Below are 84643 nucleotides of genomic sequence, written 5' to 3' on the forward strand. Positions count from 1 at the left end.
TCCGTTCGGCGCCCGCGGGCGACCCGTGCCGGTCCGGCGTCCGTTCGGCGCCCGCGGGCGACCCGTGCCGGTCCGGCGTCCGTTCGGCGCCCGCGGGCGACCCGTGCCGGTCCGGCGTCCGTTCGGCGCCCGCGGTCAGCGCTCGTACGGCGGCTTGCCCGTCCACCAGTTGCCCGGGGCCTCCGGGTCGCGGCTGGTCCAGTACTCGATGATCGCGCTGGTGAACTCGGCGGCCGACAGCGTGCCGTCCCCGTCGAGGTCGAGGTGGCGGAAGGCCTCGTCGGCGTCGTCCCGGCTGAGGCCGGCGAAGTGGCCGCGCTGGAAGACGAAGAACTCGCCGGCGTCCACCGTCCCGCTGCGGTCGGCGTCGGCCACGGTGAGGAAGGCCTCGGCGAGCGAGCCCAGGATCTCCCGGGCGGCCTCCGGGTCGTCGGCGAGCGAGCCGGTCGAGGCGACGAACTGCTGGCGCGTGATCGCCTCCGTCCCGGCGGGCTTCCCGGCGAGGTGCAGGTCGTGCCAGATGGTCAGGTAGGCGCGGACGATGACGGCCTCCGCCTCCGAGCCCTCCCGGTGGCCGAGCGAGCGGGCCACCGACTGGCCCATCAGCACGTGGTCCCGCTCGGTGAGCAGGCCGTCCCCGTCCGCGTCGAGGTGGTCGAAGCCGTGGTTGATCTTCGCGATGAGCAGGTCGTCCGACACAGGGCCCCTCCGGTGGGGATTTCCGCGGCTCCAGGGACGCGCACAGGGGATGTCGCGTCGCCAGCACGCTAATGCCTCGAGCCCGCTCGCGCAGTCGAACCGGGGGGTGAACCGCGAGGCCGGCGGCCCCGGCCCAGCCGCTCTGCCGGTCGGCCCGGACGTACGCCACCGGGAGCAGGTCCGACACCGGCAGGGCGCCCAGCCGGCCGTGCCGCTCGACGATGACCCGCGCCCCAGGGAAGTAGTCCAGCAGCACCTGGCAGCAGCGCCCGCACGGCGGCACCACCCGCGCCCCTCGTCGGCGAAGGCCACCACCGTGGTCAGGCCGTAGGCTCCCTGCCCGGCCGCCGCCCCGATGAGCACCAGCTCCGCGCACGGGCCGCCGGTGAAGTGGTGGACGTTCACGGCCGTGAAGATCCGGCCGTCGGCGTTGCGGCCGGCCGCCGCCACGGTGCGGTCGTCGCCCCGCGCGTACCGCTCGGCCACCGCCCGGGCCGCCGCGACGAGTTCCGCGTCGACCTCTCCGTCGGTCTTTCCGTCGACCTCCGCGTGATCGTCAGCCGCATGACCGATGCCGGACATGGCCGCCGGTCCTCCCGGGCCGAAGGGATGGAACCGGCCGAACCGGATCGAGACGGGGCCGACCTCACACGCCTCGATCACGGCCGTGCGGCCCGTCGTCGCGCCACTTCTCCCACTCCTCCGCGCGGAGCCGCCTCCCGCCCCGCCCCCGGCGCCCCACCGCCCGGTCCGGGCACCCGCCCGGACGCCCCGCCCGGACCTGCCCGTACCGCATGCTGAGACCCCCGCGCCGGTCCCCGCCGTGTTGGTACGATCCCGGTGGACCGCGACTGGCGCGTGGGGATGGAATCGACCATCGGGAAGCGGTCCCGTGAACCTCACGTCGAGTTGCCGAGCGCCTGGGCCCCCCGCATCGCCGTCAGGAGACCGCCATGGCCCAGCCCCCGCAGACCCCCCACACCGCCGCCGCCCCCGCGGCCGACACCGCCTTCCGCAGCGCCCTGGACGTCGTGGCCGGCGTCGAACCGCGGATCGCCGCCGCCATCGGCCGGGAACTGGAGGACCAGCGCGCCTCCCTCAAGCTGATCGCCAGTGAGAACTACGCCTCGCCGGCCGTCCTGCTCGCCATGGGCAACTGGCTCAGCGACAAGTACGCCGAGGGCACCGTCGGCCGCCGCTTCTACGCCGGCTGCCGCAACGTGGACACCGTCGAGGCCATCGCCGCCGAGCACGCCCGGGAACTGTTCGGCGCCCAGCACGCCTACGTCCAGCCGCACTCCGGCATCGACGCCAACCTCACCGCCTTCTGGGCCGTCCTCTCCCAGCGGGTCGAGAGCCCCGCCCTGGAGCGGGCGCGGGTCCGCAACGTCAACGACCTCACCGAGCAGGACTGGGCCCGGCTGCGCCAGGACCTCGGCAACCAGCGCATGCTGGGCATGTCCCTGGACACCGGCGGCCACCTCACCCACGGCTTCCGGCCCAACATCTCGGGCAAGATGTTCGAGCAGCGCAGCTACGGCACCGACCCGGCCACCGGCCTGATCGACTACGACGCGCTGCGGGAGACCGCCCGCGAGTTCCGCCCGCTGATCATCGTGGCCGGTTACTCGGCCTACCCGCGCCTGGTCGACTTCGCCCGGATGCGCGAGATCGCCGACGAGGTCGGCGCGACCCTGATGGTCGACATGGCGCACTTCGCCGGCCTGGTCGCCGGCAAGGTGCTCACCGGCGACCACGACCCGGTGCCGCACGCCCACATCGTCACCACGACCACCCACAAGTCCCTGCGCGGCCCGCGCGGCGGCATGGTGCTGAGCAACGCCGAGCTGGCCGAACACGTCGACCGCGGTTGCCCGCTGGTGCTCGGCGGCCCGCTGTCGCACGTGATGGCCGCCAAGGCCGTCGCCCTCGCCGAGGCCCGCCGCCCGGAGTTCCGGGCCTACGCCCGCGCGGTGGTGGACAACGCCCGGGCGCTCGCCGACGGCCTGCTGCGCCGCGGCGGCACGCTGGTCACCGGCGGCACCGACAACCACCTGGTGCTCGCCGACGTCTCCGGCTACGGCCTGACGGGACGTCAGGCGGAGGCCGCCCTGCTCGACTCGGGCATCGTCACCAACCGCAACTCCGTCCCGCTGGACCCGAACGGCGCCTGGTACACCTCGGGCGTGCGCCTGGGCACCCCGGCCCTGACCACCCGGGGCCTGGGCACCGCCGAGATGGACGAGATCGCCGCCCTGATCGACACCGTGCTGCGCGCCACCGCTCCCGCCGCCGGTGCCAACGGCAGCCCCTCCAAGGCGCACTACACCCTCGACGAGTCCCTGCGCGACGGCGTCGCCAAGCGCGCCGCGGACCTGCTCGCGCCCTTCCCGCTGTACCCGGGCGTCGAGCTGGTCTGACGCCGGCCGGGGGCTGCCGGGCCCGACCGCCCGACAGCCCCCACCGGGCTAGTACTGCAGCGACTTGTACTGGAGGAACTCCTCCAGGCCGTGCCGGCCCAGCTCGCGGCCGAGGCCGGAGCTCTTGTAACCGCCGAACGGCGCCAGCGGGTTGAACCGGCCGCCGTTCAGGTCGACCTGGCCGGTGTCGAGTCGGCGCGCGAAGGCGGCGGCGGTGTCGGTGTCCGCGGCCCAGACACCGCCCGCCAGGCCGTAGACGGTGCCGTTGGCGATCTCGGCGGCGTGGTCCTCGTCCCGGTACGGCAGGATCGACAGCACCGGGCCGAAGACCTCCTCCTGGGCCACCGCCATCTCCGGTGTCACGTCGGCGAGGACGGTCGGACGGACGTAGAAGCCGACCGGCAGCCCGGGCAGCGGATCGGGGCCGCCGACCACCAGCCGGGCGCCCTCGGCGAGCGCGCCGTCCAGGTAGCCCCGCACCCGTTCGAGCTGCTTCGCGTTGACCAGCGGCCCGATCCTGGTCTGCGGATCGGCGGGGTCGCCCGGGACGTACTTCTCGGCGGCCTTGGCGGCGATCGCGACGGCCTCCTCGTACTGGTCCCGGTGCACCAGCAGCCGGGTCCAGGCACTGCACGTCTGGCCGGAGTTGGCGAAGACGTTGGCGACGTTCACGTTGACCGCACGGGTCAGGTCGGCGCCCGGCAGCACCACGTTCGCGGACTTGCCGCCCAGCTCCAGCGCGACCCGCTTCAGCCCGCGCCCGGCCGTCTCGGCGACCTGCCGGCCGACCGCGGTGGACCCGGTGAACGACAGCACGTCCACCTCCGGGTGGGCCGCGAGCGCCGCGCCCGCCACCGCGCCGGTACCGGTCACCAGGTTGAAGACCCCGGCGGGGAAGCTGGCTTCGTCCACCAGCCGGGCGAACAGCCGGGCCACCAAAGGGGTGTCCTCGGCCGGCTTGAGGACCACCGGGCAACCGGCCGCCAACGCCGGGACGACCTTCGCCGTGATCTGGTGCAGCGGGTAGTTCCACGGCGTGATGGCGGCGACCACCCCGGCCGGCTCGGCGAGCACCACCGAGTTGCCGATCCGCTCCTCGAAGCGGTGCTCGGCCAGCAGGGTCAGGTAGGAGCTGGTCACGGCCAGCGGCAGTCCGGCGTGCACGGCCCCGGCGAAGCCGACCGGGGCGCCCAGTTCGGCGACCACGGTCGAGGTGATCTCCGCCTGGGCGGCGGCGATCCCGTCCCGCAGCCGGGTCAGCAGTGCCAGCCGCTCCTCGCGGGTGGTGGCGCCCCAGGCCCGCGCCGCCCGGCGGGCCGCCGACACCGCGGCGTCGACATCGGTCGCCCCGCCCGCCGCCACGGTGGCGAGCACCTGCTCGGTCGCCGGGTTGAGCACGGCGATCGACCCCGGGTCCCCGGAGGGCCGCCAGGCGCCGTCGATGTACTGGTCGCCGTACTCCGCGTACTCCTGCACGGATCGTCCTCTCAGCTGGTCAGCGGCTGCGACGAGCAGCGCGGGCCGAAGGAGCCGCGCTGGTCGACGTTCAGTCAAGGCGGCCGAACGGCCGTGCGCAAGAGCCGGTCCCGCCGCGCCCGCCGGACGCTCACCCGGGGGCGAACCGCGCGGTGTACTCGTCGAACGGTTCGATCCCGACCTCCGCCCGGCGCTCGTCCAGCCGCTCCGGGGCCTCGCACGGCCACGGCACCGGGCGGCCGTCGGCGACCGCGCCGATCTGCGTGCCGTAGCGCTGCTCGCGTCCCTCGTTGACGGCCAGCCGGTCCTCCAGGAAGGCCAGGTCCCGGGCGCTCGCCGCGCCGCTCGCCACGGCCTCGGTCATCAGGGCCACCGCCCGCCGCTGGACGTCCAGTTGACGGTCGGCGTGCTGGGCGATCAACCAGGCCGCCCGGGCGGCCTCGGCGCCGACGCTCCGCTCGGTCGGCCAGCCGTGCTCGGCCATGATCTCCGCCAGCCGGTCCCCGTGCCGGGCGGTGAGCCGGCGCCAGCGCGCCTGTTCGGCCAGATCGGGGCTGTTCGCCAGCCGGGCGTGGGCGCCGTCCGCCGCCATCATCGCCGTCAACTCCGCCGCCAGGGCGAGGTCCTGGGCGTCGGTCTCGTCCCGCTGCGCTTCGGTCACGTCCATCCGCTCCTCGCTTCCGGGCCCCGGTCGGGCCGCCCGCCACCACCGTAGGCGCGGAGATCGCGACGAAGATCGTCCCCGGGGCGGGTGACAGCGCGCAGTCGGCGGGACACCATGGACGTACACCGGTCGCCGCAGCCGCCACGCCGTGTTCCTCTCCGGCCGGCCGGCGACGGGGCCGGCGACACGTCCGTCCGGAAGCCGCGACGGGCCGGGGGAGCCGCATAGATTGCAGCGGACCGGGTGGTGGGGCCTACTGTCGACGGTGGGGCGGCTCGCACACGGCCGGTGATCCGGCGCGTTCCCGCGGGCCGGCACGGGCCGCCGCCACCGCGCCGAGACGTGGGTCGAGTTCCGCAGGCCACCCTTACCCGGAGGAGCATCCCGTGACCGACACAGCGTTGAGGGACGAGTCCCGGCAGCCCGCCGAACCGGCGGTGCTGGAGGGCGTTCCCGGGTGGTTCTGGGACCACGACCGGCACTCCTTCGACTGGTTCCTGGGGCGCCAGGAGAAGCAGGGCGTCACCGGCGACCTGCTGGAGATGGGCGCCTACCTGGGCCGCAGCGCCATCGTGATCGGCGAGCACCTCCAGCCGGGCGAGACGTTCACCGTCTGCGACCTCTTCGACTCGGACGGGCCCGACGAGGAGAACTCCGAGGAGATGGCCACCTCCTACCGGAGGACGCTCACCCGCTCGGCCTTCGAGTGCAACTACCTGGCCTTCCACGACGAACTGCCGGAGATCATCCAGGCACCGACCTCCGTCCTCGCCGGCGGGCGGATCCCGGCCGGCGCGTACCGCTTCGTCCACATCGACGCCTCGCACCTCTACGAGCACGTGGTGGGCGACCTCGACGTGGCCCGGACCGCGCTGCAACCGCAGGGCGTGGTGGTGCTGGACGACTACCGCTCCCAGCACACCCCCGGGGTGGCCGCCGCGACCTGGGAGGCGGTGTTCAACCGCGGCCTCAACCCGATCATGCTCACCGAGTGCAAGTTCTACGGCACCTGGGGTGATCCGGAGCCGTTCCAACGCGAGCTGCTCGATCGGGTGGACCTCGCGGCCGGCTGCCACCTGAGCGCCGAGACCCTCAACGGCCGGCAGCTGCTGCGGATGACCGGCAGCTCGGAGGGCATCCGGCCGTTCCGCGGCTCCCGCCACCAGGCGCGACTGGCCGCCGAGGCCGCCGCGCGCTCGGCGGAGGAGGCCCGCCGGAACGCTCGTGCCCGCCAGGACGAGGCGGCGCTCGACCTCGCGGCCCGCCGGGCCCGCGCCGCCGAAGCGCGCCGCCCGGTCAACGTCGCCAAGCGCGCCGCCCGCGACCTGCTCCCGCCGGTCGTCACGTCAGCCATCCGCCGCGCCCGCCGGCGCTGACCGCCGACGGCCGGCGGATCCCGCACCCGTGGGTCGAACGCCGCCGTCCGCCCTCCTGCACCCGGAACGCCGAAGAGCCGGTCGGAAACCCCGACCGGCCCTTCGATCCCGCTGCGCGCGCTCAGGCCCGCGAAGGCTCCGCGGCCCCGGCGCCCTCCGCCGCACCGGACGCTGCCGCGGCCTCCTCGGCCGCCAGCTCCCGGCGCACGTCGTCCAGCGAGGGGTTGTTCCAGGCGCTGGCGACACCCCAGTAGTAGAAGGCCAGCCCGATCACGGCGACGATCAGCAGGTCCCAGCCCTCGGGCAGGTAGCCCTGGCCGCCGAAGTCGGTGCTGCCGGCCCAGGAGATCCCGGCCATCACGAACAGGTAGGCGACCATCCAGGCGCCCGCCTTCAGGTGCGGCTTCAGCTCGACGAACGGCTTGCGCAGCTCGTACCAGGCCCAGATCGGCAGGCCGGCGGCCATCAGCAGGATGACCTTGCCGGTGAGCGGCCAGCGGGCCCAGTAGAGGACCAGCGAGCCGAAGACCATGGCGACCGGCGCGATCACCGGCATGGCCCGCAGCCGGACCGGCCGCTTCAGGTCCGGGGCGAGGCGGCGCAGCGCCATCACGGCGACCGGGCCGGTGATGTACGAGATCACGGTGGCCACCGAGACGATCTCGGCGAGCGAGCCCCAGCCGCGGAAGACCGCGAGGAACAGGAAGGCCACCACCAGGTTCAGCACCAGCGCCGGACGCGGGATGCCGGTCTTGGCGTCGACCTTGCCGAACACCTTCGGCAGGTGGCCGTTCTCCTGGACGCCGTGGATCATGCGCGAGGTGGTCGCGGCGTAGATCATGCCGGTGCCGGAGGGCGAGATGAAGGCGTCCGCGTACAGCAGGACGGCCAGCCAGTTCAGGCCCCAGGCGATGGCCAGGTCGGCCAGCGGCGAGGTGTAGGCGAGGCTGCTCCAGCCCTTGGACAGGTCGCCGCTCGGGATCGCCCCCAGGAAGGCGATCTGCAGCGCGACGTAGATCACCAGGGCGATCAGGATCGAGCCGATGACGGCCTTCGGCAGCGACTTGCCCGGGTCACGGGCCTCGCCGGCCAGGTTGAGCGGGGACTGGAAGCCGTTGAAGGCCCAGACGATGCCGGAGACCGCCACGGCGGTGAAGACCGCGCTCCAGCCGTTCGGCGCGAAGCCGCCGTGGTCGGTGAAGTGGGCGGAGTCGAAGTGCGCGAACAGCAGCGCGCCGGCGGTCAGCGTCGGCACGACGACCTTGAAGACGGTGATCGCCGTGTTGGTCTTGGCGAAGAGCGTGATGGCGAACCAGTTCAGCGCGAAGTAGACGATCAGCAGGACGCTGGCGAGCGCCACACCGCTGACGCTGAGTTCCTGGCCGTCGTACAGCCCCTTGGCCCAGCCGAAGTGCCAGGAGCTCATGTACTGCACCGAGGCGGTGGCCTCACCCGGGATGACCGAGACGATGGCGATCCAGTTGGCCCAGGCGGCCAGGTAGCCGGCCAGCGAGCCGTGCGAGTACTGGCCGTACCGGACCATGCCGCCGGCCTTGGGGAACATCGAGCCCAGCTCGCTGTAGGTGAGGGCGATGGTCAGCGCCACGGCGGCGCCGATCACCCAGGCCAGGATCGAGGCGGGGCCGGCCAGCTTGGCCGCCCGCTCGGCACCGAACAACCAGCCGGAACCGATGATCGACCCCAGCCCGACCGCGGTCAGGCTGATGGTGCCGAGCGATCGGCGGTAGTTCTGATGTGATGCCGTCGACGATCGGGGCTCACTCAACGTATCGGTCCTCTCGCTCGGGGTTCATCGGGTGGTGTCGGAGCTTTTACGGTTTTGAGTCGGTATTCCGGACAAACCCCAGAAGCCTATGGTCCTAAATGGGGCGAATACCTCAGGGGAAGCTCAAGCCGCCCGATCGTTGCCATCTCGTGTCCGGTTTCCGGACGGGACGGCCCGTGTGGCGAGACCTGCGCCACACCGCGACGGGCGGTGGATCGGCCTGCCGCCGGGGGCGAGCCGGGGCGAACCGGGGCCGGGCCGGGGCCGGCCCGGCGGCCACGGCCGGCCAGCACCCGGGCGGGGCCGGGAAAAGGAAATTCCCCGCGGGTTCCTTTCGGATCCCACGGGGAATTCGGCTGTGTCCGAGGGGGGACTTGAACCCCCACGCCCGATAAAGGGCACTAGCACCTCAAGCTAGCGCGTCTGCCATTCCGCCACCCGGACGGGGTGTGTGCTCCGGGGGAGTTTCTCTCGCCCCCTCGGCGACAGAGAGAACATTACCAGGGTTCTGGAGTGCTTCTCACCTGCGTTTCCTCGTCCCCGGCGGCGGCAGCGCCCCGCCTGCCGCCCCGGTCCGCGGCCGACGGGCCCGCCCGTCCCCTGGCCGACGGGGACGTCCCGCCCGGCCGGACCGGCCGGCGTGGCCGGGACAGCTCGCCGGACTGCTCGAACGGCGGCCGAAAGCGGCGGTGAGCGCCAAGCGAGCGGTCGGTTTCGACTCCGCATGCGATCGCCATCGGTCCGAATCGATCCGACACGGGCAAGTTGTCGCCGGTGCCACGCCTGCGCCGACCGCTCTCCTAGCCTCTGGGGACCGAGGGCGCCATGAGCGGATCGCCTGATTCCCGGGTCGCGGACTGAAGGGCGGCTGAACGTGGAGCAGAGCAGCGGAACGACGGAGGCCGAGCCGAGACGCGGCGGCCACAACGGCCCCGCCGAGGGGGTCTGGCGCTTCCGGGTGCCCGCCGAGGGGGCCTCCGTGCCGCGGACCCGCCACGCGGTACGGGACCGGCTGCTGGCCCAGGGCATGACCGGCGTCCGCTACCAGGAGCTGGTGGACGACCTGCTGCTGATCGTCTCAGAGCTGGTCAGCAACGCGGTGACGCACGCCGCCGAGCTCTCACCCGAGGTGACCACGGAGCTGTCGGTGCGGCGGGGCTGGGTGCGGGTGTCCGTCGAGGACGGCGACCCGTACCGGCCCAAGGCGCTGGAGTCCGACACCGGCCGCACCGGCGGCCGCGGCCTGCTGCTGGTGAAGAGCGTCACCCTGCAGGCCGGCGGGGTGTGCGACGTCGAACGCACGGGGGAGGGCGGCAAGGTCATCTGGGCGTCGCTGCCCGTCCCCCCGGAGCCGGCGCCCTGACGGCCACCCGCGAGGGGGTACGGCCGCCGGCCCGGCGCCCGGCGGGAGCGCCCGCCGGAGCGGGACCTCCGGCGCCCGGCGCGGCGCGGCGCGCCCGGCCGGAGCAGACGCCTCCCGCGCCGGCCCTACCAGTCCCGCCCGGCGATCTCCCGGATCCCCGGCAGCGCCGCGTCGAAGACCGTCTCGAACCACACCGAGAACGGCCGCTCGGCCCGCAGCTCCCGCAGTTCCTGCGCGGTCACGAAGGCGTGGTCGTCCACCTCGTCCGGGTTGGCCTCGACCGGCGCGGTGACCAGGCCCACGAAGAGGTGGTTCCACTCCCGCTCGATCAGGCCGGAGGCCTCGTCCGGCAGGTCGTAGCGGACCGTCCCCGCCTCGCAGAGCAGCGCCGGTGCGACGCCCAGTTCCTCGGCGGTGCGCCGGGCGGCGGCGACGAACGGCGGCTCGTCCGGGTACGGGTGCCCGCAGCAGGTGTTCGACCAGACGCCGGGGGAGTGGTACTTGCCGAGGGCGCGGCGCTGCAGCAGCATCCGGCCCTGGCGGTCGAAGAGGAACACCGAGAAGGCCCGGTGCAGCCGGCCCGGCTGCTGGTGGGCCCAGAGCTTCTCGGCGGTACCGATCGTGACGCCCTCGTCGTCGACCAGCTCCAGCAGGATCTCGGTGCCCGCAGGGGTGCCCGCAGGGGTGGTGGACAGGCCCCGCGGGTCGACCGCCACGTCTGTCTCCACGTTGAGACCGGTGTCGATCTCGGCGTCGAAGTGGGTCGGTTCGGTCGGCAGACTCTGGGGCATGAGGCCTCTTTCGGGAGCGTGAGCAACGGGAGCATCGGGTGCGTCGTGTGCACCGGGCGGAGTGCAGAGGACACAGCGGGGGTACCGGCGCCGGCGTCGGGCTCCAGTCTGCCGTATGGGTGGCGGTCGGAAAGGGTCCCACGCACAACCGGGCGGATCATGACCCGGAGGAGTTCCGATCCGGGCGTGGAAGGTCCCGGGACCTCCCCGGAAGGGTCATTCCGTTCGCAGAACCGTTCGGAACGCGTTCGGGGGGCGTTCGATCACGGCACTGGCACCCCACCGTCACCTGACCGCCACCGGGCTCGTTCGGGCGGATCGTTCCGGGTCGCCTACCATCACTAGCGACACGCTGCCCGGATCTGTGCCGGTCCGGCGCGCCGCCGCCGGGCCCGGTCCGACACCGCTCCGGCGCACCGCAGCGCCGCCGGCCCGTCGGCACATCCCGCGCGCACAGCTCGACGCACGACGGATCAGGAGACCCCGCATGATCGGCCTCGTTCTGGCAGCCGGCGCCGGCCGCCGGCTGCGCCCGTACACCGACACCCTGCCCAAGGCGCTGGTGCCGGTCGACGGGGAGCGGACCGTCCTGGACCTCACCCTGGGCAACTTCGCCGAGGTCGGACTGCGCGAGGCGGCGATCGTCGTCGGCTACCGCAAGGAGGCGGTGTACGACCGCAAGGACGCGCTGGAGCGCGCGTACGGCGTCAAGCTGCACCTGGTCGAGAACGACAAGGCCGAGGAGTGGAACAACGCCTACTCGCTCTGGTGCGCCCGCGAGCTGTTCTCCGAGGGCCTGCTGCTGGCCAACGGCGACACCGTCCACCCGGCCTCCGTCCAGCGCACCGTGCTGGAGGGGAACCGGCGACTCGTCGAGGAGGGCCGGGCCCCCGGCGTGCTCCTCGCCCTCGACACGGTGAAGAAGCTCGCCGACGAGGAGATGAAGGTCGTCGTCGACCCGGTCGCCGGCATGCGCCGGATCACCAAGCTGATGGACCCGGCCGAGGCGACCGGCGAGTACATCGGCGTCACCGTGATCAACCCCGCCGCCGCCGCCGACCTGACCGACGCGCTGCGCGCCACCTACGAGCGCGACCCGCAGCTGTACTACGAGGACGGCTACCAGGAGATGGTCGACCGGGGCCTGCGGATCGACGTCCAGCCGATCGGCGAGGTGTCCTGGGTCGAGGTCGACAACCACGACGACCTGGCGAAGGCGCGGGAGATCGCGTGCCAGTACTGACCCGACTGGTCCCCTCGCCGCTGTTCGCGGAGATCCGCCCGGGCGCGCTGGACGCGCTCGGCGGCATCCTCGCGGACCAGCGGCTGTCGGCCTCGGGCCGGATCGCGGTGGCGATCAGCAACGGCTCGGGGGCCGCCATGCGGGAGCGCCTGGAGCCCGCGCTGCCCGGCGCCGACTGGTACAACGTGGACGACGGCAGCCTCGACAGCGCGGTGCGCTTCGCCGAGGAGATGCGCGGCAAGCACTACGACGCGGTCGTCGGCCTCGGCGGCGGCAAGATCATCGACGCGGCCAAGTACGCCGCCGCCCGGGTCGGCCTGCCCGTGGTCGCCGTCGCCACCAACCTCGCCCACGACGGCATCTGCTCGCCGGTCTCCACCCTCGACAACGACGCCGGCCGGGGCTCCTACGGGGTGCCCAGCCCGATCGGCATCATCGTCGACCTGGACGTGATCCGGCAGGCGCCCCCGCGCTTCGTGGCGGCCGGCGTCGGGGACGTCGTCTCGAACATCTCCGCCTGCGCGGACTGGGAGTTGTCGCACGCCGTCACCGGCGAACCGGTGGACGGGCTGGCCGTGGCGATGGCCCGCTCGGCGGGCGAGAACCTGCTGCGGCACCCGGGGAACACGCAGGATCAGGACCTCCTGACGGCCCTCGCGGAAGCCCTGGTACTGTCCGGCATCGCGATGAACATCGCAGGCAGCACCCGGCCCTCCTCGGGTGCCTGTCACGAGATCTCGCACGCCCTGGACGTGCTGTACCCCAAGCGTTCCGCCCAGCACGGCGAACAGGTGGGCCTCGGCGCAGCGTTCGCCAGCTTCCTGCGGGGCGAGCGCGAGCTGACCGGTCTGATCGTGGAACGCCTGGCGAGCCACGGGCTGCCGGTGACCGCAGCTCAGATCGGCTTCACCGAAGCGGAGTTCACGGAGGCGGTGCACTACGCTCCGAACACCCGCCCCGGGCGCTTCACCATCCTGGAACACCTCGACCTCTCCCCCTCCGCAATCAGGGACGCGTACGCCGACTATGTCCAAGCCGTCAACAGCTGACCCCTCCACCGCAGGCGCGCGGCCCCCGGTGGACCTGACCCGCCGGCCCTCGATCGAGGAACTGCGCGCGGTGATCCACCCCGAGGGCATGCTCCAGCGCCGCAGCGCCGAGCACTGGGCCGGACGCCTGTACATGCGGAAGATCTCGCTGCGGATCACCCGCGTGCTGTCCACCATGACGGCGATCACGCCCAACGGCCTGACGTACCTGATGATGTTCACCGGCATCCTGGCCGGTGCCGCGCTGGTCGTCCCCGGCATCGCCGGGGCGGTCCTGGGCGCCCTGCTGATCCAGGTCTACCTGCTGCTGGACTGCGTGGACGGCGAGGTCGCCCGCTGGCGCCGGCAGACCTCGCTCACCGGCGTCTACCTGGACCGGGTCGGCCACTACATGTCCGAGGCGGCGCTGCTGACCGGCCTCGGCCTGCGCGCCACCGACCTGCTGCACCGCGAGGGCCACGGCTCCCACTGGGAGTGGGCGTTCCTGGGCACGCTGGCCGCCCTCGGCGCCATCCTGATCAAGTCCGAGACGGACCTGGTGGACGTGGCCCGGGCCCGCAGCGGCATGACGGCCGTCGAGGACAGCGCCTCGGTGCCGCGCTCGTCCTCGGTCGCCAAGGCCCGCCGCGCGGCGTCCTTCCTGAAGTTCCACCGCCTGGTCGGCGCGGTCGAGGCCTCGCTGTTCATCCTGGCGGCCGGGACCGCCGATGCCGTCCACGGCGGGCTGTTCCTCACCCGGCTCGCGGTCGTGGTGCTGGCGGCGATCGCCATGCTGCAGACCGTGCTCCACCTGTTGAGCATCGTCCTTTCGAGCAGGTTGCGATGACCACTTCCACCACCCCCGCGACGTCCGGCCCGGCCACCGCGGCGGAGCGCTTCCGCCTCGGCGCCGTCATCATCACGATGGGCAACCGCCCCGCCGAGCTGGCCGCCCTGATCGAGTCCGTCCGCGCCCAGGAGGGCCCGGCCGTCGAGATCGCCGTGGTCGGCCAGGGCGCCGAGCTGCCCCCGCTGCCGGAGGGCGTGCGCAGCGTCGTGCTGCCGGAGAACCTCGGCATCCCGGGCGGGCGCAACGTCGGCATCGAGCTGTTCGGGCCCAACGGCCGGGACGTGGACGCCGTGCTCTTCCTGGACGACGACGGGCTGCTGCCGCGCACCGACTCGGCCCGGCTGCTGCGCGAGGCCTTCACGGCCGATCCGGAGCTGGGCATCGTCTCGTTCCGGATCGAGGACCCGGACACCGGGGTCACCCAGCGCCGGCATGTCCCCCGGCTGCGCGCCAGCGACCCGATGCGCTCCTCCCGGGTGACCACCTTCCTGGGCGGCGCGAGCGCGGTGCGCTGCACGGTGTTCGAGCAGGCCGGGCAGCTGCCCGCCGAGTTCTTCTACGCCCACGAGGAGACCGACCTCGCGTGGCGCGCGCTGGACGCGGGCTGGGCCATCGACTACCGGGCGGACGTGGTGCTGCACCACCCGGCCACCTCGCCGGCCCGGCACGCCGCCTACTTCCACAACGTGGCCCGTAACAGGGTCTGGCTCGCGAGGCGGAACCTTCCGGCCCCGTTGGTGCCTCTCTATCTGGGAACCTGGTTCCTGCTGACCCTGGCCCGACGTCCCTCCGCCGAGGGACTGAAGGCCTGGCTCGGCGGTTTCCGGGCGGGCTTCCGCGAGCCCTGCGGTCAGCGGAGGCCCATGCGATGGCGTACCGTCTGGCGACTGACCAAGATGGGACGACCTCCGATCATCTGATTTGATCAGGTGCTCGATCGCCACGGCTGGTGACCACTTACCGGCCGGACTCCCCCCGTGATCCCTGTGGATCCCCATCGGCGCAAGGCCGGCGGACCCCCCGCCGACCGGCCGCCCCGACCGATCCCGCGTGAAGGACGAATGTGTCGACAGTGAGTGAACCCGTCAGCCTCTCAGCCCCGACGGGGGCGGACGCGGGCCTGACCCCCAAGCAGCTTGCGGACAAGTACGGGCTGTCGGTGAGCGGTGCCCGACCGGGTCTGTTCGCGTACACCAAGCAGCTCTGGGCCCGGCGCCACTTCATCTGGGCGTTCGCCACCGCCCGCCTGGTGGCCCAGTACACGGACGCCAAGCTGGGCCAGCTGTGGCAGGTCGTGACCCCGCTGCTCAACTGCGGCGTGTTCTACCTGGTCTTCGGCGTCATCCTGGCCAGCAAGGAGGGCTTCCCCGGGAACACCTACATCGCCTGGCTCTGCATCGGCGTCTTCGTCTTCCAGTTCACCCAGAACGCGGTGCAGTCCGGCACCCGGGCGATCTCCGACAACCTGGGCCTGATCCGGGCGCTGCACTTCCCGCGCGCCAGCCTGCCGATCGCCTTCACCGTGATCCAGCTTCAGCAGCTGCTGATCTCGATGGTGGTGCTGGTCGTCACCGTGCTGGCGGCGGGCATCAAGCCGGGCAAGACCTGGGTGCTGGTCATCCCGGCGCTGCTCCTGCAGACGCTGTTCAACACCGGCGTCTCGCTGATCTTCGCCCGGATCGGCGCCAAGACCAGCGACATCTCCCAGCTGATCCCGTTCGTGATGCGGGCCTGGATGTTCCTGTCCGGCGTGATGTTCAGCATCCAGGACCGGGTCTCCGGGTGGCCGCACTACATCCAGGTGATCTGCAACATCAACCCGGCCTCGGTCTACATGAACCTGCTCCGGCACGCCCTCGCGCCGGTCATCTACAACAAGCACCAGTCCGTGCACCAGTCGCTGCCGCCGCACCAGTGGGCGTACGGCCTTGCCTGGGGTGTCGGCATCTTCGTCGTCGGATACGTCTTCTTCTGGAAGGCCGAGGAGGAGTACGGCCGTGGCTGACACCGATCTGAGCAAGCGCGACACCATCGCGGACACCAAGGTCGCCCGCGAGCCCACCGTCGTCGTCGACGACGTGCACATCGTCTACCGGGTGCACGGCGCCGGCTCCGGCAAGGGCAGCGCCACCTCGGCGCTGAGCCGCATCCTCAGCCGCAAGCGCGCCGCCGGCGTGCGCGAGGTGCACGCGGTGAAGGGCATCAGCTTCACCGCGTACAAGGGCGAGGCGATCGGCCTGATCGGCTCCAACGGCTCCGGCAAGTCGACCATGCTGGCCGCCATCGCGGGCCTGCTGCCGACCGAGAAGGGCGGCATCTACACCAACGGCCAGCCCTCGCTGCTGGGTGTCAACGCGGCCCTGATGAACGAGCTCACCGGCGAGCGCAACGTCGTCCTGGGCTGCCTGGCGATGGGCATGACCCCGGCCCAGGTGAAGGCGCGCTACCAGGAGATCGTCGACTTCTCCGGCATCAACGACAAGGGCGACTTCATCTCCCTGCCGATGCGCACCTACTCCTCCGGCATGGGTGCCCGCCTGCGGTTCTCGATCGCCGCCGCCAAGACCCACGACGTGCTGCTGATCGACGAGGCCCTGGCCACCGGTGACCAGGCCTTCCAGCAGCGCAGCAAGCGCCGCATCGACGAGCTGCGCGGCTCGGCCGGTACGGTCTTCCTGGTCAGCCACGACAACAACTCGATCCGCGAGGTCTGCGAGCGGACCATCTGGATCGAGGCCGGCGAGCTGGTCATGGACGGTCCGACCGACGAGGTCGTCGGCCGCTACGAGCGCGGCGAGCGCCCGTAGCGCCGCACCGGAATCCGCTGGCGGTGGAGGGCCGGCCCCGGAATACTCCGGAGCCGGCCCTTCGGCGTGCGTGCCTGCGGTCCCCCGGGTGGCCCGCCGCCGCGGGGGTGAGCGCCACCGCCGCCGGGCGGGGCGCTCTTCTCGGGCGCGGCCCGTGGTGTCAGGCTGTAAGGCGCGGGGGTGGTGTGCCGTACGTGACGCCCGCGCTCGGACGCGTGTCCGAGTCGGACCGGTGGTACCCAGCGGTGTAGAACGGGGGAGTGACTGCAGTGTCGGCTTCGGCCCAGCCCAGAGATACGCCGGTGGACCCTTCCGTGGGACAGACCCTGGAGAAGGCGGGCGCGGAGAACTTCCCGGTCGCCCCGTTCTTCGTGCCCGCGGCCTGGCGCGAGGACCTGATGAGGGTCTACGGCTTCGCCCGGCTGGTCGACGACACCGGCGACGGCGACCTGGCCGACCCGGCCGGCACCGCCGCCCTGCTCGGGGTCGACCAGCCGCCCCCCGCCACCCCTTCGGACCAGCCGGGCCCGCCGACGCCGCAGGAGGTCGCCTTCCGGCTCGCCCTGCTCGACGGGCTGGAGCGCGACCTCGACCGGGTCTTCGAGACCGCCCTGCACGGCGGCGGCGCGGACCGGCCCCGCCATCCGCTGCTGCGGGCGCTGGTCCCGATGGTCGAGCGGCGGTGCCTCACGCCCGAGCCGTTCCGCCGTCTGATCGAGGCCAACCGGGTGGACCAGACCACGGCCCGCTACGCCACCTACGACGACCTGATCGGCTACTGCACGCTCTCCGCCGACCCGGTCGGCCGCCTGGTGCTGGCCATCGCGGGCACCTCCACCCCCGAGCGGATCGCGCTGTCGGACGCGGTCTGCAGCGGCCTCCAAGTGGTCGAGCACGTGCAGGACGTGGCCGAGGACCTGTCCCGCGGCCGGATCTACCTGCCCACCGAGGACCTGGACCGCTTCGGCGTCACCGAGGCCGACCTCGCCGCCCCGAGCGCGAACGGAGCGGTGCGGGAACTGATCGCCTTCGAGGTCGAACGGGCCCGTACCCTGCTCGACCGCGGCGCACCTCTGGTAGGTACGGTTCGGGGGAGGCTTCGACTGCTCCTGGCGGGATTCACCGCCGGCGGTTACGCGGCCCTGGCAGCCGTCGAGGACGCCGGGTACGACGTGCTCGCCCGGCGGGCGAAGCCGGACAAGCGCCGCCTCGCAGCGAAGGCGGCGGCCATCTTCGCGAAGGGAAGGTGAACGCCCGAGTGGCGGCATCACCACTGGCGTCGGCCCAGGTCATGGCGGCGTACCGGTACTGCGAGGCAGTCACCGGCATGCAGGCGCGCAACTTCAGCTACGGCATCCGACTGCTGCCCGAGCCCAAGCGGCTGGCCATGTCGGCCCTGTACGCCCTGGCCCGCCGGGTGGACGACATCGGCGACGGCGACCTCCCGGACGACCGCAAGGCCGAGGCGCTGCTGCGCACCCGGGAACTGGTGGACGAGGTCCGCTCCGGGGTGGTCGCCGAGGACGACACCGACCCGATCAAGGTCGCGCTGGCCGACGCGGCCCGGCGCTTCCCGATCCCGCTCGGCGGCTTCGACGAGCTGATCGACGGCGTGGAGATGGACCTCAAGGGCGCCGAGTACCAGACGTACGAGGAGCTGAAGGTCTACTGCCGCTGCGTGGCCGGGGCGATCGGCCGGCTCTCGCTGGGCGTGTACGGCTGCGAGGACCCGGAGCTCGGGGCCCGGTACGCGGACACCCTGGGCCTGGCCCTGCAGCTCACCAACATCCTGCGCGACCTGCGCGAGGACGCCCTGAACGGCCGCACCTACCTGCCCACCGAGGACCTCGTCCGGTTCGGCTGCGAGCAGGGCTTCGCGCTGTCCAAGCCGCCGGTCGGCGCCGACTTCACCGGGCTGGTGGCCTTCGAGGCGGCCCGCGCCCAGGCCGCGTTCGAGGAGGGCCTGCGGCTGCTGCCGATGCTCGACCGACGCAGCCGGGCCTGCACCGCCGCGATGGCCGGGATCTACCACCGGCTGCTCGGCCGGATCGCCGCCGACCCGGAGTCGGTGCTGCGCGGCCGGGTGTCGCTGCCGGGCTGGGAGAAGGCGTACGTGGCGCTTTCCGGGCTCGCCGGGGGGCGTTCTTGATTCTTGCCACAGTTCTGTCACGCTGTGTCAGCGGGGAATCACATCCGGGTAGAGCCGTGTTGACCACGTTGACCACGACCGCGCCGACGACGACGGCGCCGACCGACGGCATGCCGGGTACGGCGATCGCCGCGCGGTCCAGCGACTTCGAGGGGGAGGGCCGATGACCGGGCGAGCCGATGCCGCGCGCCCGGCCGCCGTGGTGGTCGGCGGCGGCCTGGCCGGCATCACCGCCGCGCTGCGACTGGCCGAGGCCGGTCACGACGTCACCCTGGCCGAGGGGCGCCCCCGGCTCGGCGGCCTGGCCTTCTCCTTCCAGCGCGGCGAGCTGACCGTCGACAACGGCCAGCACGTCTTCCTGCGCTGCTGCACCGCCTACCGCGGCCTGCTGGAGCGCCTCGGCGCGACCCGGATGACCCACCTCCAGGACCGCCTGGACGTCCCGGTGCTCTCGGTCACCGGCCCGGACACGGCCCCGGTGCGCACCCTCGGCCGGCTGCGCCGGGCCGGCCTGCCCGTCCCGCTCCACCTGGCCGCCAGCCTCGCCCGCTACCCGCACCTGTCGCCGGCCGACCGCGCCCGGGTGGTCCGCGGCGCGCTCGCCCTCAAGGGCCTGGACCTCGACGATCCGGCGCTGGACCGGCTGTCCTTCGGCGAGTGGCTGTGCCGCAACGGGCAGAACGAGGCCACCACGGCCGCGCTGTGGGACCTGGTCGGCGTCGCCACCCTGAACGCCCGGGCCGACCAGGTGTCGCTGGCACTCGCCGCCAAGGTGTTCAAGACCGGTCTGCTCTCCGACCCGGGCGCCGCCGACATCGGCATCGCCGCGGTCCCGCTCGGCGTGATCCACCACGACCGGGCGCTCGCCGAACTCGAGCGCGCCGGCGTGAACGTGCGGCTGCGCGCCCGGGTCGCGGAACTCAAGCCCGCCACGCCCCAACACGCCGTCCGGCTGGAGGGCGGTGAGCTGCTCACCGCGGACACCGTCGTGCTGGCCGGCGCCCAGGACACCGCAGCCGACCTGCTGCCGCCCGGCGCCGTGTCCCAGCGGCCGGCCGACTTCGGCACCGCCCCGATCCTCAACGTCCACGTGGTCTACGACCGCAGGGTGCTGCGCCGGCCCTTCTTCGCCGCGCTCGGCTCCCCGGTCCAGTGGGTGTTCGACCGCACCACCCACTCCGGCCTGGCCGGCACCTCCCTGGGCCGGGCCCACCCCGGCGCCCAGTACCTCGCGCTCTCGCAGTCCGCCGTCCAGGACGAGATCGACCTGCCGGTCGCCGAACTGCGCCGCCGCTACCTGCCCGAGCTGGCCCGGCTGCTGCCGGCCGCCGCAGGCGCCGAGGTGCTGGACTTCTTCGTCACCAGGGAGCGCACCGCCACCTTCGACGGCGCCCCCGGCACCGCCGCACTGCGCCCCGCGGCCGCGACGGCCGTCCCGGGCCTGCTGCTGGCCGGCTCGTGGACGGCCACCGGCTGGCCCGCGACGATGGAGGGCGCCGTGCGCAGCGGCCACGCGGCCGCCGACGCCGCGCTCGCCGCGGCGGGCGCCCGGGTGCCGGTGGACCGCGGCGACGGGAGGTGGCCCAGGTGACGGCGGGCCCCTCGGCCGGAGAGCCCGCCAGAGCCGACGGGCGTACTGTCGGCCGCATCGGACCGATCGGCTCGATCGGCCGGGCCGACCGTACCGGGACCGTTCGCCTCAGCAGCACCACCGGCACCACCGCCGCCATCACCATCGACACCAGCCGCACCGACAGCACCCGGCCGCCCCGTGCGGTCCGGCACCACGAGGGAGAGGGAACGCACGTGGAGTCACGCACCGGCTTCGCCGTCGGAGGCACGGCGCACGCCGAACCGGTCTCGGTGCCGGAGCTGCTCGCCCGCAGCCGTACGCTCTGCACCCCGCCGCTGCGGGCCGCCGTCGCCCGTTTGGCCGCACCGATGGACACCGTCGCGGCGTACCACTTCGGCTGGATCGACCGGGACGGCACCCCGGTGCAGGGGGACGGCGGCAAGGCCGTGCGGCCCGCGCTGGCGCTGCTCTCCGCCCGGGCGACCGGCGCGCCGGCCGAGGCGGGCGTGCCCGGTGGGGTCGCCGTTGAACTGGTGCACAACTTCTCCCTCCTCCATGATGATCTGATGGACGGTGACGAGACCCGGAGGCACCGGGCCACCGCCTGGACGGTCTTCGGACCGGCCCAGGCCATCCTGGTCGGCGACGCCCTGGCCACGCTCGGCACCGAGGTCCTGCTGGACGCCGCGGTCACCGGCGGCGCCGGCGCCACCGACGCCGCCCGCGCCGTCCGACTGCTCACCACGGCGACCCGCCGGTTGATCGACGGCCAGGCCATGGACGTCGCCTTCGAACAGCGCGACAGCGTCACCGTCGCCGAGTGCCTGGAGATGGAGGGCGGCAAGACGGCGGCGCTGCTGGCCGCCGCCTCGGCGATCGGCGCGGTGCTGGCCGGGGCCGACGACAACGTCTCCGACGCGCTCCAGCGCTACGGCCACCACCTGGGCCTGGCCTTCCAGGCGGTGGACGACCTGCTCGGCATCTGGGGCGCCACCGAGGTCACCGGAAAGCCGCACTGGGGCGACCTGCGCCAGCGCAAGAAGTCCCTGCCGGTCGCGGCCGCGCTGGCCGAGGGCGGCCGGGCCTCGCGCCGGCTGGCCGAGGAACTGGCGGACCCGAAGGGCCGCGGCGAGGAGAGCGAGCCCGAGCTCGCCGCCCGGGCCGCGCTGATCGAGGAGGCCGGCGGCCGGGCCTGGACCCGGGAGGAGGCCCGCCGCCAGCACACGACTGCCCTCGCCGCCCTGGACGAGGTGCCCATGTCCGACGAGGTGCGCGAGCACTTCGTCGCACTCGCCGAATTCGTGGTGGTACGAGAGAGGTGACGTTACGTTGACAGCAACCGCGGACGGCCGGCTCGACCCTGAGTACGATTCCGAGCCGGTCGCGGTGGGCGACCGCCCCCCGGGCCTGCTGGGCACCGGACGGTGGGAGCCCGAGGACACCGACCAGCTCCGGCCGGCCGGTGAAGCGGCTCTCCGGCCCGCCGACGCGCGCGAGGCCCTGGCGCGCGCGACCACCCACCTGCTCTCGCTGCAGTCCTCCGAGGGCTGGTGGAAGGGCGACCTGGAGACCAACGTCACCATGGACGCCGAGGACTTACTGCTGCGCCAGTTCCTGGGCATCAGGACCGAGGACCAGACCCGGGCCACCGCCGAGTGGATCCGCTCGCAGCAGCGGGAGGACGGCACCTGGGCCACCTTCCACGGCGGGCCGCCCGAGCTGTCCACCACGGTCGAGGCGTACGTCGCCCTCAAACTGGCCGGCGACGACCCGGACGCCCCGCACATGCTGGCCGCCGCGCGCTACGTCCGCTCGGCCGGCGGCATCGCGGCCGCCCGGGTGTTCACCCGGATCTGGCTCGCGCTCTTCGGCTGGTGGCCCTGGGAGCGGCTGCCGGAGATGCCGCCGGAGATCATCTTCCTGCCGAAGTGGCTGCCGCTGAACATCTACGCGTTCGGCTGCTGGGCCCGGCAGACCATCGTCCCGCTGACCATCGTCTCGGCCCACCGGCCGGTCCGTCCGGCCCCCTTCCAGCTCACCGAGCTGCACACCGACCCGGACAACCCCTTCCCCGAGCGGCCGCTCGCCCCGGCCACCAGCTGGGACGGCCTGTTCGAACGCCTCGACAAGGCACTGCACGCCTACCACCGCCGGGCCTTCCGGCCGCTGCGCCGCCTCGCCATCTCCCAGGCCTGCCGCTGGATCGTCGAACGGCAGGAGGCCGACGGGTGCTGGGGCGGCATCCAGCCCCCCGCCGTCTACTCACTGATCGCCCTGCACCTGGAGGGCTACGAGCTGGAGCACCCGGTGATGAAGGCCGGGCTCGCCTCCTTCGACCGCTTCACCGTGCACACCGAGGACGGCATGCGCTGGATGGAGGCCTGCCAGTCCCCGGTCTGGGACACCTGCCTGGCCACCATCGCGCTGGTCGACGGCGGGGTGCCGGCCGACCACCCGGCGCTGGTGTCCGCGGTCGACTGGATGCTCGGCGAGGAGATCCGCAAGCGCGGAGACTGGGCCGTCCAGCGGCCCTCGCTGCCACCCGGCGGCTGGGCCTTCGAGTTCGAGAACGACACCTACCCCGACATCGACGACACCGCCGAGGTGGTGCTCGCGCTGCGGCGGGTCGCCCACCCCGACCCGGCCAGGGTCGAGGCGGCGGTGGAGCGCGGCGTGCTCTGGAACCTCGGCATGCAGTCCAAGAACGGCGCCTGGGGCGCCTTCGACGTCGACAACACCAGCCTGCTGCCCAACAAGCTGCCGTTCTGCGACTTCGGCGAGGTGGTCGACCCGCCGTCCGCCGACGTCACCGCCCACGTGGTGGAGATGCTCGCCGAGACCGGCCGGGCCCGGGACCCGCGGACCAGGCGCGGCATCGAGTGGCTGCTGCGCAACCAGGAGGCGGACGGCTCCTGGTTCGGCCGCTGGGGCACCAACTACATCTACGGCACCGGCTCGGTGCTGCCCGCACTGGTCGCGGCCGGCGTCCCGGACGAGCACCCGGCGATCCGCCGGGCGGTGCGCTGGCTGGAGGACCGGCAGAACGCCGACGGCGGCTGGGGCGAGGACATGCGCTCCTACGACGACCCGGAGCGCTGGGCCGGGCGGGGTGAGTCCACCGCCTCCCAGACGGCCTGGGCGCTGATGGCGCTGCTCGCCGCCGGCGAGGGCCCGGACGGCCGGGCCAACCCGGCGGTGGAGCGCGGCGTGGACTGGCTGGTGCGCACCCAGCTGCCCGAGGGCACCTGGGACGAACCGCAGTTCACCGGCACCGGGTTCCCGTGGGACTTCTCCATCAACTACCACCTGTACCGACTGGTCTTCCCCATCACCGCGCTCGGCCGCTACCTCCACGGCGCCCCGGGCAGGACGGGGTCGAGCGGTGCCCCGGCGATCGGGGCGGCGCGGTGACCACCGCCCCGCTGCTCGTGCTCTGCGCCCTGGGCCCCGAGGTGTGGGCCCTGCGCGGCGGTGACTGGCGCGGCGCCGCCGGCGGCCCCCCGGTGCTGGTGCGCACCGGGGTCGGCCGGCGGCGGGCCGGGCTGGCCGTCCGGCGGCTGCTCGGCTCCGCGCCGGGCGGGTACGGCGCCGTCGTGGTGGCCGGCTTCGGCGCCGCCGTCGGCCCGGGCGTGGCGCCGGGCGACGTGGTCGCCGCCGACGGGGTGCGCGACGCGGAGGGCCACCTGTACCCGGTCGACTCCGGGCCGGAACTGGCCCGGGCGCTCAAGGTGCACGGACTGACCGCGCACACCGGGGTGCACCACACCGCCGACCACGTGGTGCGCGGCATCGAGCGGCGGGCCCTGCACCTCCAGGGCGCGCTCGCCGTCGACATGGAGGCCGCCGCCGTGCTGGCCGCGCTGCGGGAGGTCCGTCCGGTGCTCCCGGTCGCCGTCCTGCGGGTGGTGGTGGACACCCCCGAGCGCGAACTGCTGCGGCCCGGCACCCTCCCGGCCGGGGTGCGCGCCTGGCGGACCCTGCGGGCGACGGTACCCGCCCTGGTCGACTGGTACCGGCAGGAGCCCGCGACCGGCTCCGCAGACCTGAACCACCCCACATCCTCGACGCTCCCCCAGGAGGCGAGCTAGCCATGGCCATGCCGTTGCGCCAGACCGTGCGGGTCGGCACCTACCTGATGCAGCAGAAGCTGCTCAAGCGGCGGGACAAGTTCCCGCTGATCGTCGAGCTGGAACCACTCTTCGCCTGCAACCTCGCCTGCGAGGGCTGCGGCAAGATCCAGCACCCCGCGGGCGTCCTCAAGCAGCGGATGCCCGTCGCCCAGGCGGTCGGCGCGGTCCTGGAGTCCGGTGCCCCGATGGTCTCGATCGCCGGCGGCGAGCCGCTGATGCACCCGCAGATCGACGAGATCGTCCGGCAACTGGTCGAGCGCCGCAAGTACGTCTTCCTCTGCACCAACGCGCTGCTGCTGCGCAAGAAGATCGACAAGTTCAAGCCCTCGCCCTACTTCACCTTCGCCGTGCACATCGACGGCCTGCGCGAGCGGCACGACGAGTCGGTGGCCAAGGAGGGCACCTTCGACGAGGCGGTGGCCGCGATCAAGGAGGCCAAACGGCGCGGCTTCCGGGTCACCACCAACAGCACCTTCTTCAACACCGACACCGCGCAGACCGTCATCGACGTCCTCGACTACCTCAACGACGAGTTGAAGGTGGACGAGATGATGATCTCCCCGGCCTACGCCTACGAGAAGGCCCCCGACCAGGAGCACTTCCTCGGCGTCGAGCAGACCCGGGAACTGTTCCGCAAGGCCTTCGCCGGCGGCAACCGGCGCCGCTGGCGTCTCAACCACAGCCCGCTCTTCCTGGACTTCCTGGAGGGCAAGGCCGACTTCGAGTGCACCCCCTGGGGCATCCCCAACTACTCGCTGTTCGGCTGGCAGCGGCCCTGCTACCTGATGGCCGACGGCTACGTGCCGACCTACCGCGAGCTGGTCGAGAAGACCGACTGGAGCAAGTACGGCCGCGGCAAGGACCCGCGCTGCGAGAACTGCATGGCCCACTGCGGCTACGAGCCGACCGCCGTCCTGGCGACCATGGGCTCGCTCCAGCAGTCGCTGCGCGCCATCACCGAGACCGTCGGCGCCAACCGCGGGCGCTGAGCCCGGCAGGGCTCCCGTCCGGCCCGGGCCGTGCTGCCCGGGCCGGCCCCGCCCCCAGCGGCGGGGGCACCACCGCACCACTTCGAGTCGTGAGGTGTACCCATGTCACTGCTCTCCCGCGTCACGTCCCCGGCCGAGCTGCGCAAGCTCCCCGCGGTCGAACTCCCGTTGCTGGCCGACGAGATCCGCGACTTCCTGATCGACGCCGTCACCCGCACCGGCGGCCACCTCGGCCCGAACCTCGGCGTGGTGGAGCTGACCATCGCGCTGCACCGGGTGTTCGACTCGCCGTACGACCGGATCGTCTTCGACACCGGGCACCAGAGCTACGTCCACAAGCTGCTCACCGGCCGCCAGGACTTCTCCAAGCTGCGCACGCGCGGCGGGCTGTCCGGCTACCCCTCACGCGCCGAGTCCGAACACGACCTGGTCGAGAACTCGCACGCCTCCACCGCGCTCTCCTACGCCGACGGGCTGGCCAAGGCCGCCCAGCTGCTCGGCCAGCACGACCGGCACACCGTCGCGGTGATCGGCGACGGCGCGCTCACCGGAGGGCTGGCCTGGGAGGCGCTCAACAACATCGCCGAGGCGCGCGACCGGCCGCTGGTCATCGTCGTCAACGACAACGAGCGCTCCTACGCCAGGACCATCGGCGGTCTGGCCAACCACCTGGCCACCCTGCGCACCACCCGGGGTTACGAGCGCTTCCTCGCCCTCGGCAAGGAGGCGCTGCAGCGCACCCCGCTGGTCGGCCAGCCGATCTTCGACGCGCTGCACGGCGCCAAGAAGGGGTTCAAGGACGCCTTCGCCCCGCAGGGCATGTTCGAGGACCTCGGGCTGAAGTACCTCGGGCCGATCGACGGCCACGACGTGGGCGCGGTCGAACAGGCGCTGCGCCAGGCCCGCAACTTCGGCGGCCCGGTCATCGTGCACTGCCTGACCGTCAAGGGGCGCGGGTACCGGCCCGCCGAGCAGGACGAGGCCGACCGCTTCCACGCCGTCAACCCGATCGACCCGTACACCTGCCTGCCGATCTCGCCCAGCGCCGGGGTCTCCTGGACCTCCGTCTTCGGCGAGGAGCTCGTCGAACTCGGCGCCGAGCGGCCCGACCTGGTGGCGATCACCGCGGCGATGCTCCAACCGGTGGGACTGGGCCCGTGGGCCAAGGCGTACCCGGAACGGACCTTCGACGTCGGGATCGCCGAGCAGCACGCCGTCACCAGCGCCGCCGGGCTGGCCACCGGAGGGCTGCACCCGGTGGTCGCGGTCTACGCGACCTTCCTCAACCGGGCCTTCGACCAGGTCCTGATGGACGTCGCCCTGCACCGGCTGGGCGTCACCTTCGTGCTCGACCGCTCCGGGGTGACCGGGCCGGACGGCGCCTCGCACAACGGCATGTGGGACATGTCGATCCTCCAGGTCGTCCCGGGGCTGCGGCTGGCCGCCCCGCGCGACGCCGACCAGCTCCGGGCCCAGCTGCGCGAGGCCGTCGCGGTCGAGGACGCCCCCACCGTGGTGCGCTTCCCCAAGGGGAACGTCGGACCGGCCGTCGCGGCGGTCGAACGGATCGGCGGGACGGACGTCCTGCTGCGCACCGGCGCCGAGCCGGAGATCCTGCTGGTCGCGGTCGGGACCACCGCCTCCGCCTGCCTGGACGCCGCCCGGCTGCTGCTCGCCGAGGGCTTCACCGCCACCGTGGTCGACCCGCGCTGGGTCAAGCCGGTCGACCCGGTGCTGCCCGAACTCGCCGCCGCCCACCGATTGGTCGTCACCGTGGAGGACAACGGCCGGACCGGCGGTGTGGGTTCGGCCGTCTCCCAGGCGCTGCGCGACGCCGACGTGGACGTGCCGGTGCGCGTGCTGGGCCTGCCGCAGGAGTTCCTCGGGCACGCCTCGCGCGGCGAGATCCTCGAGGAGGCCGGGCTGACCGGCACCGGGGTCGCCGCCCAGACCGCCGTCTTCGCCAAGAACCTGCTACCGACCCGAGGAGCGAACCCGCGCCATGCCGGCTGACCCAGACCGCCCCGCCTTCGACCTCGCCGCGCTCCTCGCCGACCGCGGCCGGGAGCGCTACGAGCTGCACAGCCGCCACCTCAACCCGCAGCTGCCGCGGATGCTCCGCACCATCGGCTTCGACAAGTACTACGACCGCGCCGAGGGGCAGTACTTCTACGACGCCGAGGGCAACGAGTACCTCGACATGCTGGCCGGCTTCGGCATCTTCGCGCTGGGCCGCCACCACCCGGTGGTCCGTTCGGCGATCCAGCAGGTGATGGACCTGGACCTGCCGGACCTGGTCCGCTTCGACTGCTCGCCGCTGCCCGGACTGCTGGCCGAGCGGCTGCTGTCGTACGCGCCGGGGCTGGACCGGGTGTTCTTCGGCAACAGCGGCACCGAGGCGGTCGAGACGGCGCTCAAGTTCGCCCGGTACGCCACCGGACGCAAGCGGATCCTCTACGCCGACCACGCCTTCCACGGGCTGACCACCGGCTCGCTCTCGGTCAACGGGGAGAGCGGCTTCCGCAAGGGCTTCGACCCGCTGCTGCCGGACACCGCCGTCCCGCTCGGCGACCTCGGCGCGCTGGCCAAGGAGCTGAAGCGCGGCGACGTGGCGGCGCTGATCGTCGAGCCGATCCAGGGCAAGGGCGTCCAGGCGCCGCCGCCGGGCTGGCTGCGGGCGGCCCAGGAGCTGCTGCACGAGCACAAGGCGCTGCTGATCTGCGACGAGGTGCAGACCGGGATCGGGCGCACCGGCGAGTTCTTCGCCTACCAGAGCGAGGAGGGCGTGCTCCCCGACCTGGTGTGCGCGGCCAAGGCGCTCTCCGGCGGGTACGTGCCGGTCGGGGCGACGCTCGGCAAGGGCTGGATCTTCGAGAAGGTGTACTCCTCGATGGACCGGGTGCTGGTGCACTCGGCCAGCTTCGGGTCCAACGCCCAGGCGATGGCCGCCGGGCTGGCGACCCTGGAGGTGATGCGCGAGGAGAAGGTGGTGGAGAACGCCCGGCAGGTGGGCGACCGGTTCCGCGAACGGCTGTCCGCGCTGGTCGACACGTACGAGCTGCTCGCCGACGTGCGCGGCCGCGGGCTGATGATCGGCATCGAGTTCGGCCGCCCCAAGTCACTGAAGCTGCGTACCGGTTGGACGGCCCTGCAGGCGGCCCGCAAGGGGTTGTTCGCGCAGATGGTGGTCGTCCCGCTGCTGCAGCGGCACCGGATCCTGACCCAGGTGTCCGGGGACCACCTGGAGGTGATCAAGCTGATCCCGCCGCTGATCATCACCGATCGCGACGTGGACCGGTTCATGGACGCCTTCACCGAGATCATGGACGAGGCGCACCGGGGGAACGGCCTGATGTGGGACTTCGGGCGAACGCTGGTGAAGCAGGCGGTCGGCAACCGCTGACGGTTGCTGCGGGGAGTGGGAAGCGGGAGTGGGAAGCGGGAGTGGGAAGTCGGCCGGGCCGACTTCCCACTCCGTGGGAGACACCGCGTCAGAGCTCGGTCCGGCGACGCCGGACCACCACCACGAGATCGACGGCGGCGAACAGGGTGAGCACACCGAGGGCGATGGCGAAGCCGGTGAGCGTGCCCCGGCTGGGGGCGCCGTCGACCGGGGAGGCGGCCGCCCAGAGGGCGAAGCCCACGGTGCCCAGCAGGAAGAGCGGAGTGAAGGTGAGCGACAACAGGTACCGGAGCTTGAGGTCGCTGCGCGCGTTGACGGGCTCGGTACCGCTGCGCCACCGTCGTGGGGTGGTAGTGCGCATCGCCGATCACCTCCGGGCCGCGCGGGTACGGGCTACGATTCCAGCGTACGTCCGGGGGCAGGGGCCTGGGGAGGCGCGATGACGGGGTCGGACGACGCGGGGGCGGACGCGGGGGGCGTGGACGCGGAGGGGTACGCCGGGCTCCGCGTCGAGCGCGCCGAGGAGCTGGCCCGGCGGCACGGCTGGGCCGCGGTCCGGGTGTTGCAGCACGGGCAGATGATCACCATGGAGTACCGGCCGGGGCGGCTCAACCTCGCCGTGCGGGACGGCGTGGTCGAGCGCAGCTGGGAGGGGTAGTCGGTCCGGTCGGGCCCGGGTGCTCGTCGTGGGACGCGTCGGCGCGACGGCGGACCGCGCCGGGGCACGGACCGGAGTCGGGGCGGACCGGAGTCGGGGGACGGGCCGGCGTCAGGGCGCGAACCGGCGGAGGGCGAACCGGCGGTGGAGGCGTTGCTCGGCGGTGGCGACCAGCGGCTCCAGCAGCGGCAGGGTGAGCAGCACCAGCAGTCCGGCGGCCCAGCCGGCCAGCACGTCGGTGACCCAGTGGGTGCCCAGGTACACGGTGGTGAGGCCGATCGAGCAGGCGGTGGCAGCGGCGATCACCGCTCCGGTGCGCCGCCAGCGGACCGCGAGGTAGGCCAGTACGCCCCAGGTGACCACGGCGTTGGCGGTGTGGCCGGAGGGGAAGATGGTGCCGCCGGAGAAGAGCTCGGGCGAGCCGACGTACTGGGCGTAGTGCGGACCGAGCCGTCCGGTGACGATCTTCACCGCGCCGACCGTGATGTTGAGCAGCAGCAGGGCGACGCCCATGACCAGCAGCGGGCGCAGTCGGCCGAGGCGGCGGGCGCGCCAGGCGAGCCACGCGAAGGCGGCGATGGCACTGGGCCCGCGCTGTCCGGCGACCACCCAGGTGGCGAGCAGCGGTTCCAGGCTCGGCCACCGGTCGTAGGGGCGGAGCAGGCGGACGGACCAGTCGAGGTCGACCAGGGCGGTGTTGAGCAGCACTCCGGCCAGCACCAGCAAGTAGACGCCGCAGGTGGCCGCGAGCAGGGCGGCCCTGCGGCGGCTCATCGGGGGCCAGCCGAACTCGCCCCGGTCGGGGGCGAGCGGGGCGGGGGCGCGATCGGGCCCCGGGAGTTCCCGGGCGTCCGCGGTGCGGCGTTCCGGCTCCTGTCGCGGAATGCGGGCGGCGGTACTTCTGGATTGCACGGAGGTGACCTTACCCATCCTGGCCGGGCCATTCCGGAGGGAATTGTCATTTTCCCGGGAAATCGACAATCGAGTCGGGGAGGGGTGGCCCGGGGAGTGATTCCAGGTATTCCGCCGTCGAATGCCCGTGTGGCCTTCGAATGATTCTCCAAAAGCCTCGGTAAAGCGAATGGGGTGGGGAGCCGGTCGTCCCGGCTTCCCACCCCGTGGTCACCCTGTGTAGGTTCGGTGCTCAGTCGAGGGGGCCGCCCGCGACGTAGATCACCTGCCCGGAGACGAAGCCGGCGCCCTCGCTGGCGAGGAAGGAGATGGTGTGGGCGACATCCTCGGGCTGACCGACCCGCTGAACCGGGATCTGAGAGGCTGCGGCCCGCTTGAAGTCTTCGAAGTCCATGCCGACCCGGGCCGCGGTGGCCGCCGTCATGTCCGTGGCGATGAAGCCGGGGGCGACCGCGTTGGCGGTGATCCCGAACTTGCCCAGCTCGATGGCCAAAGTCTTGGTGAAGCCCTGGAGTCCGGCCTTGGCGGCCGAGTAGTTGGCCTGGCCGCGGTTGCCCTGGGCCGATGAGGAGGACAGGTTGACGATGCGACCGAATCCGGCGTCGACCATGTGCTTCTGCACCGCGCGGGTCATCAGGAAGGCGCCGCGCAGGTGGACGTTCATGACCGTGTCCCAGTCGGACTCGGACATCTTGAAGAGGAGGTTGTCGCGGAGCACGCCCGCGTTGTTGACCAGCACGACCGGGGCGCCGAGTTCGGCCGCCACGCGGTCGACGGCCGCCTGGACCTGCTCGGCGTCCGAGACGTCGGCGCCGACGGCCAGCGCCCGGCCGCCGGCGGCGGTGATCCGGTCGACGGTGTCCTTGCCGGCGCTCTCGTCCAGGTCCAGGACCGCGACCGCGTAGCCGTCGGCGGCCAGCCGGACGGCGGTGGCGGCACCCAGGCCGCGGGCGGCGCCGGTGACGACGGCGACCCGGGGGGCGGTGCTCTGCTCGGTCGTGCTCGCGTCGGTCATGCTCGCTCTCGTCTCTCTCGGGGTGCCTCCGGGGAGTGCCCCCGGAGAGGGTGCCCACACCCTACCGGCGAGTAGGGGAAGCGGCCAGGGTGGAGAGGCGCAGGTGACGGTCGGTAAGGACCGACCGGTCGGCTTTCTGCTGAGAACGGGTTACTGCAAGGCCTTGGCAGCGCGTAAATATGCCAATGTCGCCGAACCTGCGTCTACTATCCGCCCCTGCCTGCCAGCACGGGCCCGCCGTTTGTATAGTGTCCGCCAGCAGCCACCGGCTGCACGGCTGGAGCGCCCTCCCTCATAGCTGGACGCCCACTCGCCGTTACTGCCCCACCCGGGTGTCCCACACACACCGGGTGTGACATCGGGACGGATACATGGTGCTGGGGGAGATCCCGACAACCCGCGTGTCCGCGCGACTGCAGCAGTCGCCCGGACACCTCATTCGCGTCGCACAGCAGGTCCACACCCGACTGTGGTCCGAGCACGTCGGAGCCGATCTCACGGCTCCGCAGTTCGCCGTCCTGCTGGTGCTCGCCCTCGAACCGGGCGCTGACCAGCGGACGGTGGGCGAGCGCGCCTCGCTCGACAAGGCCACGATGGCGGAGATGGTCGCGCGGTTGGTCCGCCGCGGCCTGGTGCTGCGAAGGCGTGATCCGGCCGACGGCCGCCGCAAGCTGCTCGCGCTCTCGCAGAGCGGTGCCCAGGCGGTGCGCGAGGCCACCGGCGGCGTGGTCCGCGTGCAGCGCGTGCTGTTCGAGCCGCTCAGCCCGGACGAGCAGATCGAGATCGTCCGGGTGATGGCCAAGATAGCCAGGCTGGAGCCCGCCGCGGTCGCGGTGTTCTCGGACGCGCGGCCGATACTGGACGCCCAGCGCGCGATCGGCTACCTGATCCGGGTCGGCCAGCAGGTGCACACCAAGCTCTGGTCGGAGCACGTCGGCGCCGAGCTGACGGCTCCGCAGTACGCCGTGCTGGACGCGCTGGAGCTCGAACCGGGCGCGGACCAGCGCACGGTCGGCGAGCTGGCCTCGCTGGACAAGGCCACGATGGCGGAGATGGTCAGCCGGCTGGTGCGCCGCGGGCTGGTGCTGCGTCGGCGTGACCCCTCGGACGGCCGCCGCAACCTGCTGTCGCTCTCGTCGGCGGGCCAGGACCTGCTCCACCGGTCGGCCGCGGGCGTGGCCGAGGTCCAGCGGCTGCTGCTCGCGCCGCTGCCGGAGGAGGAGCACGAGATGGCGCTCGCGCTCATCGCCAAGGCGGCCAGGCTCTAGGCAAAGCTTCCGTAACGCCAGCAAAACGATTCGCCAACGGGCTGAAGGCCTGCGTCCGTCGGTGAGTCCGGGTACGCCGAAGTACCGCCCGTCCCTGCTCGGGACGGGCGGTACTTCCCCATGACGGGCAGTCGGCCGGAGACCCTTCCAGGGCCGTCTTTCACGGACCGCCTTCCGGGGCCCGTCCCGAACCGCCGCAGGCGGGGGCTCGGGGACGGGCCGTGGCGGGGGCACCGTGCCATGACTGGCGGCGCCCCCGCGTCCGGTATCAGTTCCAGTCGAAGCCCTGCGGGTCAGGGCCGATCCGCTTGCCGGTGGCGACGCCGGCGATGGCCGCCAGGTCCTCGGCGTCCAGCTCGAAGCCGGTCACGTCCAGGTTCTCCCGGATGCGGGACGGGGTGACCGACTTCGGGATGGCGATCACGCCGCTCTGCAGATGCCAGCGGAGCACCACCTGGGCGACCGTGCGGCCGTGCTTCTCGGCGATCTTCACCAACGCCGGCTCGGCCAGCAGCTCGCCGCCCTGGCCCAGCGGGCTCCACGCCTCGGTGGCGATGCCGTGCCGGGCGTGGAAGGCGCGCAGCTCCTCCTGCGGGAAGTACGGGTGCAGCTCCACCTGGTTCAGCGCCGGGACGACCGAGGCCTCGTCCACCAGGCGGGTGAGCTGCTCGGGGCCGAAGTTGGAGACGCCGATCGACTTGGCCCGGCCGTCCGCCTTCAGCTGCTCCAGGGCCTTCCAGACGTTCAGGTAGGTGCCGTGCATCGGGCGCGGCCAGTGGATCAGGTAGAGGTCGACGTAGTCGAGGCCGAGCTTGTCCAGCGAGGCGTCGAACTCGCGCAGCACCGCGTCGCGGCCCTGCTCGCCGGACCAGTCGCGGGTGCCCGAGTTCCACAGCTTGGTGGTGACGTAGAGGTCCTGACGGGCGACGCCGCCCGCGAGGGCCTCGGCGATCGCCGCGCCGGTGCCGGCCTCGTTCTCGTAGATCGCGGCGGTGTCGATGGAGCGGTAGCCCGCCTCGATCGCGGTGCGGACGGCGGCGGTGGCCTCGCCGTCCGGGACCTGCCACACGCCGAAGCCGAGCTGGGGGATGCTGGCGCCGTCGTTCAGGGTGACGCTGGGGATGTTGCTCACGGGAAGGGTTGCCCTCTCCTGGTCGTGTCCGGTTCCAGTGGGGCCAACTGGCACCCGGCGACGATTGTTCCCGCCGTTCGGGCGAATCCCCGCAGGCGCTCCGGGGCGGCCTGGCGGGTGCGGGCGGCCCCGGAAAAACCTGTTGCGTGGATCACACCGGGCTTGGCAGGCTCACCGACATGACCTCCTGAGACCAGGGCCCTTCGCGCCCGACCCGTGCCAGTCCGGCCGCCGGCGCCGGGCTCGGAGACCTTGCCGCGTCGCCGTGCGGTCTGGCCGGCCGCCCGGCCCGCCGTCGGTTCGTCCCCCGCACTCGCCGCCCTCCCGTGGTTCCGCGCGCGGACCCCTGCGCCCGCGTAACCCTGCGTCGCCGTACCTCCGGAACGCCCCGCACGTCCGCACCCTCCGCATCGGAGTGCCATGCCGCTCACCCCCCTGCCGCTGGCCGACCCCGGCAGTCCCGACCTCTCCTCACCCCTGGCCTTCCTCCGCTGGCTGCAGCGCGCCCAGCGGCGCGGGCAGATCCGCGCCACCTGCTGGGCGCTGATCGAGATGGGCTCCCAGGCCGCCCAGCCGGTGGCGCTCGGGCACGGCGTCCAGGCCGCCGTCGACGGCGACGCGGGCGGGATCTGGCGGGCCGGCGCGCTCGCGCTGCTGCTCTCCGCCACCGCCGCGCTCGGCACCGTGCTGCTGCACCGGCAGGCGGTCTGGAACTGGATCCACGCCGCCTGCCAGGTACGCCAGTTGGTGGCGGGGCAGGCCTCGCACCTCGGGGCCGGACTGTCCCGGCGGATCGCCACCGGGGAAGTGGTCGCGGTCGGCAGCGGGGACGTCGAGCGGATCGGCTGGTACGTCGAACTGGTCGCCCGGGTGCGGGCCGCCGTGATCGTCTGGCTGGCCGTCAGCTCGGTGGTGCTGGTGGCCGAACCGGTCCTCGGGGTCGGGGTGCTGCTCGGCGTCCCGGTGCTGGCCGTCTCGGTCTGGCCGCTGATCAAGCCGTTCGAGCGGCGGTACGAGGAACAGCGCCGGCTCGGCGGCAAGGCCTCCGAGCTGGCCGCCGACACCGTCGCCGGGCTGCGGGTGCTGCGCGGCATCGGCGGTGAGGAGCTGTTCCTGGAACGCTACCGGAAGGCCTCGCAGAAGGTCCGGTCGGCGGCGGTCCGCTCGGCCCGGATCTCCTCCCTGATGCAGGCCCAACAGGTCCTGCTGCCGGGCCTGTTCGTGGTCGGGGTGACCGGGTACGGCGCCCGGCTGGCGGCCTCCGGCGAGCTCGCCGTCGGCACCCTGATCGCCGTGTACGGCGCGACGGCCTTCCTGGCCTCGCCGCTGCGGATCCTCGGCGAGGCGGCACATGCCTGGAGCGTCGCCAGGGTCTCCGCGGGGCGAGCCGTGCGGGTGCTCTCGCTCGGCCGCACCACCGGCACGGCCGACGCCGTACTGAGCCGGCCCGGCACGTCCGACCTGCACGACCCGGTGACCGGGCTGACCGCGCGGGCCGGCGAGCTGACCGCGGTGGTCTGCGGGGATCCGGACTTCGCCGGGGCGCTCGCCGAGCGGCTCGGCGGGCACGTCCCGCTGCCCGAGGGCGAGCGGGCGCAGCCCTCCGTCCGGCTCGGCGGCACGGAACTCGACGCGGTGCCGCTGGCCGAGGCCCGGGCGGCGGTGCTCGTCCACGACAAGGAGCCGGTGCTGCTCTCCGGCACGCTGGCCGAGCTGTTGGACGTCCCGTCCTCCGGGCGGGTGCCGGCCGCCGCGGCGCTGGCCGCGGCCCGCTGCGAGGACGTGCTGGAAGCGCTCGCGGACGGCTCGCCGGACTGCGGGGGCGACCCGATGCTCGCGCGGATCACCGAACGCGGGCGCTCGCTGTCCGGCGGGCAGCGGCAGCGGCTGGCCCTGGCCCGCGCACTGCTCGCCGACCCGCCGGTCCTGGTGCTGGACGAGCCGACCAGCGCGGTGGACGCCCACACGGAGTCCCGGATCGCCACCGGGCTGCGGGACACCCGGGCGGGTCGCACCACCGTGGTGTTCGCGACCAGTCCGCTGCTGCTCGACCAGGCGGACCGGGTGGTGCTGCTGCGCGACGGCCGGGCGGTCGCGACCGGCCGCCACCGCGAGCTGATGCGCACCGAGCCGGCCTACCGGGCCGTGGTCACCCGCGACGAGGAGGCCGCGCCGGTATGAGCACCGCAGCCGACCGTCCGGTCCGACGACCGAGGAGTACCTCATGAACCCCCCCGTCCACCAGGAGCAAGGACCGGCCACCACCCTGCCGGTCGGCTCGCCGGCCGCCGTGCGCGGGTACCTGGGGCTGCTGGCGCGGCGCCACCGGCGAGGGTTCGCCGCCGTGGTGGGGCTGCACTCGCTGGCCACCCTGGCCGGGCTGATCGGGCCCTGGGTGCTCGGCAGCCTGGTCGAGTCGCTGGCCGCCGGCACCGCCGGCGGGACCATCGCGGTGGCGGTCGGCTGGTACCTGCTCGCGCTCGCGGTGCAGTCCGCGTTCACCGGGTGGTCGCGGATGCGCGGAGCCGTGCTCGGTGAACGGGTGCTGGCCGACCTGCGCGAGGACTTCCTGGTCCGCTCGGTCGCGCTGCCGACCGGCGTGCTGGAACGGGCCGGCACCGGGGACCTGGTCTCCCGGGGGACCACCGACATCGACCGGTTGGACAAGTCGGTGCGCGAGGCGGTGCCCGAACTCGCCGTCGCGGTCGTCTCGTTGCTGCTGGTGCTCGGCGCCCTGCTGGTCACCTCGCCGCTGCTCGCGCTGACCTCGCTGGTCGGACTGCCGCTGCTGCTGGCCAGCTCCCGGTGGTACTTCCGGCGGGCCCCGCAGTCCTACCGCAACGAGTCGGCCGGGTACGCGGAGGTGAGCAACGTGCTGGCCGAGACGGTGGACGCCGGTCGGACGGTCGAGGCGCTGCGCCTGGGCGATGAGCGGGTCCGGCTGACGGACCGCAAGCTGCGCGAGTGGCTGGCCTGGGAGCGCTACACCCTGTGGCTGCGCTCGGTCTGGTTCCCCACCATCGAAGCGGTCTACGCCTCGGGGGTGCTGACCACGCTCGTGGCCGGCGGGCTGTTCACGCTGAAGGGCTGGCTCACCGTCGGCCAGTTGACCACCGGCGTGTTGTACGCCCAGATGCTGATCGGACCGGTGGACCTGATCCTGCGCTGGTACGACGAGCTGCAGATCGGGCAGGCCTCGCTGGCCCGGCTGGTGGGGGTGCACGAGGTGCCGGAGCACGAGGGCGACGAGTCGGCCCGCCCCCGGGGCCGTCGGGTCGAGGCCAGGGACGTCGGCTTCGGCTACCGCGAGGGCGCGGACGTCCTGCACGGGATCAGCCTGGACGTGGCCCCCGGCAGCCGGGTCGCGCTGGTCGGCCCGTCCGGGGCGGGCAAGTCCACCCTCGGGCGGCTGCTGGCGGGGATCTACGCGCCGGGCCGGGGCACCGTCACCCTCGGCGGTGCCGCGCTGGCCCGGATGCCGGCCGAGCGGGTCCGGGCCGAGGTCGCCCTGGTCAACCAGGAGCACCACGTGTTCGTCGGCACCCTGCGGGACAACCTCCGGCTGGCCGCGCCCGACGCGGACGACGCCGAACTGCGGGCCGCACTGGACGCGGTGGAGGCGGGAGCCTGGGTGGACGCCCTGCCGGAGGGGCTGGACACCGAGGTCGGCTCCGGCGCCACCTCGCTGACCCCGCCGCAGGCCCAGCAACTGGCCCTGGCCCGGCTGGTGCTGGCCGACCCCCACACCCTGGTGCTGGACGAGGCGACCTCGCTGCTGGACCCGCGCGCCGCCCGGCACCTGGAGCGCTCGCTCTCCCGGGTGCTGGAGGGCCGGACGGTCATCGCCATCGCCCACCGGTTGCACACCGCGCACGACGCCGACGTGATCGCGGTGGTCGAGGGCGGGCGGATCAGCGAGTACGGCAGCCACCCCGAACTGGTGGCGGCGGGCGGCCCGTACGCGGCGCTCTGGCGCTCCTGGCGGGACGAGCGGTAGCGGGCGCGTCCGGCCTGGGGCTCGCGGCTCGGGTTCGGCTCGGGGCTCGCGGCTCGGGTTCGGCTTCGGGCGGGGGCTGGGGCTCGGGCGCGAGTGCGGGCCGTGGCCCGAACCCGGGCCGGGGCCCCTGCGGGGGAAGATCGGTAAACCCGCGCGGGGTCGGGTTGCCCCGTGCGGGTTACTCGGCGACCCCTCAGGGCGCGTAACCGGGCAAACCGCCGCCCCGGCCAGCAGACTGCTCCGGTGACCAAGATTTCAGACGGCTCCTCCCGCCCCCAGCGCAGCGAGATCGGCGGGGTCCCCACGCGGTACATCGGGATCGGCGTCATCGTCGTCCTCGCGGTGTGGTTCCTGTTCGCGAACCTCGACAAGGTCAAGATCCAGTTCTGGGTCTTCACCGTCACCGCGCCGCTCTGGATCGCCCTGCTGGCCACGCTGATCGCGGGCGCGGCACTGGGCTGGCTGTTGAAGGGGCGGCGGCTCCGGTGACAGCCGAACCTCCACCGGCACCGACCCCTTCCACGGCCTTCACCCCCCTGATCGAGATGCGCGGCGTCAACAAGCACTTCGGGGACCTGCACGTGCTGCAGGACATCGACCTGACGGTCGGCCGCGGTGAGGTCGTCGTGGTGATCGGCCCGTCCGGCTCCGGCAAGTCCACGCTGTGCCGGGCGATCAACCGGCTGGAGCCGATCGAGCGCGGCACCATCCTGATCGACGGCCAGCCGCTGCCCGCCGAGGGAAAGGGCCTGGCCAGGCTGCGCGCCGAGGTCGGCATGGTGTTCCAGTCCTTCAACCTGTTCGCGCACAAGACCGTGCTGCAGAACGTCTCGCTCGCCCAGATCAAGGTCCGCGGCCGCTCCAAGGAGGAGGCGGACACCAAGTCGCGCTCGCTGCTGGAGCGGGTCGGCCTCGCGGCACAGGCCGACAAGTACCCGGCCCAGCTCTCGGGCGGCCAGCAGCAGCGGGTCGCGATCGCCCGGGCACTGGCGATGGACCCCAAGGCGCTGCTCTTCGACGAGCCGACGTCGGCGCTCGACCCCGAGATGATCAACGAGGTGCTCGACGTCATGCGCCAACTCGCCGGCGAGGGGATGACCATGGTCGTGGTCACCCACGAGATGGGCTTCGCCCGCGCCTCGGCGAACCGGGTGGTGTTCATGGCCGACGGACGGATCGTCGAGGACCGCGCCCCGGAGGACTTCTTCAGCGCCCCCGAGAGCGAGCGCGCCCGGGACTTCCTGTCCAAGATCCTCAAGCACTGAGGCGGTGCCGTGACCCGTAAGACGACGCCCCCCGCGCGGGCGCGCCGCCGCGGCGTGCGCGTCGCCGCGCTGCTGCTCACCGCCCTCGCGGCCGGCTGCGGCAAGGCCGGCACTCCGCCGCCCAAGGGCCCGCAGCCCAGCGCGTTGCCCGTCTACCAGGTGCAGGACGCCTCCTCGATCACCGGCTCGCCGACCCTGGACGCCGCCCGAGCCCGCGGCCGGCTGGTGGTCGGCGCCAAGGAGGACCAGCCGTACCTGGGCCAGAAGAACCCGGCCACCGGCGTCTACTCCGGCTTCGACATCGAGATCGCCAAGATGGTCGGCGCCTCGCTGGGCTTCGGGCCGGACCGGATCCAGTTCAAGACCATCGCCTCCGCCAACCGCGAGACCGCCCTGCAGAACGGGCAGGTCGACTACTACGTCGGCACCTACACCATCAACGACAACCGGAAGAAGCTGGTCGGCTTCGCCGGGCCGTACTTCATCGCCGGGCAGTCCCTGCTGGTGCGCAAGAACGACGACAGCATCCACGGGCCGCAGGACCTCAACGGCAAGAAGGTCTGCTCGGCGTCCGGCTCCACCCCGTACCAGCGCATCCAGTCGCAGTACCCCGAGGCCCACCTGATCGGCTACGACACCTACTCGGCCTGCGTGGACAACCTGATCACCAACCAGGTCGACGCCGTCACCACCGACAACGCGATCCTGCTCGGCTACGCGGCCAAGGTGCCGGACGAGCTCAAGGTGGTCGGGCCGCCGTTCTCGACGGAGCCGTACGGGATCGGGACGCCGAAGAACGACACGGTGCTGCGCATGGCCCTGAACGACGCCCTGGCGCAGCACGAGCAGAACGGCGACTGGAAGAAGGCCTTCGACGCGACCCTCGGACTGTCCGGGGAGCCCGCGCCCGCCCCGCCGCCGATCAACCGGTACTGAGAGGGCCGCGCCGTGAAAACGCTGACCGACAACTGGTCGACCTACTGGGAGGGCTTCCTCGGCACGCTCTCGCTGTTCGCGGTGAGCGCCGTGCTGTCACTGGTGCTGGGCGTGCTGATCGCGGGCTTCCGGGTCTCGCCCGTGCGGCCGCTGCGGGTGTTCGGGACGGTCTGGGTGACGGTGCTGCGCAACACGCCGCTGACCCTGCTGTTCTTCATCGTGGTGCTGGGCCTGCCCCGGTTCGACATCACGCTGCCCTTCTACACCTTCGCGGTGCTGGCGCTCGGCTGCTACACCTCGGCCTTCGTCTGCGAGGCGATGCGCTCGGGCATCAACACCGTGCCGGCCGGGCAGGGGGAGGCGGCCCGCAGCCTGGGCATGAGGTTCGGGCAGACGATGAGCCTGGTGGTGCTGCCGCAGGCGTACCGGTCGGTGGTGGCCCCGATCGGCAGTGTGATGATCGCGTTGGCCAAGAACACGGCGATCGCCGGCTCCTTCAGCGTCACCGAACTGCTGGGCACCTACCGGACCATCAACGAGCTCGGGTACAGCATCATCTGGACCTTCGTCTGGATCGCCGTCGGCTACCTGATCATCACCCTGGCCATCAGCGCCGTCTTCAACCTGCTGGAACGACGAGTGGCGGTGTCCCGATGACCGTTGGATCCTCGGCGCTGTACGACATCCCCGGCCCGAAGGCGCTGGCCCGGCACCGGCTCTACGGCGGGATCGCGCTGCTGCTCATCGCGGCGCTGGTCGGCTGGGTCGTCTACATGCTGTTCCACACCCACCAGTTCACCCAGGCCAAGTGGGAGCCCTTCGCCTATCGCGGCGTCCAGGACCTGCTGCTGCGCGGGCTGGGCAACACCCTGCGGGCCTTCGGCTGGACGGTGCTGTTCGCGCTGCCCTTCGGCGCCCTGTTCGCGGCCGGGCGGCTCTCCGACCACCGGGTGGTGCGCTGGTTCTCCACCCTGGTGGTGGAGTTCTTCCGGGCCATGCCGCTGCTGGTGATGATCTTCTTCGTGTTCGTCGCCCTGAAGGTGCAGCCGCTGTGGGCCCTGGTGGCCGGGCTGGTGCTCTACAACGGCTCGGTGCTGGCCGAGGTGTTCCGGGCCGGCGTGCTCGCGGTGCCCGCGGGCCAGCGCGAGGCCGCCTACGCGCTGGGCATGCGCAAGACCCAGGTGATGACGTACGTGCTGGTGCCGCAGGCCAACCGGGCGATGCTGCCGGCCATCATCAGCCAGCTGGTGGTCGCGCTCAAGGACACCTCGCTCGGGTTCCTGATCACCTACGAGGAGTTCCTCCACGCGGGCAAGCTGATCGCCACCAACCTGGACTACGACCTGCCGTTCATCCCGGTGGTGATGGTGATCGCGCCGATCTACATCGGGATGTGCCTGCTGCTGTCCTGGCTCGCCCGCTTCGTCGAGCGGCGCGGCCGGCGCAGCCCGAGCATGCGGGGCGGGGCGCCGGTGGCGAAGGCCGAGGTGACGATGGGGTTGCCGCCGGCGGCACAGCAGTGAGGCGGTTGGTTCGAGACTGAACCATAGGTGCGAATGGGGCTGGGGCCGGTACCCCCAAATTCCTCTTATGATTTCGGGGAAGGGGAAGACGACCGGGCGGAGGGGCCATGGAGCCGGTGTTCGACTCGCGGCACATCAGGACGTTCCACGAAGTGGTCCGGGCCGGTTCGTACTCGGCCGCCGCGCGCGAACTCGGCTACACCCAGCCCGCCATCACCCAGCAGATGAAAGCCCTCGAACGCAGCGTCGGCGTCCCGCTGTTCACCCGCGCCGGACGCGGCCTGCGGCTCACCGAGGCCGGCGAAGCGCTCTCCCGGCACGCCGAACTGATCCTCGGCAGCCTCTCCGCCGCACAACAGCAGCTCGCGGCGCTCGCCCGGCTGCGCGCCGGCCGGGTGCGGGTCTGCGCCTTCCCCAGCGCCAACGCCACCCTGATACCCGAGACGATGGCCCGGCTGCTCGCCGAGCACCCCGGCGTACGGGTCGAACTGCTGGAAGCCGAGCCGCCGGACTCCGTCCAGCGGCTGCTGCGCGGCGAGTGCGACATCGCGCTGGCCTTCCGCTACCCCGGGGCGGCGAACGAGGTGCCGGACGGGGTGGACGAGATCCCGCTGATGGAGGACCTGCTCACCGTGCTGCTGCCGGTCGGACACCCGCTCGGCCGCCGGCACGCCGTACGCCTCGCCGACCTGGACGGCGAACGCTGGATCGCGGGCTGCCCGCGCTGCCGGGCCAACCTGCTGCACGTCTGCGCCGAGGAGGGCTTCGCGCCCGACATCGTCTTCTCCACCGACGACAACCTCGCGGTGCAGAGCCTCGTCGCCGCCGGGGTCGGGATCGCGTTGATGCCCGCCCTGGTGCTCTCCTTCATGTGCCACCGCAAGGTCACCGGACGGGCCGTCGAGCCGCACCTGCGCCGGCAGGTGTGCGCGTACGTGCTGAGCGAGCACCGGCGGATCCCGGCCACCGGACTGGTGCTGGACCACCTGCGGCAGGCGGCGGCGAGCCGGGTCGGATGCTGACCCATAAGGGATAGTGGGGGTATCGCTTAGGAACCCTCCTTGGACGTGATGGGTCCGCAGGTCGGAACCTGCTGGCATGACCACCCACGCCACGGTCGGCACCGACCGGCTCACCGAGCGGATGACCGCGCTGATCAGTGAGATCCGCGCCGTCGTGGACCGCGGACTGCCCCCCGAGCTCACCGCCTACCTGGTCGGCGAGCGCCTCGCCCCCCACCTGCTCGCCGACCCCGACGGGCCGGACGCACTGCTCACCCCCGCCCAGCGCGAGGGCGATCCGCAGCGCTATCGCCAGCACGTCCTGCACGCCGAGGAGGACGGCAGCTTCTCCGTCGTCGCCCTGGTGTGGCTGCCCGGGCAGCAGACCCCGATCCACGACCACGTCTCGTGGTGCGTGGCCGGCGTCCACCAGGGCCAGGAGAGCGAGACCCGCTACCGGCTGGTCTCCGACGGACGCAACGCCCGGCTGGTCGAGACCGAGCACGTGGCCGGCCCCGCCGGAACCGTGGCCGCCTTCGCCCCGCCCGGTGACATCCACCTGGTGCGCAACTCCTGTAGCACCACGGCGATCTCCATCCACGTGTACGGCGCGGACGTCTCACGGCTCGGCACCAGCATCCGGCGGGTCTACCGGCTCCCCGCCGACCAGGAGCGGTGAGCGGCGGCGTGGCACTGACCCTCCGGGAGCGGGCCGCCCGCACCCGTTCACTCCCCCCGCTCGGCGGGGACGCCCCCGGGCTGCTGCTCGCCGCGGCCGGCGTGGCCGCCGCCCTGGCCGTCCACGCCGTCGTCCCCGCCGTGCCCAAGCTCACCGCCGCCGTCGTGCTCGGCATGGCGGCGGCCCACCTGCCCGGTCTGCGCCCGGTGGTGCGCGGCGCCGCCCGGCCCGGGCTGTCCACGGCCGGGAAGCGGCTGATGCGGCTCGGGATCGTCCTGCTCGGGCTCAAGCTCAGCCTGGACGACGTCCTCGGGCTCGGCTGGGCCACCGTCGCCATGGTGCTCACGGTCGTCGCGGCCACCTTCGCGGGCACGATGTGGCTCGGCCGCAGGCTCGGACTGCCCGGGGACCAGCCGCTGCTGGTCGCCACCGGGTACTCGATCTGCGGTGCCTCGGCGATCGGCGCGGTCAGCCAGGCGGCCGGGAGCGAGGAGGAGGACGTCGCCTCCTCCGTCGCGCTGGTCACGCTGTGCGGGACGCTGGCGATCGCCGTGCTGCCGCTGCTCCAGCACCCGCTGGGGCTGGACGGGGTGGAGTTCGGGCGCTGGGTCGGCGCGAGCGTGCACGACGTCGGGCAGGTGGTGGCCACCGCGCAGACCGGCGGGGCCGGGGCGCTGCGGGAGGCCGTCCTGGTCAAGCTGATGCGGGTGATGCTGCTGGCGCCGCTGGTCGCGGGGGTGGCCGTGGTGGTGCGGCGGAACGCGGGCAGGACTGCCGGGGGTGCCGAGTCTGCGGGAGCCGGCGGGGCCGGCTCTGCTGGGACTGCCGGGGCTCCTGGGACTGCCGGGGCTCCCGGGACTGCCGGGACGAGGAGTGCCCGTCGGCCGCCGATCGTGCCGCTGTTCGTGGCCGGGTTCCTCGCGATGATCGTGCTGCGGACCACCGGGGTGCTGCCCGACCGGGCGCTCGGCCTGGCCGGGGACGCGCAGGAACTGCTGCTCGCCGCCGCGCTGTTCGGGCTCGGCAGCGCCGTGCACCTGCCGACCATGGTGCGCACCGGCGGGCGGATCGCGCTGCTCGGGCTCGGGTCGTGGGTGGTCGTGGCGGGCGTGTCGTACGCGGGAGTGCTGCTCACGACGTGAGGGGCGGGGCACGGGCGGCGCCCCGGCCGCGGCTCCGGCTCCGCTGCCCACCGAGGACCGCTCCACGGGCGCGGGCGAGCTCGGTTATTGTCGGGCGCGTGATCGTGCGCACCGGTACGGTCCTTGCTGCCGAGTACGTCGAGGAGGACGCATGACCACCGCACTGCCCCAACGGGACGGCCACGAGGCCGTCGTCACGCTCGACCGGCGGGAGGGGCCGTTCGGCGAGGTGGTGCTGCGGCAGCGCGGACGGCACTACGAGATCATCGCCAACGGCTGCTTCCTGATGGACACCGCCGACGGGCGTTCCGAGCGGCTGCTGATCCAGGCGGCGCTGGACGCGTTGGACGCGACCGGTCGGAGCGGGGACGGCACGGCGGGCGGCCCGGGCGGTATGGGCGGTATGGGCGGTCCGGTCTTCGGGCCGTCGGTGCTGATCGGCGGTCTCGGAGTCGGCTTCTCGCTGGCGTACGCCGCGGCCGAACCGCGCTGGGGCCGGATCGCCGTCGTCGAGTGGGAGAACGCGATCATCGACTGGCACCGCAACGGCCCGCTCGGGGCCTTCTCCGGCGGTGCGCTGGACGACGAACGGGTCACGGTGCTCCACACCGACCTGCTGGAGTACCTCGCGGCGGCGGACGGCGAGCGCTACGACGCGCTGTGCCTGGACATCGACAACGGTCCGGACTGGACCGTCACCGACTCCAACAGCGGCCTGTACGGCGCGGACGGGCTCGCGGTGCTGTGGCACCGGCTGAGGCCCGGCGGGGTGCTGGCGGTGTGGAGCGCCCAGCCCTCCCCGGCCTTCGAGGAGGCGCTGCGGGCGGCCGGCTTCTCCGACGTCGCCACGCACGAGGTGCCGGTCAGCCGGGGCGTGCCGGACGTGGTGCACCTGGCGCGGCGGGCGGACTGAGGACGCCCGGAGCGCCGGCCCGCAGCGCTGCGGCCGTGCACCCCGTGGACGCCGTCCGCCGGGCGGATCCGGAGGCTGCGCCGGATCGTCGTCCGGGGCGGCCCGGGCCCGAACGAGCGGGCGGCGCCCGGCCGATGGCCGACTGCTAGCGTGGGCGATCACGGTGCACCAGTGCGGTGGTCGAGCGGGCGGTGGTGGGTGTGGTGGAGCAGGGGACTCCTTCGGAGCGGATCGCGGCCGAACTGCGGCGGCGGATCGCGGCGGGGGAGTTGAAGCCCGGGGCCCGGGTGCCGTCCACCCGCGGGATCACCCGGGAGTGGGGCGTGGCGATGGCCACCGCGACCAGGGTGCTCACCCGGCTGCGCGAGGAGGGGCTGGTCAGGGCCGTTCCCGGGGTGGGGACGGTGGTGGTGGCTCCGCCTTCGGCCGCGGCGTCCGGGGTGGTCCGGGAGTCCGGGCGGGCGTCGGGCGCGGTGCCGGGTGGAGTGCCGGGCGCGGGGCCGCGAGGCGCGGGCAGCCCGGGGGCGCGGCGGACCCGGGGCGGCGAACGGGAGTTGAGCCGGGAGCGGGTCGTCGCGACGGCGGTCGGGGTGGCCGACACGGAGGGGCTGGCGGCGTTGTCCATGCGCCGGGTCGCCACCGAGCTGGGCGTCGCGACCATGTCGCTCTACCGCCATGTGCCCGGCAAGGACGAGTTGTTGCGGCTGATGACGGACACGGTCTTCAGGGCGCACCCGTTGCCCGACCCGCCGGCGCCGGGTTGGCGGGCGGGGCTGGAGGAGGTCGCGCGGCTGCAGTGGAAGATCTACCGGCGGCACCCGTGGCTGGCGTCGACGATGTCCTTCACCCGGCCGGTGCTCGCGCCGGACGCGGCGGTGCACACCGAGCGGTCGATGGCCGCGCTGGCCGGACTGGGGCTGAGCCCGGAGGAGATGGCCCAGGCCGCGGTCGCGCTGGCGGCCTTCACCTGCGGGCTGGCCGTCCACTTCGAGCGGGAGGCACAGGCGGAGCAGGACAGCGGGATGTCCGCGGACGAGTGGATGGACCGGCTGGACGACGAGGACCACGACCGGCTGATGTCCGATCCGGAGCGGTTCCCGATGTTCGAGGCGCTGAACCGGGGGCCGGAGGTCGACCTGAGTCTGGAGGCGCTGTTCGAGTTCGGGTTGGCGCGGATGCTGGACGGGGTGGCGGCGCTGGTCGAGGTGCGCCGGGACGGGCGCTCGGGCGCAGGCGCGGGGCGGCGAGCGGGAAGAGGGAACGGGAGCAGCGACGGGTGACAGCGGACGGGAGTCGGCGAACGAGACCTGAACCCGGTGGCCGTCGCCCGTCGCCCGTCAGTGGCCGCCCGCCGCCGTCGCGCGCCCGCAGCTCGTCAGCCGAAGGGCCGGTGCTCCGGCTCCGCGTCGGCCTGGCTCTCCGCCTCCGGCTCCTCCGCGACGCCGCTCGACGACTCCGTCATGCCGAAGGGGTCGAAGTCCGGCGGCGGGATCAGCACCGGCGTGCCCTTGCCCCGACCCGGCTCCGCCTCCGCCGCCGGGGTGTCCGCCGCAGGGGCCGCCTGGGCCGGAACGCGCGGCGGTACCGAGGGCGGCGGCGGGACGGCCGGACCCTTCGCGGCGACGGTCGTGCCGAACGGGTCCGCCTGCTGCTCGGCCGCGATCGTCGTGCCGAACGGGTCGGGAGCCGCGGCGCCCCCGGCGGTCGGTGCGGTCGGCCCGTCCGCGGCTCCGGTCGAGAAGTCCGTCATGCCGAAGGGGTCGAAGTCCGGCGGCGGGATCAGCACCGGCGTGCCCTTCGGCTCCTCGTCGGCCTGGCCGGCGGCACCCTCGGCAGCCGTCTCCTCGGCCACCGGCGCGAACGGGTTGAAGTCCGCGGGCGGGATGCGCACCGGAGTGCCGCGCAGGTGCACCGGCTCCTCCTCCGCCCCCTCGGTCGCGGGGACAGCGGCCGGCGCCGGGACAGCGGCCGGCGCGGGTGCGGCGGCCGGCACGGGTGCCGGGCCGTCCGGGCCGGTCGGTGCCGGAACGGCCACTGCCGTCGGCGGGGGCACGTGCGCCGCCGGGCTCGCCATCGGACTCGCCGCCGCGTTCGCGGCACCACCGGCCACCGCGACCGGCTCGCCGTCCCAGCCGAACTGGATGCTCTTCAGCAGCTCCGCGAACGCCTCCGTGTAGAGGTCCCAGTCCTCCGGCCGCGCCGTGGACAGCTGGGCGCACAGCACCGTGCCGCCGTCCGGCAGCGGGACGAACGCCTGGACGACCGAGGTGACCACCCAGCGCCGCTGCCCGTCGGAGGCCAGCGGGCCGGGCACCGGGACGGTCCGCCCCTCGACCAGGACGGCGGCCGGCCCGGCCGGGAGCAGCACCGTCCACACCTCGGCGTGCCGCCGTACGGTGGCCAGTTCGGTGGCGAGCGCGGTGATCGGCAGCGGGTGCCGGGCGAGCGAGATGACCAGGGTCGCGTCCGTGGCCCGTCCGTCCACCTCCAGGGCGCACACGCCCGCGTAGCGGACGCCCGCGTCCTGGACCAGGTCGGTCAGGGTCGCGGCGATCACCGCGAAGTCGCGGCGCTGGGCCGTGCCGGTGGCGCCGAACAACTCCTCGGCCACCTCGGCGAGATGCGCGGTCAGCTCGGCGGCGGCCGCAGCGGTGGCCCGGTCGGCGCCGCCGTCGGCACCGTCCGGCAGAGCGGGCACGGTACGGGCGGAGGCTCCGGCGGGCCCGCCGGGGGAGGTGAGCGGGTGGAAGCCGGGCGGGACGACCAGGCGGACCTCGGCGCCCGCGCCGGTCGCCAGCTCGACCGGCTGCCGGGTCTGCTGCCCGGCCGCCAGCGCGGCCAGCGCCGGGGCGAACGGCGGGCGGAGCTTGGCGTCGGCGAACTCACCCGTGACCGGCAGCTGGAACAGCGCGGCAGAGGTGGTGCCCCGGTCGGCGATGGCGCCGCGCACCGCCCCGCCGCCGTAGTGGTCGTGCAGTGCGGCCGTCACCCGGTCGGCGATCGGGGTGCCGGTGCCGGGGCGGGCGGTTCCGGCGGTGACCACCGTGCCGAGCCGGTCGAAGGCCTCGTGCACCGGCCCGTTGGGTGCCAGCCGAAGGGTGAACAGCGCCTCGGCGGCGGGGTGCCCCACCGTCCGCAGGGCGCTCAGCGAGGCCGCCGGGTGGCGTGAGGTGTGCTCGTCGAAGAGGGCGTCGGTGAGCGTGCCGAGGGTCGAGCAGACCTGCTCGGCCGCCGCGAAGGGGTTGGCCTCCGTGCTGAACTGGACGTCCTGGGTCAACTGGTGAGCCCCCCGCTCTGCTCCGTCTGCGTCGGTGGTTCCGGCTGGGACCGGGCCCGCTCGGGCGGCGCGCCGTCGGATCCCTGCTCATTCCTATCAGAGCCCACCGTCGTCGCCGAACCGCAGGATCACCCGATGATCATTCGCCGCCGGTTCCGGTGGAGCCCTGCGTGGCCTCGGCGGACGGTTCGTCCACCGGCGCGGGCGTCGGCGCTGCGGACCCTGGGGCACCGGCGTCCGCCGCTCCGGACACCGGGGCCCCGGCGTCCGCCGTTCCGGCGGCGAGCACGGTGACCGCGTCGAGGATGCCGGGGACGGCGAACAGCCCGGCGAGGTCCCGGACCAGGCGTCCGGTCGGCCCGTCCGGCCGCTCGCCGGCGAAGAAGGTGGCCAGTTCGGTGGCCAGGGCCGGCTCCCGGGCCGCGGTGAGGGTGAGCGAGGCGACGAACTCCTGCACCAGGTGCAGCTGCAGCTCCTCCAGCGGTACGGAGCGCTCGGCCAGCCACTCCAGCGAGGTGATCTCGGCGTTGGCGATCCAGGCCCGGACGGCCAGCCGCAGCCCGGGGCTCGGCCGGGGGATCGCCAGGTGGCTCAGGATCTGGTCATGGGCGGCCCGGCGCACCTCGTCGATCACCGCCGAGGTGCCCGGGCTGGCCGCCACCGAGCCGCCCCGCAGCAGTGCGGCGAAGCCGGGCCCGTGGCTCTGCACGAAGTCCAGGTAGCGGCCCATCACCCGGTACAGCCGCTCCGACAGCGGCCCCTCCATGGGCTCCTCGAAGCGCGCCGACAGCTCCCGACCGGCCCGGCGCAGCGACGCCTCGTACAAGGCCTGCTTGCCCGGGAAGTAGTGGTACACCAGCGGCCGGGAGGCGCCCGCGGCGGCGGCGATGTCGTCGATCGACACCTCCTCCGGAGGCCGCCGGCTGAACAGTTCCAGGGCCACGGCGATGAGTTGCTCCCGCCGCTCGTCCACGCTCAGCCGCCGGCGCGGCCGCTCACCGGCGGCGCCCCGGCCGGGTGCGGCGGCGGTCCGTGCTGCGCGGTCGGCCGTCGGCGACGGCGTACGGGAGGCCATGTGCGCCACCCTATCCGGCACGCGCGCGTCGGCCCACGTGCCCCGGGCCCGGCCACGGCCCCCGGACGGTACCCGGCGTCCTCAGCATGCTTCCAGCCGGGTCGGTGTTCTAGCCGGCCCGCAGCTCCAGGTAGCGGCGGTAGGCCTCGCGGCCGTCGGTGACGAAGGTGTCGCGGGCGAGGCGCTCGGCGAGTTCGTCGGGGGAGAGCCAGGCGTGCCAGGCCACCTCGGACTCCTGCGGGGAGACCGGGCCGTCCCACTCCGCCTCGTAGGTGTCGCACCACCAGGAGAGCCGGCCGCCGTCCGGTTCCCGGAAGAGGAACTTGAACAGCGGCCGCGGGCGGATGCCCCGGACGCCGAGTTCCTCCTCGGCCTCCCGGACGGCCGCCTCGGCGTAGGTCTCGCCGGAGCCGACCACCCCGCCGACGAACATGTCGTAGGCGCCGGGGGCGAACAGCTTGGTGTCCGTGCGGCGGTGGACGAAGATCCGGCCGGCCGGGTCGCGGACCAGGACGAAGGCGCAGCGGTGGATCAGCCCCCGCCGGTACACCTCCGCGCGCCGCGCCGTCCCGATGACCCGGTCGTGCTCGTCGACGACGTCCAGCAGTTCTTCGGAAGGGTTGGTCATGTCCCACAGGTTAGGGTTTCGGGGCCCGCTTCGAACGCGGGACCGATCGATTGGGCGGACACCGGGACGCTGGTCGGACTCCGAGGAGCGGGTCCGGACGAGCGGGTCCGGACGGGCGGAGGACGGCGCGCGATGGTGGAGATCTGGGGCGAGACGGCGGAGGGGTTCGAACCGGTTCGGGCGGCGTTCGCGCGGAACTTCGCCGAGTACGGCGAGCTCGGCGCGGCCTTCGCGCTGTACGTGCGCGGCCGGAAGGTGGTCGACCTGTGGGGCGGCGACGCCCGGCCGGAGGTCGGTGGGCGGCCCGCGCCCGCCGTGCCGTGGACGGCGGACACCGCCCAGGTGATGCGTTCCGTCACCAAGGGCCTGACCGCGGCCGCCGCCCTGCTGCTCGCCGAGCGCGGCCTGCTCGACCTGGACGCTCCGACGGCCTCGTACTGGCCGGAGTTCGCGGCGGCCGGCAAGGGCGGCGTGCCCGTGCGCTGGCTCCTGTCGCACCAGGCCGGGGTGCCCGCACTGGACGTCCCGCTGCGCCTGGAGGACGTGCTGACCTGGGAACGGGCCGTCGCCGCCGTGGCCGCGCAGACGCCCGCCTGGGAGCCGGGCACCGCGCACGGCTACCACCCCTACACCTACGGCTGGCTGGTGGGCGAGGTGGTGCGTCGGGTGAGCGGTCGGACGATCGGACAGTACTTCGCCGAGGAGATCGCCCGCCCGCTCGGACTGGACCTGTGGATCGGGCTGCCGGCCGGGGCCGCGCCCCGGGTCGGCAAGCTGGTCGACCTGCCCGCCCCGGAGGCGGCCCGCACCGGGCCGAGCGGGCTGCGGCTGCGGCCCAAGCAGTCCGTCCGGGACGCCTACCAGGATCCGACCTCGCTGACCGCCCGTTCCTTCGCCTCGGTCCTGCCCGGGGTCGACCTCAACGACCCGGCCGTGCAGGCCGCCGAGATCCCCGGCGCGGGCGGCATCGGCACCGCCCGTTCGCTGGCCCGGTTCTACGCGGCGCTGATCGGTGCGGCCGACCGCCCGGACGGCTCCGGCGCGCTGCTGCCGCCGCTGCTCGGCCCGGAGACGATGGCCCGCGCGGTCGGTCCGGCGGTGAACGGGCCGGACCGGGTGCTGATCGTCAACTCGACCTTCGGCCTGGGCTTCTGGCGTCACGGACCGACCGCCCCGATGGCCTCCCCGGCGAGCTTCGGCCACCCGGGCCGGGGCGGCTCGCTGGGCTTCGCCGACCCGGAGCTCGGCCTGGGGTTCGGGTACGTGACCAACGGCATGCAGCCGGGCGTCACCGGGGACGTCCGCTCGCGCAACCTGATCCGTGCGGTGCGGGGGTGCCTGGGACTGTCCTGAGGCGATCGGCCGCCCGGACCGACTGGGCCGGGCGGCGGGCCGGGCAGACGGCCGGTCACGCGCGGGCGGTCCCGGTCACCCTGGCCGGCCCCGGTCATGCCCGGGCGCTCCCGGTCATGCCTGGCCGGTCTCGAAGCGGCTGATCTTCCCGTCCTCGACGGTGAACCGCCAGGCGGTGCGCATCTCGCCCCAGGTCTCGTTGGTGAAGTTGGCGACGAGGGCGCGGCCGCCGTTCGACTCGGTCTGCACGTCCATCCGGCCGTTGGGGCCGAAGATCTCCCGGTCGATCCAGTCCCGCAGGTCGCGCTCGGAGCCGTCGTCGGCCATGGTCGCGTCCGGCGTGAGCAGGGCGAGGAAGGCGTCGCGGTCGCCCGCGTTGACGGCGGTGACGAACGCGCGGACGGCGGGGTCGGTGAGCTTGGCGGGGGCGATGGTCATCTGCCGGGACTCCCAACGGGGACGGTCGGACTGGGGGAGTCCTGTCTACGGCGTTCGCGCGGCGTGCCCGGGCATGTCGGCGGCGCGTCGGCGAATCGGGGGGATTCATGTGCTTATGATCCTGAAACAGGCGATTTTTCCTGATAGGCCCGCCACGGGGAGTGGCGGTGGAGCGGGAGGCCCGGGCGGGCCTCCCGCTCCACGTGCGTCCTGCTGTTCGAGGGGCCCGGGTCAGAACAGGCCGACCGCGTCGGGGGAGTAGCTGACCAGCAGGTTCTTGGTCTGCTGGTAGTGCTCCAGCAGGGCCTTGTGGTTCTCGCGGCCGATGCCCGAGTTCTTGTAGCCGCCGAATGCCGCGTGGGCCGGGTACGCGTGGTAGCAGTTCGTCCAGACCCGGCCCGCCTGGATGGCGCGCCCGGCCCGGTGAGCGGTGTTCAGGTCACGGGTCCACACGCCGGCGCCCAGCCCGTACTGGGTGTCGTTGGCGAGGGCGACCGCCTCGTCGAAGCCCTTGAAGCGGGTGACCGAGACGACCGGCCCGAAGATCTCCTCCTGGAAGACCCGCATGCTGTTGACGCCCTCGAAGACCGTCGGCGTGACGTAGTACCCGCCGGCCAGCGGGCCGCCGAGGTCGGCGCGCTCGCCGCCGACCAGCACCTTGGCGCCCTCGGCCTGGCCGATCTCGAAGTACGAGAGGATCTTCTCCAGCTGTTCGGCGCTGGCCTGCGCGCCGATCTGGGTGTCGGTGTCCAGCGGGTCGCCCTGGCGCATCGCGCGCACCCGCTCCAGACCGTCGCCGAGCAGCCGCTCGTAGACCGAGGACTCGATCAGCGCGCGGCTCGGACAGGTGCAGACCTCGCCCTGGTTGAGGGCGAACATCGCGAAGCCCTCGACGGCCTTGGCGTAAAAGGCGTCGTCGGCGGCGGCGACGTCCGCGAAGAACAGGTTGGGGCTCTTGCCGCCGAGCTCCAGGGTGACCGGGATCAGGTTGTCCGCGGCGGCCCGGGATATCAGTCGGCCGGTGCCGGTCTCGCCGGTGAAGGCGAGCTTGCGCACGCGCGGGCTGGCGGCGAGCGGGGCGCCGGCCTCCTCACCGAAGCCGGTGACGATGTTGACCACGCCGGGCGGCAGCAGGTCCGCGGTCAGCTCGGCCAGCAGCAGCACCGAGGCCGGGGTCTGCTCGGCGGGCTTGAGCACCACGGCGTTGCCGGCCGCCAGCGCCGGGGCCAGCTTCCACACGGCCATCAGGATCGGGAAGTTCCACGGGATGATCTGGCCGACCACGCCGAGCGGTTCGTGGAAGTGGTAGGCGACGGTGTCCTCGTCCAGTTGGGAGAGGCTGCCCTCCTGGGCCCGCAGCGCACCGGCGAAGTAGCGCAGGTGGTCGACGGCGAGCGGGAGGTCGGCGACCAGCGTCTCGCGCACCGGTTTGCCGTTCTCCCAGCTCTCGGCGACGGCCAGGCGCTCCAGGTCGGCCTCCATCCGGTCCGCGATCCGCAGCAGCACCTGCGCCCGCTCGGCGACGGAGGTGCGGCCCCAGGCCGGGGCGGCGGCGTGGGCCGCGTCGAGCGCCACCTCGATGTCCTCGGCGGTGCCCCGGGCCACCTCGGTGAACACCTCGCCGGTGACCGGGGTGGGGTTCCCGAAGTACTCGCCACGGACCGGGGGCGTCCAACCGCCGTTGATCCAGTGCTCGTAGCGGGAGCGGTAGGCGATGATGCTGCCGGGCGCGCCGGGGGGCTGGTAGACCGTCATGCTCTCTGTCTCCTCGCGACGTCGGGCGCCGTCCGACGCCGGTCGGGCCCGGGCGGCGCGCCGGGCCGCCCGGTCGGGGGCGGTCCGGCGGGAGGGTACGGACACGCAGTCGGGCCGACGCCCCGTCGGGGGCGCCCGCCGCCGAGCACGATAGCCGCCGGGGTGCGGCGCGGCCACGGTCCGTACGGCGGGGGCGTACGGACGGTGTGCGATCCGGCCAGGGCGCGGTCAGCTCAACGCCCGGTCCGGGGCGGCACCCGGGACGGGGCGGCGCCCGGGACGGTCGGCGCGCGACCGGGGCGGCGCCCGGTCCGGTCGGCGCCCGGTCCGGGGCGGCGCTCGATCGGTCGGTGTGCGACCCGGTCGGTCGCGCCCCCGGGCGCACGCGGGGCGCTCGGACGGCGTGCGGCGTGCGCCTCCCGCCGGCGGTACCGCCCCCGGGCGGGCCGGACCGCTCACACCGCGTGGTACCGGCCGGTGCGGGCCTCCCAGCTCAGGTAGCCGGCCAGCCAGGTGATCAGCCCGTCCGCGTACCGCTGGGCGATCGCAGCCTCGATCCGCGACAGGCCCAACTCCCGGTAGACGTCCGGCAGTCGGCCGTGCAGGTCGGCACAGCGCTCGACCATCAGCTGGGCCTCGGCCAGGACCGCCGAGCAGGCCTCCTCGGCCGAGCAGCGGCGCTCCCGCTGCACGATCATGACGAGGTTGTTGACGTCCCCGCGCGGCGCCTCGAGCGGGAAGGACCGCACGTCGTTGCTCAGTGACGGTATGTCGGCTGCCAGCTGCCGGATCTGACGCAGCACCGGATGGTGCAGGACGGCGGCGGGAACCTCGAACTGGCCGAGGCGTTCGACCATGTCGAAGATGGTCTCCATCGCCGCGGTGCCTCGTCTGAGTTCGAGGTAGCCGTCCCGGTCCGGCGGCCGGGTGGAGATCCGGCCGGCTGCCTCGGCCGGGTGGCTGGCGAAGTAGTACTCCCAGTTGTAGGCCGCGCGGGCCTGCCAGCGGGCGGGCATGCCGCGCACGCTGCGGTTCCACAGGTCGGCGAAGGCGGTCTCGACCGCGGAGCCCGGATCGGGCCGGGCTCCGTGCAGGACGGCGATCAGGCGTTCGCAGATCGGGGCGACCTCGGTGGGGCGGCGGCCGAGCGGGCCGTCGAACTGGTCGTCGAAGAGGAAGTAGAAACCCATCAGGTCCGCGGCCAGGGCGAGTTCGTCCGGCCCCGCGTCCGGGTAGCCGAGCGCGGCGAGGTCGACCACCTCCCAGTGCGCGTAACCGGGGTGGTCGGCATCGGGCAGCAGTGGGTGGCGGATCAGCCAGTCGCGGTGCAGCTTGGTGGCGTACGCGCCGTGGGGACTGCGGCGGTGCGGGAACGGGATCTGAAGTGAGGTGTCGTCAGACATCGGACTCCCGGTGCAGCGGAGGAGGGGGCGCTTGTGGTTCGATCATTGACCGTGGGGGAGTTGACGTGGGGAGGCCCTGACGGTGAGGGTGGAGGGCAAGATCATCTGAGCCTCGAGGGCCGTAGGGTATCGGATGTATTGATCGGACGTTAGGGATATAGGGCAAATGCCCTTGGCAAGCCGCCCGAACCCTCCCCGTCCGCCCCAGCCTGCACGAATGTCACCCGGCGAGCCGCACGCGGCGCTAACCTCGGCTCCACGAACAGTGATGGAGCGGCTCCTACGGGCAGTGGTCGACACGGGCAGTGGCGAGCCGTGCCGGGAGCGGGCGAGGCGGAGGCGCGACGGTGACCGAACAGAGCAACGGACTGCGGGCGGGGGCCGGTTCCGGCCGGGACGGCGACAGCGCCGGGCCCCGGGTCAGGCTACGCGACCGCGACGCCGAACTGCGCTCGGTGGAGGCCGCCATCGACCGGCTCTGCCGCGAGTTCGCCGCCGGCGGCACCGAGATCGGCGACCTGCTGACCTTCTCCGGCCGCCCCGGCATCGGCAAGACCAGTCTGCTGCACGAGGTCCGGCGGATCGCCAAGCTCCGCGACGGCGCCAGCGTGCTGTTCGCCCGCGGTGGCGAACGGCAGTTCAAGGAGCCCTACCACGTGCTGCGGCAGCTGCTCCAGCCGGTGCTCAGCAGCCTGGAGGCCGACGAGTTCCGCCAGGTCATGGGCACCTGGGAGGAGGTCGTCGGACCGGCCATGGGCCTCAAGCAGCCCAAGGCCGGCGCCCGCCGCCTCGACCCGCAGGGCGTGCGCGACGGCCTCGACTACGTCCTCACCCAGCTCGCACCGCGCCGCGCGCCGATGGTGATGATCGTGGACGACCTCCACTGGGCTGACGCCGAGTCCCTCTCCTGGCTCGCCAAGTTCGCCGTCCGCTCCAGCGAACTGCCCGTCCTCCTGGTCTTCGCCTTCCGCGAGGACGAGAACGACTGGCCCACCGAGACCCAGGACCTCCGCCGGGGCGTCCTCGCCCTCAAGGCCCGCAAGCACGAGCTGAACCGGCTCACGCTGAACTCCGTCACGGACATGATCCGCGCCGAGCTCGGCGACAAGGCCGAGGACGCCTTCTGCTACGAGTTCTGGAACGTCGTCAACGGCAACCCCTTCGAGGCGGTCGCCCTGCTCGACCAGGTCCGCGACCAGGAGCTCGAACCGGTCGAGGAGAACTCCCGCCAGCTGCGCGAACTCGCCGTCGACGCCACCGGCATGACCCTCAAGACCTGGCTGGACCGGCTCGGCGCCAGCACCCTGCGGTTCGCCTGGGCCTGCGCCATGCTCGGCACCGACATCCGGGTCGACCTCGCCACCCGGATCTCCACCCAGAGCACCGAGGGCGCCCGGGAATCGATCAAGCAGCTGCGCAAGCAGCGGGTGCTCACCCAGTCGCCCAACGGCAACCTCGAGTTCGTCCACCCGCTGATCGCCAGCTCCATCTACAACACCATGCCGGAGGCCACCCGCCTCGGCATGCACGGCATCGCCGCCGCCGAGATCGAGAACGCCGGCCTCGGCCTGCTCGCCGCCTCCCGGCACCTCGTCGAGACCCACTCCGGCGAGGGCGACGACCGGATCGTCAAGAAGCTGCGCCGAGCCGCGGTCGAACACCAGCTGATCGGCGCCCCCGAGGCCGCCCAGCGCTGCCTGCACCGCGCGCTCAACGAGCCGCCCGCCGACGACATCAAGGCCGAGGTGCTGTACGAACTCGGCTGCTCCGCACTGCTCACCGACCCCGTCGCCACCGTCAACCAGCTGAGGCTCGCCCTCGACCCGGACGAGGTATCGCTGCGCCCCGACCTGCGGGTGGACGCCACCTTCCGGCTCTCCGAGGTGCTCGCCCACAGCGGCGAACTGGGCCAGGCCGCCCTGGTCTGCCAGGAGGAGGCCGAACAGACCGCCGACCCGGCCGGGCGCCAGCGGCTCCAGGCCGCCTCCTTCATGTGGCACGCCTTCCGCAAGTCCGAGGAGGACGGCCCCGGGCGCTCCGCCCGGCTGGGCGAGATGTGCCGGAACCTGCCCGGCCGGGAGGCCGCCGACCGCGCGGTGCTCGCCATGCGCGCCTGGGACCTCACCCTGCGCGGCGACCCCTCCGCCGAAGCGCTGGCGCTCGCCGACGAGGTCCTCGACGGCGGCCGGCTGCCCAAGGGCCTCGGCTGGACCGACACCACCTGGGGCTTCGAACTGCCCTCCATGCTGGGCCTCACCTACATCTACAACGACCGCATCGCCCAGGCCGAGCGGCTGTTCGCGGACGCCATCATCCAGTTCGAGGTGGCCGGTTGGAGCGGCGCCCACCGGGGCTTCGCGTACTTCCTGATGGGCCTGGCCCGGTTCCGCCGCGGCCTGCTCGCGGAGGCCGAGGACTTCCTGCGCCGGGCGTACCGGATCTCCGAGCGCGTCGGGGCGAAGCTGCCGCTGGCCTGGGACGCCGTCGGCGTGCTGGTGGACACCCTGATCGCCCGCGGCCGGACCGAGGAGGCCTGGGCGCTGGCCAACGAGTTCGGCTTCCACCCGCCCTACCACGCCACGGCCATGGTGCTGCCGGACGCGGCCTCGCTGTACGGCAAGCTGCTGATCGCCATGCGGCGCCACGCGGGCGCGGCGGCCGCGCTCACCGAGGCCGGCGCCCAACTGGAGGTCCGCGGCTGGCGGAACACCGTCTGGGCGCCCTGGGCCGGGCACCTGGCCATCGCGATCGCCGACGACGAGCCCGAGCGGGCCCGCTGCTACGCCCAGAAGGCCGTCGCGGACGCGCGCCGCTTCGGCACCGCCTCGGCGATCGGCAGCGCGCTGCGGCTGCAGGCGCAGGTCGAGAACGGCGAACAGGCGGTCGATCTGCTGGAGCAGGCGGTCGAGTACCTCGGGCAGTCCCCGGCCGGGTACGAGCACGCCGTCGCGTTGGTCGACCTGGGGGCCGCACTGCGCCGGGTCGGGCGGCTGGAGGACGCCCAGGAGTACCTGTACCAGGGCATCGAGCTGGCCCAGCACTGCTCGGCGGAGCGGCTGGTCGACCAGGCCCGGCGGGAGCTGGCCAACTACGGGCTGCGGCCCAACCGGCTGGAGAAGCGCGACTTCCAGGAGACGCTCAGCGGCCCCGAGTGGGAGGTCGCCAAGCGCGCCGCGCGGGGTGTGCCGCCGCAGCGGATCGCCGAGGAGCTGGGCGTGCAGCTGAGCCTGGTCAACCGGCGGCTGGCGGCGGTCTACCGCAAGGCGGGCAGCGGTCCGGACGGCCTGGCCTCGGCACTCGGGCTGCCGGGCCAGCCGCACGAGGAGCAGCGGGAGCACGGCGAGTAGCGGGAGCCGCGGGCAGGAGGAGGAGCGGGATCGCGGCCTGAGCGGCCGGAGCGGCAGGGCCCGGCCGGTGGCGGCGTGCGGAGGCGGCGGGCGGAGGCGTCCGGGCGGCGCGCGGTGGCGTGGGAGCGCCCCCGCCCCCGCCGCCCTCGCTAGGCTGACGGACACCACGGGGCCTCCACCACGCCCCTGACGGATCGACGGACCCGGAACCGGGCGGAGGCGGCGGCGCTGTCGCCGCGAGTGAGGAGCAGCCATGGCGAGCGAGCCCACCGAGGTGCGGCACGGACCCCTCGACTCCTCGGGCGCGGGGGCCGCGATCCAGCGCTGGACGCTCACCGCGGGCCCGTACGAGGCGAGCGTGCTCAACCTCGGCGCCACCCTGCACACCCTGAGCGCGCCGGACCGGGCCGGCCGCACTGCCCAACTGCTGCTGTCCACGGACACGTTGAGCCAGATCCTGGGCCCGGCGCGGCACTACGGCACGGTGGTGGGCCGGTACGCCAACCGGATCGACCGCTGCGAGGTCACCATCGACGGGCAGGAGCACCCGCTCGCCCCGACCGGCGGCGGGATCACCATCCACGGCGGGCCGGACGGCTTCGCGCAGCGGATCTGGGCGGCCGAGCCGGTCGACGGCGGGGTGCGGCTGCGGCTGCACAGCCCGGACGGCGACCAGGGCTTCCCGGGCGCGCTGGACGTCAGCGTCTCCTACACCCTGGACGCCGGCGGCGAGCTGGTGATCGACTACCGCGCGGTGACCAGCAAGCCGACCGTCGTCAACCTGACCAACCACGCCTACTTCAACCTCGCGGGTGAGGGCAGCGGCGACGTCCTGGGCCACCTGCTCACCCTCGACGCCGACGAGTACACCCCGGCCGACGAGCGGCAGATCCCGTACGGGCGGACGGAGCCGGTGGCCGGCACGCCCTTCGACTTCACGGTGGCCACGCCGATCGGCAAGTCGGTGCACGACGACCACCCGCAGCTGGCCGGCCCCGGCGGCTACGACCACAACTGGGTGCTGCGGGCCCGGCCGGCGGACGGCAGCCCGGCGCGGGCCGCCCTGCTGGAGGACCCGGTCAGCGGTCGCACCCTCGAGGTGCTGACCACCGAGCCGGGCATCCAGGTATACACGGCCAACAAGTTCCAGGGCGCGGTCACCGGTGCGAGCGGGGTGCCGTACGGCCCGTTCGCCGGGATCGCGCTGGAGACCCAGCACTTCCCGGACTCCCCGCACCAGCCGGCGTTCCCGAGCACCGTGCTGCGGCCGGGGGAGGAGTTCCGCTCGACCACGGTGCTGCGGCTGCACACCAGGTAGCCGCCCGTTCCGGCGGTACCTGGTCAGCCGTTGCCAGGGAGGTCCCGGCGCATGCAGATCCGGGGCCAGCGGTCCAGGCCGTGGTCGGCCTCCCGGCGGCGGATCCGGCGCAGGCCCGGGGTGAGCTCGTGGTCGGCGAGCGGGCGGAATCCGCAGCGGACGTAGTAGGGGGCGTTCCACGGGACGTCCGCGAAGGTGGTCAGGGTGAGCGCGGGGGCGCCGGCGCTCCGGTGCTCGGCCAGGTGCTCGATCAGGGCCCGGCCGATGCCCCGGCGGGCGTGGTCCGGGTGGACCGACACCTGCTCGATGTGCAGGGCGCCGTCCACCGGCTCGGCCAGCAGGTAGCCGGCGATCGGCCCGTCGGGGACCTGTGCGACCAGGGCGACGCCGTGCCGCAGGTAGTGCGCCAGCTCCTCCGGGGCCGGGGGCTCGTCCTCGGCGATCTCCGGCATCCCGATCGCGGCGAAGGGCGCTCCGGCCGCGCGTTCCAGGTCGACCAGCAGCGCGAGGTCGTCGTCGACAGCAGTTCTGATGCGCATCAGCCCAGTCTGCTGCAAGCGCCTCCCGGCCGGCCCCGGAGGCCCCGTCGGCCGGCCATAACGGGGCACAACGGGACGGATGGCGCCATCGCACCGTGCTGTCAACTACCGAGCGGCCACGTCCAGGACACACGGATGTAACGATCGCCGTTTCTTGCAGAAACTTTCTGCAAGGACTTTCCGTCTCTCTTGCGCCGCTGTTAACTTCCTTCCCGAGCCCGACGGCAGCGAAGGTGCGGTCGGCACGAGGCAGCCATTATGCGCCTGTCTCCGAACATCTCGGGCACCCCCACCCTCCCAAGGAGTTCTCATGCGGCGTGGCATCGCGGCCTCTGCCCTCGTTGTGGCCCTCGCGGTCTCGATGGCTGCCTGTGGCAGCAGTGGCGGCTCCGGTTCGGACGGCAAGGCCGACGGCCCCGTCACCCTGACCTACTGGGACACCTCCAACGCCACCAACGAGGCTCCGAACTACCAGGAACTGGCCAAGAAGTTCGAGGCGGCCAACCCGAACATCAAGGTCGACTTCGTCAACGTGCCGTTCGACCAGGCGCAGAACAAGCTGCAGACCGCCATGGGGGCCAAGGGCGCGCCGGACGTGTTCCGCTCCGAGGTCGGCTGGACCGCCGCCTTCGCCAAGGCCGGCTTCCTGGAGCCGCTGGACGGCACCCCGGCCGCCGCCGACACCTCCACCTTCCAGCCCAGCCTGATCCAGCAGGCCAAGTACGACGGCAAGCTGTACGGCGTCCCGCTGGTGACCGACACCCTGGGCCTGCTCTACAACAAGGAGCTCTTCGCCAAGGCCGGCATCACCACCGCGCCGAAGACCTGGGACGAGCTCAGGACCGACGCCGCCGCGATCAAGGACAAGGCCGGCGTGGACGGCTTCTGGCTCAAGGCCGCGGACGGCTACTACGCGATGCCGTTCCTGTTCGGCGAGGGCACCGACACCGTCGACGCCGCCGGCAAGAAGATCACCGTCACCTCGCCCGAGGCCGTCAAGGCCGTCGAGACCTACAAGTCGATGTTCAACGGCCCCGGCCTGGCCAAGGCCGACGTCACCACCGACGCCTACGCCCACATGATGGACGCCTTCAACAGCGGCAAGGTCGCGGCGATCATCCAGGGCCCGTGGGAGATCACCAACATCTACAAGGGCTCCGCCTTCGCCGACAAGAACAACCTCGGCATCGCCGCCGTCCCGGGCGGCTCCGGCGGCAAGGCCGGCGCCCCCACCGGCGGCCACAACATCTCGGTCTACGCCGGAGCGGACAAGGCCCACAAGGCCGCCGCCGAGAAGTTCGCCGCCTTCATGACCTCGGCCGAGAGCCAGGCCTTCATCGCGCAGAAGAACTCCACCCTGCCGACCCGCTCCGACGCCTTCACCGCCGACGTCAAGGCCGACCCGGGCATCGCCGGCTTCCAGGGCATCCTGAACAGCGCCAAGCCGCGCCCCGAACTGCCCGAGTACAGCTCGCTGTTCTCCTCCCTCGGCGAGAACCTCGGCAAGGCCCTCCAGGGCACCGCCACCCAGGACGCGCTGAACACCGTCGCCACCGACTACGCCAAGCTCCTGCCGGGCTTCGCCAAGTAGTCCCCGGGCCCGGCCTGCCGACCTCCGGCAGGCCGGGCCGTCGGCTCCCCCGAGATCCCCCGAGAAGGTGCAAACGATGTCAGTCGCCGTCCAGGGCGCCACCGGCAAGGGCAGCCGGGAGCGCGATCAGCGTCCGGGCCCGCTGGACCGCCTCAAGCGCTCCTACGCCAAGCACTGGTACGCCTACGCGATGATCGCCCCGGTCGTGCTGGTGCTGGGCGTGCTGGTGCTCTACCCGCTCGTCGAAGGCGTCTGGCTCACCCTCACCGACGCCAACAGCCTCAACACCGCCCGCACGATCGGCGTCAACAAGATCCCGGCCAGCTACGACTTCGTCGGGTTCCACAACTACGCCGACATCCTGTGGGGCCCCGGCTCGTACGACCGCTTCTGGTCGCACTTCGTCTGGACCATCGCCTGGACGGGCATCTGCGTCTCCCTGCACTACACCCTCGGCCTCGGCCTCGCCCTGCTGCTCAACAAGAAGCTGCGCGGACGCGCCGCCTACCGGATGCTGCTCATCCTGCCCTGGGCCGTGCCGACCTTCGTCACCGTCTTCTCCTGGCGGCTGATGCTCTCCGACGGCGGCGTCGTCAACAGCGCCCTCTCCGCCCTGCACCTGCCCCAACCCGGCTGGCTCACCGACCCGTTGGCGCAGAAGGCGGCCGCGATCCTGGTCAACACCTGGGCCGGCGTGCCGTTCATGATGATCTCGCTGCTCGGCGGACTGCAGTCGATCCCGGCCGAGCTGTACGAGGCCGCCGAGATGGACGGCGCCACCCGCTGGCAGCAGTTCCGCCACGTCACCCTGCCCGGGCTGCGCACCGTCTCCTCCACCGTCGTCCTGCTCGGCGTGATCTGGACGTTCAACCAGTTCAACGTCATCTTCCTGCTCTTCGGCACCGGCGCCCCCGACGCCCAGCTGCTGGTCACCTGGGCCTACCGCCTCGGCTTCGGACAGATCCCCCGGGACTACGCCCAGTCCGCCGCCTACGGCGTGATCCTGCTGTCCATCCTGATCGTCTTCACCGCCTTCTACCGGCGCTGGCTCGCCCGCAACGAGCAGGCCAACGGCTGAGGCCCCGGACCCAGTTGACCCACGAAGGCAGGTACCCCCGATGAGCACCACCACCGAACGCCCCGCCCCGGCGCCGACCACGGCCCCGGCCGCCAGGCCGGCCAAGGTCCGTCCGCGCGGCGAGAGCGGCCCGCTGGCGAGGACGCTGTCCCACGCCGCCCTGGCCCTCGCCGGACTGATCGCGCTGTTCCCGGTCGCGTGGATCCTGTTCGTCTCGCTCGGACCGGACAAGACCGACTACCTCCACCCCGGCCAGATCCTCGACAAGCTCACGCTGTCGAACTACCAGCACGTGCTGGCCGACACCGACTTCTTCACCTGGTTCGGCAACGCCGTGCTGGTCTCCGGCATCACCACCGTCTTCGGCGTGATGGTCGCCGCCACCACCGGCTACGCCGTCTCCCGGATGAAGTTCCCGGGGCACCGGCCGCTGATGTGGTCACTGCTGGTCACCCAGATGTTCCCGATCGCGGTCCTGATCGTGCCGATGTACACGATGCTCTCCGAACTCGGCCTGCTGGACAGCTACACCGGCCTGATCCTGGTCTACTCCACCACCACCGTGCCGTACTGCGCCTGGCTGCTGAAGGGCTACTTCGACACCATCCCGGTCGAGATCGACGAGGCCGGCCGGGTCGACGGGCTCACCCCGTTCGGCACCTTCTGGCGGCTGGTGCTGCCGCTCGCCCGGCCGGGACTGGCGGTGGCCGCCTTCTACTCCTTCCTCACCTACTGGGCCGAGGTGCCCTTCGCCTCCACCTTCATGCTCAGCTCCGACAAGTACACGCTGGCCGTCGGCCTGCAGACCTTCGTCAGCGAGCACGACGCCCAGTGGAACCTGATGGCCGCGACCGCCGTGCTGATCGCCATCCCGTCCGCGGCCTTCTTCTACCTGGTGCAGCGCCACCTGGTCACCGGCCTGACCGCCGGTGCCTCCAAGTCGTAACGCCCCGCCGCACTCCGGCGCCGACTCCGCGCCCGGCGCCCACCGCAGACGGGCGCCCGGCACGGACCCGGCGCTCACCGCGGACCCGGCGTTCCCCGCTCCTCTAGTCCCCAAGGGATTCCGTCCATGACCCAGAACCTGGCCGACACCTCCCGGCCCGCCGCCGACACCGCTCACGAGGCGAACGTCAGCGCGTCCAGAGGCTGGTGGCGGGACGCGGTCATCTACCAGGTGTACCCGCGCAGCTTCGCCGACTCCAACGGGGACGGCATGGGAGACCTGCCCGGCATCCGCAGCCGCCTGCCGTATCTGCGCGACCTCGGTGTGGACGCCGTCTGGCTCTCCCCGTTCTACGCCTCGCCGCAGGCGGACGCCGGCTACGACGTCGCCGACTACCGCGCGGTGGACCCGATGTTCGGCACCCTGCTGGACGCCGACGCGCTGATCCGGGACGCCCACGAGCTGGGCCTGCGGATCATCGTCGACCTCGTCCCCAACCACTCCTCGGACCAGCACGAGTGGTTCCAGCGCGCCCTGCGCGAGGGCCCCGCGTCCCCGCTGCGCGACCGCTACCACTTCCGCCCCGGCAAGGGCGAGAACGGCGAACTGCCGCCCAACGACTGGGAGTCCATCTTCGGGGGCCCGGCCTGGACCCGCACCGAGAACCCGGACGGCACCCCCGGCGACTGGTACCTGCACCTGTTCGCCCCCGAGCAGCCCGACTTCAACTGGGAGAACCAGGCCGTCGCCGACGAGTTCCGCTCGATCCTGCGGTTCTGGCTCGACATGGGCGTGGACGGCTTCCGCATCGACGTCGCCCACGGCCTGGTCAAGGCCCCCGGCCTGCCCGACCTCGGCGGCGGCGACCAGCTCAAGCTGCTCGGCAACGACGTCATGCCGTTCTTCGACCAGGACGGCGTCCACGAGATCTACCGCAGCTGGCGCAAGATCCTCGACGAATACCCGGGCCAGCGGATCGGCGTCGCCGAGGCCTGGACCCCGACCGTCCAGCGCACCGCCAACTACGTCCGGCCCGACGAACTGCACCAGGCCTTCAACTTCCAGTACCTGGGCACCGACTGGGACGCCACCGCGCTGCGCGAGGTGATCGACCTGTCGCTCGACTCGATGCGCCCGGTCGACGCCCCCACCACCTGGGTGCTGTCCAACCACGACGTCACCCGGCACGCCACCCGGTTCGCCAACGAGCCCGGCCTCGGCACCCAGATCCGCACCCCCGGCGACCGCGAGCTCGGCCTGCGCCGCGCCCGCGCCGCCAGCCTGCTGATGCTCGCGCTGCCCGGTTCCGCGTACGTCTACCAGGGCGAGGAACTCGGCCTGCCGGACGTCACCGACCTGCCGGACGAGGTCCGCCAGGACCCGTCCTTCTTCCGCCAGGCCGGGCAGGACGGCTACCGCGACGGCTGCCGGGTGCCGATCCCGTGGTCCGGCACCGAGGCCCCCTACGGCTTCGGGCCGGTGCCGGGCGGACCGTCCTGGCTGCCGCAGCCGGCCGAGTGGGCCGAGCTCAGCGTCGAGGCGCAGACCGGCGACCCGACGTCCACCCTGGAGCTCTACCGCAGCGCGCTGGCCGTCCGCCGGTCCCAGCCGGACCTGGGCGCCGGCACCGGGGTCGAGTGGCTGGACTCCCCCGAGGGCACGCTGGTGTTCCGCCGCGGCTCCTTCGTCTGCACCGTGAACACCACCGGCGAGCCGGTGCGGATGGCGGCGCCCGGTCGACTGCTGCTCGGCTCGACCGAACTCGCGGTGGACGGCGGCGAGACGGTGCTCGCTCCGGACAGCACCGGCTGGTGGGCGGTCTGACGTGGTTGCAATAGGCTCTGGGACCGTGACTACGGCGCGACTCTCAGACATCGCGGCGCAGGCGGGGGTCAGCGAAGCCACCGTCTCCCGCGTACTCAACGGCAAGGCGAACGTCTCCGCCGCGACCCGGCAGACCGTGCTGGCCGCGCTCGACGTGCTCGGTTACGAGCGGCCGACCCGCCTGCGCCAGCGCAGCGCCGGGCTGATCGGGCTGATCACGCCGGAGCTGAGCAACCCGATCTTCCCCGCGCTGGCGCAGGTGATCGAGCAGGTGCTGAGCCGGCACGGCTACACGCCGGTGCTGTGCACCCAGACGCCGGGCGGGTCCACCGAGGACGAACTGGTGGAGATGCTGGTCGACCGGGGCGTGGCGGGCATCGTGTTCGTCTCCGGGTTGCACGCCGACACCACCGCAGACCACGACCGCTACGCCCGACTGGCCGGGCGCGGGGTGCCGTTCGTGCTCATCAACGGCTACAGCGAGCGGATCGACGCACCCTTCATCTCGCCGGACGACCGGTCCGCGATGTGGATGGCCGTCCAGCACCTCGCCGAACTCGGGCACGAGCGGATCGGGCTGGCCGTCGGGCAGCGGCGGTACGTGCCGGTGCTGCGCAAGATGGAGGGCTTCACCGCCGCGATGCGCGAGGTGCTCGGGCGCAGCCGGGAGGAGGCCGAGGAACTCGTCCACCACACGCTGTTCAGCGTGGAGGGCGGGCACGCGGCGGCCGGCGCGCTGCTCGACAAGGGCTGCACGGCGATCGTCTGCGGGAGCGACATGATGGCGCTCGGGGCGATCCGGGCGGTGCGGCAGCGGGGGCTGTCGGTGCCGCAGGACGTGTCGGTGGTCGGCTTCGACGACTCGCCGCTGATCGCCTTCACCGAGCCGCCGTTGACCACGATCCGCCAGCCGGTCGAGGCGATGGCCACGGCGGCGGTGGACGCGCTGCTGGAGGAGGTCGGCGGGAACGCCGCCCAGCGCGGGGAGTTCATGTTCCAGCCGGAGTTGGTGATGCGCGGGTCCACGGGGGCCTGTCCGCGCTGAGCCCCCGGCGGGGGAGGGCCTGACGGCCGCGCGGTGCGCGATCGGACGTGAACGGGCGGGCCCCGGAGAGCAGTTGCTCTCCGGGGCCCGCCCGTTGGCGTGCGGCCTCCGTCCGGGCTCTGCCGGATGCCCGGGGGGTGGGCTTCCGGCGGGCCGGGCGACGCCGCAGCCCCCGGGGGCTCCCGGGGGCTGCGGAGGGTCGTGGCCGGACTGCGGCGCTACGGCACGGGGCCGGCGGCTGGCAGGAGTCGAGCCTCGTCAGCCGTCAGCGGTCAGCCGTCGACCGCAGCTGTCAGCGGTCAGCCATCGGCCGTGGACCGTCGTCTCAGACCCGGCCGGCGAAGTCCGGGGCCCAGTTGGCGACGGTCTGCTCGCGGACGCCCGCGCTCGGGTTGGCGGCCTCGACGTACTTGCCGCTGCCGACGTAGATCGCGACGTGGTACACGCCGGAGTCCTGGCCGTTGTTCGACCAGAAGAGCAGGTCGCCCGGCTGCAGGCTGTCCAGCGAGACGTGGGTGCTGGTGGCGGCCTGGTCGGCGGCGACGCGCGGGATGCTGATGCCCGCGGCGCGCAGCGCGGCCTGGGTGAGGCCGGAGCAGTCCCAGCCGCCGTTGCCGGTGCCGCCGTAGACGTAGGCCTGGCCGACCTGGGACTCGGCGAAGGACACCGCGGCCGCCATGCTGCCGGTGGCGGCCGGGGCCTGGGTCTGCGCCGGGGCGGCCGGCTTCGAGGCCTGGGCGGTCGGCTGGGCGTTCACGGCACCGCCGTTCGCGGCCTGACCGGCCTTCTGGGAGCGGTTGAACCAGTTGAAGTCCGAGCCGGAGGTGGAGGACTGGTCGGCCTGGGACTGGTCGCCGTCACCGAAGGTCAGGTGCTGGCCCGGGTAGATGGTGTCCGGGCCGTCGGTCAGGGTGCTGCGGTTGAGCTCGTACAGGCGCTGCCAGCCGCCCTGGACCTTGTGCTTGTCGGCGATCGACGACAGCCAGTCGCCCGCGACGACGGTGTAGTCGCCGCTCTGGGCGTGGGCCTGGCGCTTCTGCGCCCAGCTGCCCTTGGCGGAGTCGTCGGAGGGCTGCGCCTGCGACGGGGCGGGCGCGGCCGGCTGGGCCGGCTTCGCGGCCGGAGCCTGGCTCTGCGCGGGCTTGGCGGCGGGCTTGGCCGCGGTGCCGGCCGAGGTGTCGACGGCGGCCGGGGCGCCGCCCTTGGTCAGACCGGCCTGGACGGAGCAGACGGGCCAGGCGCCGGGGCCCTGCGAGGCGAGGACCTTCTCGGCGACGGCGATCTGCTGGTCCTTGGTGGCCAGGTTGGCCTGCGGGGCGTACGAGGTGCCGCCGAAGGCAGCCCAGGTGCTGGAGGTGAACTGCAGGCCGCCGTAGAAGCCGTTGCCGGTGTTGATGCTCCAGTTGCCGCCGCTCTCGCACTGGGCGACCTTGTCCCAGGTCGCGACGGAGGCGGCGTTGGCGGTGCCGGTGGTGAGGCAGGGGATGGTGAGGCCGACGCCCGCGACGCCGAGGGCGGCGATCACGCGACGGGTACGGCCGGACAGGCGGGTGCCGTTGGTGGGCAGCATGAAGACGCGGTCCTCTCCCACGCCTGCGAGGTGAGCTGTCGGATTCGGGCTGGAGTTGCCCGGCCGCGCTGTGGGCGCGGCTTCACCCCTAGCCCTGGACCATTCCGAGGAACGGCCCGGGGCGACTTACCTGTGGTTCCCCCGCTCCTGCCGTGGTGCGTTTTCGCGCTTGCCAGGACATCCGACGGCAGGACTCGGCGTCGCGGATGAACTGGGTCCGTGGGGTCACGAACGGGGAGCACGTTAAGCAGACTTAAGTTCAAACTGCAAATATCTGTGAGGTGCATCACGGTTTAGGGGAAACGGTCAAATTGGACACTAACCATGATCGCAAATGATCGTTTCCGGATAATCCACTTGCGCATTCCGGAAATTGTCTCCGCCTCAGGAATGCGGTGACGGAGTGTCGGAATCCCCGGCGGAGAACGTCGCGCGGCGGCCGGCGGCAATCGGCGGCGGTCGATGGAAGGCCGGAACGGCATCCGGTATTCCGGCGGGGAAAAGCCGACAGAACGGACATCATGCGCCATCTCTCGCCTAACTCCCGTCATTCCCGTACCGGGACAATCGGGCGGGCCCATGAGGGAGCCGGGCAATCGCGGCCGGGCCGGGCACGCGAAGGGCCCGGAACGGAGTCGTTCCGGGCCCTTCGGACCTACGGTGCGCGGGAAGTGGCCACCGGCGGCTGCCGGCGGACCTGAAGGCCGTCCGTCAGGCCTCCGGGGGCCCCTGGGCGGCCGCGTGGGCGCCGCGGGAGCCCTCCTCGGCCGCGGCCTCCTCCTCGGCCCGGGCCAGCTCCTCCGCGGAGGGCGCCGGCAGCGCGGCCAGGTAGGTGGAGGCGATCAGCTGGCCGACGGTCGGGTAGGCACCCAGCGGCGCGGCCGACGGGCAGCCGGTCTCCTCGGCGGCCGCGGCGAGCAGCTCGGAGTCCGCCTCGGGGCCGATCACCAGCGGGGCCAGCGCAGGGCGCTGGGAGCCGGTCTCCTTGAGGTGGTTGACGGCCCCGGCGACCGAGCCCGGTACGTCGAGCGCGGCGGCCACCACCGGGACGGCCAGCCGGGCGGCCAGCAGCACGCCGGTGATCCCGGCCGCGGCGGCCGCCTCCTCGCCGCCGACGGTGGTCAGCACCACGCCGTCCGCAGCGGTCGCGATGGCGAACAGCCGGGCCCGGTCGGCCCGGGCCAGGCCCGCCTCGGAGAGCCGCACGTGCACGGCCTCGGCCAGCAGCGGGTGCGGGCCCAGTGCGTCGGTGACGGTCGCGCCGTACTCGGCGGCGACGGCCTGCAGGCCGGCCAGGAAGCCGTGCGGCCCCGGGATCAGCGGCACCACGACGGGCGTCGGCAGGCCCGCCTCGGCGGCCGCCGCCAACAGCTCGGCGACCGTACGGTCGTCCCCGCCCTCGGCGCCGTCGGCCGGGAGGTAGCCGATCCCGGCCTGGACGCCGGTGTGCTCGCTGCGGACGATCGAGAGCAGTTCCTCGACGACCGAACGGGACTCGGGCCCGGCGGTCGCGGGCACGGCGAGCACCAGGGCCGGCGAGCCGGTGGGGATCTCGGGGCGCTCAGGGCGGCGGTGGCGCCCCCGCGCACGGGAGCCTGGAGTGCGGACGGGCAGTGGCGCGCCCGGGATGGCTGCGGTGCTCATGCCGGAGATCGTAGGACATCCGCCCGTCAGGCCTGCAGTCGGCTGCCGTACGGGTTTGGAGTGGTCGTGGTGCGCGGGTCGTGTCCCCGCCGTACCGGTTCGGGCCGTATGGCGACAATCCGGGCATTCCTCTCCCAACCTCCGGAAGTCCGTTCGCCGTTGCCCTGACGCGTCCGGTGGGCGATCGCGTTGCGCGTGGGGCGCGTGAGATGTCTCACAGCCCCGGCATCATCTGACGGAGCGTCACGAACGCGCGACTCCGGGCGTTCGAAGATCAACATTCAGCGGAGGGCCGCTCACGGCCGGTTATCGGCGCCTCGCCGATTCACTCGGCTATGTCCGTTTACGTACCGTCAGGAGAAGGGTCCGTGAAGACTTCGGGGCGGCCGGCAAAAAGGCTCGTGCACCTGCAATGTCCCGTGCTGATGCACGTGCACTGCGGCTATCATCGCGTCAAGTGAGGCGTTGTGCCGGACCGGTACGGGGCCGGTCCGTTCGTTCGGCGGTGCCGGGGCGCCGCGCTGGACGACAACTCCGGAGCTCTTCGGGAGACTTCTATGCACGACTCGCATGACTCGCACGACACGCGCGGTTCTGCCCGCGCCTACAACGGGATGGCCGCCGCCGACCTCGAGGGGGTGGTCTGGCAGAAGAGCCGGCACAGCAACTCCCAGGGCAACTGCGTCGAGTTCGCGGCCCTGCCCGGCGGCGACGTGGCGATGCGCAACTCGCGCTTCCCGGACGGCCCGGCGCTCATCTACACCCGGGCCGAGATCGCGGCCCTGCTGCTGGGGGCCAAGGACGGGGAGTTCGACCACCTGGCCGTCTGACCGGCCGCTGCTCCGCCATGGGGGGCCGTCGTGGGTGCTGACACCGCGACGGCCTTTGTCTTTTCCCGCGCCCCTTCCCGACTTGTCCCGCGACCGGCGGCCGGTCGGCGGTGAACGGGCGCGCGGGCCGCGCGGGAGGGCACGCGAGCCGGACGGAAGGGCCCGGGGGCCGCGCGGAAGGGCCCGGGGCGCGGTGCTCCCGGGTCGCCCTTCGGCCGGCCGCGCGCCGGGCGGCCCTAGGCCGAACGCCGGTGCCGTCCACCGACTTCGACCTGTCCGTCGAACCCGGCGCCGGTGGCCGGCGCGGCCTCGAACACGGCCCAGACCACCTTGCCGCTGCCCAGCGGGTGCCAGCCCCAGGAGTGGCTGAACGACTCCACCAGGTGCAGCCCGCGGCCGGACTCCGCGACGAAGTCCGCTTCCCTGGCGACCGGTCCGGTGCTGCTCGGGTCGCTCACTGCGCAGACCACCTGGAGTGCGCGGTGCACCAGGCTTATTCGGATCGGAAGCCGCCCGTCCGGGGCCTGCTGTGTGGGAAAGTCGAACTCGCCCCGGGCGCAGCCCGACGCGTCGGGTCGCGCGCCGATCGCGTGCCGGAGCGCGTTGGTCACGAGTTCCGAGGCCACCAGCGCGACATCGTCGAACAGCTCCGACAGGCTCCAGCGCTGGAGGGCGCTCCGGGTGAAGTCGCGTGCGGTTCTGACGGACTCGAAGCGAGGAGCGAGCGTGCAGGTGACCACGTGGGGGTCAACTGCCAAAGCCGTACCGGTGCTCATGAAGAGCTCCTCCCATAAGGGGGCGGACACGGCTGGACCCGCCGGGGTCATGCCGGTCACCTCCGACTCGCTCGGCCGCTCGGCCGCCCCCTCGACCAGGCGCCCGCGCACTCGAACGCCCGACGGCGAGGGGGACGCCGCCGGGTCGGTGCACGGAGTCGCGCGTGGGGTCGACGCGGAGCCCGCGGGATTGCCAGGGATGTGCAGGTGCACGTGCACCATGGTGGTCTGCGCTCACTGCAGATGCAAGAGTCGATTCACGTGCAGTCGCACAATTGGCATATGCAAGCGCCGGATGCACGTGCATCCTGGTGTGCGGAGTGCGGAACTGATAGGAACATCCGTCAGTATCGGCACCGTGAGCGCTCAACTGATGGCAGACTGTGCGCTGTTTGCCCTAGGTGGAGGTTTCGACCGCATGACCACAGTTCAGCCGGGCGGCGGCTCGATGGTCCGCCGGATCCTCCTCGGCTCGCAGTTGCGTCGCCTGCGCGAGGCGCGCGGCATCACCCGCGAGGACGCGGGCTACGCGATCCGCGCCTCCGAGTCCAAGATCAGCCGCATGGAACTGGGCCGCGTCAGCTTCAAGGAGCGCGACGTCGCCGACCTGCTCAGCCTCTACGGCGTGGACGACGGCCTGGAGCGGGAGGCCCTGCTCGGCCTGGTCCGCGAGGCCAACAAGTCCGGCTGGTGGCACAGCTTCAACGACGTGCTCCCGGGCTGGTTCCAGACCTACGTCGGCCTCGAGGAGGCGGCCCAGCTGATCCGCACCTACGAGGTGCAGTTCATCCCCGGATTGCTGCAGTCGGAGGAGTACGCGCGGGCGGTTTTCGGCCAGAGTCGGCCGGTCATCAGCGAGGAGGAGGTCGAGCGCCGGGTCAGCCTCCGCCTGCGCCGTCAGAAGCTGCTGACCGAGGGCGCCAGCCCGCGCCTGTGGGCGGTGATCGACGAGGCGGCGCTGCGCCGGCCGGTCGGCGGGCCCAAGGTGATGCGCGGTCAGGTGCAGTACCTGATCGACGTCGCCGAGCAGGCCAACGTGGTGATCCAGGTCATGCCGTTCCGCTTCGGCGCGCACGCCGGGGAGTCCGGTGCGTTCACCATCCTGCGCTTCCCGGAGCAGGATCTCGCCGACGTGGTCTACCTGGAGCAGCTCACCAGTGCGCTCTACCTGGACAAGCGCGACGACGTCGACGCCTACATCCAGGTCATGGAGCGGCTCTGCGTGGACAGCCTGACGCCCGAGCGCACCATAGACCTGCTGGCCTCGATCCTGAAGGAGCGCTGAGCCCCAGGCTCGGCAAGGGCCCCGGAGCCCGGCCCCGGTCGGCCGTCCTCGGCTCCCGGTCCGCGGCCCGGCCCCCGGCCGGACGCCGGCGGCACGTTCAGGGCCCTCCGCAACCGCCGTCCCCCGCCGTCAGCCGCGGGCGGGCGGCCGTTCGTGTTCCGGCGGCAACGGCTGAGGGGGGCGGCCCAGTTCCCAGGCGAGGTCGTAGCGGCGGAACAGGTCGGCCCGGATCGGCGCCAGCGGGACCTCCGCGCCCGGCAGCAGCACACCGATGCAGCCGCCCATCAGCGCGCTGCGCAGCACCGCGTGCTCGGCCGCCGGATCCGGCGCGCCCCAGTCCTGCAGCAGGCCCTGGAGGATCGCGCCGAGCCGCTGTTGTTCGGGGTCCTGGACGAAGGCGCCGGTGTCCGGGTCGAGGATCAGCGCCAGGTGCGCGCGCATGACCCGGGGGTGGTCGAGCGCCAGCCCGAGCACGGCGTCGATGGCACGGGCCAGCCGGTCCTCGGGCGAGGCCCCGGGCGGCAGTTCGGCCAGCGCGCCGGAGAGCGCCTGGTGCATCAGCCGGTGCGTCGCGGACTGCATCAGCAGCCGTTTGCCGTCGAAGTAGTACGAGAGCAGGCCGCGGGCGAGTCCGGCGCGCTCGGCGATGTCGGTCAGCGTGGTGCCCGCGTAGCCGCGCTGGTCAACGAGTTCCACGGTGGCCCGCATGATGCGTCGGCGCGAGCGTTGCCGCATCTCCTCATTGACCGAATCCCCACGAGGTGCCATCGTGTCAGCTCCGAACGTTCATTGGCTCCGAGCCAATATACTTGCGGAGCCGGCGACCGCGCCGGGGAACCGCGCCACGAGGGGCGCCGGCCGCGCGGCCGGACGACGGAGACGGCCGGCTCCACCAACACGGGGGTTTGGTGGAGCCGGCGCCGGCGGCCCGCGGCCGGGGGTCGGTCGCGGGCGGAGGCCGGCACGGTCAGTGCCTGGTCAGGACCTCGGTCCGGGCCGTGGTCGGCGCGACCGGCGCCTCGTCATAACCGGGCAAGGGCACGGGCGTTGAGGTCCCTCCTCGCCGCAGCAGGGCGCCCAGCGCGGCGATCAGCAGGCCGATCAGTGCGACCGCCGTCACGAAGGCCAGCGCCGGCCGGTAGCCGTCCAGCTGTGCCTGCGGGCTGTCACCGCCCGCACTGCCGGCCGTGATCATGGCGGTCGCCCCGGCCAGCACCACGGCGGTGCCGACCTGGATCGCGGTGTTCACCAGGCCCGAGGCCAGGCCCTGCTCCTCGTCGGCCACCCCGTCGGTGGCGGCGATGTTCACCGAGGGGAAGGCCAGCGCGAAACCGATGCCGAGCAGCAGCATCGAGGGCAGCACCAGCGTCAGGTAGGAGCTGTGCTCGTCCAGCCGGAGGAACAGGGCGAAGGCCGCGACGAGCGCCAGCAGCCCGATCGGCAGCAGCCGAGCCGTGCCGAAGCGGTCCACGATCGGCCCCATGAACGGCGCCGACAGCGCGATGAACGCACCGGCCGGCAGCAGCCCGAGGGCCATCTGCAGCGCCGACCAGCCGAGCAGGTGCTGGAGGTAGAGCGTGACGACGAACTGGAACCCGCCGTACGCGCCGGTCATCGCGAAGGCGACCGCATTGGCCCGGGCCACCGAGCCGTTGCGGAAGATGCCGAGCCGGACCAGCGGGTGGGCGGCGCGGCTCTCGATCAGCAGGAAGGCCGCGGCCAGCGCGATCACCACGGCCAGCGAGCCGAGGGTGCGCAGGCTCAGCCAGCCGGCGCCCTGGGCCTCGGTGACGGTGAACACCAGGAGCAGGACGGTCGCGGTGCCGGTGATCGCGCCGAACACGTCGTAGCCGCCCTCGGCGCGCTGCTCGGTCGGACGCGGGAGCAGGCGTACCGCGAAGGCGAGGGCGAGCAGGGCGACCGGAACGGGCATCAGGAAGGTCCAGCGCCAGCCGACGGAGGTGAGCAGGCCGCTCAGCACCAGGCCGAGCGAGAAGCCGCTGGCGCCGCAGGTGGTGTAGATCGACAGCGCCCGGTTGCGGGCCGGGCCCTCGGCGAAGGTCGTGGTGATGATCGACAGGCCGGCGGGCGCGGTGAAGGCGGCGCTGACCCCCTTGAGGAAGCGGGCGGCGATCAGCAGACCGCCGTCGTCGACCAGGCCGCCGACGAGGGAGGCGAGGGCGAAGGCCGTCAGGGCGACCAGGAAGACCCGGCGGCGGCCGAGGAGGTCGGCGGCGCGACCGCCGAGCAGCAGCAGGCCGCCGTAGCCGAGCACGTAGCCGGAGACCACCCACTGCAGGGTGGAGGTCGAGAGGTGCAGTTCGGAGCCGATCGAGGGCAGGGCGACGCCCACCATCGAGACGTCCAGGGCGTCCAGGAACATGGCGGCGCAGAGCACGATCAGGGTGCCCCAGAGGCGGGGTGTCCAGTGCAGCCCGCTGGTTGACGGTGCGTCGGGTGACGTGACGGTCGCGGTGGTCATGGGGAGGACAGTACATGCACGTGCATTCAATGCAAATGAATAAGATGTGAACGCATAAATTGCTGATGCATGTGCTAGGGTCGTCGCGTGGCAGAACTCGACTTCCGGGCGCCCGACTCGCCGACCGACGCCGGCCTGGTCGCGCAGTGGCGCGACCTGCTGGCCCGCCACGCCGCCACCGCCTGCCTGCTCGACCGTGAGCTGGGCGAGAAGTACGGGCTGGGCATGAGCGAGTTCGAGGTGCTGGAGCGCCTGGTGGAAGGGTGCGAGGCCGAGGGCCTTCCCGCGCTGCGGGTGGCCGAGCTGGCGCCCACCGTCCACCTGAGCCAGAGCGCCCTCTCCCGGCTGATCGCCCGACTGGAGAAGGCCGGGCTGGTGTCCCGGGCCATGTGCGAGAGCGACCGGCGGGGGATCATGCTGACCCTCACCGAGGCCGGGCGGGAACGCTACGAGCAGGCCAGGCCGCTCCACCGTGAGGTGCTCGCACTCACCCTCGTCGGGGAGATCGGGCCGGTCTGCTCGGAGCCCTCCACGGACTGACCCGGTGTCCGTTGCCCCGTGTCAGAACTGCGAGTTGAGCCCCGGAGCGACGGCCAGCAGGACGGCCGCGGCGGGCGCGGCGAGGGCGAACAGGGTCAGCCGCAGCCGGTGCGGCACCGACAGCCTCGGACGGCCGGCGAGCAGTCGGTCGACCCGCTTGGGGGACTGCGCCAGGCCGGGCGGACAGGAACCGAACACCCCGCGGTCCAGGTTGAGTTCGGCCAGCGCGAGGGCGGTGGTGTGCCGGCCGTGGCGGCGGGCGGCCCGGTCGTCGGCCGCCAGCTCGATCAGTTCCTCGACCTGGTCCCGGAAGGCGCTGAAGACGCCGACGCCGGGGAAGCCGGCGGCCAGCGCCTGGGCGACCTGCTGGAGCAGGTGGTGCCGGGCCCGGACGTGACCGCGCTCGTGGCTCAGCACGGCCGCCAACTCCCGGTCGGTGAGCTGCTGGAGAGCGCCGGTGGTGACGACCAGGCGGGAGTCCGGGCCGGGCAGTGACCAGGCTTCGGGGCGGACGTTCTCCAGCACCACCAGCCGCTCCCGGCGGCTCCGCGCGGCCGCGATCGCCTCGGGCAACTCCGGCGCGCGCGTCGACAGTTGGGCGTGCCGTCGATTGCGCAGCGCCTTCGCCGCCCGGGCCTCCCGGGTGAGCACCAGCACCGTCCGCAGGGCGCCCGCCGCCAGGACGACGGCGCACAGCCGGCCCCAGCCCTCGGCGTCCTGCAGACCGTACGCGGCCTCCACGCCGTGCGGGGCGCCGGCGAACACCAGCGCGCGCAGCTCGGGCATGGCGGCGGAGGCCGCGAGGACCAGGCCCAGCGCGCAGCACAGCAGCACGGCCGTCACCAGGCACTGCCACACCAGCAGTGCCAGCACGGGCTCGCGCTCGACCCACCGGGCCCGGGCCAGCCGGCGGGGCGCGACGGTCGAGAGCAGCAGCCCGAGCAGCAGCAGGCAGATCAGGGCGGTCATCCCATGGACTCCCCGGGTACGCGCGGAGCGCGGCAACGCGCTCCCTGCCAACCTATGCGCTGTCGACGTCCCGTGGAACGGCTTTCGACGAGCCAGTGACCAACGCCACGCGCGGGTGCGGCGCTTGGGGAGCGTCCGGCGGCCGTGGGGAGCGGGCGGGCCGGCCCCGCACGGCCGGGCCGGCGCCTCATGGTCAGGCGGCCCGTCACATGGTCAGGCCGGCGCCTCGTGGTCAGGCGGCCGTCACATGGTCAGGAGCATGGCGAACATGCCGATGCCCATGGTGAGGCGGCAGGCCTGCGGCAGGCCGGAGGTGCCGAGCACCAGGGTGCCGGCCGGCAGCAGCCGGGCGCCGGCCCACAGGGAGTAGCCGCCGAAGTAGAGCAGGAGGGCACCGGTCAGCAGCGGCGCGCCGAGCACGGCGGCGTGGTGGTGGTGCCCCACCGGGGAGGCGGTCATCGCGAGCGCGGTGTACGTCATGGCGAGCGCGCCGATGGCATGGTGCAGCCGGTGCGCTCGGCCGGTCGGTGCGTACAGCGCGGCGAGCAGGAAGGCGGCGGCGGGGAGTCCGAACAGGCCGGCCCAGACGACGGCGGGCACGGTCGCTCCGGTGACGGCCATCGCCGCCATGCCGAAGCCCATCAGGGCTTCGGCCGCGTCGGACTCCCGGGCATGCCGCCGAGGGCCGGGGTCGGCGCCAGGGGCGGCGTTCCGCAGGCGGGTCAGGCAGTGGACGCCGGCGGCGGCGGTGACGAGGGCGAGGAGCCAGTCGACCAGGTGCGGTCCGGACAACGGCAACCTCCCGGGGCGACGGGCGCAGCGACGGTCGTCCGGCCATGATCACCGCTGCCGCCCCGGCGTGGACAGGCGCGTGCGGGGGCGCACAGTGGTGCCCACTGTGGTGCGGCCCCTTTCTCACCACCCGTCGACCCGGCCGCAACCGGGCTGCTCGCGCCAAGACCCGGCTCCCCGCACCGCGACCCCGCTCCCGCACAGCGACCCGGCCCTCCGCACCGCGGGGCGCACTGCGGCGCCACGCGCTCCGTACGCCGACCCGGCCCGACCGCCGCCCGGGCCCGCTCAGCCCTGGAGCCGGCCCGAGGCGACCACCCGGCGGAGGAACTGCCGGGTCCGCTCCTCGCGCGGATCCCCGAACACCTGCTCCGGCGGCCCCTGTTCGAGCACCACCCCGCCGTCCAGGAAGCAGACCCGGTCGGCGACCTCCCGTGCGAAACCCATCTCGTGGGTGGAGAGGACCATCGTCATGCCCTGCTCCTTCAGGTCCCGGACCACCGACAGCACCTCGCCCACCAGGACCGGGTCGAGCGCCGCGGTGATCTCGTCGAGCAGCAGCAGCCGGGGGCCGGCCGCCAGCGCCCGGACGATGGCGACGCGCTGCTGCTGCCCGCCGGAGAGCCGGTCCGGGTACTCCTTCGCCTTGCCCGCCAGCCCGAGCCGGTCCAGCAGTTCGAGCGCCCGCGCCTCGGCCTCGGCCCGTCCGACCCGGTGCACCCGACGCGGTGCGAGCGTGATGTTCTCCAGCACCGTCATGTGCGGGAACAGGTTGTACGACTGGAACACCACCCCGATCCTGCGGCGCACGGCGTCCTCGTCCGCGCGCGGGTCGGTGATCTCCTCGCCGTCCAGGAAGATCGCCCCGTCGTCGATCCCCTCGAGCAGGTTGACGCACCGCATCAGCGTCGACTTCCCGGAGCCGGACGCCCCGATCAGCGCCGTCACCGAGTGTTCGGGCACCACGAGGTCCACGTCGCGCAGCACCACCTGGCCGCCGAAGGTCTTGCGCACCGACTCCAGCCGGAGCACCTCCGTGCCGCTCATACCGCCCCTCCCTGCAGCTGCCGGCGGTTCATCCGGGTGGTCAGCCAGTCGGCGACCCGGGTCAGCGGGATGGTGAGCGCGATGAACACCAGCCCGGCCACCAGGTACGGCGTGAAGTTGAAGGAGCGCGCCGCGATGATCTTCGCGGCGTACACCGCGTCGATCGCCCCGCCGATCGAGACCAGCCCGGTGTCCTTCTGCAGGCTGACCAGGTTGTTGATCAGCGGCGGCACCACCCGCCGCACCGCCTGCGGCAGCACGACGTACCGCATCGCCTGGGCGTTGGTCAGCCCCAGGGACCGCGCGGCCGCCCGCTGACTCGGGTGCACCGACTCGATGCCCGAGCGGAACACCTCCGAGACGTACGCCGAGTACGTCAGCACCAGCGCGGCCCCGCCGAGCAGCAGCGGATCGGTGGTCACCCCGCTGAGCCGCAGCGCCGGAACCCCGGTGATCATCACCAGCAGGCAGATGATCATCGGCAGGCCGAGGAAGAAGTCGACGTACACGGTGGCCAGCAGTCGCACGGGCAGGAACACCGGCCCGCGCAGCGTCCGCAGCACCGCGAGCAGCAGGCCGAACACCAGGATCAGCGCCCCGCAGCCGAGCATCAGCTCCAGGTTGAGCCGCAGGCCCTTCAGGACCTCCGGAAGCGCCTGGCGGGCGTAGTCCGCGTTGAAGAAGGCCTTCCGCGTCACCTCCCAGCCGGGGGAGTTGACGACCAGCAGGTACAGCGCCGCCGCCGTCACCACGGTCGAGGCCGTCGCCACCAGCGCCGAACGCCGGGCCCGGCGGCGCCGGTACGCCTGGTGGGCCAGCCGCCGCGCCGACGGGCGGTACCCGTCGTCGTCCTGCTCCGGGGGACCGGTCAAAGTGACCGGGCCGGCCGGCCGCGCGTCCCCGCTCACTTCAGGACCGGTGCCGAGACGGCGTCCGACAGCCACTGCTTCTCCAGCTTCGCCAGCGTCCCGTCCGCCCGCAGCGCGTCCACCGCCCGGGACACGCAGGAGGTCAGCTGCGAGCCCTTGTCCAGCACCAGGCCGAACTGCTCGCTCCCGGAGGCGGCCTCGAACTGGCCCACCACCTGGGCCTCCGGCACCTCGGCGCCGGTGATGTAGAAGGCCGTCGGCAGGTCCACCACCAACGCCTCCACCTGGCCGTTCTTCAGCGCGGCCTTCGCCAGGTCGTTGGAGTCGAACACGGCCGGCCGGTTGTTCGGCTTGATGGTGCCGGTGATGGTGTCCAGGCTCGTGGTGCCGACCTGCGCGCCGAGCTTGGTGTCCTTGAGGTCCGCGATGCTCTTCGCGTTCGCGGCCTTGGAGTTCTTCAGCGCGATGACGGCCTGACGCACGTCGTAGTAGCCGGAGGAGAAGTCCACCGCCTGCTTGCGCTCGTCACTGATGGACACCTGGTTGATGTCGAAGTCGAAGTCCTTGGCACCCGGCGCGGTCGCCTTGCCGAACGGCGAGACCACCCAGCCGACCTTCTCCTTCGGGTAGCCCAGCTTCTCCGCCACCGCGTACGCCACGGCCGACTCGAAGCCCTTGCCGTTCTCCGGCTTGTCCTCGGAGAACCACGGGTCGTAGGCCGGCTGGTCGGTGCCGACGGTCAGCTTCCCCGCCGTGCGCGTGGCCAGCGCGCCGGGCGCGCAGGCCGCCGCCGCACCCGCCGTCCCCGAGGCGGCGGACCCGCCGGACCCGGCCTGCTGCGGCGCGCACGAGGTCAGCGCGGTGGCGGCGATCACCAGGGCGGCGAGGGGCAGTGCGGCGGACGGCTTGCGGAGGGTCATGGCAGCGCTCCAGAGGAAGGACCGGGCAGGGCGGCGAAGCGGGACGGGGTGGAGGAGGAAGGGCTCGGCGCCGCGGGCGGGGCGGGACGCGTCCCGGCGGGTCACTTCCCCGGTGGCGGCGCCGGGACACACACGGCATGGTCGGCGTACGGGCCCGCGTGCGCGGCGTCCTCGGGCCGGCTCGACAGGGCGGCGGATCGACACGGTGGCGGACCGCCGACCGCGGCCGGCTCGGCAGCGTGACAGGGGCGGCGGCGCGACCGGGTCAACACCAGGGACGACAGCGGTCGCCGCGGCCGCCCGCGCGACAGCGACGGCCGGTCTGCCGACGCGCCGTCTGCCGACGGGAGCGCGGCCGGTACGGGCCGTCGTGGCGTTCGGCCACCGTGATCACCGCCGGGAACATGCCGGGAGGTTCGCATCAGAGCAGCACATCTGTCCAGGACATCCAGATCAGTGTCCACATGCCGGACTGCGGTTCCCGGCGCAGGATTTCGGGCCGTGGCGCCAGGACGCCGGAGCTTTGTCCGTCCGACCCCCCTTGAACGGGAGAACCTTTCGTATCTATGGTGTCCTCGTTGAATAACTCCTGCCGAAGTGAGTCCACGATGCAGAATCTTTCGCCAAGGCTCGCTGCGGCGGCCGACGCCCCGGTTTCGACCCTCGCCGCCCACCCGGCGTGGCTGCGCCTGAAGGAAGCCGTCGAGGCGCTGCGCCCGCTGCAGTCCAAGGACGGTTCGATCGACCTGTCCGCCGTCCAGCGGCACACCGTCGACCCGCTGGTCGCGACCGTCCGGGCCGCCGTCAAGGAACTCGCCCCGAACTTCCCGCACGACGCCGCGTACCTGGCGGCCGTCGACGCGGACCTGGCCAAGTGGGCCGACACCGGCTTCCGGGAGCCCGACTTCCTGGACTCGCTGCTCGCCTTCCAGCCCGCCGACCAGCGCGAGGACGGCCTGGAGCACCTGGTCGTCTTCCCGATGTACACCCAGAACGGGAACCCGGACCGCAACCTGGAAGCCGTGCTGCTGCGCGTCGTGTGGCCCGACTGGCTGGCCGAGCTGGAGCGCACCCGCTTCGACAACCCGATGTTCGTGCCGATCACCTTCACGGACTTCACGGCCGGCTACGACACCAACTCCGCCGTCCTCTTCCCCGAGACGGTCGCCGTCCGCAAGGCGCCGGAACGTTTCACCTGGGGCGGCATCTTCTGCGACCGCGAGGCCGCCCGCTTCCGCGCCGTCACCACCAGCGCCGTCCAGCAGCTCGGCCTGGAGATCCCGGCCGACGCCGAGGGCCTGCTCGAGGACCAGCACCGCGCCCAGGAGACCTTCGTCCTCTGGGACCTGGTCCACGACCGCACCCACAGTCACGGCGACCTGCCGTTCGACCCCTTCATGATCAAGCAGCGCAGCCCGTTCTGGATGTACGGCCTGGAGGAGCTCCGCTGCGACCTCACCACCTTCAAGGAGGCGGTGAAGCTCGAGGCCGAGGGCAACCCGCACGCCCGCGACGTCCAGTACGCGATCCTCTTCGACCGCCTGTTCCGCTTCCCGGTCACCGGCGACCGCGTCCGCAACTACGACGGCCTCGGCGGCCAGCTGCTCTTCGCCTACCTGCACAAGCACGACGCGCTGCGCTGGCGCGACAACCGCCTCAGCATCGACTGGGACCGCGCCCAGCAGGTCACCAACGCGCTCTGCGGCGAGATCGAGACCCTCTACCGCGACGGCATCGACCGGCCCAAGCCGGCCCACTGGATCGCCGCCTACCAGCTGGTCTCCCGCTACCTCACCCCGCACCCGGCCTCCACCTGGGCCAAGGGCCCGGAGGCGCTGCCGCTCGACATCACCGACGGCAAGGCCCTCAACAAGGCGCTGTGCGACGCCGTGCTCCCGGACGAGTTCCCGCTGAGCATGTTCTACGAGGCCCTGTCCAAGAAGCTCAGCGGCGTCATCGCCGCCACCGCCGGCATCACCGGCGCCGGTATCCAGGGAGTTGCCGCGTGACCACCACCACCCCCGACACCAAGCTGGCCGGCAAGGTCATCGCCGTCGCCGGGGCCAGTGGCCCGGCCGGCCAGGCGGTGCTGCGCCGCCTGGCCGCCGACGGCGCCACCGTGATCGGCGCGGACATCGACGCCCAGCGACTGGACTCGGCACTCGACGCCACCCGCGTCGCGGTCCGCGGCGCCAAGGTCAGCGGCCAGGTGATCGACCTCCTCGACCCGCAGGAGGTCCACGACTGGGCCGACCACCTGGAGGCCGAGCACGGCCACGTCGACGGCCTGTTCCACCTGGTGGGCGGCTGGCGCGGCAGCAAGACCTTCTTCGACACCCGCCTGGACGACTGGGACTTCCTGCACGACACCGTCGTGCGGACCCTCCAGCACACCTCGCTGGCCTTCCAGCCCGCGCTGGTCCGCAGCCAGGCCGGCCGCTACGCGATGATCTCCGCCTCGGCCGCGCACAAGCCCACCGCGGGCGGCGCCGCCTACGCGGCCGCCAAGGCCGCCACCGAGGCCTGGACCCTCGCCATGGCCGACTCCTTCAAGAAGGAGACCACCTCCCCGGACGGTGAGCCCACCGCGGCGGCTGCCATCCTGGTGATCAAGGCGTTGGTCAGTCCCGAGATGCGGGCCGAGAAGCCGGAGGCGAAGTTCGCCGGCTTCACCGACACCGCCGACCTCGCCGGCCACCTGGCGGGCCTCTGGGACCGCCCCGCAGCAGAACTGAACGGACAGCACCTGTGGCTGACAGCCCGATGACCGAGCTCACCCGAACGGACGCGGTACGGCGGCACGACCCCGCCGTCCGCGGCTTCGCCAGCGACAACTACGCCGGCGTCCACCCGGAGGTCCTCGCCGCGATCGCCCTCGCCAACGGCGGCCACCAGGTCGCCTACGGCGAGGACGACTACACGGCGCACCTCCAGGACGTCTTCCGCCGCCACTTCGGCGACAAGGCCGAGGCGTACCCCGTCTTCAACGGCACCGGCGCCAACGTGGTCGCCCTCCAGGCGCTCCTGCCGCGCTGGGGCGCCGTGGTCTGCGCAGAGACCGCCCACATCCACGTGGACGAGGGCGGCGCCCCGGAGAAGATGGGCGGCATCAAGCTGCTCACCGTCCCCACGCCGGACGGCAAGCTCACCCCCGAGCTGCTCGACCAGCAGGCCTGGGGCTTCGGGGACGAGCACCGCGCGCAGCCGCTCGCGGTCTCCATCACCCAGAGCACCGAGCTCGGCACCCTCTACACCGCCGACGAGATCCGCGCGATCACCGAGCACGCCCACGAGCTGGGCATGCTGGTCCACGTAGACGGCTCCCGCCTGGCCAACGCGGCCGCCTCGCTCGGCCTGCCGCTGCGCGCCTTCACCACCGACGTGGGCGTGGACGTCCTCTCCTTCGGCGGCACGAAGAACGGTCTGCTCTTCGGCGAGGTCGTGGTGGTGCTCAACCCGGAGCGGGTGCGCAACATCAAGTACCTGCGCAAGACCTCGATGCAGCTCGCCTCGAAGATGCGCTTCCTCTCGGTGCAGTTCGAAGCGCTGCTCTCGGGCGACCTCTACCTGCGCAACGCCGGCCACGCCAACGCGATGGCCAGCCGGCTGGAGGCGGCGGTCCGCAAGATCGACGGCGTCGAGGTCGTTCGCCCCGTCCAGGCGAACGCGGTCTTCGCCGTCCTCCCGCGCGAGGTGAGCGAGCGGCTGCAGAAGCGTTACCGCTTCTACTTCTGGAACGAGCACACCGGAGAAGTCCGCTGGATGTGCGCGTACGACACCTCGGAGGCCGACATCGACGCCTTCGCGGCGGCCATCGCCGAGGAGATGGGCCGCGCCTGACGGCCCGCCGACCGCTGATCGTCCCGTCCCGCGACTGCGGGGCGGGACGATTTGCATGTGGCGGGTCGGTGCCCGTACAGTTCCGGAGTCGCCGCGGGAGACCGGGGCGACAAGGCGGAAAGCGAATCCGATGAATGAAACTCCGGAAAATGGAGCGGAAAACATCTGATAAGCTGGAGAAACGAAAGAACGAAGCGCCCGGAGGGCCCGCTGGAAGGCGGCCTGAAGGAAGTGTCCGTTCCTTGAGAACTCAACAGCGTGCCAAAAGTCAACG

Annotated in this window: 72 protein-coding genes, 1 tRNA gene, 1 pseudogene and 2 riboswitches; of the genes and pseudogenes, 46 read left to right on the plus strand and 28 right to left on the minus strand. The window is 72.9% G+C overall.

The annotated features are described in order from the left end of the window. Nucleotides 1–135: 135 nt before the first annotated feature. Both ACGF07_RS21995 and ACGF07_RS22000 read right to left on the minus strand, forming a co-directional pair. Nucleotides 136–699: an EF-hand domain-containing protein gene (locus ACGF07_RS21995; protein WP_392901331.1), complete on the minus strand. Its 564-nt coding sequence runs from the start codon at nt 697–699 to the stop codon at nt 136–138. A 142-nt stretch (nt 700–841) separates the two neighbouring features. Then, nucleotides 842–1281: pseudogene (locus tag ACGF07_RS22000) on the minus strand (cytidine deaminase); the annotation flags it as partial. A 255-nt stretch (nt 1282–1536) separates the two neighbouring features. Continuing rightward, nucleotides 1537–1632, plus strand: a riboswitch (ZMP/ZTP riboswitch). 20 nt (nt 1633–1652) lie between these two features. Between ACGF07_RS22000 and ACGF07_RS22005 the strand changes: the two are divergent. Then, complete coding sequence (locus ACGF07_RS22005) at nt 1653–3119, plus strand: glycine hydroxymethyltransferase (protein WP_392901333.1); 1467 nt, start codon at nt 1653–1655, stop codon at nt 3117–3119. Between the two features lie 48 nt (nt 3120–3167). Here the strand turns inward: ACGF07_RS22005 and ACGF07_RS22010 are convergent, their stop codons facing one another. Together ACGF07_RS22010 and ACGF07_RS22015 are read right to left on the minus strand one after the other, a co-directional pair. Continuing rightward, nucleotides 3168–4595, minus strand: a complete 1428-nt coding sequence (locus tag ACGF07_RS22010) for an aldehyde dehydrogenase family protein (protein WP_392901335.1) — start codon at nt 4593–4595, stop codon at nt 3168–3170. Nucleotides 4596–4725: 130 nt separating this feature from the next. Further along, nucleotides 4726–5262 carry a DUF6624 domain-containing protein gene (locus ACGF07_RS22015; RefSeq protein ID WP_392901337.1) on the minus strand — a complete coding sequence of 179 codons (537 nt, stop codon included), beginning with the start codon at nt 5260–5262 and terminating at the stop codon, nt 4726–4728. A 383-nt stretch (nt 5263–5645) separates the two neighbouring features. Between ACGF07_RS22015 and ACGF07_RS22020 the strand changes: the two genes are divergently transcribed. Continuing rightward, on the plus strand, nt 5646–6635 hold the full coding sequence (locus ACGF07_RS22020; protein ID WP_392901339.1) for a class I SAM-dependent methyltransferase: 990 nt from the start codon (nt 5646–5648) through the stop codon (nt 6633–6635). A 121-nt stretch (nt 6636–6756) separates the two neighbouring features. Here ACGF07_RS22020 and ACGF07_RS22025 read toward each other — a convergent pair whose 3' ends face one another. Both ACGF07_RS22025 and ACGF07_RS22030 read right to left on the minus strand, forming a co-directional pair. Beyond that, nucleotides 6757–8421, minus strand: coding sequence for an APC family permease (locus ACGF07_RS22025; RefSeq protein WP_350744181.1), 1665 nt, complete (start codon nt 8419–8421; stop codon nt 6757–6759). Between the two features lie 359 nt (nt 8422–8780). Next, nucleotides 8781–8865 (minus strand) — tRNA-Leu (locus ACGF07_RS22030). 430 nt (nt 8866–9295) lie between these two features. On the opposite strand from ACGF07_RS22030, the gene ACGF07_RS22035 reads away from it, so the two are divergent. Then, nucleotides 9296–9784 (plus strand): ATP-binding protein, encoded by a 489-nt coding sequence (locus ACGF07_RS22035; protein ID WP_350744182.1) that lies wholly within the window; start codon nt 9296–9298, stop codon nt 9782–9784. Between the two features lie 125 nt (nt 9785–9909). On the opposite strand, the gene idi is transcribed toward ACGF07_RS22035, so the two are convergent. Beyond that, nucleotides 9910–10575 carry an isopentenyl-diphosphate Delta-isomerase gene (gene idi, locus ACGF07_RS22040; RefSeq protein ID WP_350744183.1) on the minus strand — a complete coding sequence of 222 codons (666 nt, stop codon included), beginning with the start codon at nt 10573–10575 and terminating at the stop codon, nt 9910–9912. A 487-nt stretch (nt 10576–11062) separates the two neighbouring features. Here idi and ACGF07_RS22045 point away from each other — a divergent pair, with 487 nt between their 5' ends. The 15 genes from ACGF07_RS22045 to ACGF07_RS22115 all read left to right on the plus strand — a co-directional run bounded on the left by ACGF07_RS22045 (nt 11063) and on the right by ACGF07_RS22115 (nt 28747). Beyond that, the gene (locus ACGF07_RS22045) at nt 11063–11818 is read left to right on the plus strand and encodes a phosphocholine cytidylyltransferase family protein (RefSeq protein WP_350744184.1); all 756 of its coding nucleotides are present in this window, start codon (nt 11063–11065) and stop codon (nt 11816–11818) included. Beyond that, nucleotides 11806–12867 carry an iron-containing alcohol dehydrogenase family protein gene (locus ACGF07_RS22050; RefSeq protein WP_350744185.1) on the plus strand — a complete coding sequence of 354 codons (1062 nt, stop codon included), beginning with the start codon at nt 11806–11808 and terminating at the stop codon, nt 12865–12867. The genes ACGF07_RS22045 and ACGF07_RS22050 overlap by 13 nt, the downstream gene beginning before the upstream one ends. Before the next feature lie 88 nt (nt 12868–12955). Further along, on the plus strand, nt 12956–13693 hold the full coding sequence (locus tag ACGF07_RS22055) for a CDP-alcohol phosphatidyltransferase family protein (protein ID WP_392901415.1): 738 nt from the start codon (nt 12956–12958) through the stop codon (nt 13691–13693). Beyond that, complete coding sequence (locus ACGF07_RS22060) at nt 13690–14616, plus strand: glycosyltransferase family 2 protein (protein ID WP_392901342.1); 927 nt, start codon at nt 13690–13692, stop codon at nt 14614–14616. Before ACGF07_RS22055 ends, ACGF07_RS22060 begins: the two co-directional genes overlap by 4 nt. Before the next feature lie 143 nt (nt 14617–14759). Then, on the plus strand, nt 14760–15701 hold the full coding sequence (locus ACGF07_RS22065; protein ID WP_392901344.1) for an ABC transporter permease: 942 nt from the start codon (nt 14760–14762) through the stop codon (nt 15699–15701). Further along, on the plus strand, nt 15694–16503 hold the full coding sequence (locus tag ACGF07_RS22070; protein WP_392901346.1) for an ABC transporter ATP-binding protein: 810 nt from the start codon (nt 15694–15696) through the stop codon (nt 16501–16503). The genes ACGF07_RS22065 and ACGF07_RS22070 overlap by 8 nt, the downstream gene beginning before the upstream one ends. A gap of 314 nt (nt 16504–16817) precedes the next feature. Continuing rightward, the gene (hpnC, locus tag ACGF07_RS22075; RefSeq protein WP_392901348.1) at nt 16818–17753 is read left to right on the plus strand and encodes a squalene synthase HpnC; all 936 of its coding nucleotides are present in this window, start codon (nt 16818–16820) and stop codon (nt 17751–17753) included. 41 nt (nt 17754–17794) lie between these two features. Further along, nucleotides 17795–18652, plus strand: a complete 858-nt coding sequence (hpnD, locus tag ACGF07_RS22080; protein ID WP_392901417.1) for a presqualene diphosphate synthase HpnD — start codon at nt 17795–17797, stop codon at nt 18650–18652. Between the two features lie 163 nt (nt 18653–18815). Next, on the plus strand, nt 18816–20243 hold the full coding sequence (gene hpnE, locus ACGF07_RS22085; RefSeq protein ID WP_392901350.1) for a hydroxysqualene dehydroxylase HpnE: 1428 nt from the start codon (nt 18816–18818) through the stop codon (nt 20241–20243). A 215-nt stretch (nt 20244–20458) separates the two neighbouring features. After that, the gene (locus ACGF07_RS22090; RefSeq protein WP_392901352.1) at nt 20459–21547 is read left to right on the plus strand and encodes a polyprenyl synthetase family protein; all 1089 of its coding nucleotides are present in this window, start codon (nt 20459–20461) and stop codon (nt 21545–21547) included. Nucleotides 21548–21554: 7 nt separating this feature from the next. Further along, nucleotides 21555–23636 carry a squalene--hopene cyclase gene (gene shc / locus ACGF07_RS22095; RefSeq protein ID WP_392901354.1) on the plus strand — a complete coding sequence of 694 codons (2082 nt, stop codon included), beginning with the start codon at nt 21555–21557 and terminating at the stop codon, nt 23634–23636. Next, nucleotides 23633–24313, plus strand: coding sequence for a 1-hydroxy-2-methyl-2-butenyl 4-diphosphate reductase (locus ACGF07_RS22100; RefSeq protein WP_392901355.1), 681 nt, complete (start codon nt 23633–23635; stop codon nt 24311–24313). Before shc ends, ACGF07_RS22100 begins: the two co-directional genes overlap by 4 nt. A 2-nt stretch (nt 24314–24315) precedes the next feature. After that, nucleotides 24316–25344 carry an adenosyl-hopene transferase HpnH gene (gene hpnH, locus ACGF07_RS22105; RefSeq protein WP_350749608.1) on the plus strand — a complete coding sequence of 343 codons (1029 nt, stop codon included), beginning with the start codon at nt 24316–24318 and terminating at the stop codon, nt 25342–25344. A gap of 102 nt (nt 25345–25446) precedes the next feature. Beyond that, a complete protein-coding gene (gene dxs / locus ACGF07_RS22110; protein WP_392901357.1) occupies nt 25447–27357 on the plus strand; it encodes a 1-deoxy-D-xylulose-5-phosphate synthase in 1911 nt (636 codons plus the stop codon). After that, complete coding sequence (locus tag ACGF07_RS22115) at nt 27347–28747, plus strand: aspartate aminotransferase family protein (RefSeq protein ID WP_392901359.1); 1401 nt, start codon at nt 27347–27349, stop codon at nt 28745–28747. The genes dxs and ACGF07_RS22115 overlap by 11 nt, the downstream gene beginning before the upstream one ends. An 88-nt stretch (nt 28748–28835) precedes the next feature. Here ACGF07_RS22115 and ACGF07_RS22120 read toward each other — a convergent pair whose 3' ends face one another. Next, a complete protein-coding gene (locus tag ACGF07_RS22120) occupies nt 28836–29108 on the minus strand; it encodes a DUF6343 family protein (RefSeq protein ID WP_350740290.1) in 273 nt (90 codons plus the stop codon). Nucleotides 29109–29186: 78 nt separating this feature from the next. On the opposite strand from ACGF07_RS22120, the gene ACGF07_RS22125 reads away from it, so the two are divergent. Continuing rightward, the gene (locus ACGF07_RS22125) at nt 29187–29405 is read left to right on the plus strand and encodes an I78 family peptidase inhibitor (protein ID WP_392901361.1); all 219 of its coding nucleotides are present in this window, start codon (nt 29187–29189) and stop codon (nt 29403–29405) included. 111 nt (nt 29406–29516) lie between these two features. Here ACGF07_RS22125 and ACGF07_RS22130 read toward each other — a convergent pair whose 3' ends face one another. Then, nucleotides 29517–30317, minus strand: a complete 801-nt coding sequence (locus ACGF07_RS22130) for a phosphatase PAP2 family protein (protein ID WP_392901363.1) — start codon at nt 30315–30317, stop codon at nt 29517–29519. 232 nt (nt 30318–30549) lie between these two features. Beyond that, entirely contained in the window at nt 30550–31332 is a 783-nt protein-coding gene (fabG, locus tag ACGF07_RS22135; RefSeq protein ID WP_350740299.1) for a 3-oxoacyl-ACP reductase FabG, read from the minus strand. Nucleotides 31333–31733: 401 nt separating this feature from the next. On the opposite strand from fabG, the gene ACGF07_RS22140 reads away from it, so the two are divergent. Next, nucleotides 31734–32600, plus strand: a complete 867-nt coding sequence (locus ACGF07_RS22140) for a MarR family winged helix-turn-helix transcriptional regulator (RefSeq protein ID WP_350740301.1) — start codon at nt 31734–31736, stop codon at nt 32598–32600. A 268-nt stretch (nt 32601–32868) separates the two neighbouring features. On the opposite strand, the gene ACGF07_RS22145 is transcribed toward ACGF07_RS22140, so the two are convergent. Beyond that, nucleotides 32869–33732: an aldo/keto reductase gene (locus ACGF07_RS22145; RefSeq protein ID WP_350740304.1), complete on the minus strand. Its 864-nt coding sequence runs from the start codon at nt 33730–33732 to the stop codon at nt 32869–32871. 420 nt (nt 33733–34152) lie between these two features. Between ACGF07_RS22145 and ACGF07_RS22150 the strand changes: the two genes are divergently transcribed. From ACGF07_RS22150 to ACGF07_RS22205, 12 genes are all read left to right on the plus strand, one after another. After that, nucleotides 34153–35913: an ABC transporter transmembrane domain-containing protein gene (locus tag ACGF07_RS22150; protein ID WP_392901364.1), complete on the plus strand. Its 1761-nt coding sequence runs from the start codon at nt 34153–34155 to the stop codon at nt 35911–35913. A 43-nt stretch (nt 35914–35956) separates the two neighbouring features. Then, a complete protein-coding gene (locus ACGF07_RS22155) occupies nt 35957–37729 on the plus strand; it encodes an ABC transporter ATP-binding protein (RefSeq protein ID WP_392901366.1) in 1773 nt (590 codons plus the stop codon). 243 nt (nt 37730–37972) lie between these two features. Further along, nucleotides 37973–38218, plus strand: a complete 246-nt coding sequence (locus ACGF07_RS22160) for a LapA family protein (protein WP_350740313.1) — start codon at nt 37973–37975, stop codon at nt 38216–38218. Between the two features lie 47 nt (nt 38219–38265). Next, a complete protein-coding gene (locus ACGF07_RS22165; protein WP_392901419.1) occupies nt 38266–38994 on the plus strand; it encodes an amino acid ABC transporter ATP-binding protein in 729 nt (242 codons plus the stop codon). A 9-nt stretch (nt 38995–39003) separates the two neighbouring features. Further along, nucleotides 39004–39930, plus strand: a complete 927-nt coding sequence (locus ACGF07_RS22170) for a glutamate ABC transporter substrate-binding protein (protein ID WP_392901368.1) — start codon at nt 39004–39006, stop codon at nt 39928–39930. Nucleotides 39931–39942: 12 nt separating this feature from the next. Beyond that, on the plus strand, nt 39943–40587 hold the full coding sequence (locus ACGF07_RS22175) for an amino acid ABC transporter permease (protein WP_392901370.1): 645 nt from the start codon (nt 39943–39945) through the stop codon (nt 40585–40587). Then, entirely contained in the window at nt 40584–41453 is an 870-nt protein-coding gene (locus tag ACGF07_RS22180; RefSeq protein ID WP_350740322.1) for an amino acid ABC transporter permease, read from the plus strand. Before ACGF07_RS22175 ends, ACGF07_RS22180 begins: the two co-directional genes overlap by 4 nt. A gap of 116 nt (nt 41454–41569) precedes the next feature. Then, nucleotides 41570–42475, plus strand: a complete 906-nt coding sequence (locus ACGF07_RS22185; RefSeq protein ID WP_350740382.1) for a LysR family transcriptional regulator — start codon at nt 41570–41572, stop codon at nt 42473–42475. Between the two features lie 76 nt (nt 42476–42551). Continuing rightward, nucleotides 42552–43133 carry a cysteine dioxygenase family protein gene (locus ACGF07_RS22190; protein WP_350740325.1) on the plus strand — a complete coding sequence of 194 codons (582 nt, stop codon included), beginning with the start codon at nt 42552–42554 and terminating at the stop codon, nt 43131–43133. 14 nt (nt 43134–43147) lie between these two features. Further along, nucleotides 43148–44275 (plus strand): YeiH family protein, encoded by a 1128-nt coding sequence (locus ACGF07_RS22195; protein ID WP_392901420.1) that lies wholly within the window; start codon nt 43148–43150, stop codon nt 44273–44275. Between the two features lie 151 nt (nt 44276–44426). Then, nucleotides 44427–45188, plus strand: coding sequence for a spermidine synthase (locus tag ACGF07_RS22200; protein WP_392901372.1), 762 nt, complete (start codon nt 44427–44429; stop codon nt 45186–45188). 176 nt (nt 45189–45364) lie between these two features. Beyond that, complete coding sequence (locus tag ACGF07_RS22205) at nt 45365–46468, plus strand: TetR/AcrR family transcriptional regulator C-terminal domain-containing protein (RefSeq protein WP_392901374.1); 1104 nt, start codon at nt 45365–45367, stop codon at nt 46466–46468. 95 nt (nt 46469–46563) lie between these two features. Here the strand turns inward: ACGF07_RS22205 and ACGF07_RS22210 are convergent, their stop codons facing one another. The 3 genes from ACGF07_RS22210 to ACGF07_RS22220 form a co-directional block, all read right to left on the minus strand. Further along, nucleotides 46564–48465: a hypothetical protein gene (locus ACGF07_RS22210; RefSeq protein ID WP_392901376.1), complete on the minus strand. Its 1902-nt coding sequence runs from the start codon at nt 48463–48465 to the stop codon at nt 46564–46566. 139 nt (nt 48466–48604) lie between these two features. Continuing rightward, nucleotides 48605–49444 (minus strand): TetR/AcrR family transcriptional regulator, encoded by an 840-nt coding sequence (locus tag ACGF07_RS22215; RefSeq protein ID WP_392901422.1) that lies wholly within the window; start codon nt 49442–49444, stop codon nt 48605–48607. Nucleotides 49445–49649: 205 nt separating this feature from the next. After that, a complete protein-coding gene (locus tag ACGF07_RS22220) occupies nt 49650–50168 on the minus strand; it encodes an NUDIX hydrolase (protein ID WP_392901378.1) in 519 nt (172 codons plus the stop codon). Between the two features lie 132 nt (nt 50169–50300). On the opposite strand from ACGF07_RS22220, the gene ACGF07_RS22225 reads away from it, so the two are divergent. After that, complete coding sequence (locus ACGF07_RS22225; protein WP_392901380.1) at nt 50301–51521, plus strand: serine hydrolase; 1221 nt, start codon at nt 50301–50303, stop codon at nt 51519–51521. 114 nt (nt 51522–51635) lie between these two features. Here ACGF07_RS22225 and ACGF07_RS22230 read toward each other — a convergent pair whose 3' ends face one another. The 3 genes from ACGF07_RS22230 to ACGF07_RS22240 all read right to left on the minus strand — a co-directional run bounded on the left by ACGF07_RS22230 (nt 51636) and on the right by ACGF07_RS22240 (nt 55117). Next, on the minus strand, nt 51636–51959 hold the full coding sequence (locus ACGF07_RS22230) for a nuclear transport factor 2 family protein (protein WP_392901381.1): 324 nt from the start codon (nt 51957–51959) through the stop codon (nt 51636–51638). Between the two features lie 231 nt (nt 51960–52190). After that, nucleotides 52191–53714 carry an aldehyde dehydrogenase family protein gene (locus tag ACGF07_RS22235; RefSeq protein ID WP_392901382.1) on the minus strand — a complete coding sequence of 508 codons (1524 nt, stop codon included), beginning with the start codon at nt 53712–53714 and terminating at the stop codon, nt 52191–52193. Between the two features lie 455 nt (nt 53715–54169). Beyond that, nucleotides 54170–55117 carry a terpene cyclase gene (locus ACGF07_RS22240; RefSeq protein ID WP_350740352.1) on the minus strand — a complete coding sequence of 316 codons (948 nt, stop codon included), beginning with the start codon at nt 55115–55117 and terminating at the stop codon, nt 54170–54172. A gap of 347 nt (nt 55118–55464) precedes the next feature. Between ACGF07_RS22240 and ACGF07_RS22245 the strand changes: the two genes are divergently transcribed. After that, nucleotides 55465–58464: an ATP-binding protein gene (locus ACGF07_RS22245; protein WP_392901384.1), complete on the plus strand. Its 3000-nt coding sequence runs from the start codon at nt 55465–55467 to the stop codon at nt 58462–58464. A 253-nt stretch (nt 58465–58717) separates the two neighbouring features. Continuing rightward, nucleotides 58718–59782 (plus strand): aldose epimerase family protein, encoded by a 1065-nt coding sequence (locus ACGF07_RS22250; protein ID WP_392901386.1) that lies wholly within the window; start codon nt 58718–58720, stop codon nt 59780–59782. Between the two features lie 23 nt (nt 59783–59805). Here the strand turns inward: ACGF07_RS22250 and ACGF07_RS22255 are convergent, their stop codons facing one another. Beyond that, on the minus strand, nt 59806–60321 hold the full coding sequence (locus ACGF07_RS22255) for a GNAT family N-acetyltransferase (protein ID WP_392901388.1): 516 nt from the start codon (nt 60319–60321) through the stop codon (nt 59806–59808). 310 nt (nt 60322–60631) lie between these two features. Here ACGF07_RS22255 and ACGF07_RS22260 point away from each other — a divergent pair, with 310 nt between their 5' ends. The 5 genes from ACGF07_RS22260 (at nt 60632) to ACGF07_RS22280 (ending at nt 66805) form a co-directional block, all read left to right on the plus strand. Beyond that, nucleotides 60632–61912, plus strand: a complete 1281-nt coding sequence (locus ACGF07_RS22260; RefSeq protein WP_350740364.1) for an extracellular solute-binding protein — start codon at nt 60632–60634, stop codon at nt 61910–61912. Nucleotides 61913–61988: 76 nt separating this feature from the next. Continuing rightward, entirely contained in the window at nt 61989–62990 is a 1002-nt protein-coding gene (locus tag ACGF07_RS22265) for a sugar ABC transporter permease (protein WP_350740367.1), read from the plus strand. Between the two features lie 40 nt (nt 62991–63030). Further along, nucleotides 63031–63936, plus strand: a complete 906-nt coding sequence (locus ACGF07_RS22270; protein WP_350740370.1) for a carbohydrate ABC transporter permease — start codon at nt 63031–63033, stop codon at nt 63934–63936. 126 nt (nt 63937–64062) lie between these two features. Further along, nucleotides 64063–65760, plus strand: coding sequence for a glycoside hydrolase family 13 protein (locus ACGF07_RS22275; protein ID WP_392901391.1), 1698 nt, complete (start codon nt 64063–64065; stop codon nt 65758–65760). 25 nt (nt 65761–65785) lie between these two features. Next, nucleotides 65786–66805, plus strand: a complete 1020-nt coding sequence (locus tag ACGF07_RS22280; RefSeq protein WP_350740376.1) for a LacI family DNA-binding transcriptional regulator — start codon at nt 65786–65788, stop codon at nt 66803–66805. A gap of 325 nt (nt 66806–67130) precedes the next feature. Here ACGF07_RS22280 and ACGF07_RS22285 read toward each other — a convergent pair whose 3' ends face one another. Both ACGF07_RS22285 and ACGF07_RS22290 read right to left on the minus strand, forming a co-directional pair. Next, entirely contained in the window at nt 67131–68396 is a 1266-nt protein-coding gene (locus ACGF07_RS22285; protein WP_392901393.1) for a transglycosylase family protein, read from the minus strand. After that, nucleotides 68383–68553, minus strand: a riboswitch (cyclic di-AMP (ydaO/yuaA leader). It overlaps the preceding gene by 14 nt. Nucleotides 68554–69086: 533 nt before the next feature. Further along, entirely contained in the window at nt 69087–70019 is a 933-nt protein-coding gene (locus tag ACGF07_RS22290; protein ID WP_392901394.1) for a hypothetical protein, read from the minus strand. 557 nt (nt 70020–70576) lie between these two features. On the opposite strand from ACGF07_RS22290, the gene ACGF07_RS22295 reads away from it, so the two are divergent. After that, entirely contained in the window at nt 70577–70849 is a 273-nt protein-coding gene (locus ACGF07_RS22295; RefSeq protein ID WP_350749882.1) for a DUF397 domain-containing protein, read from the plus strand. A gap of 236 nt (nt 70850–71085) precedes the next feature. Here ACGF07_RS22295 and ACGF07_RS22300 read toward each other — a convergent pair whose 3' ends face one another. Then, nucleotides 71086–71625 (minus strand): ATP-binding protein, encoded by a 540-nt coding sequence (locus tag ACGF07_RS22300; protein WP_392901396.1) that lies wholly within the window; start codon nt 71623–71625, stop codon nt 71086–71088. A 418-nt stretch (nt 71626–72043) separates the two neighbouring features. On the opposite strand from ACGF07_RS22300, the gene ACGF07_RS22305 reads away from it, so the two are divergent. Continuing rightward, the gene (locus tag ACGF07_RS22305; protein ID WP_218199978.1) at nt 72044–72910 is read left to right on the plus strand and encodes a helix-turn-helix transcriptional regulator; all 867 of its coding nucleotides are present in this window, start codon (nt 72044–72046) and stop codon (nt 72908–72910) included. 129 nt (nt 72911–73039) lie between these two features. Here the strand turns inward: ACGF07_RS22305 and ACGF07_RS22310 are convergent, their stop codons facing one another. Both ACGF07_RS22310 and ACGF07_RS22315 read right to left on the minus strand, forming a co-directional pair. Then, nucleotides 73040–73606, minus strand: coding sequence for a TetR/AcrR family transcriptional regulator (locus tag ACGF07_RS22310; protein ID WP_392901398.1), 567 nt, complete (start codon nt 73604–73606; stop codon nt 73040–73042). A gap of 271 nt (nt 73607–73877) precedes the next feature. Then, nucleotides 73878–75392 (minus strand): MFS transporter, encoded by a 1515-nt coding sequence (locus ACGF07_RS22315; protein ID WP_392901400.1) that lies wholly within the window; start codon nt 75390–75392, stop codon nt 73878–73880. Between the two features lie 87 nt (nt 75393–75479). Here ACGF07_RS22315 and ACGF07_RS22320 point away from each other — a divergent pair, with 87 nt between their 5' ends. After that, nucleotides 75480–75932, plus strand: coding sequence for a MarR family winged helix-turn-helix transcriptional regulator (locus tag ACGF07_RS22320; RefSeq protein WP_392901402.1), 453 nt, complete (start codon nt 75480–75482; stop codon nt 75930–75932). Nucleotides 75933–75953: 21 nt separating this feature from the next. Here ACGF07_RS22320 and ACGF07_RS22325 read toward each other — a convergent pair whose 3' ends face one another. From ACGF07_RS22325 to ACGF07_RS22345, 5 genes are all read right to left on the minus strand, one after another. Then, nucleotides 75954–76901: a M56 family metallopeptidase gene (locus tag ACGF07_RS22325; RefSeq protein WP_392901404.1), complete on the minus strand. Its 948-nt coding sequence runs from the start codon at nt 76899–76901 to the stop codon at nt 75954–75956. A gap of 243 nt (nt 76902–77144) precedes the next feature. After that, nucleotides 77145–77693, minus strand: a complete 549-nt coding sequence (locus ACGF07_RS22330; RefSeq protein ID WP_392901406.1) for a DUF5134 domain-containing protein — start codon at nt 77691–77693, stop codon at nt 77145–77147. A 288-nt stretch (nt 77694–77981) separates the two neighbouring features. Then, nucleotides 77982–78740: an amino acid ABC transporter ATP-binding protein gene (locus tag ACGF07_RS22335; protein ID WP_350748125.1), complete on the minus strand. Its 759-nt coding sequence runs from the start codon at nt 78738–78740 to the stop codon at nt 77982–77984. Beyond that, nucleotides 78737–79612, minus strand: coding sequence for an amino acid ABC transporter permease (locus tag ACGF07_RS22340; RefSeq protein WP_392901408.1), 876 nt, complete (start codon nt 79610–79612; stop codon nt 78737–78739). The genes ACGF07_RS22335 and ACGF07_RS22340 overlap by 4 nt, the downstream gene beginning before the upstream one ends. Nucleotides 79613–79644: 32 nt before the next feature. Beyond that, a complete protein-coding gene (locus tag ACGF07_RS22345) occupies nt 79645–80529 on the minus strand; it encodes an ABC transporter substrate-binding protein (protein ID WP_350748129.1) in 885 nt (294 codons plus the stop codon). Nucleotides 80530–81137: 608 nt separating this feature from the next. On the opposite strand from ACGF07_RS22345, the gene ACGF07_RS22350 reads away from it, so the two are divergent. From ACGF07_RS22350 to ACGF07_RS22360, 3 genes are read left to right on the plus strand one after another with little or no spacing between them, the layout of a single operon-like run. Next, complete coding sequence (locus tag ACGF07_RS22350; RefSeq protein ID WP_350748132.1) at nt 81138–82538, plus strand: DUF6421 family protein; 1401 nt, start codon at nt 81138–81140, stop codon at nt 82536–82538. After that, on the plus strand, nt 82535–83296 hold the full coding sequence (locus ACGF07_RS22355) for an SDR family NAD(P)-dependent oxidoreductase (RefSeq protein ID WP_392901410.1): 762 nt from the start codon (nt 82535–82537) through the stop codon (nt 83294–83296). The genes ACGF07_RS22350 and ACGF07_RS22355 overlap by 4 nt, the downstream gene beginning before the upstream one ends. Further along, entirely contained in the window at nt 83293–84369 is a 1077-nt protein-coding gene (locus tag ACGF07_RS22360; RefSeq protein ID WP_392901424.1) for a threonine aldolase family protein, read from the plus strand. Before ACGF07_RS22355 ends, ACGF07_RS22360 begins: the two co-directional genes overlap by 4 nt. Nucleotides 84370–84643: the final 274 nt, after the last annotated feature.

The organism is Kitasatospora sp. NPDC048194, assembly GCF_043202455.1.
Classification (GTDB): domain Bacteria; phylum Actinomycetota; class Actinomycetes; order Streptomycetales; family Streptomycetaceae; genus Kitasatospora.

Bases quoted from the DNA above. Each gene is read 5' to 3' on its own strand.
- ACGF07_RS22005 (WP_392901333.1), top strand. From the start codon at position 1,653: ATGGCCCAGCCCCCGCAGACCCCCCACACCGCCGCCGCCCCCGCGGCC.
- ACGF07_RS22015 (WP_392901337.1), bottom strand. From the start codon at position 5,262: ATGGACGTGACCGAAGCGCAGCGGGACGAGACCGACGCCCAGGACCTC.
- idi (WP_350744183.1), bottom strand. From the start codon at position 10,575: ATGCCCCAGAGTCTGCCGACCGAACCGACCCACTTCGACGCCGAGATC.
- ACGF07_RS22045 (WP_350744184.1), top strand. From the start codon at position 11,063: ATGATCGGCCTCGTTCTGGCAGCCGGCGCCGGCCGCCGGCTGCGCCCG.
- ACGF07_RS22055 (WP_392901415.1), top strand. From the start codon at position 12,956: ATGCTCCAGCGCCGCAGCGCCGAGCACTGGGCCGGACGCCTGTACATG.
- ACGF07_RS22060 (WP_392901342.1), top strand. From the start codon at position 13,690: ATGACCACTTCCACCACCCCCGCGACGTCCGGCCCGGCCACCGCGGCG.
- hpnD (WP_392901417.1), top strand. From the start codon at position 17,795: ATGGCGGCGTACCGGTACTGCGAGGCAGTCACCGGCATGCAGGCGCGC.
- hpnE (WP_392901350.1), top strand. From the start codon at position 18,816: ATGACCGGGCGAGCCGATGCCGCGCGCCCGGCCGCCGTGGTGGTCGGC.
- hpnH (WP_350749608.1), top strand. From the start codon at position 24,316: ATGGCCATGCCGTTGCGCCAGACCGTGCGGGTCGGCACCTACCTGATG.
- dxs (WP_392901357.1), top strand. From the start codon at position 25,447: ATGTCACTGCTCTCCCGCGTCACGTCCCCGGCCGAGCTGCGCAAGCTC.
- ACGF07_RS22115 (WP_392901359.1), top strand. From the start codon at position 27,347: ATGCCGGCTGACCCAGACCGCCCCGCCTTCGACCTCGCCGCGCTCCTC.
- ACGF07_RS22120 (WP_350740290.1), bottom strand. From the start codon at position 29,108: ATGCGCACTACCACCCCACGACGGTGGCGCAGCGGTACCGAGCCCGTC.
- ACGF07_RS22125 (WP_392901361.1), top strand. From the start codon at position 29,187: ATGACGGGGTCGGACGACGCGGGGGCGGACGCGGGGGGCGTGGACGCG.
- fabG (WP_350740299.1), bottom strand. From the start codon at position 31,332: ATGACCGACGCGAGCACGACCGAGCAGAGCACCGCCCCCCGGGTCGCC.
- ACGF07_RS22150 (WP_392901364.1), top strand. From the start codon at position 34,153: ATGCCGCTCACCCCCCTGCCGCTGGCCGACCCCGGCAGTCCCGACCTC.
- ACGF07_RS22155 (WP_392901366.1), top strand. From the start codon at position 35,957: ATGAACCCCCCCGTCCACCAGGAGCAAGGACCGGCCACCACCCTGCCG.
- ACGF07_RS22180 (WP_350740322.1), top strand. From the start codon at position 40,584: ATGACCGTTGGATCCTCGGCGCTGTACGACATCCCCGGCCCGAAGGCG.
- ACGF07_RS22190 (WP_350740325.1), top strand. From the start codon at position 42,552: ATGACCACCCACGCCACGGTCGGCACCGACCGGCTCACCGAGCGGATG.
- ACGF07_RS22200 (WP_392901372.1), top strand. From the start codon at position 44,427: ATGACCACCGCACTGCCCCAACGGGACGGCCACGAGGCCGTCGTCACG.
- ACGF07_RS22220 (WP_392901378.1), bottom strand. From the start codon at position 50,168: ATGACCAACCCTTCCGAAGAACTGCTGGACGTCGTCGACGAGCACGAC.
- ACGF07_RS22225 (WP_392901380.1), top strand. From the start codon at position 50,301: ATGGTGGAGATCTGGGGCGAGACGGCGGAGGGGTTCGAACCGGTTCGG.
- ACGF07_RS22230 (WP_392901381.1), bottom strand. From the start codon at position 51,959: ATGACCATCGCCCCCGCCAAGCTCACCGACCCCGCCGTCCGCGCGTTC.
- ACGF07_RS22235 (WP_392901382.1), bottom strand. From the start codon at position 53,714: ATGACGGTCTACCAGCCCCCCGGCGCGCCCGGCAGCATCATCGCCTAC.
- ACGF07_RS22240 (WP_350740352.1), bottom strand. From the start codon at position 55,117: ATGTCTGACGACACCTCACTTCAGATCCCGTTCCCGCACCGCCGCAGT.
- ACGF07_RS22250 (WP_392901386.1), top strand. From the start codon at position 58,718: ATGGCGAGCGAGCCCACCGAGGTGCGGCACGGACCCCTCGACTCCTCG.
- ACGF07_RS22255 (WP_392901388.1), bottom strand. From the start codon at position 60,321: ATGCGCATCAGAACTGCTGTCGACGACGACCTCGCGCTGCTGGTCGAC.
- ACGF07_RS22260 (WP_350740364.1), top strand. From the start codon at position 60,632: ATGCGGCGTGGCATCGCGGCCTCTGCCCTCGTTGTGGCCCTCGCGGTC.
- ACGF07_RS22265 (WP_350740367.1), top strand. From the start codon at position 61,989: ATGTCAGTCGCCGTCCAGGGCGCCACCGGCAAGGGCAGCCGGGAGCGC.
- ACGF07_RS22270 (WP_350740370.1), top strand. From the start codon at position 63,031: ATGAGCACCACCACCGAACGCCCCGCCCCGGCGCCGACCACGGCCCCG.
- ACGF07_RS22275 (WP_392901391.1), top strand. From the start codon at position 64,063: ATGACCCAGAACCTGGCCGACACCTCCCGGCCCGCCGCCGACACCGCT.
- ACGF07_RS22290 (WP_392901394.1), bottom strand. From the start codon at position 70,019: ATGAGCACCGCAGCCATCCCGGGCGCGCCACTGCCCGTCCGCACTCCA.
- ACGF07_RS22295 (WP_350749882.1), top strand. From the start codon at position 70,577: ATGCACGACTCGCATGACTCGCACGACACGCGCGGTTCTGCCCGCGCC.
- ACGF07_RS22300 (WP_392901396.1), bottom strand. From the start codon at position 71,625: ATGAGCACCGGTACGGCTTTGGCAGTTGACCCCCACGTGGTCACCTGC.
- ACGF07_RS22305 (WP_218199978.1), top strand. From the start codon at position 72,044: ATGACCACAGTTCAGCCGGGCGGCGGCTCGATGGTCCGCCGGATCCTC.
- ACGF07_RS22315 (WP_392901400.1), bottom strand. From the start codon at position 75,392: ATGACCACCGCGACCGTCACGTCACCCGACGCACCGTCAACCAGCGGG.
- ACGF07_RS22325 (WP_392901404.1), bottom strand. From the start codon at position 76,901: ATGACCGCCCTGATCTGCCTGCTGCTGCTCGGGCTGCTGCTCTCGACC.
- ACGF07_RS22335 (WP_350748125.1), bottom strand. From the start codon at position 78,740: ATGAGCGGCACGGAGGTGCTCCGGCTGGAGTCGGTGCGCAAGACCTTC.
- ACGF07_RS22345 (WP_350748129.1), bottom strand. From the start codon at position 80,529: ATGACCCTCCGCAAGCCGTCCGCCGCACTGCCCCTCGCCGCCCTGGTG.
- ACGF07_RS22350 (WP_350748132.1), top strand. From the start codon at position 81,138: ATGCAGAATCTTTCGCCAAGGCTCGCTGCGGCGGCCGACGCCCCGGTT.
- ACGF07_RS22360 (WP_392901424.1), top strand. From the start codon at position 83,293: ATGACCGAGCTCACCCGAACGGACGCGGTACGGCGGCACGACCCCGCC.